Here is a 111411-nt window from a genome sequence, read left to right on the forward strand (position 1 = left end):
AGAGCGCCGTGTTTTTCTGAAATCTGACAACGACACGCGGTTCATCCGACTGAGTTCTGAAACTCAGATCGCTGCAGTCGCCGGTGTGTCGGTGATGGTCGCCTGGACCGCGATTGCCACGTCAGTTCTGTTGATGGACAGCATCGGATCGGGCAATTTCCGGGAACAGGCCAAGCGCGATCAGGCTACGTATCAAGAACGTCTGAACATCCTGTCGGAAGAGCGCGATGCGCGTGCGGCCGAAGCGCTGGCTGCACATGACAGGTTTAACGCAGCTCTGGAACAGATTTCGGTCATGCAGTCCGAATTGCTGGAATCCGAAAACCGCCGGCGCGAGTTGGAAACCGGCATCGAGGTGATCCAAACCACGCTGCGTGCCACTATGAAGCAACGCGAAGACGCGCGGACCAAACTGGCCGAACTGCAACCCAGCAATGATGCGGACGCGGCTTATGCGATGGCATCGGCAAACCCGGAACAGATGGCATTTATGACCGATGCCCTGGCCCGGACCGCGGCGCAGCGCGACCAGATCGCTGCCGATGCGCAAGGCGCGTTGGACCAGCGTGACGAGCTCGAGCTTGAAATCCGCCTGATGCAGGAGCGCAGCGACGAGATTTTCCGCCAGTTGGAAGAGGCGATGCTGATCTCGGTCGAACCTCTCGACAAGATGTTCCGCAGCGCGGGCATGCCAACAGATCGTATCCTCGACGAAGTTCGGCGCGGATATAGCGGTATGGGCGGTCCGCTGACCCCTTTATCCTTCAGCACCCGCGGTGAGGAGCTGAGCCCCGACCAGATCCGCGCCAATATCCTGCTGGAACAGATGGACCAGCTGAACCTCTATCGCATCGCTGCGGAAAAGGCCCCCTTCGCCAGCCCTGTGCGCGCCGCTGTCCGTTATACCAGTGGCTACGGAACCCGCCGCGACCCAAAGACCGGCGGTCGCCGCATGCATAATGGCGCTGATTTCGCCGGCCCCTCGGGCACCGATATCTTCGCGACTGCTGATGGTGTTGTCACTCATGCAGGCTGGCAATCGGGTTTCGGACGGCTGGTAAAGATCAAGCACGCCTTTGGGATTGAGACACTTTACGCTCATAACACCAAGGTACGCGTAAAGGTTGGTCAAAGGGTCTCGCGCGGGGATCATATTGCTGATATGGGTAGCACCGGACGGTCGACCGGCACACACCTGCACTACGAGGTCCGTGTGAACGGAAAACCTGTTAACCCAATGACTTACATCAAGGCTGCGAGAAATGTTTTCTAAGAGCAAAATCAACGAACCCGGATCGAAAGAGACTGAGGCAGCAAAACCAGCCGCTCCGGCCACTCCGGCAACACCTGCACCGGCTGAAACAAAGGCCAGCACCCCTCCCAAGCCCAAGCCACCCGCATCGGTGCTGTCCTCGGATTTGCACATCACCGGTAACATCAAGACCTCGGGCGATATCCAGGTCGAGGGCACCGTCGAAGGAGACATCCGCGCCCATCTGCTGACCATCGGCGAGACTGCCACCATCAAGGGCGAAGTCACTGCAGATGACGTAGTGGTCAACGGCCGTATCGTGGGCCGCGTGCGTGGGCTGAAGGTACGTCTGACCTCGACCGCGCGGGTCGAAGGCGACATCATCCACAAGACCATCGCCATCGAAAGCGGTGCGCATTTCGAAGGGTCTGTCCAGCGTCAGGACGACCCGCTGAACCCGGGCCGCAGCGGCAAATCCGGCGCCAACCCGGCGGCGGAAGTTAAGCAGTAGGCCTCTGTCGAGAAGACAAATTGACAGCGCCGCAGGATCACCTGCGGCGTTTTTTGTTTTAGGGGTGTTCGTCTAAATCTAACAGTGACCTCAATGCGGGACGATGCGGCCTTACACCGCGCAAGTGCCGCAATCCGCTTGGTTGATCAGGAGGGCTTGGTCTGCGCTGCTGCCGCTACTCGTACTGCACGATCACCGAAAGAAAATCTTCATCGCTTGTTACAACTGTGTGGTGGCCTTTGCCGTGCTTGTCTTCCATATGCCAGACGTCACCCGGACCAATATCCCTGAATTCCCCGTCGCTCGCGGTCACACGCACTGAGCCAGAAAGACAAATGAGCTTTTGAGCGACGGGCGTGGGATGAATTGGCTCATCCCAACCCTTCTTGAGTCTCAAGAACATGGTTTGCTTGACAGCCTCCGGCTTTGAAATCTCGATTGCTTTCGCAGGTGGTGCAAAGCTTTGCTCTTCAAGTGCGACTTCGATGTCTTTCCAATGGCTTTCGCCTTGAGCATCCGAATACAGCTTTTTGAACTTCACTTTGATACCCCCGCCACATCGCAAGCCCACAACCGATACCGGACATTGGGGCGCAAAGGAGAAAAACGCAAGTTGGGCCGAGTGTGTCGTTCTCAATCGCCAGCTCACCGGAATAAGCATATTCCCTAACAGTCCCCCTATCTGACGTGTCTTGAAGGAAAATTCCCCACAATCCACAGTTTCACAAAAAGCGTTTTTTGAATTAACCTTAAAGTCATTGATTTCTGGAGGGCTTTTCATGTCATCAAAACTCATGGCCGAATTCTTCGGTACATTCTGGCTGGTACTCGGCGGCTGCGGCAGCGCGGTGCTGGCTGCAGGTGTGGCCGATGTGGGTATCGGCTGGCTGGGCGTTTCGTTCGCTTTCGGCCTGACCGTGCTGACCATGGCCTATGCGGTCGGCCATATCTCTGGCGGGCATTTCAACCCGGCGGTCAGCCTTGGGCTGATGATCGGCGGGCGGTTCGATGCCAAGGATCTGATCCCCTATTGGATCGCTCAGGTGATCGGCGCGATCGCGGCGGCAGCCGTGCTGTATCTGATCGTCAGCGGAGCGCCGGGTTTTGAGGGCGTTGGAGGGTTCGCGTCGAACGGGTATGGCGAGGCGTCACCCGAAGGCTATTCGATGATGTCCGCATTGATCATCGAAATCGTCATGACCGCGTTCTTCATCGTGATCATTCTCGGCGCGACCTCCAGCGGAGCGCCCGCCGGGTTCGCCCCGATTGCGATTGGATTGGGGCTGACGCTGATCCACCTGATCTCGATTCCGGTGACCAACACCTCGGTGAACCCTGCCCGGTCAACCGGCGTGGCGTTGTTTGCCGATGGTCCGGCACTGGCGCAGCTGTGGCTGTTCTGGGTGGCACCTTTGATCGGCGGCGCGATTGGCGCACTGATCTGGCGGGCGATGTCGGACGACGATTGATCCAGCCGCACCAAGATCCCCCCGGCCCGCAGAAGCGCGCCGGGGTTTTCTTTTATTCGGTCACCGTGACCTTTTTCATCGCATCCGGTTGTCCGATCACTGCGCCATTAGGGCCATCGCCCCGCTTGATCGCATCGACAACGTCCATCCCTTCTGTCACCTGACCAACAACGGTGTACTGACCATTCAGGAACGGGCCGGGCTCGAACATAATGAAGAATTGCGAGTTCGCGCTGTCTGGGTCCTGCGCCCGCGCCATACCCACGACGCCCCGGTCATAATTGAAATCCGAGAATTCGGCAGGCAGATCAGGGCGATCCGATCCACCCGTACCCGCGCGACGCATGTCGCCACCGACACGGCCAAACTCAACATCGCCGGTCTGCGCCATGAACCCATCGATCACACGGTGGAACACAACCCCATCGTACTGACCAGCAGCGGCCAGAGCGGTGATCTGCTCTACATGCTTGGGCGCAATATCCTCGAATAGATCAACGGTGACGGTGCCATTGGCGCCCTCGCCCTCGATCTCAATCTCAAGCCCGGTTGCCAGCGCAGGGCTGGCCAGCAAGGCAAAAACTGCAGCCAGCTTATGCATCGGCAGCCACCTTAACACTGATCATGCGGTCGGGGCTTGCAGGCGGCTCACCACGCACAATCGCGTCCACATGCTCCATCCCGTCGATCACGCGGCCATACACGGTATATTGACCGTTCAGGAAATGGTTGTCCTTGAAGTTGATGAAGAACTGCGAGTTTGCCGAATCCGGGTTGGCCGAGCGTGCCGCACCCAACGTGCCGCGATCATGGGGCAGTTTCGAAAACTCTGCCGGAACGTTCGGCAGCGACGATCCACCGGTGCCCGCCATACGAATGTTGAACCCGTCTTCCATGTCGCCATGCTGCACGTCGCCGGTTTGCGCCATGAACCCGTCGATCACGCGGTGAAATGCGACGTTGTCATATTCGCCACCACGCGCCAGCTCTTTCATGCGGGCCGAGTGCTGAGGGGCCACATCAGGCAGCAATTCGATGACGACATTGCCGTCTTTCAGCTCAATGATGATCGTGTTTTCGGGGTCTTTGATCTCGGCCATCTGGCCCTCCTGTCTTTGAAACTTGCGCAAATACCTATGACGCGGGCGCGCGAATGCCAAGTGACGCATTGACCTGAACGCAAAATGCAGGAAAAGAACCGCTGAAACTGGATGCAATGGGCAAGGATGAGCGCGATGGGCTGGAAATCTCTGGACGATATGGATCTTGGCGGTAAGCGGGTTCTGGTGCGCGTGGATATCAACGTACCGGTCGCGGATGGCGTGGTGACCGACGACACCCGCATTCAACGGATCGTGCCAACCGTGCGCGATATCCTCGCCGCAGGCGGTAAACCCATCCTGCTGGCCCATTTCGGACGCCCCGGTGGTCAGCATGTACCCGAGCTGTCATTGAAGCAGCTTGTGCCAGCACTTGAATCCGCTTTCGGGGTTCCCGTGCGCTTTGCCGATGATTGCGTAGGCTATGAGGCTGAAACCGCAGCCTCCGCCCTGGCTGAAGGTGAGGTTCTGCTGCTGGAAAACACCCGCTTCCATGCCGAGGAGACCAAGAACAGCGTCCCACTTGCCCAAGGCATGGCAAAGCTGGGCGACATCTATTGCAACGATGCCTTCTCGGCCGCGCACCGCGCCCACAGCTCGACCGAGGCGCTGGCCCGTCTGCTGCCCGCCTGTGCCGGACGCCTGATGCAGCAGGAACTGAGCGCACTTGAGGCCGCCCTGGGCGCACCCAAGCGGCCTGTCACAGCGGTTGTCGGGGGCGCCAAGGTGTCGACCAAGCTGGACCTGCTGGGCAACCTGATCGAGAAGGTTGACTATCTGGTCATCGGTGGCGGCATGGCCAATACATTCCTACTGGCCCAGGGGATCGATGTCGGCAAATCACTGGCCGAGCACGCCATGACCGATACCGCCGCCGAAATCCTCGGCAAGGCCGAAGCCGCTGGCTGTACGATCGTCCTGCCGCGCGACATCGTCGTGGCCGAAGTGTTCGAGGCCAACGCGCCGCATCAGGTGCTGCCCGCTGATCAGTGCCCTTCGGACGCGATGATCCTAGACGCCGGTCCCGAAAGCGTCGCAGCCGTGTCCGAAGTGCTGAAAAAATGCCAGACCCTGATTTGGAACGGCCCACTGGGGGCGTTTGAGCTGACCCCGTTCGATGCCTCAACCAATGCGGCGGCGCTGAAGGCGGCTGCACTAACCCGCGATGGCAAGCTGACCTCGGTCGCAGGCGGGGGCGACACGGTGGCCGCACTGAACGCCTCGGGCGCGGCAACGGATTTCTCATATATCTCTACTGCTGGTGGTGCCTTCCTTGAATGGATGGAAGGCAAGACCTTGCCGGGTGTGGCCGCGCTGGACCCGTAAGCGCTCAAACCTCAGGTCTCAGCTTTTTCTACTCAGGGGATTCACAAGCCGAATCACCTGTGACATAGTGCGTCGAGACATCCAAAAAGGGTGCGTTTCTGAGGCAGTATTTCACACGGCGGTTAACACAGTGTCCCGTTCCAATCGGCCCGGTTTAGGGGCCTTCATTTTCTTCACGATCGCCTTCATGCTGGGGGTGTATTTCACCTTTGCCGCCGTTCAAGGGGATTACGGTCTGTTTCGCCGGGTCGAGATTGCCGCCGAGCGCGATGTTTTGTCTCGCGATCTGGCGCAGCTGAACGCCGAGATCGAGCAGATGGAGAACTTGACCCGCCGACTGTCAGACACCTATCTGGATCTCGATCTGCTGGATCAACAGGCCCGCTCAGTGCTCGGCATGATCCGCGCGGATGAGATCGTCATCCGCTGACGAAATTTTTGACTAAGAATCTCTGTACCTTAACGCCCGGAAGATAAGCTGTGGCAGGCCGCAACTCGCGTATCCTGCCCTCGCGTAACATTAGTACTCGCCAGAACGTGTGAAATGCTCTATGAGATAGTTTAACGCTAAACTATCTTGCCGAAAGGGGGAGATCGCCACTATGGCTGCGCGAAAAACCACAAAGAAACCAAATGTTTCTGCGGAAGAACTGACCACATATTACCGCGAGATGCTGCTGATCCGCCGATTCGAGGAAAAGGCAGGTCAACTCTACGGCATGGGTCTGATCGGCGGTTTCTGCCACCTCTACATCGGTCAGGAAGCGGTTGTTGTCGGGCTTGAGGCCGCGGCCAAAGAAGGCGACAAGCGCATCACATCCTACCGCGATCACGGCCACATGCTGGCCTGTGGAATGGACCCGGGCGGCGTAATGGCCGAATTGACCGGTCGAGAGGGCGGGTTGTCCAAAGGCAAAGGCGGCTCGATGCACATGTTCTCGAAAGAGAAGAATTTCTATGGCGGCCATGGCATAGTTGGCGCACAGGTTCCGCTGGGTGCGGGTTTGGCGTTTGCTGACAAGTATAAAGAGAACGGCGGCGTCACCTTCACCTATTTCGGTGATGGCGCAGCCAACCAGGGTCAGGTCTATGAGACCTTCAACATGGCAGCTCTTTGGGAGCTGCCGGTGGTATTCGTGATCGAAAACAACCAATACGCCATGGGCACCGCGCAGGCGCGCTCGACGTCGTCAGCCGACATATACCACCGCGGCCAAGCCTTTGGAATACCGGGCGAAATGGTGAACGGCATGGATGTGCTGGCCGTCAAAGCCGCAGGTGAAAAAGCGGTCGCCCACTGCCGTGCGGGCAAAGGTCCCTACATCCTCGAGGTGAAAACCTACCGCTATCGCGGCCACTCGATGTCTGACCCGGCCAAGTACCGTACACGCGAAGAGGTTCAGAAGGTCCGCGAACAAAGCGATCCGATCGAACATGTACGCGAGCTGCTGCTAACCGGCAAACACGCGACCGAGGATGACCTGAAGGCGATCGACAAAGAGATCAAAGAGGTCGTCAATCAGGCCGCCGAATTCTCGAAAGAAAGCCCCGAGCCGTCGCTGGACGAGCTCTGGACTGATATCTACGCCTGAGAGGACGAATAAGACATGGCAACCGAAATTCTCATGCCCGCCCTTTCGCCCACGATGGAAGAGGGCACATTGGCCAAGTGGCTGGTCAAGGAAGGCGACACCGTATCCTCGGGCGACATCATGGCCGAGATCGAAACCGACAAGGCGACGATGGAGTTCGAAGCCGTCGATGAAGGCATCGTCGGTAAGATTCTGATCAGCGAGGGCACCGAAGGGGTCAAAGTAAACACCCCTATCGCGATCCTGGTCGAAGATGGTGAAGACGCCTCCGCCCTGCCCGTGGCTGCGCCCGCAGCCGCAGCGGAGGCCGAAGCCGCCCCTGCGGCGGTTGAGGCCCCCGCTCCTGCCGCAGCAGCCCCCGCTGCTCCGGTTGTGGACCTGTCGCCCGATTGGCCTGCCGACGCCGAGATGGCGCAGCAAACCGTCCGCGAAGCCTTGCGCGACGCGATGGCCGAAGAAATGCGCGGCGACGAAGATGTCTATCTGATGGGCGAAGAAGTCGCTGAATATCAGGGCGCCTATAAAATCTCTCAAGGCCTGCTCGATGAATTCGGTGCCAAACGTGTCATCGACACCCCGATCACTGAACACGGCTTCACCGGCATCGCCGTCGGCTCGGCCTTTGGCGGGCTGAAACCGATTGTCGAGTTCATGACCTTCAACTTCGCCATGCAGGCGATTGATCAGATCATCAACTCTGCCGCCAAAACGCTTTATATGTCTGGCGGTCAGATGGGCTGTCCGATCGTATTCCGTGGCCCTAACGGTGCCGCTGCCCGCGTGGCCGCGCAACACTCGCAGGACTACGCCGCATGGTACATGCAGGTGCCCGGTCTCAAAGTGGTGATGCCCTATTCCGCAGCCGATGCTAAAGGTCTGCTGAAATCAGCCATCCGCGACCCGAACCCCGTGGTCTTCCTGGAAAACGAAATCCTCTACGGCCGGTCCTTCGACGTGCCGCAAGTGGATGACCTGACCATCCCGCTGGGCAAGGCCCGCATCTGGCGCGAAGGCTCGGATGTGACCATCGTCAGCTTCGGCATCGGCATGCAATATGCGCTGGAAGCCGCAGACAAACTGGCCGAAGACGGCATCAGCGCCGAAGTGATCGACCTACGCACCATCCGCCCGATGGACACCGGTGCGATCATCAACTCGGTGATGAAAACCAACCGTCTTGTGACCGTCGAAGAAGGCTGGCCGCAAGGTTCCGTTGGTAGCTACATCAGCTCGGTCGTCATGCAGGAAGCGTTCGATTATCTCGACGCCCCGGTCATCACCCTCACCGGCAAAGATGTTCCGATGCCATATGCGGCGAACCTCGAAAAGCTGGCGCTGATCACCACTGATGAGGTGATCGCTGCGGTGAAACAGGTGACCTACCGGTAATGGAGATCAGGGGCCGCGATCCAGCAACCGAATGCTACCGTGTCGAGATTGACATCGACAACCGCATCGTGCGGGCGCTTGTACCCGAACGACTGGCGGCGGATATGCGGTTGATCGGCGCGCGCCCCTCACACCAGACCGCCTATGTCTGGATGGCGGAGAACAAAGACAAAATCGAGGCTGCGATTGCGACACTCGCACGCGGCACCGGGCGCCCCAAGGCGCCCTTTGACCAAATTACTCTGATTGAGGAGCGCTGAAATGCCCACCGAAATCCTGATGCCTGCCCTGTCCCCGACGATGGAGGAAGGCACACTTGCAAAATGGCTCGTCAAGGAAGGCGACACCGTCTCCTCGGGCGATCTGCTGGCCGAAATTGAAACCGACAAGGCAACAATGGAGTTCGAGGCTGTTGACGAAGGCACCGTCGGCAAGATCCTTATTCCTGAGGGAACCGAAGGCGTTAAAGTCAACACCGCCATCGCAGTCCTGCTGGAAGATGGGGAAAGCGCTGATGATATCGGTGCAACGCCAACCGCTGCTCCCGCGGCTGCGCCAGCTGCCGCAGCGGGCAACGAGGCTGCCGCACCGGCGGCACCCGAGGCGCCCGCCCCTGCCCCAGCGGCACCGGCCAAAGCGGATGGCGGTCGTATCTTCGCATCCCCCCTTGCTCGTCGGATTGCCGCGCAAAAGGGTCTAGATCTGGCTCAAATCTCAGGTTCTGGCCCTCATGGCCGTATCGTCAAAGCCGATGTGGAAAGCGCCACAGCCGCACCTGCAGCGGCACCTGCGCCTGCTGCTGCAGCCGCCCCAACCGCCGCCGCTCCCGCAGGTCCATCGGCTGACGCCGTGGCCAAGATGTACGAAGGCCGCGAATACGAAGAGATCAAACTCGATGGCATGCGCAAGACCATCGCCGCGCGTCTGTCTGAGGCCAAACAGACCATCCCGCATTTCTACCTGCGCCGGGATATCAAGCTGGATGCGCTGCTGAAATTCCGCAGCCAGCTGAACAAGCAACTCGAAGGCCGGGGTGTGAAACTCAGCGTCAACGACTTTATCATCAAGGCCGTCGCCAACGCGCTGCAGCAGGTGCCCGAGTGCAATGCCGTCTGGGCGGGTGACCGGGTTCTGCAACTGAAACCTTCGGATGTGGCTGTTGCCGTCGCCATCGAGGGCGGTCTGTTCACTCCGGTCCTGCAAGATGCCGACACCAAATCGCTGTCGGCGCTGTCGACCGAGATGAAAGACCTCGCCGGACGCGCCCGCGAGCGCAAGCTGGCCCCGCACGAGTACCAAGGCGGTACTTTCGCAGTCTCGAACCTCGGCATGTTCGGCATCGACAATTTCGATGCCATCGTGAACCCGCCGCATGCAGGTATCCTCGCAGTTGGTACCGGCCTCAAGAAACCTATCGTGGGCGATGACGGAGAACTGACGGTCGCAACCGTCATGTCCGTCACCATGTCGGTCGATCACCGGGTCATCGACGGCGCGCTTGGCGCTCAGCTGCTGCAAGCCATCGTCGACAACCTGGAAAATCCGATGGTCATGTTGGCCTAAGCTCAGAAGATCATGCACAAAAAAGGCCGCCTCGAACCCCGAGGCGGCCTTTTTCATCTATTCACTCCGAATTACTGGTCTTTCCCCAGCATATGATCCATCGAGATTGACGGCTGATCGCACCCGGCCTCGCCCACGATCTTGGCGGGAATGCCAGCGACCGTCGTGCACGGTGGCACTTCCTGCAGCACCACTGATCCGGCGGCGATACGGCTGCAATGGCCAACCTCGATATTGCCCAGAACCTTAGCACCCGCGCCGATCAGAACGCCGTCACCAATGGTTGGATGGCGCTGTTCTTCTTCCTTGCCGGTCCCGCCCAGCGTCACCGAATGCAGCATCGAAACATTGTCCCCAACCACAGCGGTTTCACCGATCACGATAGAATGGGCATGGTCGATCATGATGCCTTTACCGATGCGGGCAGCTGGATGGATATCAATGCCGAATATCTCGGAAGATCGCATCTGGAAGAAATACGCCAGATCATGGCGCCCCTTGTTCCAAAGCCAGTGGGCCACGCGATAAGCCTGCATCGCCTGATACCCTTTGAAATAAAGGATCGGTTGCAGCAGGCGGTGGCAGGCCGGATCGCGTTCATAAACAGCCATCAGGTCCGCGCGCGCGGCTTCAATCAACGCTTTGTCGTCAGCATAGGCCTCATCCACGATCTCACGCAGTACCATCATCGACATCTCATTCGAGCATAGCTTGGCCGAGATGCGATAGGACAATGCCCTCTCAAGACTGCGGTGATGCAAGATACAGGCGTGTACCAACCCGCCCATCAGCGGCTCTTTCTCGACGGCTGCATGGGCTTCCGAGGTGATGCGGTCCCAAACCGGGTCCACAGGTGTCACTTGGCTGCGCGTTTCGAACATGGCTTTTCATCCTTTGCTGCGCTTAGAATAGCCATCTAGTCGTAAAATTACCAAACGCAAACCCTTGATATGCACTACAACAAAAAATGAACTCAGCCGATCTGGACCATTTTCGGAAGCTTATTCACCAGCGCCTTCGCGATCTGGCCGCGCAATCCGCCGCCGGTCAGGATGCGCAATCAGTTGTGGAGCTGGATCAACAGGCAGTGGGTCGGCTCAGCCGGATGGATGCGTTGCAAAATCAAGCAATGGCCAAGGCGCAACAGGCCCGGCGCGACACCGAAACGCATCGGCTTCGGGCCGCTCTAAACCGGATGGACGAAGACGATTTCGGCTATTGCGAAGATTGCGGCGAGGAAATAGCGCACGGAAGGCTAGAGCTGGACCTAGCCGCCTCAAAATGTGTCAGTTGCGCATCTGGCTGATTTGAAACCGGATCAGTTTGCGCAGAACCATCTCGAAACATTGGCAATATTGCAGATCGTCGAAATTTGGTTCGTCTGCCAAGGGCCGGCAGCACGCGGCTGCCATCAACGAGCCATTTCCATAAACAGGATGCAACCGCCCAGTTCTGGCGACATGTCGATCCGCCAGTTCGGCCTCAGCAATCATGAGGGTAATTATCCTATCGCGGTCGGTTCGCGGCGCGGCCAGCAAAGCCCGCGCCGCCGCGCTGAGATCTCCGTGCAGGACTGGCCGCACGGCTAGCAGACCGAAAGGCGCGCAAACGCCCCGGGTCCGTAGGTAGCCGAAACCTGCGCGACTGCGATATCGTAGGGTCCGGCCAGCCCGTCATCGGCTTTCATCGCGGCAGAATACTGCCAAACCGGATCACTGGTGACAGTTTCGCGCAACAAAGCACCCTCAGTGAAGACGCGGATCAGATAGGATTCGCTTTCTTCGCCCAGAGGCACATCCAATGCGCTCCAGTCATCGCCGTCAATCCGGGTGCGGCGCACCCACGAGATCTTGTCCCCGGTAGCCGACGCAGAAGCCTGCAAATGCACTGGCGCATAAGGCCTCAGCCCATTGCCATCGAAAGCTTCAACCAGATGCACATATGCCGGGTCCTCGTACCCGCGCGTTGCAGGGCCGATACGGTAATGCTTGGCCACGCGGCGTTCGGTGCGCAGCAATCCGGTCTGATAAACACGTTCATCCAGTAGGACAAAGGTAGACGCTTCAGGCCATACATTCGGCATCAGGGCATCCGTACCCAGCTGACCACGCAAGCGGCCTGACAAATTGTAAACGCCAGTCTCCTGCAAGATCGCATCCGAGAACTGGAACACTTCCCAATTGCCCGGTGTTCCGTCACCGATGGCAGCCAGATTGGCACCACTCAGCAACGCCGAGCGGGGACGAGACTCCAACACGCCATCGATCAAGTTGACACGCAACGCGGCCCCTTCGTCCCAGATCCCAGCGCCTGCGCGTCGCAGGGGTGTTTCGGTGAAGCCAATCACCGCCTGCCCCGCGATCACTTGATGCAAGGTATAGTCCTCATCCTGTGCAGCCGAATAGACAGCCACGTTACCGGGCCACGGCTCGGCCGAGATTGCCAGATAGGGCGCGTGCGGCGCTTCCGACCCGGTGATCAATGGCAGGTCCAGGAACACCGGCAGAACTGGCACCGGAGCGATGAACGGCTTGGCCGCCGCCACATCATCCAGCACATCAGAAGGCGTATAAACTTCGGGTTCGATACGTACCGCATCCGCCAACTGCATCTCGGCCTGTTCCAACCGGTCGATCCGATAAAGGGCTCCGTCCCCGGCATCCGGCAGACGCACCACATCCCCGGCCCCGACATTCAACAGCGATGGCGGCAGAGCAAAGCGCGCCGTCTCTCTCGAAATGCGAGATTCGCTCAGCCAGCGCTCGACCGTTTGCCGCCCCTCAGCGCGGGTCATTGACAGGGGCATTTCGTTGACCGCAACCGCATGAGTTCTGTCGTCCGGCAAAACAGCCTCTTCCGCGACCACATCGTGATCTGCATCCGACTGGACGAACCGCAGACGCACACGCCCGGTCATCTCGGCCTCAGCCTCGCGGCGATGTTCCACTGGCCCGTCGATATCCGCGCTGATGGCGATCTGCTCGGGGTCGATGTCAACGGCCCGACGCCCGTCGCGGGTTTTAAACTTCAGCACCCCGTCCCGCTCGATCGCGTCGAACCCATAGCGCAGCATCAGCGGCTGCAAGGCCTGCCGAGCATTCATTACGTCCTCAACCGCGTAACCGCGTACCACGCCGTAGAGCTCGGACACATCAATCGCCGTCACCCCTGCCTCGTGGCAGATTTCTGTCACGACCGAGGCCAGAGTCCGCGACCCGGATCGCCCGTTCAGCCAATGCCCACGTGCATAGTTATCGCCGTCCGACCACTGCGACCGCAGGTTCGGGAAAGTCGGGAACGGACGCGCATCCCAAGCCCAGACAAAGGCGTTCGACAGGTCCACCATCGGGCCGTCATAGATATCTGAAACCGGGTTGATCTCAGCATCACCCCAATAGCCAAGGACGGCCCGAAGGTACTGAACCATGATAAAATCATCCCGTACTCCATTGGAATAGCGCGGCAAATTCGATTCAGACGACTTTGGGTCCAAGAATTTGTTCGGCTGGTTCGTGCCCTTGTCGATGGCCGCGCAGCCCAGTTCGGTGAACCAGATTGGCTTGGACCCCGGAACCCAACCCGTGGGTGTTTGCTGCCGCACGCCCCCGATCCGCTCATGATGTCGGTTCGCCCACCAGTTGCGCAGGTCCTTGTACCGCCAGACCCACGGCTCGCCATGATCGTCATCAGTGATCGGGCTTCGGATCTGCGCTTCGGCTTCCTCCGGTGAGGCATAGTACCAATCATACCCCTCGCCGCCTTCGATATTGCCGCGCAGATAGTCCAGATCGTAGATCGACCCATTCGACACCTCAGCGTCCAGATGCGAGGCCCTATCCCGCCAGTCGGACAGCGGCATATAGTTGTCGATGCCGACAAAATCTATGTTCTCATCGGCCCAAAGCGGGTCGAGGTGGAAATACCGGTCTCCGGTGCCGTCTTGCGGCTGATACCCGAAATACTCGGTCCAGTCTGCGGCATAGCCGATCTTAGTTTCCGGCCCCAATATCGCGCGCACTTCCGCGGCCAGAGACCGCAGCCCCGCAACTGCAGCGAAGCCAGACGCGCCGCGGATTTGCGTTAGCCCGCGCATCTCGGACCCTATGCAGAAGGACTCCACACCGCCCGCCGCCTTGCACAGGGCCGCATAGTGCAGAATGAACCGCCGTAATCCCCATTCACTTGGGCCGCGATAGGTCACTTTGCTGCCGCTGGTCGAGAAATGTGACGCGCGCGCCGTACCAAAGAACGCCGCCACCTGCGCATCCGCATCGGCAGTTTGATCCGGCGAGCCTGGCCGCCCCGGAGCAACATCCAAAGTGATCCGCCCACGCCAGGGTAAATGAGGTTGATCCGGCGCATCGGACCACGGATCAGGCAGGCCGTTGCCCTCTGATTGCTCCATCAAAATAAACGGATAAAACATAACCCGTTTGCCCGAGCTCTTCAGGTGCCGGATCGCCTGCACTACGGCCGCATCAGCCGGTGTGCCGCCATAAACCGGACGCCCATCCTGCCATTTCACCTGCCCCGCCGCAGTTCGGGACACACCTGAAACACTCCAGGGCATGTTTGCGCCCTCGATATTCTTGCGTTCAACCTTGGGGCGGATCTGGCATTCTCCGCAGCGCAAATCATCGCCGAACCACGACACGATCAACGAAGCCGCCTCGCAGCCCGGCAATTCCTGGCCGAGCGCCCGCGTCGAGGTCACCAGATCGGACTTGCCCGATGGTGAATTGACATTCGCCGCCCAACTGCGCCCCCGGCCCTTGGTGTAATTAACCTGAGATGAAGCCAGTGCGTATTCACCCGTACCCGGCATCAAGGCCACCCCCTTGATGATCCGAGACAGCGCGTCCTCGGCATCCGGCATCTCGTCTTGTTCCTGCCGCACCACCTCGAACGAGAATTGCGGCACGCGGTTGCCAAAGGGGCCCAGCGCCAGATCTTCGATCACCACATAAGCCGTGCCGCGATAGGCGGGCACCGTGCCTGCCCCTTCGACCGCTTCAATCAGCGGGTCGGGCAATTGCTCGTGATCGCCGCGATATATCCGCATGTTCAGCGTTCGGCGCTCGACCTCTTCACCATCGGCCCAGACACGCGTGATATCCGCAACCTGTCCCGCGCCCACCGCAATCGCCAGAGACACCGAATAGCTGTAGCTATGCGTGGTTGTCGTTGTCGTCACTTCAACGGGCTTGGGTTTCCCCTTGCCTCCACCGCCACCGCCTGATGTTTGCGTCGTCGTCGAGGTCGATCGGGTTTCCAGAAAGTCCGAGGCCCAGATGACCTGTCCTCCAACTCGCATCCGGCCGTAGACCGTCGCGACGGTCGCACCCTCACCGGTTTCGGTGAGACGGAAACGATCCAGACGCCCGGTCTCGACCACCTCGCTACCGCCACCCATTACGGATTGGCTGGCCATCAGCCGGCTGTCGATCACCCGCCCAAGCGTCGCCCCGACCGCGCGGCCAATCACCGCCGTGGACAGACCCGCAACCGAGCCCCCGATCGAACCACCTATTGCCGCACCTGCAGCAGACAGAACTATTGTGGCCATCAGAAATCCTCCAGCGGGAATTCGAAACAAGCGACCACGCGGCGACGCCAAGGCTCGCTCAGCGTGTTTTCAACAACACCATGCCCGGTATAGGCGTGGATGAATCGCATCGGGTCTTGGGCGCTGACGATGCCCAGATGCTTTGCCACTGCCGCATCCCGCATCCGAAACAGCAATACATCCCCCGGGGCCAAATCATCGGGCGATTTCTCGACTAGATGGCGACGGGCTGCGGCCCACATGCGTTCCTCACCCTGCGGCTCGGACCAATCCATGCTGTAGACCGGCACCGCCTCAGGCTCATGCCCCATCACCGCGCGCCAAACGCCCCGCAATAGGCCGAGACAATCGGCGCCTGCACCCCGAACAGAGGCCTGATGAACATAAGGTGTGCCCAGCCATCCGCGCGCTTCGTCCACGATATCTTGTTTTGTCCGCATCATCGCCTGCTTCCCCCTTTGTGTTGACTACTGCGCTTGGGTACGGCCATGACCCAATCCTCGTGTGGCAGGTCAGGGAAGCCCTGAAAATTCAGCATGTTGTTGAACTTCAGTCGGCAAGTGGTCATGCGCTTGTCACACCCGGCGATCAGCTGGACCCGGTCCCCAACCGCCAGCCCGCCGCCAATCGCCGACCACAGCGTGACATCGCGGCCATCTCTGACCTGTTCGTCCAGCTTGATCGAGGCCCACAGGCCCTGCGCAGCCCCGTCCAGCACATCCAGCCTGCCGCGTTCAAACCAACCCGCATCAGAACTCTCCGCGCCCTGCAAACGCAAAGCCGCGCCGTCCAGCGCGACAATTTCAGCCTCAGCGCGATAACCCGGCGTCTCCAGGGCAAAGCGGCACGCCTTATCCCCCAACACAGCCGTACAGGGCTTCTGATAAATCCGCCCTAAAGGCCGGTTCAGCAGATCGGTCAACCCGCGCAATTCCGCATGAAACGCCCCGCCAGCGCGACGCAACTCGCCAATCGAACCACGAAACTGCAGCATCCGCTGCTCAGGATCGGCCCAATTGACCAGCCAAGCCCGCACCTCGGCCCCATCAAAGCGCCCCGCCTCGATATCCTCTTCCCGGACCGAGGCATCAGACAGCGCGCCCATCGCCTCGGTATTATCGATCGACAGGCCGGTTGCCTGCTCGATCGCCGCAGCGGTCAGACCGGTGCTGGCTTTGAACACCAGCCCGTCAAAGCGCAACTCCATATCGTGATCCGTGAAACCATAGGCCTGTGCGTCGCTGCGCGTGATTGCCCAGCAACGACAGGTGGTGGTCAGCCCGCTTTGCAAATGCGCCTGCAGCGCCTGTTTGTCCCCGCTCATCAGACCCGCACCTCGACCACCGGTACGTTCGGGACGTCACCGGCCTGAAAGCTGGCCACGCTGGTCTGGATCTTGTCGGTGTCGAACCGTACCGGAACGTCGAACTCAAACCCGGCTGTAATCTCGACCTGCTCAGGCGGCGGGGCCGAGAACATCACGCGTCCGGTCGCCAAATCGACTTCAAAGTCCACGCCTTCGCGTTGCGCGTCCTGATCCAGCCCCAGCGTCACGGTCCCCAGTACCGGCTTCAAAATCGGCCTTACATAACTGAATCCACCCGAGCTGTAGCTCTTGATCAGCTGAAAATCGGTCGTCTCGCCATCCCCGCGCGCAATCACCTGATCGCCCTTGTCGACCTCAGCCGTCGCCGCGCCCGATTTGAAATCCGACCAGTCCTTCCAGCGGAATCCAAACATCTGGCCTTGCCGCGCCTCGAAGAAGGAAATCAATGTCTCGATATCGTCTAGCGACCGCATCCCCAACCCGGCATCATAGCGCCTGCGCGAATGCGCCCAGGGCGTGTTGCGTTCTTCGAACCCGTTGGCCAGCGTCACGATATCCGTGCGCCGTTCCGGCCCACCGACCGAGCCAAAGCTCAGGCTGGCGGGAAATCTCACCTCGTGGAAATTCATCGCCTGCTCCCCTTATCTGTTGCGATTGCCGCGGCCCAATGCGCGGCTCATCTGCGCCGCAATCTGCCCCTGAGAGCGGCGGAACCCCTGCACGTCCGGTGTTGAGATATTCATCACCACGTTGACCGCTCGCCCGCCGCCCTGTGACCGCACACCCAGCTTGCCATCGGCCCCGCGCGCCAGTGGCATGATCGCCTCGGGACCCGCCTCACCCATCAACCCGGTGCCGCCTCGCATCGGAAACATCGTCGGGCTGCTAACAACCCCACCATTGGCAAACGGCATCACACGGCCCTGAGAAAAACTGCCTCCATCCGCAAAGGGCAGTATCCCCTGCACCAAGCCACCAACCCCGTTGGCCAGCATGCCGCCAAAATGATCCGTCACAGGTTTGATGGCCGCCGAATAGGCCGTGCGGATCATCGAGTTCTTCAGCACATCCAGCGCCCCCGACAGGTTCATCCCATCCAGCACCACGCCATCAAAAGCCTTGCGCAACCCGCCCGACATGCCACGCTCCAGCGTGGCCACATCTTTTCCAGTCTCTTCAAACGCAGCCCTGATCCGCCGCATCTGACCATCAAACGCTGATGCCATTGTCGCGGCGTCGCCCAACGCATCGCCCAGCGCCTCTCCCCGCTCCTGCAGGTCGTCAAAACCATCACGATCCGTCATCACGCTCTCCTTGTGTCTTGTCCGGATAGGCCGCCAGCAAGGCATCCAGGCCCGCCCGGTTCATCGAAGGCATTCCCGCGCCTTGCCCCAGCATCAGCCGCAGCTCGGCCGGGGTCAGATGCCAGAACTGATCCGGCGTCAGACGCAGGCCGAGGAACCCGGCCCGCATCAATACGGGCCAGTCGAACCCGCTCACTCGGGCACCATGAAGGCCCGCGCCAGCAACTCAGCCGCTGCCTTGGCCCCCGCCATCGGCCCGCCCGCAATCTCGGCATGCATCAGATCCTCGCGTGAGACCTGCGCACCGCCGCCCCGCAACCCGGCGACAAGCAGCGCCAGCACATCCCCGCTGGAATAAGCCCCGCCTTCAAACCGCTGCACCAGCTCGACCAGAGACCCGGCCTGCAGCTCCTGTTCCAGTTCCGCCAAAGCACCCAATGTCAGCTTGAGCACCCGCTGCTCCCCATCGATGGCCAGCGCCACCTCGCCCGTCCACGGATTGGCCATCAGAGCGCCGTAAAGCTCAGCGCACCGGCGCTTGCCATGCTCATCTCATAGGTCGCCTCACCGTTATGCGAGCCCGCATATTCGATGCTGCTGACCTGAAACGGGCCTTCGACTATGCCAAAATCAGGGATGATCACCTGAAACCCAGGCGTCTCGCCATCAAAGAACAGCTGACGCGCCCGCTCATCAGTACCTTCATCCTTGAACACGCCCGAGCCCGAGATCGAGGCCGATTTGACCCCCGCCCCCGACAGCAGCTCACGCCACCCGCCCTGGCTTTCCAGGCTGGTGACATCCACGCTTTCCGCATTGAAACTGATCCGCGTGGCGCGCAGGCCCGCGATGGTTTCAAACAGGCCGGTGCCGTTCATATCCACTTTGACCAACAGGTCTTTTCCGTTCTGGGCAGCCATATGCTCTCTCCGTTATTTGCTTAGTCGTCTTCCACGCGGGCGCGGAATCTCAGATCGATCTGGCGGATCGCGCCGCCGGTTCCCGTGCGTCGGGCGCTAGCGCGTTCGAACCACAGCCCCACCAGATGGCCCCGGTCCAAGCTCAGCGCCGCACCTTCCAGCGCGTCACACACCGCGCCCGCCAATGTCTTGGCCGCACTGAAGCCCGCCGCCTCGGACACCACCGACACCGTGAAGCGATGCACCGCACCCGCGCCCGACCGGTCCGAGGCGTCCCGCACCTCCTCCGGCCCGAGCGTCACATAGGTCTGAGGCAGCACTCCCGATGGCACCGCGTCATAGATCGCACCGCCTGACAGGGCGCTTACCTGCACATCCCCCAATAGCTGTTGAAACACCGCCGCCTGCAACGCGGCTGCAACGCCATAGCTCATGCCGCCACCTCTTCATCTGCGAAACAGGTCAGGTACTGGCCGCGCCCATCACGCTCGGCCACCGCGCGGATGACAAACCGGCGCGTCCCTTCTGCAAACCGCTGATCCGGCGCAGGCCGCATGGATGATCCCTCAGGTGCGCCCCGGACTACGATCCGATAGCCAACCCGCGACACCGAGGCGCCACCGACCGCGCGTTCCGCCCCGCTACGTGCCGTCACCTCGGCCCAAAGCGAACCCAGCGCAGTCCAGGTCTCGGTATACCCCCCCGCGCCGTCCGCGCTGCGCACCGGAGCCTCCAGCACCAGCTTGCGGTTCAATCGCGGCGCGCTCATTGAGTCACCCCCGCGCCGAAGCGCACCGTGCGATAGCGCTGGATCAAACTTGTCACGCCAAAGGGCATGCACCCCGCGCCCAGCGCCGTCTCATCGCGGTATTCGTAGTAATGCGCCGCCAGCAGCAGCACCGCCTGCCCAAGGTCAGCGGGCAGCCCGCCCCAATCCGTGGTCATCCCGACAGTGAAGGCAATCTTCACCGAGCCGCCGGTCTGCACCCTTGGCAAGCAAGTGCCAACCGGACGCAACCGAGGGCGCTGCATGTCGCGCTCCAAACGGTAAGCTTCGGCATCCACAACCATGTCGGTCCCCGCCGCATCCGTCAGCGTGATCGCAGCAACCGAGACCACCGGGGCCACCGGCAGCACTTCACCTGCTGGATCGCGCCAACCGTTCAGGCTCCACGAGAAATCCCGTTCGATCAGCACCTTACCGGTGCGCGCCTCAATCGCCGCAATGGCCGCACGCAGAAAGCCATTCAACACCTCGTCCTGCACATTGCCCTCGGCAAACCCCGTGCCCAGCCGCAGATGCGCCTTGAACTGATCCACCGGCAGCGCCGCATCCGCGATGGCGGTTTCTTCGATCAACATCATCCATTCACTCCGCAATCTCGGACCCCTCCGGGGCCGTATCCTTGGAAAATGACGGGCACGCGCCGCCCCACGTTGCTCGGACGGAGGGGAGCAGCTAGACAACGCGGGGGATCTCACCCCGGCCCGCGCCCGCCGCCCGAGGGGCCTTGCAGCCCCCCGGATCCGCCACCGCTTAGGCGATGCCGAATTTCAGCAACTTGATTGCAGCAAAATCGCTTACGTCGCCGCCCACGCGCTTGGTCGCGTAGAACAGGACATGCGGCTTGGCGCTGAAGGGGTCGCGCAGCACGCGCAGATCGGGACGTTCGGCTATGGTATAGCCCGACTGGAAGTCACCGAAGGCAATCGAATAGCTGTCGGTCGCCGCATCCGGCATGTCCTCGGCAATCAGCACCGGATAGCCCATCAGACGCGCAGGCTCACCAGCGGCCAGGCCATCCGACCAAAGGAAGCGGCCATCGCTGTCCTTCAGCTTGCGGATCAGACCCGCGGTTTTCGAGTTCATCACGAAAGTGCCGTTCACCCGGTACTGCGCGCCCAGCGCGTAGACCACGTCCACAATCGCATCGGCATCGACGCCACCATCAATGCCCGACGCGACATAACCCAGGCTATCCCAGCCCCAGCTGCCGTTTTCCATCGTGCGGTGGGTCAGGATACCCTTGGGCTTGTCCACACCATCACCATTGATGAACGCCGCCGCCTCGGCCCGTGCGAACTTGTCGGCGATGCGACCGGCCAGCCAGCCTTCGACGTCAAACGCACTGTCATCCAACAGACGCTGCGACGCCTTGGGCAGCGCGCTCAGCTCGTGCAGCGGGATCGAAATCCGATCAATCGATGGGGCCGAGGTCTCAGCCGTGGCCGAGTTCTCATCCGCCCAACCCGCGCCCACATCGGTGTGGTCGATCAGCACATCGAACGAGTTCGCCTCGACATTCACAACTGACGCAATCGAACGGATCGAAGCGGTCGAATTCAACACCGACTTGATCATCTCAGCCGTCTGCGGATCGACCAGATAGCCACCGTCGCTGTTCACCGCCGTCGAAAGCGACTTGGCCTCGATCTCCAGCCCGCGCAGCCCATCATCTTCGCCCGAACGCACATAGGCGTCGAATGCCTTCTGATGCGGGGCGCCTTCTTCGATCGATGCCGCAAGGTGCGGACGCGCCGCGATGGTTGATTTACGATCCAGCATGGTCAGTCGCTCTTCTGTCTGTTGCAGTTGGGTTTTAACTTCGGCCTTGAGGCCCTTGAATTCATTCACGAAGCCAGCCATCGCCTGCTTCACCTCCTGAACCAGGGGCGCACCCTCTCCGGTCAAGGCCGGGGTCACGGTCTTGCTCATCAGCACTTCCTTTTTGGGTGGGTATTGAGGCGCGCTAGGTCCGCGCCAGCTCCTGCCGGGCGTCGTTGAACACCTCGGCAATACTGCGCCAGGTGTTTTCAACGTCAGGCTCAACGCCCTTCGCCGCCACCCGCGCACTGGGCAGCATCGGGAAAGTCACCAGCGACACCTCCCATAGCTCCAGTTCGGTCAGGACCCGCTGGCCCTTGTCATTCTTCACGGCCCGTTTGGTGCGATAACCAATCGACAGGCCATCCATAGCGCCCGCCCGGATCAACTCGGCCGCCTCACGGCCCTTTTGCGTGGCCTCCAGCAGACGCCCTTTGACCCACAGGCCCTTGTCGTCTTCGCGCACCTCATCCCAGACGCCGATTGGCTGCGCCGGATCGTGCTGCCACAGCATCTTGACCCGCTGACCCGCCTTTGCCAGCCCCTCCAGCGAGCCCGTATACGCCCCGCGCTGCACCACATCGCTGCCCTGATCGACCTGCTCAAACAGGCTGGCATACCCTTCGATCACCGCATCCTCGGACACCGACAACCCGTCGCCAAACCGAGCGAATTTATGTTCTAAATCCATGAACTTCTCCATGTAACCCACTGACATTACGGCGCTACCACCAGTAACGACTGAAACGCCTGCGCCAAAATCACCGCCGCCACGCCGTAAACCGTCAGCCACAACCGCTTCTCCAGCCGCTCCATCATCTCTTCGATCTGATCCAACCGCCGACACAGGTGGGCGTGCTGGATCTCGGCCACCCGCTCATGCGCGGCCAGACGCAGGCCCGGCGCGCAGTCGAACGGAGGATACCCGTCACCCATCGCCACGCTCCGGCAGCCCCAGCAACGCGCGTTTCTCGGCATCCGTCAGGAAATCCGCCCCGTTGACCCGCGCCCATTGCGCATCCCGTTCCGCCGACAGCGCCGGCACCTGATCCAGATCAGGCTTCAGCATCAGATCCTCACCGATAAAGCCCGCCAGCCATTCTGACACCGCCGCCGCCACCCGCGTCACCAGGGGCAGCACGGTCAGGCGATAAAACGCCCGGTTGGCCTCCTGATAGTTCGAATAGGTCGCATCGCCCTGGATCCCCAGCAGCATCGGCGGGACCCCAAAGGCCAGCGCGATCTCGCGGGCGGCGGCTTCCTTGGTCTTTTGAAACTCCATATCGGACGGAGAGAACCCCATCGGCTTCCAATCCAGCCCCCCTTCCAGGACCATCGGACGGCCAGCATTGCGCGCCCCGCGATAGTTCTGCTCGATCTCATCGGACAGACGCCGGAACTGATCCTCGGCCATCACCCCATGGCCATCGCCCTTCCACACCAGCGCCCCCGAAGGTCGCGCCGCGTTATCCAGCAGCGATTTCGACCACCGCGACGCGCTGTTGTGCACATCAATCGCCATCGCCGCCGCTTGCATGGGTGAGAACCCATAATGGTCATCCTGAGGGTGGAACGACTTGATATGACAGATGTTTTCCGCCGCAAACCGGTGTTTTTTGCCACCAACCGCGTAATCATACGCCTTGGGCCAGCCATCCGCCCCCGGCACCACGCTCATCCGGTCCGACCGCAACACATGCAGCTCAACCGGCAGCCCCTCGTCAGCCTGAACCGCCTCGACATACGCATTGCCCGACAGCAACAACTGCCCAAACAAGGCTTCCATCAACTCCGCCCGCCCCTGCGCCGCATTTGGACGGCGCATCAGCGTCAGGATCGGATGAACATCAAACCGTTGCGCTTGATCCTGCAACACCAAAGGCAACGCCGCCGCCGCCTCGGCAATCAGCTTGACCGAGCGAAACCCCACCGGGTTCCCAGAAAACCCCGTCCGCGTCAGCGACACCGCATCCCTGGGGCTCCACGCCACGCGCCCGCCCGTCTGCCACGCCACCACAGGCCCCGCCGCGCTTGCCTTCGCCTCAGGTGCCTCGCCAGCCGATCCACGACGCAAGAAATCGAATACCATCTGTGCTCCTTTCTGCCGCCGCTCTGCCCGGCTTGTTGAAAGGAGTTATGAGGGAAAGAAGTTTAAGCCTTGGGAATGGGGCGTTCGGGGGGTGGGCAACGGGTCAGCGACCATTCTCCGACTGCCATCAGACAACAAGACAATTAATCGGCAGCTCCGGACTTTCGAAGTTTACGATCTGCACTGCCCACGCCTCGAAAACAAACATGACCGACATGTGATGTCCACGACATTTTGGCTAAATCACTAGGGTGGGTATCGATCCCAAAGAGCAATTGTTGCAGCTTTCATACGTCTGCTGCGTGCTTATTTACAAACTCTTTTACGACGTTTGAGTAATCAATATTGAGAATGTCCAAATTGCGGATAGCTGATTGAATGAGCCACTTTGACTCATCCTCCACCTCAAAGAACAACTCAGCACTATTCCCAGATGCAACACTATCCATATGCTTGATGCTGTTTTTGGGGCGCACAAGTAATTTTCTGAGCTCTTTTTCACTCAACTTCTTCCAGCCGAGTTGCTCCACGCCCACTTTTTGGATGACGTTCAAACGATTAACTGCTTCAGTCATTTGGTCCACATCGCCATTTGCACGAATAAGCTTGCCAAGAAGCTCCTCTGCCACTCCGGCCAAATTCATTGCGGCGAAATATCTTTGACGCAACTCTCTTTCTTCAATAGCTGCTTCTAAGTACTCGAGAGCTATGTTTAATTTGGGGTATTTGCTCAAATGCCTTCTCCATACTCTCAAGTAGTATCGGCTGGTATTGGCATGAATTGAAACTTCAAACCAGTGTCGCAATTTGATCGTTGGTCTGCGGTTAGCACGCCGGTTTGACCTATTGTTCTTTTCCGTTGGTCTGGAAACAGGCCTGCTAAAGGCTAAGCATTGTCGTAGAGCCACTAGCTTCGAAATACGCGTTTTAATCACAAACTTCGCACCCGACGCCGACCATACGCTCCCGCAGGCACCACAATCAATTCATGCGGCGCCCATACCAACGCATCTATTCTGTCGGGCGAGCCCTGGCCCTGACTCCAGCTTGGACTATTACAATAGCCGCGGCGCGCTCAACGTCCGACCAAATTCCTTTGCAATCGCCGCCAAGTTCTTGTGATTTCATGCCACGGCAATTGTCTGCGTTTCACATGCCCCCACGTGTGCTTCAAATTGAAGAGGCCACCCGATGACTGAAAACGAACCTGCACCGTCCGGACACTCCGATACGAACAATAACTGGACCAAGGAACCTACTGCTGCCGACAAACACGTCTACGAGGTGTTTGCCTCCAACGTAGTCGTTCTTGTGCAGCTACTTGATGACTACAAAACCATGATGTCGCCGGATGTCCACGCAAGGCTATTTTCTTCGCTGCTGACGTTGTCCCGGTTGCTCGGCGAATACGAGGACAGTTGGAATCAAGAGTACCCAACGTCCTGAACCTGAATGCGCTCAGCGAAAGATCAGTCCTTTAGGCGAAATATGATTGTCTGTAGAGCAATCCTCAAAGTACTCACAAACTCCGCACCCTGGGCCGCCGATATGCCCCTGCAGGCCCCACAACCAACTCATGCAGCGCCCAGACCAGCGCGTCGACCCTGTCGGGTGAGCCCTGCCCTTCGAACCCGCGCGCGGTCATCTGGCACATCTGCTCCTCCAGCGAGTCCAACCCGGCCAAATGGGCCACACGCCCCTGATCGTATAGCGCCGCTACAGGCTCGGCCCGCGCGACCTTGCCGCGTGACGCCCGCACCGCGCGATAAGGCACCAGCGGGTCCACCTGCCGCACGACCTCTTCCACCAGTTGCCCGCCCTGATTGACCTCGGCCACCAGCCGTTCGGCCCCGAACTCATCCATCGCGTCAATCGCCGCCTGCGCCCAGCCAGCCGGGCCAACGCCCTGCACCGTCCTGTCAGCCAGTACATAGGCCCGCCAGTCCTCGGGTGGCCCCTGTAGCTGAGCACCAACGACCACGATCCCGCAGGCATCCGCATCCGACCCCGCCGTCACCGCCGGGTCCAGCGCCACGACAACCCGGTCCAATGCGGGCACCTGCGCACAGCGCGCCGCCTCCAGCATCGAGCCGGTCCACAGCGCCCCTTCGGCATCCGACAGCAACACACCGTCCAACTCCTGCCGCCCCAGCCGCGTACCTGCATAACGCGCGCGCACCTCGTCCAAGAAGGACTCTGCCAGATTCGCCCGGTTCGCCTCGGTCGGCGCATGGGTCTGCACGGTCGACGGCGACGCCAGCAAATCCTTCAAAACCTTCACATTGCGCGGCGTCGTCGTCACACAGACCCGCGGCCGTTCCCCCAGCCGCAGCGCAAATTGCAACATATCCCAGGTCTCGCCCGCCTTCTTCCACTTGGCCAGCTCATCCACCCAGGCCGCATCAAACTGCGGCCCCCTCAGCCCCTCGGGATCATGCGCCGAAAACGCCTGCGCCTCAGCTCCGTTAGGCCAAACCAGCTTGCGTTCGGACGCCTTCCAAACAGGCCGCCGATCCGGCGGTGAACACTGCAATATCCCGCTATCCCCAAAGATCATCACATCGCGCACCTGATCAAATGTCTCACCGACCAGAGCCACACGACACGCCTGCCCCCGATCCAGAGGCAATGACCCCTCGACCACCGACCGCACCCACTCGGCCCCCGCCCGCGTCTTACCGGCCCCGCGCCCGCCCATGATCACCCACGACCGCCAGTCGCCCTCGGGCGGCAACTGATGCGGCAGCGCCCAGAACTCGAACAGGAAAGGGAGGGCACACAGCCCCCCCTCCCCGATCTCACTCAGAAATCTGTCCTGCACCGCAGCAGGCGCGGAGGCGAGCCAGCCTGCACCCGATCTCAGATCGTGCCCGATCAAGGTCGAGCGCATAGCCCCCTTGGGCAATTCCGGCTTGTCTGTGATGTTGTTCGACAAAGCTTGTCTCCACTTTCTGGCAACTGCGGATCAGCCCCTCTAGCTGACCCAGTTGCTTGCCTGTTCCGGCAAGGTCTGCATCCTCCCCGGCACCGATCTGTTTTCGCAGTTCTTCCGCCGCTTGGCGCAGATCGCGAATGGATCGCTCAAGCGACTGCAATAAATCAGCCGTCTGAGAAATCCGCTCTTCCGGGGTAATCAAAGTCATGTTTGCCTGTGACCTCATGCGTGAGTTTTTCCGCACGAGAGAAACGAAAAACGACCGCCGGGTCGCCCCGGGGCCGTTGCCCACCTCTTCTAGCATGACATAATTCGTACCAAGAAAAGCGCGCAAAGTCAATGCGTTACGCAACGCAAATGCAACACCCGGCGTCCGATCCGTTAACGATCAGCCCCGCATGACCTCAAGAAACGCAGCGCTTACGATCAACGCCGCACCCAATGCTTCTCTCATCCCAAACGGCTCGCCCGAGAAGACCGCCGCCGAGATCAGGCCCACCACAACTTCGCTCATCAGCAGTAGACCAACGCGTGCCGGGGTAAGCTTGGTTGCGGGCCAAATCGTCAGAAAAAACATCGGCAAGGTGTACAGGACTGACAGCAACGCGACCGGGCCGATACGTATAACCATCTCGCCGACTGCCTCTGATGACGCCAAACCGCCGCCGAATGGAACGCTCAGCAGAGACAACACCAAAGCGCCTGAAACAAAGGCAAAAACCTGCCCCGGAACAGAGATACCGGACGTCCGATAAAGCCCCAGCGATCCCATCGCCCAAGTGATCCCCGAGATCAGGGCCAGCCAGTCTCCAGTATTGCGCGGCCAGGGAAACCCCTGTTCTCCGCCAAGCACGATGAACATGCCACCCAGACCGCAGAGCAAGCCCAGCACGCGCGCCGGGCCAAGACGCTCACCCAGAAACACCATTCCAAGGATCGTTCCCCAGACCGGTGTCAGATAGAACAGCAGGATTGACCGGACGACATCTGTGTAAACCAGACTGATGGTAAACAAGCTGAACGCAGCACCGGTGAACATCCCGCTCAAGATCAGCCCGCGCCAGTCTTTCAAAAGCGCTTGCCGTTCGCGCATCAGGAAAGGCGTCAGTACGATCAACGCCGAGGTGTACATCACAATACCGGGCCATGGGCCATCCAGTCCTTGGTCGACAAAGTAGCGAACCGGAATCCAGTACAGCCCCCACATCATCCCGCCGATGACAAGGGCGACGCTGGCGGTCCTCAAATCCGCTCCGTGTAAAGCTCTGAATGTCATGACCCGACTCATAAAACCTTCCGAACCGTATCTGGCAAACGCGCAACCCGCGCAAGCTTATGGCCGACACGGCGCTTGACAATCGCGACCGCAAGGCGCATGTGCCCCTCAAACAGCGCTACCGCGTGAGCACGTGGGCGACACCGCCCCCAACAGCGCCCGATTCACCCATAGTTCCCCATCACGCAGGGTTCTTGACGCGACAACCAGATGCTGCAGGGAACGCCTGCACGTCCTGAGGTTTCGCACAACCCCTGCCGGTCGCGGATGCGGCCCATCACGACTTGCCCGTGGGCCATTGCCTCGGGCTGTAAAGGATAGTTATTTGTTCGACTTCGATATGCTGGGCCTTGCGCCCGCTCTAAATGATGCGCTCAAACGCGCCAACTTCACTCAACCGACCCCGATCCAGAACCAGGCGATCCCGCTGGCCCTGAATGGTCACGATATCCTTGGCCTCGCCCAGACCGGTACAGGTAAGACATTGGCCTTTGGCCTGCCGCTGATCGACCATCTGCTGGCCCAGCCCGGCAAGCCCGATCCCAAAACCGCCAAGGCGCTGATCCTCGCGCCCACCCGCGAGTTGGTCAACCAGATCGCCGACAGCCTTCGCAACTTGACCAAGAAAACCAAGATCCGCGTCGCGACCGTGGTTGGTGGTCAGTCGATCAACAAGCAGATCATGTTTCTGGCGCGCGGCACCGACATTCTTGTCGCCACCCCCGGTCGCCTGATCGACCTGATGGATCGCGGTGCGGTTAATCTGGGTTCAGTCAAGCACCTTGTGCTGGACGAGGCTGACCAGATGCTCGATATGGGCTTCATCCATGCCCTGCGTCGGATCGCGCCGGAACTGGGCACGCCGCGCCAAACCATGCTGTTCTCAGCCACCATGCCGAAGCAAATGGAAGAGCTCAGCCGTGCCTATTTGACCAACCCGCAACGGGTGCAGGTCTCGCCCCCTGGCAAAGCAGCCGACAAGATCACACAGTCGATCCACTTTGTCGAAAAGCCTGCAAAACCCGCCAAACTGCGCGAGATCCTCGCGGCTGACATGGACGCGCTGACGTTGGTCTTTTCTCGTACCAAACACGGAGCGGAAAAGCTGATGAAGGGGCTTGTCGCCGATGGCTACAATGCAGCCTCGATCCACGGCAACAAAAGTCAGGGCCAGCGCGACCGCGCAATCAAGGCGTTCCGCGCCGGTGAGGTCAATGTTCTGGTCGCTACCGACGTCGCCGCGCGCGGCATCGATATTCCGGGCGTGGCCTATGTGATCAACTACGACCTGCCCGAGGTACCGGACAACTATGTCCACCGCATCGGCCGCACCGCTCGCGCAGGCCGCGAGGGCGAGGCCATTGCCTTCTGCTCGGCGGAAGAGGTCGACCTGCTGCGTCAGATTCAAAAGCTGATGAAGATCGAAATCCCGGTCGCCAGCGGTGAGATGCCTGAAGCAATCTCACCAAAGAAAACCCCGCGCCGCCCAAGCAACCGCCGTCGCGGCCCGAAACCTCAGCACTCTGGTGCGCCCAAACCGGGCGGTCAGAAACGCCGCCGACCGCGTCGCGCGAAAGCGGCCTGAATAAGAAACGGCCCGGTCGATTGACCGGGCCGTTGCTTTGTCGGGGTCAGAGATTCGTGTTGTACAAGTCGGACAAAGGGCCGTTTCAAACCTGTACAACACGGACGATTGAATCAGTTCCCGGAATTCCGCTCAGCCTCGATCTCACGCCACTTTGCGACGTTGCGATTGTGCTCTTGCAGGGTCTCGGCAAAGGCATGACCACCGGTTCCGTCCGCAACAAAGAAGATGAAATCCGTGTTGTCAGGTGCCACTGCAGCCTCAAGGCTCGCGAGACCCGGATTGGCAATCGGGGTGGGTGGCAGCCCTTCGATAACATAGGTGTTCCAAGGCGTCGCACGGCGCAGTTCGCTTTGCCGCAAACCGCGACCCAAAGTACCCTGCCCTTTGGTTACACCATAGATCACCGTCGGGTCTGTCTGCAGCCTCATACCTTGGTTCAGACGGTTAACGAAAACGCTGGCTACCTGGCCACGCTCTTCCGGCTGACCTGTTTCTTTTTCGATGATCGAAGCCAAAATCAGCATCTCTTCGGGGCTGTTCAGAGGTAAACCATCCTGACGCCCCTCCCACGCTGCGTTGATTCTAAGCTGCTGTTTTTCCTGCATTTCAGCAAGTATTGCATTCCGATCTTCACCGGGTCTGACCTCATAACTGTCAGGGGCCAACATCCCTTCAGCTGGCAATTCGGCTACTTCGCCGGTTAGCAAATCCATCGCTTTCAGCGACTCGACAATCTGCCAACTGGTGACGCCTTCAGCTAACGAGATGCGATAACGCGTATCCGCCTCACCGCGTTTTTCTGCATAAACTTCCGGGGCGTCCTCTTCGCCGATCACAAAGGAAGCCACCTCATCAAAATCCAGAGTCGCCGGGTTCAGCTCCCGCACGCGGGTCTGCATACGGGTCACGCCAATGCGGTATTCGATCTCGGTCCCGCAAGTGCTGGCGCCGCTATGAGTTATGTCGTCGACGATTTGCTCCATCGACGCGCCTTCGCGAACCAGAAAGCTACCCGCTTTCAGCTGCTGAGATTTGTCTGTGTAATCAGCAGCTAAGCGGAAAATCAACCCGCTGCTGATCGCACCTTGATCCTCGAGGTCACGGCTGACCCGTGTCATGTTGGAGCCTGGCTTTACCTGCAGGCAGATCGCGGTTTCCAGCGGTCCTTCGGACTTGTATTGCGACTGCCCCCACAGGACGACACCGCCCATCAGGAACAGCCCAACGATCAGTATTGTCAACGCATTCGAAGCGAGCGCTCGCCACATTTAGCTGACCTTTCCGAAGATCACACTTGCATTGGTGCCGCCAAACCCGAACGAGTTCGACAAAGCCACGTTGATCTCACGCTCTCGTTTTGCATTCGGTGCCAAGTCGATCGGAGTCTCCACCGCAGGGTTGTCCAGGTTGATGGTCGGCGGTGCAACCTGATCGCGGATCGCAAGGATCGAAAAGATCGCCTCAATCGCGCCAGCGGCGCCCAGCAGGTGACCAGTGGCCGATTTGGTCGAAGTCATCGTCGCGTTGCTGGCGTGATCCCCCAGCAGGCGTTCTACCGCGCCCAGCTCAATCGTATCCGCCATGGTCGAGGTCCCATGCGCGTTAATATAATCCAGATCCTTCGGCTCAAGCCCCGCACTACGCAGCGCTGCTTTCATCGAGCGTTCGGCCCCATCGCCATCCTCGGACGGCGCGGTGATGTGATAAGCGTCACCCGACATGCCATAGCCCAGAACCTCGGCGTAAATCTTGGCACCGCGCGCTTTGGCGTGTTCGTAATCCTCAAGAACTACAATGCCTGCACCTTCGCCCATGACGAAACCGTCGCGGTCGATGTCATAGGGGCGGCTCGCTTTCTTCGGATCATCGGCGTATTTGGTCGACAGCGCCTTGCAGGCGTTGAAGCCGGCGATACCGATTTCGCAAATACAGCCCTCGCCGCCGCCTGCGATCATCACGTCTGCATCCCCGGCGCGGATGATGCGGCTGGCATCACCGATCGCATGGGCACCGGTCGAGCAAGCAGTCACGACCGAGTGGTTCGGACCCTTGAACCCATGACGGATCGAAACCTGCCCCGAGGCCAGATTGATTAGCGCGCCCGGGATAAAGAACGGAGAAACCCTGCGCGGACCTTTGTCGCGGATCAGGTTGGCCGTGTTGGCAATTGATCCCAGCCCACCGATACCGGACCCAATCAGAACGCCAGTGCGCAGGCGGTCTTCTTCGTCTTCGGGCAGCCAATTGGCATCCTTGCAAGCCATCTCGGCTGCAGCGATGGAATATAGGATGAAATCCTCGATCTTGCGCTGTTCTTTCGGCGGCATCCAGTCGTCGGGGTTGAATGTCCCATTGGTGCCATCTCCGCGCGGCACTTCGCAGGCATAGGTCGTGGTGACCCCGCTTGCCTCGGCATCAAACTGCGTGATTGGTCCTGCGCCGGATTCTCCATCCAGCAGCCGTGACCATGTTTCCTCAACCCCACTGGCCAAAGGAGTGACCAATCCAAGACCGGTTACAACGACTCTGCGCATGAAGTGCCTCTTGCCTGCTTCCTGTTATGAGAACCGCTCATACCCCGGCCCGGGGTGCGGGGGCAAGAGCAACGGCATATTCTGAACCGGCATCCTTGTGCCGTAACCTGTTCAAATCCTCTGTCAATTGAGTTGAACGATGCCTGAAAAGCAAAAACCCGCCCTTCCTTCAACGGGAAAGGCGGGTCGTCTGGTACTGAAGTTTACTGGAACTCGGCGACTGGCTCGTGTGCCGATTGGGCGACCTCCAATGCTTCGGACAGATCGACGGACTTGCGGAACAGTGCCCGGCCAACGATCGCACCCGAAATATTCGAGATATAGGCGAGACGAGAGATATCGTCGCTGGTACGCACGACACCGCTGGCTATGATCGGTGTACGCGATTTTTCGGCCAGTCCTGAAATCAGACCCAGCTGCGCCTCGACGTCTTCCATATCGCTATCGATATCGGTCACCAGAATGGCTGCAAGAGGCGTATCCGCGAAAGCTTCGATGAAGGCTTCCGGGGTAAACGCACTTTGGCTGCGCCAACCTTCGGTCATCACTTGCCCTTGCCAAACATCGACCGCCAACACGATCTGATCGGGATAAAGCTTAGCCAATTCCTTAACCAACTGCGGGTCCCAAGCCGCAAGTGTGCCAATCACGATTCGGCCAGCCCCTTTATTGATCCAATGTTCAACATGCTCGCGGGTCCGCATCCCCCCTGCCAACTGCACTGACATTTCAGAGGAGCGAATGATTTCTTCGATCAGTTCTGAATTGGTATCCCGGCCTTCGATCGCGTCAAAATCCGTAAGCTGCATCCATTCCGCTCCAGCCGCAGACCAGCCGCGCGCGGTCTCGACCGGATCTACATGCCAGATCATCGCTTCATCCAGACGCCCCTTGTCCAGCGTAACGCACCGACCGTTCTGCAACTCCATCGTGGGGTAAATCATCATGATTCATATCCTCCGCTGAATCATTCCGTAATTCCACGATAGCATAGAGTCTCAGTTTGCCGCTTTATTTCACAAGATCGGCAAAGCTCGTCCATTTTGCGGCATCGCACTGCCTAATGCGTTTCACACCCGTGTAGGAGGTCCATCACGGCGAAACAGATGAACGGGGGTGTCGCGGTATTCAGCCTCGCGCAACAGCTTATAGCCCAGCTTTTCAGCCAATCGCTGTGAGGCTGCATGGTCCGCGTCGATCAGCGCAACCAACGGGCCCGGAATGATCCGGTCGAACCAGTCGTGCGCCGCCTGTGCGGCCTCACACCCGTATCCTTGCCCCTGCATGTCCGGGGCCAGAACCCACCCGGCTTCGGGAAAACCATCGAAATCATCGCCCAGAGACCGGTTGCCATAGAAGAACCCGGCTTGCCCGATCAGAGTACGATTCGACTGCAGCATCACACCCCATTGACCGAACCCGGTCATCTGCCAATGTCCAGCGTTGCGCAGGAAAGAATCCCACGCCTCGCCGCGCGTTTTCGGGGTGCCTCCGATATGGCGTACAACTTCGGGGTCGCGCCAGATTTCGGCGAACCGGTTGAAATCCTCGGGGCGCATTGCACACAAGGTCAGACGCGCCGTATTGATCATCGGGGTGGATCTTATCATGCCCTTGCCCGCTCAGAAACTTGCCTCAGGTGTCAGAGTGCGGAGCCTCAACGCCTCAAAGCAAGCGCGAAATGTGGCAGAGCATAAAAAAACGGCGCTTCCGTTGCCCGGAAGCGCCGTTTTTGTCTCAGTCAGGTCAGCTTAGGAAGCTTCGCTGATGAATTTGACCGCGTCGCCAAAGGTCTGGATGGTCTCGGCTGCGTCGTCCGGAATCTCGATGCCGAACTCTTCTTCGAACGCCATTACCAGCTCAACGGTGTCCAGGCTGTCTGCGCCCAGATCGTCGATGAACGAGGCGTTTTCGGCAACCTTGTCCTCTTCAACACCCAGGTGCTCAACAACGATCTTCTTTACGCGATCTGCGACGTCGCTCATGTCTATTCCTCATTTCAATTTCAGGGCTGTCCGCCCGGTTCTGCCCTTGCCCGTTCGGGGTGGACTTGTTTTGCCCTTTCCGGGCGGTTTGGGTCCCGGGTCCCCGGGAAATCAGAGAACCGGCCCTTGGACCGGTTCCTGCGCATATGCGCCGCCTATAGCACAGACAACGCACAAGGCAAACGCTTTCGCGCCCACCCTGAATTGCGATTACAACATGGCCATACCGCCATTCACATGCAAGGTGCTTCCGGTAACATAACCTGCTTCAGGGCTTGCCAGATACAGCACAGCGGCTGCGATTTCCTGCGGATCACCCATACGACCGGCCGGAACCTTGAGCAGCAGACCCTTCTTTTGCTCATCCGTCAGCTTCTCGGTCATCGCGGTGGTGATAAAGCCCGGCGCAACCGCATTAACGGTAATGCCACGGGTCGCAACCTCATGCGCCAGCGCCTTGGAAAAGCCGATCATGCCGGCCTTGGAGGCAGCATAGTTCGCCTGCCCTGGGTTTCCGATCGCAGCCACAACGGACGAGACATTGACGATCCGACCCCAGCGCGCCTTCATCATGCCCCTGATCACGCCTTTGCACAGCTTCATCGTTGCGGTCATGTTCACGTCGATCACGCTCTGCCATTCTTCATCCGACATGCGCATGAACAAGTTGTCGCGTGTGATGCCTGCGTTGTTCACCAGAATATCAACCGAGCCCATCGCCTCAGCCGCTTGTTTCGGCAGGGCCTCGACGGCTTCGGGATCGCTAAGGTTACACGGCAAGACATGCGCACGATCGCCAAGGCTGTCGGCCAGAGCTTGCAGAGGCTCCACGCGCGTTCCGGAAAGGCCAACAGTTGCACCAGCGTCGTAAAGCGCGCGGGCGATATCGCCGCCAATACCACCCGAAGCACCGGTGATTAACGCATTCTTACCTGTCAAATCAAACATCTATGTTTCCTCTCTGGCCGCCGAAACCGGCGGCTGTCCCTTGTTCATGCGCCGGGGTTAACGGCTTTTTGTACATCTTCAGGCGTCCCGACCGCTGTGCACGCCAATGCTCGATCGATCTTGCGGATCATTCCCGACAGAGCTTTGCCCGCGCCGATCTCCCACGCTTCGGTCACACCCTGCGCGACCATGTACTGTACGCTCTCACGCCACCGAACCGAGCCGGTGACCTGTTCCACCAGCAACTGACGGATCATATCTGGATCAGCCACAGCTTCGGCGCGAACATTCGCAACCAAAGGCACGGTAGGCGCTTTGATTTCAACCGAGGCCAAAGCCTCTGCCATTACATCTGCCGCAGGCTGCATCAGCGCACAGTGAAATGGAGCACTTACCGGCAACATAATTGCACGCTTGGCACCTTTTTCCTTGGCGATCTCGGCTGCGCGCTCAACAGCGGCTTTTGAACCAGAAACGACTACCTGGGTTGGGTCATTGTCATTGGCAGCCTGACAGACCTCATCTTGCGCGGCCTCTTCCGCAACGGCGCGCACCGCTTCAAGATCGAGCCCCAGAATGGCGGCCATTGCGCCCTCGCCCACCGGCACTGCACTTTGCATCGCCTGCCCGCGCGTCCGCAGCAGGCGGGCAGTATCGGCAACCGTCAAAGCTCCGACCGCAGCCAGCGCCGAGTATTCACCCAGCGAGTGACCCGCCACATAAGATGCCATTGAAATCGAAACGCCTTCGGCCTCAAGTGCGCGCATTGCGGCCATCGAGGTTGCCATCAGCGCGGGCTGTGCATTCTGAGTCAGGGTCAGCTCTGCGATATCGCCTTCCCAGATCAGATCGCTCAGTTTTTCGCCCAAGGCCTCATCGACCTCATCGAAAACGGCGCGGGCGGCTGGATATGCCTCAGCCAAGGCCTTGCCCATTCCGATGGTCTGGGCGCCCTGCCCGGGGAAAACAAACGCGCGTGTCATTGGTGCCTCTTGCGTGACGTCAGATTTCGGCGGGGTTTAAACTGACAATCGGCGCGGCACAAGCATTGCCTGCGTTCTGCATCAGGACACCTTTACTGTGCATTTCTCTGTCTTGTGTCCACACGGCATCCATTTAACTTACCCTCAATTCAGAAACTCGGAGAGCCAATCGATGCCCCTTACCAACACCCGGTCCAGCTATGGTGGTGTAACCAAAGCATTTCACTGGCTGACCGCGCTACTGATCCTGACGGCTCTGCCGCTGGGCTGGTTCGCGAACCAATTGGCCCATGCGATTTACGATCCGAGCATTCCCACGACCGAGGATGACATCGCCCGCGCCGCCCAGCTGTTTTCACTGCACAAAACCATTGGTGTTACCGTGTTCTTCGTCGCACTGGCCCGAATCCTTTGGGCTGTTACCCAGACGAAGCCGGGCTTGCTGAACGCTGAAAACAAACCCGAGGCCTTCGCCGCCGAAACTGTGCACTGGCTGCTGTACGGCTCGCTTGTTCTGGCTCCGCTCAGCGGCTGGATCCACCACGCCGCCACCGACGGCTTCGCGCCGATCCTATGGCCCCTTGGTCAGAACCTGCCGCTTATTCCGAAGTCAGCTTTCCTTGCAGACATCAGCGCCAGCCTGCATTGGCTTTTCGTCTGGGCCCTGGGTGTGGCGCTCGTGCTGCACATAGCGGGCGCGCTGAAACACCATGTCGTGGACAAAGACAGTACCCTGCGCCGTATGCTGCCCGGCCAATCGGACGCGCCGGAACCCCCGGCACAGCACCATTCCATTGTTCCCGCCTTCGCCGCCTTGGCAATCTGGGGCGCGGTGCTGGTCGGAGGTTGGTCCACCGGTGTCTTTGACGACCAGTCCAAAGCAACCGAAGACACGGCCGAACTTGCGCAAGTTCAATCGGAATGGGAGGTCGAAGACGGATCCCTGTCGATTACTATCTCGCAATTGGGCAGTCCCGTAAGCGGCGAGTTTGCTGACTGGACTGCAGCGATAGCGTTTGAGGATCCCGCCGAGCCGGGATTGGCCGGTTCCGTCGATGTAACGATTGCCATTGGCTCACTCAGCCTCGGCACAGTCACCGACCAAGCGATGGGTGCGGATTTCTTTGACAGTGCGCAGTTTCCTACGGCTCAATTTAAGGCCGACCTGTTCAAAACGGACGCAGGTTATGAGGCGCGAGGACCTCTGACAATCCGGGACAAATCTATCGATGTCGTCCTGCCATTTACGCTGGAACTGGCCGACGATGCAGCGACGATTTCGGGGAATCTGGAACTCAACCGAATGGATTTCGACGTTGGAAAATCGCAACCCACCGAAGATTCGTTGGGGTTCACGGTTATCGTGGCAGTCGAATTGACGGCAGAACGCGACAACAAATAAAAAACCGCCGGGGCGCATAACCCCGACGGTTTCTTTTTGGGATCATGAAGGGATTAGTCGGCCTTCTGCGCCTCGATCGAAATCTTGACCTCGACCTCGTCACCCACGAATGGAGCGAATTGGCCCAAATCAAAATCGCTGCGCACCAGCGTTGTGGTGGCGTCAAATCCGGCCCATGGCTTGCCCGCCATCGGGTGTTCACCCACTTGGTTCAGCTTGGCATCCAGAACCACGGATTTGGTGACACCATTCATGGTCAGATCACCGGTGATGTTGGCTGTGTTCTCGCCAGTGACCTCGATACCAGTTGAAGTGAAGGTCACCAGATCACCTTCGGCTGCGCCAAAGAAATCTTCGGTCATGAAGTGATCTTCGCGCGGTTTCCAACCGGTGATCATCTCAACGACCGGCATCGAAACAGTCACGCTCGATGCTGCCGGGTCTTCCTGATCAAACATGATTTCGCCCTCAAAGCCCGAAAACATGCCCGTGGTGGTCGAAAAGCCAAGGTGGTTCCAACTGAAGATGACCTGGCTATGGCTGGAGTCCAAAACGTATTTTTCAGCACTGGCGAATGCTGTGGTCGCCGATACGGCCAAAGCAGCAGCAATAAGGGTGGATTTCATAACAATCTCCGCAATGGTGTTGTTGCAAACCGGGTGGGTTGCTCACCTACGAAAATGTGCCGCCCAAGGGCGGCACACAAGTTTTTTTGATTCACAACTTCTGTTCCTTTTTGAACAGAATAAAAATCAGGCGAAAATTGTTACGTTTTGGCTGAGTTGACCTTTGAGCGCTGAGCCAACATCCGCCGATTCCAGTGGCAGCTTCATCAGCAGGCTTCCGTCTACATCGTACAGTTCGACCTGGTCGTCAGCGAAACGCGCGCCACCCAGCGAGTCGTAGCTGCGGCGCAATACCGTTTGCGGCCGACCGTTTTCGTTTTTCTGAAGAATGCGAACCTCGCGGCGGATTGGGTCAAAATAGGCGTCTGGGCGCGCATCCATCACCTCGATGGTCAGCAGGCTGACGCCAACAATCAGGAACATCAGCGAAGCGACCAACTTGATAGGCCAAACCTCGGCCCCCATAACCGAACCCGGCATCAACCACATCGAAAAGGCCGACACGATCAGAAAGACACCAACGGCACGCAGAAGAAACATCCGAGCCCGCCAATTCGGCGCAAACGTAATCAGAACGGGGACGGATTTATCAAATACCGCAGCAGGCGTCGATTGTTCAAAAGTGTTTGTGTTCATGACGGCCATTGTCTTGCCCTGTCTATGTTTTCCAATCTACCGGGTTCTCCCGGCTTCATGAACAACCTCGGGGCGAAAAGCGTCAGGAATTGGGCGCACCAGTGGAAATAGGGCGACTTCACAAAGGCATATGTGGCAGGGCTTGCCCCGCCCGCTCAAACGTGTATACGGAGCCATCCTTCGCAGGAGTTATGAATCGCGCAGCCTCTCGTGGCAGGGTCGCGAAGGACCATATGGCCCCGCCTTTGAAATGCGCCTTGATATAAACAGGAGTGCACATGCCACTGTATGAGCATGTAATGATCGCGCGTCAGGATTTGTCCAACGCGCAGGCAGAAAGCCTTGTCGAACATTTCGGCACCGTTCTGGCTGACAACGGCGGCAACGTCGTCGAAAGCGAGTACTGGGGCGTCAAGACGATGGCTTACAAGATCAACAAGAACCGCAAAGGCCACTATGCCTTCCTGAAAACCGATGCCCCTTCGGGTGCGGTTCAGGAAATGGAACGCCTGATGCGCCTGCATGACGACGTTATGCGCGTTCTGACCATCAAGGTCGACGAGCATGCCGAGGGCCCCTCGGTCCAGATGCAGAAGCGCGATGAGCGCGAAGGCCGCCGCGAGCGCCGCTGATCAACGCCTGACGAAAGGACATAAACCATGGCCGCAAAACCATTTTTCCGCCGCCGCAAGGTCTGCCCGTTCTCGGGTGAGAACGCGCCGAAAATCGACTACAAAGACACTCGTCTGCTGCAGCGCTACATCTCTGAGCGTGGCAAGATCGTACCTTCGCGCATCACCGCCGTTTCGGCGAAAAAGCAGCGTGAACTGGCCCGTGCTATCAAGCGCGCCCGCTTCCTCGCCCTGCTGCCCTACGCCGTGAAGTAAGGAGAGACTGACATGCAAGTTATCCTTCTGGAACGCGTTGCGAAACTGGGTCAGATGGGCGACGTCGTTGACGTCAAGCCCGGCTACGCCCGCAACTTCCTGCTGCCCCAAGGCAAAGCGCTGAGCGCATCGAACGCCAACATCGCGTCGTTCGAAGCCCAGAAAGCCCAGCTTGAGGCACGCAACCTGGAAACCAAGAAAGAAGCTGAAGCGCTGGCTGAAAAGCTGGACGGTCAGCAGTTCATCGTGATTCGTTCGGCATCGGATGCCGGCGCTCTGTACGGTTCGGTCACCCCGCGTGATGCCGCAGACGCCGCAACCGAAGCTGGCTTCACCGTCGACAAGAAACAGATTGCCCTGATCGCTCCGATTAAGGAACTGGGTCTGCACTCGGTCGCAGTCAACCTGCACCCCGAGGTAGAAGTCGAGATCAAAATGAACGTCGCACGTTCGGAAGAAGAAGCCGAACTGCAGGCATCGGGCAAATCGATCCAGGAACTGGCTGCTGAAGAAGAAGCCGCCGCCGAATTCGAGATCGCCGAGCTGTTCGACGACATAGGCTCTGCCGCTTCGGAAGACGAAGATCTGGTTGCCGAAGAAGCTCCGGTCGAAGAAGACGAAGCAAAAGCCTGATCTGGCTGCATATCCAATTTCAAAGGGCCGCGCTTTTACGCGGCCCTTTTTCTTTTTGTTACATCGCAAGCAAAATTCAGCCCGATTGTTCGCCTGGCCTTGCAGACCGGCGAGGGTTTCATATCATCGCCATTCGCAATCAGGAGTATTTTGATGACCCCCCTCCTTCGTCGCCGCGTCTTAACCTTGTTGCTTATGGCACCGCTTGCAGCTTGTGGCAGTCCTGGCAGCTCGGGTTCCGGCGATACCTTCGATCCCCCCCTCTACCCCAATGAAACACCCGAGCTTCGCGCCTCGATCAATAAATGGGCTGACCACTACGAGCTCCCGCGGGAGTTGGTGCACAAGCTGGCGATCCGTGAAAGCACACATCGGCCGTGGGCGGTGAACCGCCCCTATTATGGGCTTCTGCAAATCCTCCCGGCCACTGCGCGATCAATGGGTTATACTGGAAATGCCGAAGGCCTGCTGGACGCCGATACCAATCTGGAGTTTGCCGGAAAATACCTGCGAGGTGCCTGGCTTTTGTCTGATGGAGATCAGCAACGTGCCATCTTTCTTTATGCCAAAGGATATTGGCCCGAAGCAAAGGCCAGGGGCATGCTCGTCGAGACGGGTCTGGTTTCTGCCACAGAATAGGCATGTTTAATTCGCATTTCGATTGTAATGCACATACATAACCATCGAAATGCCACGGCGAATCCCATGACCTACTGCACAACTCTGACGTTAAATCTTTTAAAGGTGCGTAATTGTGTGCCCGAAAGGCACATTTACCTATAAAAGGCAGACATTTCCCACATCTTCTTGTCTTGACAAGCGAAATGTGGTGTCCTGCTTGACGTCAGGGAAGACAGTATCATTTTCCTGGCCAAGGGGATCCGCCCGCTCACTCGGGTCTAACTGGTCGTTACCGTATGGATATTGTTGATCTCAGCACTCTTCCCGAACAGGATACTCGGTATGACGAGTTCCTGCGTCAGGTCTGTGACAAATATGAAATGGACCACGCAGCCTATGCGGGTATGAATCCTGCTGCAGGTACGATTCACGGCCATGTGACCTATGGGGACGACTGGAAAACCCACTATCAAGAGCAAGGCCTGCACCTGATCGATCCGACGCTGCACATGAGCCAGCGCAGTATCGCTCCGGTCGACTGGAGCCGTCTGGAACGCGGTAAGGATTTCCAGCGCGTTTTTCGCGATGCACATGATTTTGGCATTCCAGATCAAGGCATTACGATTCCGGTTCGCGGGCCGTACGGAGATATCGGCTTGCTTAGCGCAGTGCGCGAGTGCAGCCGGGATGAGTGGAAGAAACTGGTGCCCAACGTGATAAGTGACCTGCAATCATTGGCCGTACACATCCATGACAATGTCATGACATCGGATACGATCAGCCGGATGCTGTACCACCCGACCCTCTCCAGCCGAGAATTGGAGATTTTGCAATGGGCCGCAGCGGGTAAATCGCAACAAGATATCGGCGATATCCTGTCGATTTCGCACCGCACGGTTGAGGTGCACTTGCGCTCTTCTCGCGAAAAGCTTAATGCACTGACGACTCCGCAGGCTGTCGGTCGGGCCATCGGAATCGGCTTAATCTACCCAGGATAAAGCCAAATTTTGCCGAAATTGGGCTAAAAAAAGCCAATATTACGGGAAACCCCCAATAGATTCGCTGTGGAAACCGGGTAACGTCTTATCCACAGACAGATCACTCGAAGGGGGTTAACATGATTTTGGTAGTTGATGGGCTGAACAGACATCTGTTCACCGAAGTTCTTGACGATATGTTCGAACTGCGCGCTCGGGTTTTTGGCGGGCGACTTGGATGGGACGTCCACATCGAAGACGGCAAAGAAATCGATCAGTTCGATCATCTGGATCCTGCATACGTAATTGGTCTCGACGATGAGGGGAACGTCGTAGCCGCAGTACGTGCACTCCAGACAACCGGCCCGCACATGCTTTCAGATGTGTTCTCGGATATCTTATGCGGCGAAGCGCCAATGCGCAGCGCGACCATGTGGGAATCCACCCGCTTCTGCGTCGACACGCAGCGACTGACCCGAGGAAAAGAGAAGAACTCGGTTTCTTACGCGACCTGTGAGCTGATGATCGGATCTCTGGAATACTGCCGTAGTGCGGGTATCCAGGACATCATCACCGTGATTGACCCGGTTATGAACCGCGTTCTCAAACGCTCGAACTGTGCGCCTTACGACTATGTGGGCGAAACCGTTCCGATGGGCAAGGTACCGGCAATGGCGGCGTTGCTGGATTGCACAGAAGAAAGGATTTCGGGTCTTCGCGAATTCGCAGACATTCACCACGATGTCTTTATCGAAGACGAAAAGGCGTTGGAGTTCTTCGAGGCCAAAAAGGCCGCCAAACTCAGCCCGGCAAATCGTGACCACAAGCCGCTCACCGATCTTGAGAAGTACTTTGTCGAACAGATGAGTGCGGCCAAGACGGAAGAAGAAAGGCAGGCAGTGCTGAAACTGATCGAAGCGCTGTCCGACACATTCACCCCAGAGCAGAAGACCGCTCTGTTACAGACCCCCCGTGCTTTTGCTCATGAGGCCTGACCCCCTCACCTCATAGTACAAAGCCACCCATGCGGAGCCGTCTAATTCGAGACGGCTCCGCTTTTTTTTGACCCCTAATGGGGGAAGGAAGAGGATTATTCCTCTTCCAGTGCCTCAACGGCTTTTTGCAGATCGTCCTTGCTGACTTCTTTGTCCGCAACCTGAGCCAGTTCGAAGACGTAGTCGACAACCTTGTCTTCAAAGATAGGCGCACGCAGCTGCTGCTGCATTTGGGCGTTCTGCTGCACAAATTCAAAGAACTGGCGCTCCTGGCCCGGGTACTGACGCGCCTGGTTCATGATCGCTTGTGTCATTTCCGAGTCGGTCACTTCAACCTCGGCCTTCTGGCCCAGTTCGGCAAGCAGCAGGCCCAGACGCACTCGGCGTTCGGCAAGCTTGTTATGCTCGTCGGTTGGTTCGATCGGATCGTGATCGTGACCTTCAACGTCAGGGTTTTCCTCGTGCCACAGCTGATGCGCGATCTGCTTGGCTTCGGCTTCTACCAGTGACGGCGGCAGGTCGAACGAGACTTTCTCGTCCAGCACGTCCAACAAAGCGCGCTTCATTACTGCACGGGACGCACCAGCATATTCGGCTTCCAGACGCTCGGCGATCTGTGCCTTCAACCCAGCCAGATCTTCGGCACCAAATTTCTTGGCCAACTCGTCGTCGACCTCAGCCGCGACCGGCTCTTTCACCTCTTTGATGGTGCAGGTGAAAACGGCGTCTTTGCCGGCCAGATGCTCAGCACCGTATTCTTCGGGGAAGGTGACGTTGACGTCTTTTTCTTCCTCGGCCTTCACACCGACCAACTGCTCTTCAAAGCCGGGGATGAAGCTGTTCGAGCCCAGAACCAGCGGGTAATCTTCAGCCGAACCGCCTTCGAACTCTTCGCCGTCAACTTTACCAACAAAGTCGAACACGATCTGGTCACCGTCCTTGGCTTTCGAACCCTTACGACGCGCTTTGAAGTTCTGCGCGGTCTCGGCCAGGTTGTTCAGCGCTTCTTCCACGGCTGCGTCGTCCGCTTTGACAACCAGCTTCTCCAGTTCAACCGATTTCAGGTCAACTTCTGGAATCTCGGGCAGCGCTTCGTAGGACATCGCAACTTCTACGTCGTCGCCTTCTTTCCAGTCCTCGTTGGTCATCTTGACCTCGGGCTGCAAAGCAGGACGTTCGCCGCTGTCCTCAAAGTGCTTGTTCATCGCACCGTCGATGGTTTCTTGCATCGCTTCGCCAAGCAGGCGCTGGCCGAACTGCTTTTTCAGCAGAGCCATCGGCACCTTGCCTTTGCGGAAACCCTTCATTTCAACCTCGGGCTGCGCTTCGGTCAGTTTCTCGTTGACCTTGTCGTCCAGCTCGGCTGCGGTCACAACGATGTTGTAGCCGCGCTTCAGACCTTCGTTCAGCGTCTCGGTAACCTGCATTTTGGTAGTCCCCATAGGATTCGGGGCGCGCAAAACGGGCGCGCCGGGCAAATTTGACGCCTTCTATTTGCACAGCCGCCTGCGTGCAAGAGGCAAAGGCCCTTTCAGGCTGGTTTTACCCCTATTACAGACGAAAAAACGCCCCGGCACAGGCCGGAGCGTTCGATCATCGAAAGCTGAGAAATCAGAACCTCCAGCGGGCCCCCAGCACCCACGCCTCGTTGTTGTCGAACGAAGCGCCATCTTCGAAATCGTGATTGCGGTATTTCAGATATGCATCTGTATTGATGCTGTCGATACGCTGAACAACAGCGATGCCCCAAGCATCAGTGCTGGAGCCGTCATTTACGAAGTCCGAACCCGAGTAATAGTCGATCCCGATACCGGTTTTACCCCAGGATACCCACTGATCCTCATAGGCAATCTTGCCGTAGAAGTAGTTCGGGTCAGACGCACCATCCGCGTCATTGTCCCGCGTACCGGCGGCTACGGTGAAACTCAGGCCGTTTTGCAGCATAACCGAGGCCGACCCGATCGTATCCTTGCGGTCCCCCGATCCATCGTCAGCCGAACGCACCGAGTATGCAACCGCCGCTGCAAATTCAACCCCGCCGCCGAAGGTGTTGTTATAGCGAAGGCCGATATCGTAATAGTCATCGTCATCGCTGCTGGACAGAATGTTCTGACCATAGGCGATGCCGGCCTTAAAACCGCTGAACTCCGGCGTGTCATACCGAACGCGGCCACGGCGCGCACCGTCAAAGTTGCTGCTGGAATCGCCAACGGTGATGTCGCTCAGAAAACCGTCAGTACCGCGATAGAAGAACCCGCCATTTTCATCGTTGGTAAAGGAATACAGCGCGGTTCCGACGTAAGACAGATCCACTTCGGCAGCGCCATCGGCCACCATGCTGCCCTGACCGGCCGAGAATTTACCCCAGTCACCGGCAAGTGCGAAATCCACGTGACGGATATCTTCACGCGTCCAGCCGCTGAAATCTGTGCCCAGCTGGTTCCACTCGCTCGAGCTCGGCAGACCAAGCCCGGTTTCAAAACGGAAGGTGAAATCGTTGTTGCCGAAGGGCTGCAACAGTTCCAAACCGACGCGGCTGTTTGACAGGTCATTGTCCAGAACGCGCGTTTCGGTCTCTTCACCGTCGTCAACCGAGATTAAGGCCGGGTGCAACTGACCATAAAGCAGGACATAACCGCCCGTGTTGTTTTCGTATTTCAGTTCGGCGGCGGCGGGGATTGCCGTTGTTGCGACAAGCGCCGCGGCTATCGAAGTCAGCTTAAAATTCACTGTCATGTCATTCACCATAGATGGGTCAGTTTTTTTAGATATTGCCGATATGCGCACCTGGATTAACGGTTCCAATGATTGCTAAAGCTTATTAGCCCGGCATTGCATTTCTGCCACAGGCGGAAGCGGGGACCTTCAGGGAAAGCGTTTTATAATCAATATTTTGACCTAGTTCGAAAGCAGCACCCAGCTAACCTGCAAGACAATTCTTGCGCTGCGTGTTGCAGCTTGCAAACACCCGTTATGCGCACAGGTAAATCATAAGGCGAAACATTGCCGCTTTGACCCGCGATCGGCCAATATTTGCCTATGACCCATTGATTTCAAGCCGTGCGAATACCGCTGGCAATTGTTCCGGCAGATCTTCAGCAATCAACCCCGGCCCAAATTGCCTGGCGCATTCCACATGTAACCAAGCTGCGGTCTTGGCTGCAGCCATCGGGTTGAAGCTCCGCGCCAGTAGTCCCGTTATGAACCCGGCAAGCACATCGCCCGACCCTGCTGTCGCCAGCCAGGGCGTCGCCCGGTCAAACAGCGCCGCATTGATCGCACATTGCCCATCCGGTGCAGCAATCACCGTGTCAGGGCCCTTGTATAGTACCACACAGCCAGCCTGCTTGGCCGCCTCACGCACGGCATCCACTTTGGAATAAGCCGGCCCTCTGCCCGGCTTGATCGAGAGCTTTTCGGAGATCTCCGGGAACAATCGCGCAAACTCGCCCCCGTGCGGTGTCAGAACACATCTGTCATGGAGCATGTCCAACAGCACCTCTGGCGCATCAGCAAACGCCGTCAAAGCATCCGCGTCCAGCACTGCTGGACGCCCCGAGGCCAGCGCCGCAGGAACCAGCTCCTGCGCACGCGCCAGCCCCAAACCAGGACCGAGGCACAGTGCATTCAACCGCGCATCCATCAGGACTTCCAATAGATCATCGCCGCTCTGGACCCGCTGCAGCATCAGCGCAGTGATGTGACTGGCAACCTCCATCTGAGCCGAGGGTGGAACACCCAGCGTCACCAATCCGGCCCCGATGCGTAATGCACCACGTGCCGCCAGCCTTGCTGCGCCGGTTGCCCCCGCACCTCCGCTAATAATCAAGGCATGCCCATACGCATATTTGTGTAAGGCAGTTGCCTTCGAAAAATCAGCATCCGGGGCGGTCACCAGTTTGACCGCACCCTGAACTCCCTCCTCCAAACCAATGTCCTTGACGACCAATCGGCCACTTCTGACCGGCCCCAGCCCCAGATAATGCCCCAGCTTTGCAGTATGAAACGATACCGTGAGCCTGGCCTGAACCGTCGCGGTCCCCGGGGCCAGCTCACGCCCACTATCGGAACACAGGCCAGACGGCATATCAACGGATACTGTCTTTTCGGCGATGGCTGGATCCGAGGCAGTCATTTCTGCCCATTTTAGAACATCACCCTCAAGCGGTCGTTGTAAGCCCGTCCCGAATAACGCATCGACATAAAGGTCAGCCCCTTGATGCGCGGCAAACACTTCGGAAAATGGGTGAACCTCCCCCAATTCGCCCCACCTGTCATGATTCACACGCGCATCTGGTGGCAGCTTCGCCGGATCACCAAGAAGAAATGCCGCCACCTCCCAGCCGCGCTCCCGCAGCAAGCGTGCAACAACAAATCCATCCCCCCCGTTATTTCCTGGCCCGCAAAGAACTACCGCACGCAGCGGATCCTCTTCATCTGGCCCCAAATACCTCGGGGGTGCGGGGGCTGGCCCCCGCTGCAGCTCTGGCCATTCTTCTAATATGGCTTGAAGAACACCGCGCCCGGCCCGCTCCATCAGCTCCAGTCCGCTCACGTCACCGGACTCAATCGCGGACTTTTCGATCGTCCGCATCTGTGCCGCTGTCAGCCCCTCTGCCATATTGCGCCCTCACGCGATTCAATTCTGATTACATTTTGTGCACATCGATCAAAATTTAACCCGTTGCACGATTTCGCAGCACCACAAGGCGACCATATTCGCAGTTCCATTGCCGCCTGACCTTAGACGTGATCACTGCCTTCGAGACAACCATACAAGGTGAGCCGGAATGAAAAAGATCGAAGCGATCATCAAGCCGTTCAAACTGGACGAAGTGAAAGAGGCGCTGCAAGACGTGGGAGTCCAGGGCCTCAGCGTGGTCGAGGTGAAAGGCTTTGGTCGCCAGAAAGGTCACACCGAACTTTATCGCGGCGCAGAATATGTTGTCGACTTTCTACCCAAGGTAAAGGTCGAGGTCGTGCTGGATGATGATCAGGTTGACGCAGCGATCGAAGCCATCGTTAGCGCCGCAAAGACCGACAAGATCGGGGACGGAAAAATCTTTGTCTCACCTATCGAACAAGCCATTCGTATCCGCACCGGCGAAACCGGTTCGGAAGCCCTGTAACACAGCAATCTTCAAATCAGAGGAACAAATAGTATGAGCAAGGACGCAGTTCTTCAGCTGATCCGTGATGAAGACGCCGAATACGTCGACATCCGCTTTACCGACCCGCGTGGCAAACTTCAGCACGTCACCATCATGTCCGATCAGGTCGATGAGGACTTCCTGGAAGAGGGCTTTATGTTCGACGGTTCGTCCATCGCGGGCTGGAAGTCGATTGAAGCTTCCGACATGAAACTGATGCCCGACACCGACAGCGCCTATGTCGATCCGTTCTATGCGGAAAAGACCATCTGCCTGCACTGCTCGGTTGTGGAGCCTGACACTGGTGAAGCTTATGAACGTGACCCGCGAGGCACCGCTCAGAAAGCCGAAGCGTACCTGAAGGCTTCCGGTATTGGTGATGTGGCCTACATGGGTCCTGAGGCCGAATTTTTCCTCTTTGATGACGTTCGTTTCTCCAACAGTATCAACAAGGTATCCTACGAAGTTGATGCGACTGATGCATCGTGGAACACCGACACCGAATACGAGATGGGCAACATGGGCCATCGTCCGGGCGTCAAAGGTGGTTACTTCCCCGTAAACCCCGTTGACGAAGCGCAGGACCTGCGCTCGGAAATGCTGTCGACAATGAAGCGTCTGGGCATGAAGGTCGACAAGCACCACCACGAGGTTGCATCGTGTCAGCACGAACTGGGCTTGATCTTCGACAGCCTGACCAAGCAGGCCGATGAGCTGCAGAAATACAAGTACGTGATCCACAACGTTGCACATGCCTATGGTAAATCGGCGACCTTCATGCCGAAGCCAATCGCAGGTGACAACGGCACCGGCATGCACGTGAACATGTCGATCTGGAAAGACGGCAAGCCGCTGTTCGCGGGCGACAAATACGCCGACCTGTCTGATGAGGCGCTGTACTTCATCGGCGGCATCCTGAAACACGCCAAAACGCTGAACGCCTTCACCAACCCGGCAACCAACAGCTACAAGCGTCTGATCCCAGGGTTCGAAGCCCCCGTCTTGCGCGCCTATTCGGCCCGCAACCGTTCAGGCTGCGTGCGTATTCCATGGACCGAAAGCCCGAAAGCCAAGCGCGTCGAGGCCCGCTTCCCCGATCCGGCCGCAAACCCCTATCTGGCGTTCGCCGCGCTTCTGATGGCCGGTCTGGACGGCATCAAGAACAAGATCGATCCGGGCGAAGCCATGGACAAGAACCTGTACGATCTTCCTGCCGAAGAACTGGCCGACATCCCGACCGTATGCGGCTCGCTGCGCGAAGCTCTGGAAGCGCTGGCATCTGATCACGACTTCCTGCTGCAAGGCGACGTGTTCACCAAAGACCAGATCGACGGCTACATCGCGCTGAAGATGGAAGAGGTAGAAACCTACGAGCACACGCCTCACCCGGTTGAGTACGGCATGTACTACAGCTGCTGATTAAGAATTTTCGACGAAAATTCTCAGGGGGCGCCCATCGGGCGCCCCTTTTTCTGTATCTCCGCGAGATTTGACGGATCGATGATGATCTTTCAAAATTTGAGCTCAACATCAGGCGGAGAGAGCACATGCCCGCGAGCGACAATCCCTTTTCTGAGTATTCAGGACTTGTAACCTCGGAAAAAGATCTGGAACGCATTTGCGGGCAACCCTTGCCGCAGATCATTGCAAAGGAATTGCCTGCACTTGATGAGATGTGTCGAGACTTCATCGGCATGTCCTCGTTCTGCCTGATCGCTTCAGCCAATCCCGATGGGCATCTCGATATTTCGCCTCGTGGCGATCCTGCGGGGTTTGTGCAGGTGCTCTCGAACTCGATGATTGCGATCCCGGACCGGCCCGGGAACAAGCGCGTGGATACGTTTCATAATGTGCTGAAAGATCAGCGCGTCAGCGTGATATTCTTTGTCCCCGGAAAATTGGAAACTCTGCGCCTGCGGGGATCCGCGAGAATTAGCGCAGATCCCGAACTTCTTTCAAACATGGCCGTTGGTGGACGCGTGCCCAAGCTGGCCCTGTTGATCCATGTCGAAACCGTCTTTGCGCACTGTCCCAAATGCATCATTCGATCAAACCTGTGGCAACCCGATGAATGGCCGGACTCTTCCAGTCTGCCAAATATGAACGCGATGATGGTCAAACATGCCAAGATCGACAAAACCCCGGATGAATGGTTCGAATCCCTGAAAGGCACAGACGAGCTTGATCTCTATTAAACCACTTTGCGGTAGGTCGAACTCGGCTTAGGCTGAGCGTAGTTTTTTCAGCACTCGGATTTCCTCTATGCCTCGTCTTCGCCTTTACGCTGCACTCGCGTTCCTTCTGCCCTCGGTGGCACTGTCCGCCCCTTGTGGGAATACCAGCAGCGGGTTCGAGGCCTGGAAAGCCGACTTTGCCAAAACCGCCAAACGAGCGGGTGTGAAAAAGAAGGGTCTGCAAGCGCTCGCGCAGACGCAATATGCAACACGTACGATTGCCGCGGATCGCAATCAGAAGAGCTTTAAATACTCATTAGACAAATTCATGCAGGTGCGCGGGGCAAACACCATCGTTGCGCAAGGGCGTAAGCGCAAAGCTCGCAATCCGCAGTTTTACGCCGCGCTCGAGCGTCAATATGGCGTACCGGCGGGTGTGCTAATTGCCATTCACGGCATGGAAACCGGCTTTGGAGGTTTCATGGGCGATAGTCAGGTTGTTTCCGCAATCACGACATTAGCCTATGATTGTCGCCGGTCCGAATTCTTCATCCCGCACGCTATCGGCGCCTTAAAACTGGTTGACCAAGGAACCCTTACGATGGCGACAAAAGGGGCAAAACATGGCGAGCTGGGGCATACGCAGTTTCTGCCCGGCAATGCCCTGACCTATGGTGTGGACGCCACGGGCGATGGTCGGGTCGATTTTTATAACATGACCGACGCGCTCGCCTCGACCGCGAATTTTCTACGTAAGAAAGGGTGGAAGCCCGGTCGCGGCTATCAACCCGGAGAGCCGAATTTTGCGGTCATACAGCAATGGAATGCGGCCTCGGTCTACCAGCAATCCATTGCAATCATGGCGGCGCGAATCGACAACTAGGGCAGTCATAGGCTTGACGTCAGAACACCTGAATTCGGCCACATTGTTGCCACATAGATTTAAGGAAACCCCGATTTTCTTGGTTTCCAAAGCGTAATCAATCTTGGAATATTTCGACTTTTTTCCATTTTGGTCAAAATTTGCGCCATTTCGCCTGTTAATTTGTTGTGAAGATTATGACAGCAAAGGAACATGCTGTGACTGCAAAGCATAGTTACCACGGTGGCCTCCAGTTTGACGGGTCGGCAGATGGCGCGCTTGAGCGTCTGTGCGAGGTCGTCTCAACGACGCTGGGTGACTATGGCCATCTGGTCGAGCGCAAGACGCTTCTTAGCGCATCGGAGGCCAGTATCGTCAGCAGCCAATATCTCGTGCGTCTGACATTGGACTCGGAACCAACCCAAGTAGATCACAATCACCATGAGCGGATGGATCGAACCGCTGGTCTCAAAACTATGCCGCGTGCTGCGGTTACGCTGCCGGGAAACCGGCTGACGATCTCGATTTGTCCGGTGTCAAAACTGCTCGATGACAGTGAAATATCCGAGTTGATGCTTGTGGTGATCCTGTACCGAATGGTCGACATCTGCACGACCCGTCGTGTCGAATGGTTGTCGCCCAAAACGGTTCTGACCATCGAACAATTCATGAGTGCCTTTGATTCAATTGCGCCGCGCAACGCCCGGAACCGAAAGCAGATATTCGAAGCAGTCAGCGGCCCATTTGCGGGGCTTGATCTGCCCGATCCTGATGCGGAAGATACACAGACCAAACACGCCAAGCCGCGTCCGATCAAGCTAAGTGACGACCAACTGCTCAGTATCGCCTTCCGGACCGAGGCTGATGCTCCCCTGCCCGCCGGCAACATTCACCAGTCCGAGGACGAAACGGAACGCCCAAGCGATATTCTGCGACTGACCAGCTGGGGCATGACTGGTGCTGTGGCAAGCATATCGACACCGATTGCCATATCCCTGGCAGCAGTCAATCTGATCCGGGGTGAGGATTTCCGCCTCAACACTCAGGTTCTGGCTTTTACCACAGCGATTTTTGGCCTGAACGCTACGAATGCTTTTGCCGAGGTCGCCAGCGCGATTGGCATGTAATCAAATTACCCAAGACCCTCCTTGGAGGCCCCGCCGTCAGGCGGGGTTTTCCATTTTAAGGACCTGATCAGCGGCCATTACATAAGTGTGGATCGCGAACACCACTGCGTTTGTCTCAGGTAAACGCAAGAGAGTCTGACGTTCACTACGCAGATATCGGGCCGAATTTTCGTCCCGCGGTGTGCGTCGCTGCATGAGACTGCGCGGTTGGAACAATTCGGCGTCATTGTACCAAAGCGCATTGAACCGCCAGAGTGGCCGGTTGGGTTGAATGCCGTCAAACAAACGTTGAACTCTGCGGGCAATATTGGCGTCGTAGGCGTCAACCGGCTCATGGATCCCAATCAACGGGCGCATGAACTTTTCCGACAGCATCCAGCTTGCGGGAAAGCACAGAATCGCGCCAGTCAAAACATGCTCGTCATTGTGTTTCTGCAGAATGCAGAAATCCTCTTGCACCAAATGGCATAGCGTTTCCAACGGGCGTTCCCGGTCAACCTCAACCCGTACACCGTCGGGCCGCACAACGTGATCAGAGACATTCGGATAAACTTGCTGAATGACCAGTTCCAGCAACTCCTGCGCGGGTGCCAACGCCTCGGGGCTTTGCGCCAAGACGTCCGGTTTTTGCTGCGCCAACAGCGCGGCGCGTCGTTGCATCTGGGCAGAAAACGCATCGTCGCGATGCAACCAGGCCCTGGGGTCCGCAGGCTTAATGCCAGGCAGCGGGTTTTGGGCGAGTGGATCATAGGGAATGGCTTGCTGTAATATCACGGTCATAGTCGAGGCATAGCACCCTGCTCTGGCGCTGTCGGTCAAAAAGCGACCAGAAGACGGTCGCAAACCTAGAAGACGCAGCGCATCTGGATTTGCAGGTTGGGCAGGCAAGCAGAAAGGTCCAACCGTGAACACACCATATCGTGACACCCGTAAGATTGACCCGACCCGGGGCGCCACCCTCGGGGACGGGACACCGAACGACAATGACAGGATCGAGATCGGACCGACACAGCTTGCCTTCGACGAATGGGCCGCTGCCGGGCTTAGCCTGCCCAAACTAGAACAGATGCGTAAATACCGCTGGAAACGCCTCACTCAGGCCATCGTGCAACGCGATTGGGGCGGGATCCTGCTGTTTGACCCCCTGAATATCCGCTACGCGACTGACAGCACCAACATGCAGCTCTGGAATACCCATAACCCGTTCCGGGCCGTTTTGGTTTGCGCTGACGGGTATATGGTGATCTGGGACTACAAGAACTCTCCGTTCTTGTCGAAATTCAACCCGCTGGTGCGCGAGCAGCGCTCGGGCGCCGATCTGTTCTATTTCGACCGGGGCGACAAGATTGACGTTGCCGCAGATGTGTTCTCAAACGAGGTGCGCGCCCTGATCGAAGAACACGGCGGCGGCAACATGCGGCTGGGTGTCGACAAGATCATGCTGCACGGCCTGCGCGCGCTTGAGGCTCAGGGGTTCGAGGTGATGGAGGGCGAAGAGCTTACCGAGAAAACCCGTGCCATCAAAGGCCCAGACGAAATCCTCGCCATGCGCTGCGCCAGCCACGCCTGCGAGACCGCAGTGGCCGAAATGGAGCGCTTCGCACGTGTCAATGTCGGAGACGGGAAGACATCCGAGGATGACATTTGGGCAGTGCTACATGCTGAAAACATCCGGCGCGGTGGTGAATGGATCGAGACCCGCTTGCTTGCCTCGGGCCAGCGCACCAATCCCTGGTTTCAGGAATGCGGCCCGCGCATCACGCGGCAAAATGAAATCATCGCGTTCGATACCGACCTGATCGGGTCTTACGGCATTTGCGTCGACATCTCACGAACCTGGTGGATCGGCGATCAAAAACCGCGCCCCGACATGATCTATGCCATGCAGCACGCGCATGAGCATATCATGACCAATATGGAAATGCTGAAGCCCGGCGTCATGATCCCGGAACTAACTGCGAATGCCCATCGGCTGGATGACAAGTTTCAGGCACAGAAATACGGCTGCCTGATGCATGGAGTTGGATTGTGCGATGAATGGCCCTTGGTAGCCTATCCCGACAAGGCGGTCGAGGGATCCTATGATTATCCACTTGAACCCGGAATGGTGTTGTGCGTCGAAGCGGCAGTTGGCGAGGTTGGCGGCGATTTCTCGATCAAGCTGGAAGATCAGGTGCTGATCACCGAAGACGGCTATGAAAACCTCACGAAGTATCCGTTCGACGCACAGTTGATGGGCTCTGGCTAAGCGCTATCGCCTAGTTTGACCAGTGGGACCGTCTGACATTACCGTGCCAATCCTCAGGCGCTGTGAGAGTTGGTGTGTCCTCAGACGTATTCGTTAGCGGCCAGCTTTGTCCCAGTGCAAAACCAATTGCGCCAGTCACGAGAATTGCCAACAGAACTCCGGCGTGGAGTGTCGGGCTTAGCGGTGCAGATGTTGTATGTGCCATTTTGACCTCTGCTTTGGATAAGAAGGATGATTGCAAGTTGGGGTCCAAGTATAAATAAGTAAAATGAATGTTTATCCGAATTATCATCACATTTTTTGATTGTTCAAATACCAACCCCAACAATGCATTGATGCGACGCGCCAAGGGCTACGTGGTCCCACCCCCTCACCTTCCTGTTACGCCACTGACACAGGGGTTGAGAGAACCGCACACAGCACACAGTATTGTCGAAACCTGGACCACCAAGGATTCATCATGCCCACCGAACGCATTACTTTCGCCGGTCACGACGGCAGCCAATTGGCCGCGCGCCTTGATCTGCCGGACGGGCCGGTACTGGCAACGGCTTTGTTTGCGCATTGCTTTACCTGCTCTAAGGACATACCTGCCGCACGGCGCATTTCGGCGCGTTTGGCGGCGATGGGCATCGCCGTGCTCAGGTTTGATTTTACAGGCCTTGGCCACTCGGATGGAGAGTTTGCGAATACGACATTCACCTCAAATGTCGAAGATCTGATCGCTGCAGCGCACTACCTGTCCGGTCGCAACATGGCCCCCGCCCTGCTTATTGGCCATTCACTTGGCGGCGCTGCGGTACTGCGCGCACGCGCTGGCATACCGTCGATCAAGGCGGTCGTCACATTGGGTGCGCCTGCTGACCCGGGCCACGTATCACACCATTTCGAGGCCGCCCTGCCCGAGATTCAGGCGCAAGGCAGCGCAGAGGTTTCGCTTGGCGGTCGCCCGTTCCGCATTGGCAAAGCTTTTGTCGATGACATTTCAGAGGCCGCGCTTAGCCCTGCCGTTTCAGATTTGAAAGCAGCGCTTCTGATCCTGCATGCACCGCGCGATGACACGGTCAGCATTGACAACGCCAGCACCATCTTTCTGGCTGCCAAGCATCCAAAAAGTTTTGTCACGCTGGACGATGCCGACCATCTGATCACACGCGCCGCTGATGCGGATTACGCGGCGGATGTCATTGCGGCTTGGGTGTCGCGATACGTCAAACTGTGCCCGCCCGCCCCACCACCCGGCGCCCCGGAAGGTGTTGTTCGCGTAACCGAGGCAGACCCGGCAGGGTTCCTGCAAGACATCCAGTCCGGCCCGCGCCACCATGCGGTCGCTGACGAGCCCGCCTCGTACGGAGGAACGGACCGAGGCATGTCCCCTTATGGATTTGTGTCCTCGGGATTGGGCGCCTGTACCTCGATGACCATTCGCATGTATGCGCGGCGCAAGAAATGGCCGCTGACAGGTATCACCGTCGATGTCTGCCACGACAAGGTACACGCCCAGGACGCTGGACTGGCCAGCGATGGTAAGGTCGATCAGTTCCGCCGCAAGATACGGCTACAAGGGCCGCTGGATGCCGCGCAACGTGCTAAGCTATTGGAGATCGCAGATAAATGTCCCGTGCACCGAACCCTTGAAGGCTCGGCCCATATCACGACTGAGCTGCTGGACTGAAAACCACCTTTGTCAGCTTATGATAATGATTGAAGGGGGCTTTTGCCCCCTTTTTCTAACGGCGCCTCGGTGAGGGTCGGTGAATTGGTGGCCGTGCCGTCGGAGGACGCGCCACCGGGGGATGCGGGCGCGACGGCGGTTTGGCGATCGGTGGCTTTGGCCGCGGTGGAGGGTTCGGACGAACCGGTCGATCGGGGCGGTCGGGCCGGTCTGGGCGGTTTATGTCAACATCTACATTCACGTTACGGTCGTGGTAGTAATCATTCCACAGCATCGAGTCGTAGAACGGGTCATACCCAACGCCATACCCTACCCCGACGGACACGCCATCGCAGGCGGACAGTGTAAACGTTGCAGTACCCAACCCCAGCGCCAGAACAGACCGTTTTAACAGTTTGCGAGTCATCCGAGCCTCCTTACTGCAAAGACCGGAACGACGCGAAAACGGCGTTCAAGGCATCAACATAAGACGGGTCGGCCCCGTCACGCAGGATCGCAACCCCTATCGCAACACGGTCACGCGGCAGGTCAATCACGGTGGCGGTAAAGTTTACGCCTCGCCCATCCCGATTGCCGGTGCCTCGAATAACGTGGGCTGGCCGCCCACCAATCCTTGTATTGCTGGTGCTGGTCACGGTCGGGTCTTTGACGAGGAATTTGTCGATATCCTCAAGATAGCTCAGCCCGCCCTGAATGCTGGAAACCCGTGATGGTGAGACGAAGCCCATCCAGACATTATCGTCGGTCACCGGTCTGATCCCCATGACGCGCGAAACCGCACGGGCATCGCCCAGATTGGTATCCTCGATTTCACGCGGGCCACCGGTACGCAATGTCCAGAAGTCGGGAACCTCAAAGCGGAACAGGGCGCGTCCTTCATCGGTGTAAGTCACCGGTGTGTCGGCTTGCACAGGCGTTACAGCCGACCAAGTCACGGCACTTGCAGCAAGCACCAAGCTTAACAAAATACGCATATCTCAATAACCTGATCAGTTTTCTGATGTCAGGTTGCCCATGCAGTTTGACTTTGTCCAGCATCCTGTTCTGCAGACAATAAAAAACCCGCGTCCGGGAAGCTCCGAACGCGGGTGTATCTTGCGCAAGAGCGCGCTATCAGGTGCGTGCGTCGCCCAGCAGCTTCCACAGGCCAGGGATCAGCAGAGCGGCCAGCGCCAGCTTGATCGCGTCACCCAGCAGGAACGGTGTCAGACCCCATTCCAGGATCGGCTTGTCCCAGCCATACAGCTGACCCAGCCACAGCAGGCCCGGCACGTAGATCAGCACGTTGGCCAGTACCAGCGCCAGCGCCAGCTTGCCGACCGAACGATCCCAGCCGCGCGCGGCCAGTGCGCCCAGCAGAATGGTCGCCATCAGGTAACCGACCAGATAGCCGCCGGTGCCACCCATCATGTAGGTCAGGCCGTATTTTTCGGCCGAGGAACCTGCAAACACGTCAAAGCCCAGAGCACCAACCAGCAGGTAACCCAGCATCGTGATCAGGCCAAGGCGCGCGCCATAAGCGGTGCCGATGGTCAGAACGGCGAATGTGCCCATGGTGATCGGAACCGGCCACATCGGCACTTTGATTTTGGCAGCAACAGCCAGAGCAACGATACCCAGGGCAACCAGAGCCACCTGCTTGACGCGCAGCGCCGTCCCCTCACGCGGGCCAAAAGCATTGGCCAGTACGTTTGCGTTCATCTCATTTCTCCACATTCGGACTTATTTGCACATGCAGCAATGCCCGTTCCGGGCCGTTGCTGCAAGATGATTACGCTATCGCAGCGCGTATTTGGTCTCCATTTCATAGGATTTTCGCGGCCCTGATACGGTCCAGCGGACTGTCCAGCGCGGCCATCCCGAGAAATCATAGTGTGCATCATAGCTGTCCGGCGGGCAATCGTGATGATCCTCGACCCGGGTTTGGCCAAGTTTGAGTGCGTGAAAAAACCGATCATCATCAAAATGGATAGCGATCCGATCACCGGCGTCGCGCCAAAGGTATCGACGCGTTCCCGTCATTGCAGGCTGCCCCGGAACACGCAGCGTGACCGTCTCATCATAGACCAACCCTTGGGTATCTTGCCGAAGCTCTGCCTTACCCTCGGCCTGAATGATCTGGCCTGCACGCTCGTCCCGGATGAGGCGGCTCAGGTCCCAAACCCCCTGGAAATCATAAATATTTCTGGGCAGGCTCACTTCAAATAGATTCCGTCAGTTGTATTACCTGAATCATCCACAAACCGGATGGTTTCACCGCTTTGCTCAACATCATAACAAGCCCAGAAATCCGAAGGCGGCCAGACCGAGCAATAGCGATCATCACGAACGGCCCATCGTCCCGAACTTGGGCGGCCTGAAAAGTACTGCGTTTGCATATTGCTATCGAAGGTCTGGGTGATCCCCTCGCCATAGTCGAGCTTCTTGCCAGCAAGCGCCATCAGAATCTCATCACCCGTCAGTTGCTGAAACTCGTCGGCGGCCACAAATCCGGGCCAAAGCAATAAAATCAGGGCAAACCGTCTCATCCCAGCACTCGCGCCTTGTTCCTTGGTCAATGCGCGGCTAAACCCCGCGCCAACGCCTCATCCCAATCATAAAAAGGTGCTGCCGCCAATGATTCCCCGCTATTCACGCCCCGACATGGTCGCCATCTGGTCACCCGAGAGCAAGTTCCGCATTTGGTACGAGATCGAGGCGCACGCCTGCGACGCCATGGCCGATCTAGGCGTGATCCCGCGTGAAAACGCCGAGGCCGTGTGGAAAGCCAAGGATGTGGAGTTTGATGTCGCCCGTATCGACGAGATCGAAGCCGTCACCAAACACGACGTCATCGCCTTCCTGACCCATCTGGCCGAACATGTGGGTAGCGAGGAAGCTCGTTTCGTGCATCAGGGCATGACCTCCTCGGACGTGCTGGACACTTGCTTCAATGTGCAACTGACCCGCGCCGCCGACCTGCTGATTGCAGACCTCGAAGGTCTGTTGGCTGCCCTGAAACGCCGCGCGATCGAGCACAAAGACACCGTTCGCATCGGTCGCAGCCACGGTATCCATGCCGAACCCACCACGATGGGCCTGACCTTTGCCCGCTTCTATGCCGAGATGGACCGCAACTTGTCCCGGATGCGCGATGCCCGCGCGGAAATCGCCACCGGAGCGATCAGCGGCGCGGTCGGGACGTTTGCGAATATCGACCCGCAGGTTGAAGAGCATGTCTGCGACAAGCTGGGTCTGGTGCCTGAACCGATCAGCACGCAGGTCATTCCCCGCGACCGTCACGCCGCATTCTTCGCCACACTGGGTGTTATCGCCAGCAGCATCGAAAACATCGCTATCGAAATCCGCCACATGCAGCGTACCGAAGTGCTGGAGGGGGCCGAGTTCTTCTCGATGGGTCAGAAAGGCTCATCCGCGATGCCGCACAAGAAGAACCCGGTGCTGACCGAGAACCTGACCGGTCTTGCGCGCATGGTGCGTGCGGCCGTGATCCCGGCGATGGAGAACGTGGCGCTGTGGCACGAGCGCGATATCTCGCATTCCTCGGTCGAACGCATGATCGGGCCGGATGCCACTATCACGCTGGACTTTGCACTCGCGCGATTGACCGGTGTAATCGACAAGATGCTGATCTTCCCCGAGAACATGATCGAGAACATGAACAAGTTCCCCGGTCTTGTCATGAGCCAACGAGTGCTGTTGGCGTTGACCCAAGCCGGTGTAAGCCGCGAGGATGCCTATGCCATGGTTCAGCGCAACGCGCTGAAAGTCTGGGAGCATCGCACCGACTTCAAAGAGGAACTGTTGGCCGACGCCGATGTCACCGCCGCGCTGAGCCCGAAAGAAATCGAAGAGAAATTCGATCTCGGCTACCATACCAAACATGTAGATACGATTTTCGCCCGCGTATTCGGCGAATAATTCAAACTCAAACAGTGCTAAAAACTTGGCCCGGCTTGCTCAATGCAGCCGGGCCTTGTGTCTTTGCCAGATTGGCAAAAATCGGTTAATCTGTTGGCACAGTTTCCGCGAAAGGAAAACTCGATGCTACGAACTGCTCTATGCGCAATTGCTCTTATCTGTGCGGGCACCGCCGGATTTGCCTGTAACGGTAACACCAAGCAAACCCAGTCCTGTGCTGAAGGCACAATTTGGGACAGCGAAAGCCAAAGCTGCATGAAAATCGTCAATAGCTGACATTTTTATTTCCTGCTTGTGAATAAAAGCGATCAGTCAATCGTTAGCTTTTTTGAAGATCAAGCTATGATTGTAACAAGTCTCTTTGACAACGGAGTAGGAAAATGCGTCTTGTACTAGCCTCGGCCATCGCTCTTCAGGCCTTTACCTTCGCGCCCATGGCCATTGCTGCGGGTGGTGGGGACAGCAGCCCGCCCAAGCCCACCAACACCACCAAGAAATGCCTGTTTGGCCGCGTCTATGACGAGGCAGCCGGGCGCTGCGTCAAACCCAACAAGACGAATTTCACCGAAGACCAACTGTATGATGCCGTGCGCGAGTTGGCTTACGACGGGCAGTACGAAAATGCTCAGGGCATTCTGCGTATCATGGATCAAGATGATGATCGGGTGCAGACCTATTGGGGGTTCACCTATCGCAAGATGGGTGAGCTGAAACTGGCTGACGCGTTTTACCAGAAAGCAATTGAATCCAACCCCGACAACATCCTCGCCCGCAGCTACATGGGTCAGGGATTTGTTACCCAGGGCAAGACCGAGTTGGCCATCGCACAATGGCGCGAGATCAAGGCGCGTGGTGGCGAAGGCACATGGGCTGAGACATCGCTGCGCGAAGCGATCAGAACAGGGCTGACATATAGCTACTGAGTTTCAGGGTTTCTTTACCCGACTCTCTATATTCTGCCTGCAACGCGAATGAGGCATTGCAGGCAGATGCAGGACACGAACCTAATGGTGCAGATGACGCCGGGCACGCAAACCCCGGTCGTTGAACAAGACGATGATGCGCCACGTGTTCTGCCGCGCGCCCTCAGCAACCGAGAGAAAGCCGCGGTTGTGGTTCGGCTGCTGCTGAACGAGGGGGCGGATATCCCGTTGGAAGAGCTTCCCGATTCACTGCAGGAACAACTTACTCACCAACTTGGACAGATGGGGTTGGTTGACCGGGTAACGTTGGCCGCCGTCGCACAGGAATTTGCCGATGCGCTGGATGGCGTAGGGCTTGCATTTCCACATGGGCTAGCCGGCGCTCTGGACGCGGTGAACGGCAAGATCGCCCCAGCCACCGCCGCCCGGCTGCGCAAGGTAGCTGGCGTGAGGCAGATCGGTGACCCATGGCAGCGTTTGCGCGAAGTACCCTCAGAAGATCTGGCCGAAATGGCCAAAGCTGAAAGCACAGAAGTCGCCGCCGTTATGCTGTCGAAACTCGAAACCGCCAAGGCTGCCCAGTTGTTGGGCCACCTGCCCGGCCCCACAGCGCGACGGATAACTTATGCAGTCTCGAAAACGGCCAACGTGACGCCCGAGGCGGTAGAGCGGATCGGATGGTCCTTGGCCGCTCAGCTGGATCAACGCCCCGAGCCCGCCTTTCGGGATGGGCCGGGTGAGCGTGTGGGCGCGATCCTCAACCAGTCAGCCGCGGCGACGCGTAATGGTTTGCTGACCGCGTTGGACGAAGAAGACGCCGATTTTGCGGATACCGTCCGGCAATCGATCTTCATCTTTTCGCATGTGCCCTCGCGCATCCAACCCCGCGATGTTCCAGCGATTCTGCGCGGTGTGGATCAACCCGTTCTCATCACGGCGTTGGCCGGAGCCAATAGCGACGAAGACCTCGCCACGGTCGAGTTCTTCCTAGCCAACATGTCCTCTCGCATGGCGGACAACTTACGGGAAGAAATGGCCGAACGTGGCAAGGTCAAACAATCCGACAGTGAAGAAGCGATGTCGCAGATCGTTGCAGCCATCCGCGCGCTTTTGGACGAGGGCGCGATCGCACTGGTCGAGGCAGAGGAGAATGCAGAATAGTCCGGCAAGGCGCGACCACTTGTGATCGCACGATGGGGCCTGTATGTCTCGTCGCGCAGTTCACAACGCTCAGGTGTCTCTCCCCATGCCCGTCGAAAAGTCGGAACTAAGCCGATTTGAGCTTGGAAAATACTACGTCGCCAACCTGTTTCTGACCGGCGTAATCCGCGGCATGCGCCTGCTGCCATATGAGCGCCGCATCGGAGCGATGGGCGCGATTGTGCGCTGGCTTGCCCCCATTGTCGGGTTTCGAACCCGCGTGCGCCGCAACCTGAAACTCACCTGCCCAGACCTGCCCGAGGCCGAGGTCAAACGCATCTGCCGCGCCGTGCCTGACAATGCCGGGCGCGCGATCATGGAGCATTTTTCAGCCGACGGTTTCATCGAGCGACAAAGCAAGGCCAAAGTATCGGGCTCGGGTGTCGAAGCATTTGATGCCGCCGTGGCGGAAGGGCGTCCAGTGATGATGATCACTGCGCATTTCGGGCACTATCTGGCCGCGCGGGTCGCGCTGCAGGCGCGTAGCGGTAAACCCATCGGCAGCCTCTATCGCCGCATGGCAAATCCATATTTCAACGACATGTATGTCGAGGCATTCTATCAGACCGGGTCGCCCATGTTCGAACAGGGCCGCCGAGGTATGGTCGAAATGGTCCGTTCACTGAAAAGCGGAGGCATCATTGCCATTGTATCCGACCTGCATGCGCATGGTGGTGAGGAGCTGACCTTTTTCGGCAAACCCGCCGTCACCTCGGTGCTGAACGCGGAACTTGCGATCAAATACAAGGCTGTGCTGATCCCCTGCTATGCAGTGCGCCAACCCAACGGGATCGATTTTGAGATCGTCCTGCACGACCCGGTCCCGCATACTGATGCCAAAACCATGACCCAGTTCACCAATGACGACCTGGAAGCGATGGTGCGTCAGCACATGGGACAATGGTTCTGGATTCATCGGCGCTGGAAGTCCTGGAGGGGACTGGGGGTCCAGCCAAAGGATATGCCCTGATCACTTAACCCGCGCTGCGGCCACGATCGGACCATGGCCACTGCGCTGGATCAGTACAACGGCAGGCAATTCCGATGACAATGTTGCGGTGAAACTCTGCGGTGTTTGGCCATCCCAGCGACCGGCAATCTGCCAATTCTCGACCACGTTTGCATAATCCAGATCATGTCCGGCCAATTCGCCACGCCGGATCGAGGTGCGACGCATCGGCGAATACTGCACAATCCGAACATCATAGGTTTCGTCGTCTGGTAACTCGATCGGAACGACATTCATGGATACTTCGTTCGCGATACGCGTGGCACTGACCTCGGCCTCGGGCGGAGCAGTCAGGTGTGCATCGATTAGCCGGTTCAGTTCAATTGACTTGGCCCCAACCACATCCTGCTGCCCATTCACAACCATCTGCGGCGTGTAGATCATCGTCCGCCCGCCTTCACGTGCATAGGCGCGCTGACGATCGGTGTGGTCGGGATTGGCGTATTCATCTTTCCAGCCAATGTAGTCCCAATAATCCACATGCAACGCCAGACCGATTACATCATCCCGCTTGGCCAATTCATGCATGATCCGGTCTGCTGGCGGGCAGGACGAGCACCCCTGCGAGGTGAACAGTTCGACCACCACCGGATCATCCTGCGCCTGAGCCGGGGCAGCAAGAAAGAGTGAAACAAACGCGGTCGCAGCGACTGATCTGAGCATGTTTTCTCTCAATAGAGGATGATTGCCTGAAAGGTTTAAGTCGGAACCGAATAAACTGCCAATCAAGGTTTCTTGAGACCTCAGACACAAGCTTTCGACAAAATGTGTGCAATGGTATACAAAAAACCACCCAAACTGCCCGTTGCACCTTGAAACAACTGGTGTGGTAATGCAGATAACCCTTAGCGAAGCCCGTATTCCAAGTCATTTGAGAGGGAGGCCACAGATGCCCATCAAGGTCGGACAGGACACCGCCAAGACACGCCGCAGCCTGAACGTGAATGGCAAATCCATTTCCTATTATTCGATTCCAGCCGCGCAAGAAGCAGGCTTAGGCGATTTTTCGAATCTGCCTGCCGCGCTGAAAGTGGTTCTGGAAAACATGCTGCGGTTCGAAGATGACGGGTTCTCGGTTTCCGTCGATGACATCAAAGCCTTTGCCGAATGGGGTGCCAACGGTGGCAAGAACCCACGTGAGATTGCCTATCGCCCTGCCCGGGTACTGATGCAAGATTTTACCGGAGTTCCGGCCGTGGTGGATCTGGCAGCGATGCGCGACGGCATCAAGGGCCTTGGTGGGGACGCGCAAAAGATTAACCCGCTGAACCCGGTCGATCTGGTCATCGACCACTCGGTCATGATTGATGAGTTCGGCAACCCACGCGCGTTTCAGATGAACGTGGACCGCGAATATGAGCGCAACATGGAACGCTATCAGTTCCTGAAATGGGGTCAGAACGCGTTCAACAATTTCCGCGTCGTGCCTCCCGGCACCGGAATCTGCCACCAAGTAAACCTGGAATACCTGGCGCAGACCGTCTGGACAGACACGGACCAAAGCGGCGAAGAAGTCGCCTATCCCGATACACTTGTTGGTACTGACAGCCACACCACCATGGTCAACGGCATGGCCGTTCTGGGCTGGGGCGTTGGCGGGATCGAGGCCGAGGCAGCGATGCTGGGTCAACCGATCTCGATGCTGATCCCCGAGGTTGTGGGTTTTGAGCTGACCGGTTCGATGGTCGAAGGCACAACGGGAACCGACCTTGTCCTGAAAGTCGTCGAGATGCTGCGCGAGAAAGGCGTGGTTGGTAAATTCGTTGAGTTCTTCGGCGAAGGTCTGGACCGCTTGCCCTTGGCCGATCGCGCAACCATCGCCAACATGGCCCCCGAATACGGCGCGACCTGTGGTTTCTTCCCGATTGACGGCGAGACCTTGCGCTATATGCGCAATACTGGACGCGACGAAGACCGCATCGCATTGGTCGAGGCCTACGCCAAGGAAAACGGCTTCTGGCGCGATGCCGATTACGCTCCGATCTACACCGACACTCTGTCGCTGGATATGGGCACAATTGTTCCTGCGATCTCGGGCCCGAAACGGCCGCAGGATTATGTCGCACTAACTGACGCCAAGGCCGCATTCACCAAGGAAATGGCCGAGACCTTCAAACGCCCGATGGGCAAACAAATAGAGGTCAAAGGCGAAAACTACGGCATGGAATCGGGCAAAGTCGTGATCGCCTCGATCACCTCCTGCACCAACACGTCGAACCCGTATGTGATGATCGGCGCGGGCCTCGTTGCACGTAAAGCCGCCGCGCTGGGATTGGATCGCAAACCGTGGGTAAAGACCTCATTGGCGCCCGGCTCGCAGGTTGTGTCCGCCTACTTGGAGGCTGCGGGTCTGCAGGAAGATCTGGACAAGATCGGCTTCAACCTTGTTGGCTATGGCTGCACCACCTGTATTGGCAACTCGGGTCCGATCCAAAGGGAAATCAGCGAAGCGATTGCCGAAGGCGATCTTGTTGCCACTTCGGTTCTTTCAGGCAACCGCAACTTCGAAGGCCGCATCTCGCCCGACGTGCGCGCCAACTATCTGGCTTCACCGCCGCTGGTAGTGGTTTATGCCTTGGCTGGTACGTTGGACATCGACCTGACTTCGGAACCGATTGGACAGGATCAGGCTGGCAACGATGTCTACATGAAAGACATCTGGCCGACCCAAAGCGAAATCGCCGAATTGGTTGAGGCAACCGTGACCCGCGAGGCGTTCCAGTCGAAATATGCCGATGTCTTCAAAGGCGACGAGAAATGGCAGGAGGTCGAGGTTCCACAACAGGAAACCTATGATTGGCCACCGACGTCAACCTACATTCAAAACCCTCCCTATTTCCAAGGCATGGGGCCTGAGCCGGGCACAATCTCGAATATCGATGGTGCAAAGGTTCTGCTGATCCTGGGTGACATGATCACCACCGACCATATCTCGCCCGCCGGTTCGTTTGCGACAACGACACCTGCCGGGAAGTATCTGACCGATCGTCAGGTTCAGCCGCGCGAATTCAACTCGTATGGCTCACGCCGTGGCAACCACGAGATCATGATGCGCGGCACCTTCGCCAATATCCGCGTCAAGAACGAGATGCTGGATGGCGTCGAAGGCGGTTATACAAAAGGCCCGGATGGTGAACAAACCTCGGTCTACGAAGCATCGATGGCCTATCAGGAGCAAGGCACCCCGCTGGTCGTCTTTGGCGGCGAACAGTACGGTGCAGGTTCGTCACGCGACTGGGCGGCCAAGGGCACAGCTCTGCTTGGCGTCAAGGCAGTGATCGCCGAGAGTTTTGAGCGCATCCACCGTTCAAACCTGGTAGGCATGGGCGTCATACCGTTCGAATTCACCGATGGTGATACCCGCAAGACACTGGGTCTGAAGGGTGATGAGACCGTATCGATCCACGGGTTGGATTCAGTTGAGCCCCTGCAGGAAGTGCCCTGCACCATCATTTACGGAGATGGTACCGAAAAGACGATCACCCTGAAGTGCCGCATCGATACCGCGCCCGAGATCGAATACATCGAAAACGGCGGTGTGCTGCAATACGTGCTGCGCAATCTCGCAAAAGCGTCATAAATCAGCAGGTTGATATCCAACCTCAGCCCCCGGCCCTGCGCCGGGGGTTTTGTTTTCTGGCCATTTATTCAAAAATCTGAAACTGTTGGGCAAGACAGTCTTCGGAATTCCATCACCATGAAAAAGCCCAACGCCCTACTGGTTTGCTCGCTTAGCGTCATCGCCGTGATCGGGATCTGGGGCGTCATCGATATCGAAAGCTTGGTGACTTGGGCCAACAGCATCGTGCAACAAACCTTCCACAGTCGCGGTTGGTTCGTGATGCTCGCGGCCTCGGGCATGTTGATCGGGTGTTTGGTTCTGGCCTTTTCGCCCTATGGCAAAATCCGTTTGGGCCGAGATGATGAAGAGCCCGAGTTCTCGACCGCCACCTGGATCTCAATGCTGTTCTCCGCAGGAATGGGCGTTGGACTGCTGTTCTGGGCGGTCGCCGAGCCCCTGACCCATTTCAACTTCATCTCGGGCATGGCACCCGACTATGTCGCCGCGCAGCAGGCCATGCTGGCAACAAACTTCCATTGGGGCCTGCACGCATGGGCGATTTACGGTTCGACCGCGCTGACCATCGCTTATTTCAGCTTTCGGCGCGGGACAGGCATGATGGTCAGTGCACCGATCAAAAGCCTGTTCCCAGGAGAACGCTGGGCCGAGCGGGTCGGGTGGCTGTCGGATTTCATGGCCATTGTTGCAATCTCTATCGGTGTTGGCGGTTCAATGGCCATGGGCGTGTTCCAGGTTGCGGACGGGATTGCGGTTCTGGGTGGCCGGGAAACGGTTGGTGCCCTTCTGATCGGCGTTGTTTTCCTGGCGATGGTCGCAGCCTACATCCCTGCTCTGTTGATCGACCTCGGCCAAGGCATGGCGCGCTTGTCGAATGCGGCAATGCTGATCGCGATCTGCCTTGTGGCCTATACAGTGGTCCTCGGCCCCACCGAGTATCTATTGAATACCGTGGTTCAAGGGTTCGGCGATTACGTCACCAATGTCATCCCTCGGGGCTTTCAGACCTTCACCTTCTTCGGCGATGACGTCACCAAATGGTTCAGCGACTGGACCCTCACCTATATGGTCTGGTGGATCGCCTGGGGACCTTTTGTTGGTGTGTTTGTCGCGCGTATCTCTCGCGGTCGCACGATCCGGGAATTCGTGATCGGAGTACTCTTTGCGCCCACGCTGTTCTCGATCCTTTGGTTCGGTGCCTTTGGCGGCATCGGTCTGTTCGAAGCGCTCAACGGCGCCGGTGAACTGCTGGCCTATACGCAAACAAACATCGAGCGTGTGACCTTCGCCCTGCTCGACCGTTTGCCCTTATCGCAGATCACAATACTTGCAACCGTAGCAGCGGCGTTTCTGTTCATCGTAACCAGCGTTGTAAGCGCGGCCTTTGTGCTGGGTACATTCTCGTCCCAGGGGGATGAAAACCCGCCCCCGCGCGTGCGGCTGATCTGGGGTGCATTGCTGGGCTTGTTGAGTGTCGCGATGATCCTGTCGGGCTCGGTGGAATCGGTCAAAGTCCTGATCTCACTCGGGGCGCTGCCCTTTGTGTTCATCTCGGTTCTGCTGATGGTCTGCCTGTTCCGAGGGCTACGAGAAGAGGGGCTGAGCCATGCTGATCGGTGATCTGACGGATACGCTTATGAATCTGACCACCTTTGCATTCATCGGCGCGATGATCTGGATTTTGGTCCGTAAGTAACGGCTTGAATCCCGGCCATTTTACCGATTTCCTACGATTATGGACAAAGTCGCATTGATAACCGGCGGTGCACGCGGAATTGGGCGTGCAATCGTCGAAGACCTCAGCCGTGATCACCGCGTCGCGTTTACTTGGTTGTCGAGTAAACCCACGCCCGAGCTACTGGGTGGGGATGTTCTGGCCATACGCTCTGATCTATCTGCGCCCGACCAGCCGGCTAGCGTGATTTCGCAGGTGATCGAGAGGTTTGGACGGCTGGATGTGATCGTCAACAATGCCGGCCTTGTGAAATCTACCCCCAAAGAGGAATTTCGAGCCGAGGACCACCGCGCCATTCTGGATTTGAACCTGCTGGCCCCCGCCGCATTGTTGGCTGCTGCGCTACCACATCTGAAACGCGACGCCTCAATCGTCAGTATCTCATCCATGAACGCGGTCTTGCCGCCTCGGGATGCGGTGACCTATGGGGCAAGCAAGGCCGCCCTGAATCTATGGACCCACGCCATGGCTAAGGAGCTTGGGCCAAAGGGGATACGCGTTAATGCAGTCGCGCCGGGTGCGATCAACATCCCCGAAGCGCCCCGGTCCGAGGAGTTGACCGCGCTGTTTGTCAAAGAAACCGCTTTAGGTCGCGCGGGAAAGCCCGAGGATATCGCCAAAGTCGTCAGGTTTCTGGCGTCCGATGCCGCATCCTTCATCACTGGTGAGGTTCTGGGCGTCACCGGTGGCTATCGCTTATGAGCCACCTGCGGCTTTCTCAAGCGCTGGGCGGATCGTGCTTTCGATCACCCGCTGAGTGACCGGACCAGCCCAGCGCAGGATGATCGTGCCCTCACCGTCGATCACATAGGTTTCGGGCACACCGTAGACGCCCCAGTCCAGCCCCATTCGGCCCTGTTCATCCCGACCGATACCGGCATAGGGATCGCCCAGTTCAGCAAGAAATCCTTCGGCGTTGTCCAGTTGATCTTTGTAGTTGATACCATAGACGGGGATACCCTCGTCAGACAGAGCCTGCAGATTGGGGTGTTCGACGCGGCATGGTGCACACCAACTGGCCCAGTAGTTGACCAGCTTGACCTCGCCATCACGCAATGTGGCATCATCGAAGCCCGGTTTGCCCGCGAACTCGGTCAGTACAACCGGCGGCGCTGGCTGACCCTCGCGCGCCGAGGGCAAGGCGTTAGGATCGTCGCGGAACATGCCGATGCCCGCGAGTACAGCGAAGGCGCCGAAAATCAGCGGAGGCGCGATCATCAGGGGCGAAATCTTAGCCATTGCGTGACATCCTTTGTTCAACCTTCTCCATCTCGGCCCGTACCTTACGGCCCCGGATCACGCTGAAACCCACCAATGCGATCAGAAGTCCGATTGATACGACATAGGACCACAAGACGGTATCGGCATATTTTCCAAGATCAGGCATCATCCGCTCACCCTTTCACGCGCCATAAGCGCCTTGGTCCGGCGGGCGCGAATTTCTGTGCCCGTACGATAGAAGACCAGCGCAATGAACAGCAGTACAAAGCCGATGATGCAAAGCAGCAGTGGATAGAAGTAGATATTGCTTACCTTCTCCTCAGTATCCGTGCCTGTGATCGCCCCGGCGCGCATCACCGAAGCCCCCTGATGCAGCCCCTGATTCCAGAAGTTCACCGCATACCGGCTGAGGAACGCAAAGACAGAACCCACAAGGCAAAGGACCGAGGTCAGGTCCGCCGCTGTATCCGGATCTTCGATCGCTTCCCAAAGCGCGACATAACCTAGATAGAACAGGAACAGGATCAGGAACGATGTCAGGCGCGGGTCCCAGGCCCACCATGTCCCCCACATGGGCTGCCCCCAGATCGCTCCGGTGGCCAATGCGATCAGCGTCATCACGATGCCAATGGGCGCAGCGGCGCGGGCAGCCAGCGCACTGACATGGTGGCGACGCACCAACCAGACCAGCGAAGTTGCCAGCATCATCAGCCAGCAATTGATCGCCATCAACGCGGCAGGTACATGCAGGTAGATTATCTTTACGGTCGAGCCTTGTTTGTAGTCATCCGGGGTGAAGAAAAAGCCCCAGATCAATCCGACGACCAGACAAAGACCTGAGCTGATCCAGAAGAACGGAAGGACCCGTTCGCTGGTCGCGAGGAACTTACGCGGGTTGGCGTATTCCCAAAGGGCATTGGCTTTGGCTGCGATTGTCATGGGCTCTATCTAGTCCGAGTCGGCGTGGTTCTCAATTGACCTCAGTCAAGCTTTGTGGCCATCACCTAAGATTGATGCGCAGTACCGCTGCGCTGGCAAAGGGTAAAAGTGCGACCGTTGCGGCGGTAATCCCTGCCAGCATTAGCAGGGGCGTTTGCGTCTCCATGCCTGTCGCACCGCGTCGGGCGACCTCGGCTCCGAAGATCAAAGTCGGCACGTAGAGCGGCAAAACCAGAAGCGACAGTAGCAGACCGCCCCGTTTTAGACCAACAGTAAGGGCCGCGCCAAAGGTGCCGATAACGCTCATCGCCGGAGTACCGAGGAGCAGTGAGATCACTAGCCACGAAAACCCGGGTACAGGCAGGTTTAGCAACACGCCTAGGAACGGCGCGGCCAGAACCAGCGGCAATCCGGTGGTTAGCCAATGGGCCAGCGCTTTGACGGTAACAACTGATTCCAACGGAAGCGGCGCGGTCGCGAGCAGATCAAGCGAGCCGTCTTCCCAATCCAGCGCCAGAAGGCGATCAAGTGACAGCAGACACGCCAAAAGCGCGCCCAGCCAAAGAACGCCCGGTGCGATGGTCGAAAGCAGCGAAGATTGCGGGCCAACCGAGAATGGCACCAAAACGGTGACGATCAGGAAGAAAGCAAGACCGAGGCCAAAGCCACCCCCCGCACGGAAGGCCAATTTCAGATCACGCAGCAATAAGGCGATCACAAGAAACCTCCGTCGAAATCGTCGATAGGTTTGGGCTTGGCCTTGTTGGGGCCAACGTCCAGAACCTCTCCGTCCAAGCCAAGATCAATATGGGTCGCAATCAGGGCCGAACCACCCTGCCCCAGATGCGCGCGCACCGCATCCGCAAACATCTGCACGGCGTGACGATCCAGCGAGACCGTCGGCTCGTCCAGCATCCAGATCGGGCGGCCAGTAACCAACATACGCGCCAATCCCAGACGCCGTTTCTGCCCCGCCGAAAGGTTACCCGCATGGCGGTCAGCCAACTCGTTCAGCTCAAACGCATCAAGGGCGTGCTGGATATCACGGGTGCCAAAGACCGACGCCCAGAAGTTGAGGTTTTCGACAACGGTCAGGGTCGGTTTTAACCCGTCGGAATGAGACGCGTATGCGATCTGGTCTTCTGCCCCGACGATTTGCCCTGCCAGCGGCGGTTGCAGGCCCGCAAGCGTACGCAGTAATGTTGTCTTTCCGATCCCATTCGGTCCCCGCAGGATCAGCGCCCTTCCTGCCTCAAGCGAGAAGCTCAGCCCTTCGAGCACGGGAACTCCGCCGCGTGCGATGGCCAGATCGGTTACCTTTAAAGTCATGAAGCCCGCTTAGCGGATTGTGCGTGTGGGCAAAAGGTCGGAATTGCCGCAGAGCGGCCGGTTGGGTCGCAGTGAGGGGCCAGCCCCTCACACTCCCCGGGATATTTTTAGCCAGAGCAAGAACAGATTCTCAGACCGGGATCAGCGCAAGCGCAACGCGGCGGCCTTCGGAAAGCAGCACGTTGTAGGTGCGGCAGGCCGCCGGAGAGTTCATGATTTCGACACCCAGACCTGCCTCTTCCAATGTGGTGCGCAAGTCGGCTGGGATGTGGGTCAGTTCTTTGCCTGTACCGATGAACAGAACGTCGACATGTTCGGACAAGGCCAGCAGGGTCTGGGCGTCGGAGTAACCCGCCCAAGCCGATGTACCGGTGGGGCCGGTCAGGACTGCCCCATCATGAAGCTCCCCGCCTATCCGAAAGAACCCGGGGCCATAGCCATCAACCGGCTGAGCGTTTGTATATTTGATCTCGTTCAGGCGCATGTGCAGGGTTCTAGCCCCAAAGCGGCAGGCCGGACAAGGCCGCTGTTGCAATCACCAGATAGGCTGCAGCGCGGTAGAGGTTCTCGTACTCGGGTCGGAACATCCAGCCCCCCAGCCAGTTGCCCGCAATGTTGGGAACCGCAAGCGCAAGGCCCAATCCGATGCTCGCGATCGAAAGACGCCCCATCCCGCCGAGATATCCGAGGATCAGCAAATCGAAAGCAAACAGGAACAGCAGGATCGTCGCGCGGATGATCTCAACCGGTAAGGGCCGTGACATATAAAACAGGATGACAGCAGGCCCCGGTATCCCGGCTACCCCGCCAAGTAGCCCTGCAGCCCCGCCGATCGCAGCAACCATGCCACGCGATACCGCTCCCCGGTAGCGCAGACCAAAAACCAGAACGGCCAGCATCGACAATGAAATCAGGCTGACGATATAGCGAAACACTTCGGGATCGGTCCGGGTCAGCAGCCATAAGCCAACCGGTAGAAGTAGCGCGCACCCGACCAAAAGGCGCATCAGATCTGCCTTGTCAACAACCGTCCATGCGCGGCGCAGGTTCGGGATCGGGCCAAATATGTCCATGACCGTCAGCGCGATGATGGCACCGAAGGGGCCAAGATACGGGCTGGCGATGGGCAGGAAGATCAGGGCCGTCCCAAAGCCGGAGAACCCGCGCACGATGCCCCCAACAAAGGCGGCGAAAATAATAACGGCCAGACCGGTTGGGGTCTGGCCGAAATACTCAGGCATCAATGTTGGCAAACTGGTTGCCCGCCGTATTCGACGGCTTCGACCAGTCGCGCTTGACCCCCAGCCACAGCAGGATGGTCGAGGCCACGAAGACCGACGAATAGGTCCCGACGATCACGCCCCAGATCATCGCGAAGACAAAGCCTCGGATCACGTCTCCGCCCAGTACATAGAGCGAGATCAGCGCCAGCAGCGTGGTCACAGAGGTCATCACCGTCCGGCTGAGCGTTTCGTTGATCGAGATGTTCAGCACCTCTTTGAGGTCTTTCTTCTTGTACTTCCGCAGGTTTTCGCGAACCCGGTCGAAGACGACCACGGTGTCGTTCAGCGAATAGCCGACGATAGTCAGTAGAGCGGCGATGATCGCCAGGTCAAAACGGATTTGTAGTTCCGAGAAGATGCCGATGGTCAGGATCACGTCATGCACCAACGCGGCGACCGCCCCGAGTGCGAACTGCCATTCGAACCTAAGCCAGATATAGACAAGCACTGCGCCAATCGCCAAGGCGACCGCAATGACCGCGGTCTGGATCAACTCACCCGAAACCTTGGGGCCAACCGATTCTACCGAGACGAACTGGATATCCGGCGCGGCAACGGTCAGCGCTTCTTCGACGGCTGTGACGGTTGCGGCCGCCACAGCTTCGGCCCCGTCCTGTGCCTGAATGCGGATCATCGCGACGTTTTCATCCTCGCCAAAGGTGGGATCAAAAATCTCGGTGATAGTCACATCGCCAAGCTCAAGCGGCGCGATGGCGTCGCGATAGGCGCCGACGTCGATCTCTTGCGCGCTTTGGGTCCGGATCGTGGTGCCGCCGCGAAAGTCGATGCCGAAGTTCAGCCCTTGCAGCAGGAATGACGTGAATGCGATCACCATCATCAAACCCGAGATGCCCAGCCAGACCTTCCAACGGCTAAAGAAATCGAACGAGGTGTTTTGGGGTACGAGTTTCAGTCTCATGTCAAACCTCGATCGTTTTCGGACGGCGGCGTTCGAACCACATCACGATCATCAGACGCGTCACAAAGATCGCGGTGAAGACCGAGGTCAGAATACCCAGACCAAGCGTAATGGAGAAGCCGCGCACGGGACCACTGCCCATGGCAAACAGGATGGTTGCGGTAATGAATGTGGTCACGTTTGCGTCCAGAATGGCCGAAAGCGCTTTTTCGTATCCCAGCTCGATGGCACGCGCCGGACCTTTGGCAGATTTCAGCTCTTCGCGGATACGCTCGAAGATCAGCACGTTGGCGTCAACTGCCATGCCGACGGTCAGCACGATACCCGCGATCCCGGGCAAGGTCAGCGTGGCGCCGATCAGTGAGAGCAGGCCAAACAAAAGCCCCACGTTCAGGATCAGCGCAATATTGGCGAAGATGCCGAACAGGCCGTAGCTTAGAGCCATGAATACCAACACGGCGACAAAGGCCACGATTGTCGCGACTTTACCTGCGTCGATACTGTCCTGACCCAGCTCAGGGCCGATGGTGCGCTCTTCGAGGAAGTCCAGACCTGCAGGCAAGGCACCTGCGCGCAGCAGAACGGCCAAATTGGTGCTTTCTTCAACTGTGAAGTTGCCAGTGATGATGCCCGAACCACCTGGGATATGGCTTTGGATTACAGGGGCCGAGATCACCTCGTCATCCAGGACGATAGCAAAGGGTGCGCCAATGTTTTCTAGCGTGTAATCGCCGAATTTGCGCGCGCCAGAGGTGTTGAACCGGAAGCTGACCGCAGGGCGGCCGTTCTGGTCGAAGGATGGCTGCGCGTCGACCAATTCTTCACCGGTCACAACGGGTGCGGCGTCCAGAGTGTAGTACACACCATCTTCATCGATCGATGGCACAAGCTTCTCACCAACGCCCGGAATGGCATCCGGGTCAGTCCCGCGCCCAACGACAGGATTGAACGTCAACTGTGCCGTCGTGCCGATAATCTCTTTGAGCTCCCCGGCGCTGCCGATGCCGGGCACCTGTATCAGGATACGATCAGCGCCCTGACGCTGGATCGTTGGTTCGCGTGTGCCAACCTCGTCGATCCGACGGCGGATGATCTCAAGGGACTGGCGCACGGTGCGGTCATCCGAAGCAAGCTTTTCGGCCTCGGACAGTTGGACAACGATAGTGTCCCCCTCAGCGCGGGCCTCTATATCTGTTGCCCCTGCCCCGGTCAGCGTCTGCACCTGTCGGGCTAGACCGCGCACAACCTCTAATGCGCGGGACATGCCCTCGGGTTGGCTGATGCGCACGCGAATCTCGTCAGGCGCCGAATCCTGACGGCGGATCGTGCCGACCGTCGCGCGTTCATCACGCAGCGCGTCGCGGATTTCGGGCCACATCGCCTCCATCCGGGATTCGTAGACATCATCAACCTTGACCTCGGCAAGCAAATGCGCGCCGCCGCGCAAGTCGAGCCCGAGATTGACCAGAGACGACGGCAGCCAGTTCGGCCATTGCGCGGCCTCGGCCTGCATTTCAGGTGTATCAATGCCCAGCTCAATCGCAGCCTTGGCATCGTTAGATTGTTCTACGCGCGTATAAAACGCATTCGGCAGGGCAAGGAACAGACCGATCACACAGACCGACCAGATCAGAACCCGCTTCCAGGAATCAATTTGCAGCATTACCCTGCCTTTTCAAGGAATTGTCGCGCGAAGTTACTTCGCAGGTTCGGTCTTGTTCAGAACCTGAGCGATGGTCGATTTCACCACGCGAACCTTAACGCCCTCGGCGATCTCGACTTCGATCTCGTTATCGCCTTCCTTGACCTTCGATACCTTGCCGATCAGCCCGCCTTGGGTGACAACCTGATCGCCCCGGCGCACGGCTTCGACCATGGCCTGATGTTCCTTCATCTTTTTCTGCTGCGGACGGATCAGCAGAAAATACATAATCGCGAAGATCAGGATCAGCGGGAGAAACTGGGCGATTGCGCCACCTTCCATGGGATATTCCTTTGTTCTGATGATGCAGAGAGCTCTCTGCAAAGTTTGCGGGAACCTATGCTTTGAAACATGGGTTTGCAAGCAAACCTGGCCCCATTTCGACCATCGGGTTCAAAGGTTTGCTGCCGGACGTTGCAGATATGTTCTAGGCAGACCCTTCCAGTCAGATATAGTCCTGTGGCAGGAGGCCTAATGATTCAATCAATCCAGACCCTTGGCGCGTTTGTTCGCCTGATGCTCGTGACAACCTGTATAGGTCTTCTGGCGTCGCCCGTATGGGCACAGAACGCCACTAGCGAAGAGCCTGCGATAGAAGACACTGAATCAGAGATTTTTCAGGCCCCGGTTATCGTTGACGGCGACACCTTGTTTCACCTGCGCGGCTCCAGCGCGCTGCCCGCTCCGGAACGTGCCGCGAGTGTACAGAACAAGATCATCGAAATCGCCGAGGCCTCAGACGCCGAGCAGGTCTCTATAACCTTCGAGGACTCAGAGTTCGGCATTCGAATCTTTGCTGATGGTGTTCAAGTTTCGATCGTGACCGATGCCGATTCCGAGCTTGAGCAGATGGACTTGAACGTTCTCAGTTTGTTGCACGGCGACGCTATTAAACAATCCATTGAAAGCTATCGCGCAAACCGCACCGAACAGGCGCGTGTTTCGGGTGCCATCGAAGCCTTGGCATGGACAGCTGGATTCGCGCTTTTTGTCGTCGTTATCCTGTGGCTGCACCGGCGCATTCGCCGCCGTACGCTGAAACTGGTCAAGCGTTACCTCAAGGATGTCGAAACCGCGACCGCAAAAAGCGTTCAGGCCGAGGCCATCGCCGCGTTGATCCGGTATGCTCTGAATTTTGTCCTGCTGGTGATCTTTTTCCTCGGCTTCTACTACTACCTTTCCTTCGTTCTGCTTGCCTTTGCCGAGACGCGCTATTTCGCGCAACTCCTGCTGACCTACTTGACCGAGCCGGTCCTGCTAATCTTCAAAGGCATCCTCAGCTACATCCCAAACCTGATCATGTTGATACTGATCGCATGGATAACGCTGTATATTATCCGGGGCATGCGTGTGTTCTTTGACGCCGTCGAGGCGGGAACCTTTGACATGGGCGATTTTGAAAGCCACTGGGTGAACCCGACCTTCAACATCGCCCGCGTCGTCGTTATCCTGATCGCTCTGGTCTTTGCTGTCCCTTACATCCCCGGGTCAGACTCGGCGGCGTTTCAGGGGCTGACGATTCTGGTTGGTGCCATGCTGTCGCTGGGCGCAAACTCGGTCGTCTCGAACATGCTGGCGGGGCTCTTCGTGATCTATCGCCGCTCAACTTCGATCGGGGATCGGATCCAGATCGGGGAACATATTGGCGATGTGGTGCAGATCAAGCTGATGGAGACGCATCTGAAGTCCATCAAGAACGAACTGATCTCGATCCCGAACGCCCAGTTGATGAATTCGGACGTGGTGAATTTCTCGAAGAGAACCGACGGTAGCGGATTGCTGCTGCACACGACCGTAGGCATCGGGTACGAAGAGCCACCCGAGAAAGTTGAGGCAATGCTGATAGAAGCCGCCCATCGCACCAAGGGGATCAAGGCAAAGCCCGAACCCTTTGTTTTATGGACCGCATTGGCCGATTACGCGATAAACTATCAGATCAACGGTTATACCACGCGGGGCAGTATCATCCCGAAAATCCGCTCGGACCTGCATCGCAACATCGTGGCCGTGTTCAATGAGAATAACGTGCAGATCATGACACCTTCGTACATGGCCGACCCGCCCGAGCCGAAAATCCCAACCGAAGAGTGGGATGGCCATCTGGCGCATGAATCCCACGAGGAATCGGATAAGTCGTAACCGGTGCTACACCCTGCCATTCAGATGGTGCATAAGCGGATTCAGTGATTCACGCAGTTAAGGATCTGAACCATGCACGACATCCGCGCCATACGCGAAAACCCAGCCGCCTTCGACGCCGCCCTTGCGCGCCGCGGGGACGCGCCGGTGTCGTCAGACTTGCTGAGGCTGGACGAAAGCCGCCGCGCCAAGATTCTGGCTGCTGAGACAGCTCAGGCCGAGCAGAACAAGGCCTCCAAGGAGGTTGGCGCTGCCAAAGGGCGCGGGGATGAAGCTGAATTCGAACGCCTGCGCGCTCTGGTCGCCGAGAAAAAGGCCGAAGTGGCCCGGATGCAGACCGAAGCCAAGGATCTGGACGCTCTGCTGGCCGACCAGCTGATCCGCATCGCGAACCTGCCCGCCGAGGATGTGCCCGAAGGCGCGGATGAGAACGACAATGTCGAGATCAACCGCTGGGGCACACCACGCGAATTGGATTTCGCGCCGAAAGAGCATTTTGAAATCGATGCCGTTCAGAATGGCATGGATTTTGAGACGGCTGCCAAACTCTCCGGCTCGCGCTTTGTGCTGCTTTCGGGCGGCGTCGCGCGCATCCACCGCGCTTTGGCGCAGTTCATGCTGGACACCCATATCAATGAGAACGAGCTGACCGAGGTCAACGGCCCGGTTCTGGTTCTCTCGGAAATGATGCAGGGCACCGGCCAGTTGCCGAAGTTTGGAGAAGACAGCTATCAGACCCGCGAAGGCTGGTGGCTGATCCCGACTTCCGAGGTTTCACTGACCAACATCGTCAACGACACGATGATCGAGGAAAGCTATCTTCCCCGCCGCTATACCGCCCATTCCCTGTGCTTCCGGTCCGAGGCTGGATCGGCGGGCAAGGACACACGCGGGATGCTGCGGCAGCACCAGTTCGAAAAGGTCGAGATGGTCTCGGTCACCCATCCGGACAAGTCGGATGATGAACAGAAACGTATGCTGCGCTGCGCCGAAGGCATTCTTGAAAAGCTGGGCATTCCTTATCGCACCGTGATCTTGTGCACCGGCGACATGGGCTTTGGTGCACGACGCACTTACGACATCGAGGCGTGGCTGCCGGGCCAAAATACTTATCGCGAGATCAGCTCGGTCTCGACATGCGGGGATTTTCAGGCGCGCCGCATGAATGCGCGTTTCCGGCCAGAGGCCGGGGGCAAGCCAGAATATGTCCATACCCTGAATGGTTCGGGCCTGGCCGTGGGGCGCTGCCTGATAGCTGTGTTGGAAAATGGTCAGAATGCGGATGGGACGGTCACCCTGCCCGAGGTTCTGGCACCCTATCTGGGCGGTAAGCTAACCCTTCAGACCAACGGCACGCTGACATAAAAAAACCGGCGCATTTAGGCGCCGGTTTCCGATCAGACAAGGCGGAGAAGTATCACTTCTTCGCCTTTTTCTTATCTTTCTTCTTTCCGGGCTTCTTGTCGGACTTCTTCTTATCGTCCCTCTTTTTGGCGTCCTTTTTCTTAACGTCTTTTTTGGGCTTCTTGTTTTTCTTACCCTTCTTGGACTTTTCCTTGACCTTTTCCTTGGCTTTGGAAAACACCGCCTCCATTTCAGACTTCTTCTTGGCGGCCTTTTCAGCCTTCGCCTTGGCTTTCGCCTTTTTCTTTGCCTTCGCCTCGGCAGCGGCCTGTTCTGCCGCCGCGCGCTCCTTTGCCGCCTTACGCTCGGCCTCGGCCTTGTTCGCAGCCGCATTGCTTTTGGCTGTCGCGCGCTGCACAGCCGATTTCCGCTCTGCAGGCTTGCGGGTGGCAGCGCGGGGCGCGGGCTTGGGCTTGGCATCAACGACTTCTTTCGCAGCCGCGATCAGCTTAGCTGCGCGGGTGGAACCGACGCGCGGGGTGCCGGACAGATCTTCCGGTTTGGCCTTAGCAATGGCTTCTGCTGTTTTGTAGCCCTTTGCATTCAAGGCCTTTGCCAGCGCTGGCCCTACGCCACGCACCTCAGTAACTGCGGTCATTTCGTTTCCTTTCGTTAACTCCCCCAGATTGCAAACGCACAGCACATACGTTCCTGCGAGAGCGCCAATTCCAGAATTAGATAGGAGGTTACCCGCTTTCGGCCAGGCGATGGCCTGCAGTTCGGCTGGGAAATGGGACAAGTCTTTTGGCATCTTCATCCCATAGTTTCAGATTCAGCGCTGCCACTGCCTCGGGGAACTTGATCCGTCGCGGTGTATATTCTGGCGGCAGGTTATAGTGGCACGCGCGCAGCCGGTAAGATGGGATGCGGGCATTGAAATGGTGGATGTCATGCAATGTGATGCAGGCTACCGCATTATCGAACCACCAGCCGAAATCCAGCGCCGAGGACCCCTCCAACGCAGCCAGCTTCGGATCCAGTTCGGGGCGGCGATCCCAGTAGGTGTCTTCGAAATTGTGCTGCAAATACACCAGGAACACCCCAAGCATCCCGCCCAGCAGCGAAAACACCAGCCAGACCAGAATGCCGGTGGCACCGGCGATCAAATACAGCAGTCCCAAAAACACAACAATCGAGAGGTTGTGCAGCACCACGCCCATCACACCGAACCGCACGGTGTTCTTTGGCCAGCGATAGCGGATGAAGTATGTGAATAGCGCGCCAACCGGCACCAGAATGAAGGGATTCCGATACAGTCGGTAAAACAAACGCTTTTTCCAATCCGCCTCGTTCCATTCGCGCAGCGTCATGGTGTGGATTTCACCAGTCTCGCGATGCTCGAGGTTGCCGATTCCGGCGTGATGCAGATTGTGGTTCTGCTTCATCACCTCGAACGGGGCAAATGTGAAGGGCGACAACCCATGGCCAGCCCATTCGTTCTGCTCGCGCGTCTCGAACAACGAATGGTGCCCGCAATCATGCTGCAGAACATAGAGACGCACGGCAGAGAAGGCAAAAACGATCCCGGCCGGGATCATGATGTACCAGCGGTCGACATAGGTGATCGCCAATGTAAGCGATGCGAAATACACCGCGAATGTTCCGAAATAACTTAGCGCGGCAAGCTTGTTGTCCTGTACCGCGTATTGTCTTGTATATTCTCTCAGATCCATCACGCCCGCTCCCCACGGAGGTCCGACCAATCACAAATTCAAAATTAAGTGCGGAGATCCCGCAAACAAGCAGCACGTGCAAAACAAATGCACGTGCTTGAATGCTAACGCGCAGAAACGGGGCTGTCACGCCCCCTCTCTGAAAATGCTTGAAATTAGCGCAGTTACGCCCGTCCCTTGAGATGCTTGGCCAGTGCGCCTGCGTTTTTCTTGCGCCGCCCTTTGTAGGGGTTCTTGTCCCCTTGCCCGCGCAAAGTCAGGCGGATCGGAGTGCCCGGCATATCAAAATCCTCGCGCAGGCCATTGACCAGATAACGCGAATAGCTGTCAGGCATCTTGTCAGGGTGCGAGCACATGACCACAAACCCCGGCGGACGGGTCTTGGCCTGCGTCATATACCGCAGCTTGATCCGGCGCCCCTGCGGCGCGGGCGGCGGGTGCTGTTCCAACATGGCGGTCAGCCAACGGTTCAGCGCTGCGGTCGGCACCCGGCGGTTCCAAACATCATGGGCACGCAGGATCGCGGCGCGCAGACGTTCCAGACCGCGGCCTGTTTTAGCCGAGACTGTGATCAAAGGAGCACCACGCAACTGCGGCAGCAAGCGTTCGAAGGATTCTTTCAGATCGCGCAGCTTTTCCTGTTTGTCTTCTTCGATATCCCATTTGTTGACGGCGACGACCACAGCACGACCCTCACGTTCGGCCAGATCGGCAATGCGCAGGTCCTGTTGCTCGAATGGGATAGCCGCATCCAGCAACACGACGACGACCTCGGCAAACTTGACTGCGCGCAGCCCGTCGGAAACCGAGAGTTTCTCAAGCTTCTCCTGCACCTTGGCCTTCTTCCGCATTCCGGCGGTATCAAAAATCCGCATCGGGGTGCTGTCCCCATCAGGGTCGGCCCAGTCGATCCGCAAGCTGATCGCGTCGCGCGTGATCCCGGCCTCGGGGCCGGTCAGCAATCGATCCTCGCCGATGATCTTGTTGATCAGGGTGGATTTACCGGCATTCGGACGGCCAACTACTGCGACTTGCAGGGGTTTGTCAGCGGTGATCAGCGGGGCTTCGCCTTCCCCGTCTTCGTCCAGCTCGATATCGGTTTGCGGTGTCTCTTCTACGCGCGCCTCTTCAGCCGCGTCAGCCAGTGGCATCAACTGCGCATAGAGGTCCGTCATCCCCTCGCCATGTTCGCCCGACAGACGCACCGGCTCGCCAAGGCCAAGGTTGTATGCTTCAAGCACGCCCGCATCAGCCGCGTTCCCTTCGGCCTTGTTCGCTGCCAGGATCACGTGTTTGGAGCGCTTACGCAGAATCTCGGCGAACATTTCGTCCGTGGGCGTCAAGCCCACCCGCGCGTCAATCATGAACAGGCATACATCGGCCATGTCCACTGCACGCTCGGTCAGGCGGCGCATCCGACCTTGCAAGCTGTCATCGGTTGCGTCCTCAAGACCCGCCGTGTCGATCACGGTAAAACGCAAGTCGCCCAGCCGCCCTTCACCTTCGCGCAGGTCACGCGTTACGCCGGGCTGGTCGTCGACCAATGCCAGGCGTTTGCCCACAAGGCGATTGAACAGAGTGGATTTGCCCACATTCGGGCGCCCCACGATGGCGAGGGTCAGCGACATGATACTCAACTTTCAAGACTCAAGATGCGCCCTTTAACGCATCTTGTCGTCAACGGAAAGCGTGCAGTTCGCCCTTGGTCGACACAACATACAGCGTCTGACCCGCCACAACCGGTGCCGTGGTCGCGCCACCCGGCACTTCGACCTGATGCACCAGCGCTCCGTCGACGGGATTGAAGAAGCGCAGATAGCCGTCGTTCGAAGCCACGACAAGGCGTCCACCGGCCATGATCGGGCCGTAATGGGCAAAGATCGGACCCCGGCGGCCCGGCTTGTTCTTGACGAAGCCCGGCAGATCGATGGCCCAGACAGTCGAGCCATCGGCGGCATCCAACCGTACCAATTGACTGCGATCACTGATCAGAAAAACACTGTTCCCCGCCGGCCAGACTGTATCAACGGCCCCCTCCGGTGCAGTCCAGTTCCGCTCACCCGAATTCCCGTCGAACGAGACCGTGCGCCCCGAATGGTTGCCGATTATGACCGAACTACCCGACACCATGGGCCCGGCGGTCACATCCACGATCTGAGCTGCCGCTCGGCCCCGACGCCCGCCTGCAACGGACGCGTTCCAGCGTAAAATACCACCCCGGCGGAATGTTGCCGCGACATCACCCGATCCAAAGGCAAAGACTGACAGGTCCGAGGCAATCACGGGAGCAGGTGCACCCAGAACGTTGCCGACGCTCGGCGTGCCTTCGATTTGCCAGATGATCCGCCCATCCTTGGTATTCACCGCCCAACCGGTTTCGTCCCCGGCCACCAGATAGAGTATGCCGCCGCTAACCAAAGGAGCACCGCTGCCAGTTGCATTCAGACGTTTCTGCCACCTTTGCGCCCCGGATTTCGCATCGAGCGCGGTCAACCTACCGAAACCCGACGAGACATAAAGCACACCGTCGGCATAGGCGAGCCCTCCGCCTGTGGCATCCCCGTCCTTTTCATTCGGCGGGATCAGGTTTGTGCTCCAGGCGACCTGCCCTTGGGGCGTAACAGCCGAGACATTTGCCCCGGAATCGAGCGTATATATCAGGCCACCAGCAACAACAGGGTCTGCGGTGATCCGCTGTTTTCGGCTATCGCCGGACCCAATGTTAGCAGACCAAATACGCTGCGGTGTGGCACTCAGCGCTGCGTTTGTAGTGCGGAAGGCGGGTGTACCCGCGCTTTGCGACCAGTTGGCGTTGCGGCTTTGAGCCGGAATACTGATCGGTTTGGCCCCACGGGTTTCAACGGTTTCGTTGTCGATGGAGGCACGAATATCCTCACGCTCACCCGGCAGAATGACTTCGGGTTCCTGACAGGCGCTGAGAACGGTGAGCGCGGCTGCCGCAACCGGCAATCCGAAGCATGAGAAATAACGTGATAGCATAATCTACAAACTCGCCTGTGATGTTCCGTTTCGCTGCCGGTTAACCCTGCTGGTTCGCCACGGGCTCGGGTTCGCCCCCAAGCGCGACGATCAGTTGAGCCGCGCGCTGTTGCAGATCGACGCTGGCCTCGGCGTCCTGGCGCAACGCCTGCAAACGGTCCAAAGCGGCTTGCTTATTGCCCTCGGCCACATCGATCAGGGCCAATTGTTCTTCGGCGAGCAGACGCAAAGGAGCACCAGGTATGGCCAGCGCTTCGAACTGTTGACGACGATCCGCCACTGGCATCGTGTCAGTTTGCAGTAGCAATGCCTTGAAACTTGCAATCGCGCGATAGATTTCAGGCAAATCCCCCTGCGTGGCGATCGCGTTCAGACTGTTCACCGCATCTTGCGCCGATCCGGCCTCGGCCTGAGAGGCGGACAGCAACATGTTCAAAACCGCGTCACCGCCGACAGACGCAGCATCGATCGCCTGCAGGCTTTGTGCCCGTTCGGCCGATCCGTTTTCAGCCAGCGCCGACAGAATCGCATCACCCAGAGCCTCGGCCTGGTTGGTATCACGTGCTTTTCGGTATTCGTTGAACGCAGCGCCCCCGACAATGGCCACGACAGCCAGCACACCGACCCAGCCCCAACGGCGCAAAAGAAGGTACATGCGATCGCGGCGCACCTCTTCGGTGACCTCTTCAATAAAACTGTCGGCGTCGCTCATCCCTGCCCCCAGGCTTAAGTGTCCGGTTTTCTAGCGCCATGTCATACCCCGGCGATCAGGCCAAGCCAAGTGCCCGAATTCATACATTTGCCACCATGTGGGTGACCCTTGCGTAAAAAACTAAACCGAACTATTCAGTTCAGTATGGAAAAGACATGGCCACAGCCCCATTTTAAGGGATAGCGGCTAAAGCCGACCGCGCGAACAGATCTGGAGACTCTACCGCATGCGATTGATTTCATTCGTTAACGCCATTTTGGTTATTGTTGCGTTGTATTTTCTTGTTTTCGAGCGCGACGCGCTGTTTGCTTTTGCCGGTCGCGGAGACGAGCCATCCGAGACCGCGACCGAGGCCTCGGAATCGGTGCAATCACCGGACTCGATCGGCGTTGTCGTGCTGCGCTCGACTGCGCGCGAGATCGGCAGCGCCGTTCAATTACGGGGTCAGACCAAGGCAAACCGCCAGGTCGAGGTCCTTGCCGAAACCATTTCGACAGTCCTGTCCGAGCCCAAGCGCAAAGGAGCTTTTGTCGAAGCAGGAGATCTGCTGTGCGAGCTTGACCCCGGAACCCGGCCCGCGAGCCTGGCCGAAGCCATGGCAGCCAAGCTTGAGGCCGAAAGCCGCGTTCCCGAGGCCGAAGCGCGCCTGGAAGAAGCTCACGCCCGTTTGGCTGAAGCCGAAATCAATCTAAAAGCAGCCCGCAAGCTGTCGGAAACCGGGTTTGGATCAGAAACGCGCCGTATCTCGAGCGAAGCCGAAATGAGCACTGCCGAGGCCGGAATCAAATCCGCCGAGGCTGGTCTGGAAGCTACGCAAGCTGGGATTGAAGCCGCCACCGCAGCAGTTGCAGCCGCCCAGCGCGAGATTGATCGCCTGACCATCAGCGCACCGTTCAAGGGTCTGCTTGAAAGTGATACTGCGGAATTGGGCAGCCTGATGCAGCCCGGCTCGCTCTGCGCAACCGTCATCCAGCTCGATCCGATCAAGCTGGTGGGTTTTGTTCCTGAATCAGAAGTGAATCGGATCATTGTCGGATCGATGGCAACTGCGCAGTTGGTTACGGGTCTGCAGGTCGAGGGGCGCGTGACCTTCCTCAGCCGTTCGGCCGATGAAACCACGCGGACATTCGAGGTCGAGATCACAGTGCCAAACCCGGAACTGCTGATCCGTGACGGGCAAACCGCCAACATTCAGATCGCGGCCGAAGGGGTCAAGGCACATCTGCTGCCCCAATCCGCACTGACCTTGAACAATGAAGGTGAGCTTGGTGTTCGCACCGTGGTAGCCGACAATGTCGTTGATTTTGTTCCGATCCGCCTTCTGCGTGACACCGCTGATGGTGTATGGGTTGGTGGCCTGCCGGAAACTGCTGATATCATCGTGATCGGGCAGGAATTCGTCACACGTGGTGTGACGGTCGCGCCGACATACAGGGAAGTATCGCAATGACGGGTATCGTCAGTTGGGCCGCAAGCCGTGCCAGAATGGTGCTGGCTTTCATCGCGATTTCGCTGGTTATCGGCGGGTATGCTTATGTCGGGCTCCCAAAAGAGGGTGAACCCGACATCGATATCCCGATGCTCTTCGTTTCGGTGCAGTTTCCAGGGATTTCAGCCGAGGACAGCGAAAGCCTGCTGATCAGGCCGATGGAAACCGAGATGGCCGATCTCGACGGGTTGGACACGATGACGGCCACCGCCGCCGAGGGCTACGCAGGTATTCTGCTGGAGTTCGAGTTCGGTTGGGACAAATCCGCCACCATCGCGGATGTTCGCGATGCCATGAACACCGCGCAAGCTGATTTCCCTGATGGGGCTGAGCAATACACGATTACCGAGGTCAACTTCTCCGAGTTTCCCATCGTCATTGTTAACCTGACCGGCCCGGTACCTGAGCGTACAATGGCACGCGTTGCCAAAGATCTGCAGGACGAACTTGAGGCGTTGGACGCAGTGCTGGAAGCTGGCATTGCCGGAAACCGCGATGAAATGCTTGAGGTCGTGATCGATCCGCTGCGGCTTGAGGCCTACAACGTCACGGCCGCCGAACTGATCAACGTTGTGCAAAACAACAACCAACTGATTGCGGCAGGTGAGGTCGAGACCGAACAGGGCACGTTCTCGGTCAAGATCCCGTCGTCATTTAAGACTGCTCAGGACGTCTATGGCCTGCCCGTAAAGGTCAACGGAGACCGTGTGGTCACCTTAGGCGAACTGGCCGAAATCAACTATACGTTTGAAGACCGCGCGGGCACGGCCCGGTTCAACGGCGAACCCACCGTCGCGCTGCAGGTCGTCAAGCGCAAGGGCTTCAATCTGATCGACACCGTTGCGCTGATCAAAGCCACTGTCGCCGAAGAACAAATCAAGTGGCCAGCCGAACTGCAGGCCGCTGTCGATGTGGGCACCTCAAACGACCAAAGCCGCATCGTCGATTCAATGGTGCGCCAGCTTGAAGGATCGGTTCTGACCGCCGTCGCGCTCGTGATGATCGTGGTGCTGGCTTCGTTGGGAACACGCGCCGCGTTGTTGGTGGGTTTTGCCATTCCAACCTCGTTTCTGTTGTGCTTCGCCTTCCTCGCGATGATCGGGGTCACCATCTCGAATATGGTGATGTTTGGCCTGATCCTTGCCGTGGGCATGCTGGTCGATGGCGCCATCGTTGTTGTGGAATATGCCGACAAGCGCATTAAAGAAGGCGTTGGTCCGATGCACGCCTATGTCGAGGCGGCGCAACGGATGTTCTGGCCGATTGTTTCGTCGACGGCCACGACCCTGTGTGCATTTCTTCCGATGTTGTTCTGGCCCGGTATTCCCGGCGAGTTCATGAAGATGCTGCCCATCACGCTGATCTTCGTTCTGTCGGCCTCGCTGATTGTGGCACTGATCTACCTGCCGGTCGTGGGCGGTGTCTCGGGCCGTATGAGCCGCAGTTTCGAGCGCAGCTCGAACTGGCTGCGAGCCCGCACGCCTTGGTGGCTGCGAGTGCTTCTGGTGCCGCCTTCACTATATATGATCTTCCTCGGCGCGATGCAGGTTTTGAACCCCAACTATCTGCTGCCCGGCGGTTCACTTGCTGGCGTGCTACTGTTTCTGTTCGGCGCCTTCGCTGGGTCGGTCACGCTGAGTGCTGCCAAGATCGAACGCGCCCCGGATGAACATGTTCATACCGCTAAAGAGCACACGCCCTTCGGTTATGTGATCAAGTTCCTGGTCGGCAATCCGGTCATGCCGGTGGTGTCCATCGCAGTCGTCTTTGCGGCGGTGTTTTGGGTCGCATTCATCATATTCCCGCAAAACTCTCGCGGTGTTGAATTCTTCGTGGAAAGCGAACCGGAACAGGCCACGGCCTATGTCCGGGCACGCGGCAACCTGTCTCTGGCTGAAAAGGACGAAATGGTTCTTGAGGCCGAGCGCGTAATCAGCGAACACCCGGCGGTGATCAACGTATTTGCCTTTGCGGGCGAAGGCGGGCTCAATCAGAACAATGGCGGTGCAGAAGCCCCCGCCGACACAATTGGTCGCGTACAGTTCGAGCTCATTCCTTGGGAAGATCGCCCAATCAGCTCTGAACAGATTACCGGTTGGTTCTGGGGACCGATTGCAGGTCTACTTGGCTTTGCAAAGGAAGAGGTCGCGGCGGAATATGACGGCAATTTTGTTCTGGACGAACTAACCGCAGAGCTGGCAACCCTTCCTGGCTTTATCGTTGATCTTCAGGCGCTGGAACAAGGTCCCGCTTCCGCCAAGCCCGTTCATCTGCGCATCAAAGGCGATAGCTGGGAGGATCTGACGGCCGCGACCGTCACAGCACGAGAAGCCTTTGACACCACACCCGGCTTGATCAAGATCGAGGACACCCTGCCTCTGCCCGGCATCGACTGGCAGATCGACGTGGACGTGGCCAAGGCGGGTCGATTCGGCGCGGACGTCGCAACCGTTGGCGCGATGGTACAGCTTGTGACGCGTGGCATCTTGCTGGGTGAAATGCGACCGGATTCAACCGATGAAGAGGTAGAAATCCGTGTCCGCTTACCTGATCAGGATCGCGTCCTGTCAACGCTGGATACGCTGAAAGTTCGCACACCGGACGGGTTGGTCCCCCTGTCGAACTTCGTCACCCGCAAACCCGTGGCTAAGCTCGCCGAGATCAATCGCGCGGATCAACAGCGCTACTATGACGTTAAAGCGGATGTCGAGCCTGGGCTGAGCAAGATCGTGACCACCGGTCCTGACGGTGCAGAGCTGCGTTTGGCAACCGTGCGCGCGATTGGCGAAGGTGCCACACCAACTGGCACCACGATTACCAGCGCGGACGGGGCAGAGTTCGAACTCGTTCAACTAACGGGTGCCGAGAACGTGGGTGAAGTGCGGTCCGCCATCGAAAGCGGTGACGCTCGGTTTGCCCTGATCAATCCGAACGAACGGATTGCCGTGCTGACCGAGTGGCTGGAAACCGATCCTTTTGGTCGCACCATCACTTGGGAATGGACCGGCGATCAGGAGGATCAGGCTGAAAGCCAGGCGTTCCTGTCCAGCGCATTCCTGGCAGCACTGGGTCTGATGTTCGTGATCCTGCTGGCGCAGTTCAACTCGTTCTACAACTCGGTGCTGGTGCTGCTGGCCGTGGTTCTGTCTACGACCGGCGTATTGCTGGGCATGATGGTAATGCAACAACCGTTCTCGATCATCATGACCGGGACCGGGATCGTGGCGTTGGCCGGTATCGTGGTGAACAACAACATTGTTCTGATCGACACCTATCAGGAATATAGCGGCTACATGTCTCGCATTGATGCCATCGTCCGCACGGCTGAGGCGCGCATCCGTCCGGTTCTGCTGACTACGCTGACAACAATGGCGGGTCTGACCCCGATGATGTTCGGCCTGTCGCTGGATTTCATCGGCGGAGGGTATTCGATCGACAGCCCCACGGCATTGTGGTGGAAACAGCTGGCCACGGCGGTGGTCTTTGGACTGGGTACGGCCACGGTGTTGACACTGATCGTGACGCCGTCATTCCTGGCGCTGCGAGTGTGGGTCACAACCTACGCGGTATGGCTGGGTAAGGCGCTGGCACGCGCCACGGCGGGTCGATCCAGCCAAATCGCGCAGGACATGGCAATCGGCCAAAGCGCGCGAGATGTGCAAGCAGCCGAAATGATCTGGACCGATGAACAGGACAAAGCTGCCCCTGATCAGAGCGCTCAGGACGACCGCCCCGATCATCCCCCGACAACACCGCTGAAGGCGGCGGAATAAAAAAAAGGCGAGCCCAAGGGCTCGCCTTTTCGTTTCTGGCATGGCCGTTACTCGACGAACGCGTATTCGCCCAGATCGCACAGGTTCAGACCATAGTCTTCAATCGATTCTCCGTCACTGAAAACACCACGGATGTCATAGACACAGGTGGTCAGCCCGTCCGCAATAAGGACGTCCACTTCGAAATCCGCGCCCAAATAACCACCCTCAAGCAGGTTGCCTTCCCAGCTGCCGGACGAGGCCGGAGACACGTTGAACTCAACCAGGTCATAGCTGGTTTCGTTGATAATCAAGAATTCCAGATCCTCGGCTGCCGCCGAAGTGGCCATCAACAGTGTTGCAGTCAACGCTGCTGCTGCTCGCATTTTCATGAAGTTTTTCCTTGTCTGTGTTTCGGTCTGCAAAGTGTCGCGGCGGCGGATCCGCGTCAAACGGAAACCGTACCACAGCAGCCGATTTTCTTTTCGAACCGATCCGCACTATCATTGGCAGTCAAGGCTGTCGGGCCTAGGCCGCTTCGCTGTCGGCCTGTTGACGGTTCCATAGCTGGGCATATCGCCCTTCGCGGCTGAGCAGCTCATCATGCGTGCCCTGCTCGATGATCTCACCACGTTCCAGAACGACTATCCGATCGGCCTCGGCAATGGTGCTAAGGCGGTGTGCGATGGTGATCACCGTCCGCCCCTCACCCGCCCGGGCCAAAGCATCTTTGATGTCCTGCTCGGTATCCGTATCCAAGGCCGAGGTCGCCTCGTCCAACAACAGGATCGGTGGGTTTTTTAGCAAGGTTCGGGCGATGCCGACGCGTTGCTTTTCACCGCCTGATAGTTTCAGGCCGCGTTCGCCGACCTTGGTATCGTATCCTTCTGGCAGGCTGACGATGAAATCATGAATCTGCGCGGATTTGGCGGCGGTCTCTACATCCTGCTGGGTCGCGCCTTCGCGCCCATAAGCGATATTGTATCGAATCGTGTCATTGAACAGGACCGTATCCTGCGGAACGACACCGATCGAGGCATGCAGGCTTGACTGGCTAACATCGCGCACATCCTGCCCGTCGATTTTCAGCGACCCGCCGGTGACATCGTAAAACCTAAATAGCAGCCGCCCGATTGTGGATTTCCCAGACCCGGTGGCGCCTACAATCGCAACGGTCTGACCGGCTGGTACGGTCAGGGAAATGCCCTTGAGGATTTCGCGATCAGGCTCGTATCCAAAGCGGACATCTTCAAGCGTGACCTCCCCACCATTTACCTTCAGGTTCGGGGCGCAGGGTTTGTCCATCACTTCTGCTGGCTGTTCCAACAGATCAAACATCTGCCCCATATCCACCAGTGACTGACGAATTTCGCGGTACACCGTGCCAAGAAAATTCAGCGGTACGGTTATCTGGATCATGTAAGCATTAACCATCACGAAATCGCCGACGGTCAGCGCCCCCTTCTGCACGCCCATTGCAGCCAGAACCATCACGCCAATCAGGCCACATGTGATCAGGAACGACTGACCAAAATTCAGGAATGCCAGCGAATAGGCCGTCTTCAGCGCAGCCTTCGCGTAACCTTTCATCGAAACATCATACCGTTCGGCTTCGCGGGTTTCGGCATTGAAATACTTGACTGTTTCGAAGTTCAGCAGGCTGTCGATGGCGCGCTGGTTGGCCTCGGTATCCTGATCGTTCATCTCGCGCCGCAGCTTCACGCGCCACTCGGTCACCGCAAAGGTGAACCATATGTAAAGCGCAATCGTCACCGCAACGACGACCAGATACCAGACGTCGAATAACCATAGCAGGATGATCGACACCAGAAGCAATTCCAGGATCAGCGGCCCGATTGAAAACAGCAGAAACCGCAACAGAAACTCAACGCCTTTCACGCCCCGCTCGATTATCCGGCTGAGACCGCCCGTGCGCCGGGTCACGTGATAGCGCATCGAGAGCTGGTGAATGTGCTGGAACGTCTCAAGCGCCAGCGCTCGCAGCGCGCGTTGCCCAACCGGTGCAAAGAACGCATCCCGCAATTGCTGGAAGCCAACAGTCATCATGCGGGCCACACCATAGGCAACGGTCAATCCGATCGCACCCAACGCAAGCGGCGGTACACCTTCGCCCGCCAAACCATCCACGGCACCTTTGTACAGGATGGGAGTATACACAGCGATCAGCTTGGCCAGCACCAGCATCGCCATCGCCAAAATGACACGCCGTTTCACCCATGGCTCGTCCTCGGGCCAAAGATAGGGCGAAACCTTGCGGATGGTTCGCCAGCCCGAACGATGCTCGTCCGTGTCGGTTTTGATCGCGGATGGTTGTCTCATCACGTACCTTAACTGCGGTCAGAGAAAAGCCCTGGCCCGGGTTGGGCCAGTGGTCATGTTTATTCAGGAATGGTGAAAATCTGCCCTGGATAGATCAGGTCAGGATCACGGATCGAATCTTTGTTAGCCTCGAATAGTTTGACATACAGCACACCGTCACCAAACCGGTCGCGCGAGATCGCCCAAAGCGTATCACCCTTTTGAACCGTGACCGAGCGGATGGCCGGAACGTCGGTTGAATTCTCACCCGGTTCCGTGGCTTCGGTCGCGCGCAGGACCTCAACAGGTTCGCGTTTGAACGGTGTCTCAAGCCTGCTGACCACAGTGCCATCAGGGGCAACCTCATCCACCCTCAGAGTGTACACTCCGGGGTCAATGCCCTCGACCTCGCCGCGCCATTGCCCGTCAGTCGCTGGTGCAATGTCGGCCACAAGCTGGTTGTCCAGATACAAGCGTACGGCCGATCCATCCTGCGCCCGCCCGGTCAATTCCACATCACCCGCGTCCGAATAGCCAATCGTGTCCAGGGCAATCTGCTCTGGCGGCGTATCCTGAACAGTGGGTGCTTGCAAAAGTTCAACCCCTTCTTCGCCCGAGCGCAGGATCGCAACCTGCTGGTCAGGCGCGTCGCCTGATTCCGGCTGAGTTTCAGTCGCAGGCGCGGTCTCATTCACAGGTGGCGTTGCGGCACCTGCAACTTCTGGTTCATTCTCTTCGGTTTCAGCTTGGTTGGCTGCTTGCTGATCGGTTGTTTCCGTATCCGTCGTCTGTGCCTCGGCAACCTCTTCGACCGGCTCATCGGCAGCGGGCTCCGACACGGCCGGTGGGGCCGGTTCGGGCAGCGCCGCGATCAGATAATCATCTGAACGGCTGGTGTCTTCGCCTTTCCGGGTCTCAAGAACAAGCCCGCGAGCGTCGTCTGCAAACGGGATCGATACAAACTCGGCGAACTGGCCGCTGTCATCGACGGTGAAGCTGTGAACAGTCTCACCGTCCAGCAGAACACTGACCTCGGACCCCGGTTCGGCATTGCCGGACAGTACCGCGTTTCCATCGGACTCAACGAATATCTGATCCAGAACCGGCGCGGCCAAAACCGGAACATCTGCTTCTTCGCTATCCGGAGTTTGATCGGAAATCTCGGGCGGTGTGTCTTCAGCAACAGATTCGCCGGCTTCCGCCGCCTGGCTTTCGGGCTGCGCCTCCGCTGGCTGGGTTTCCGGCTCGGCGACCTCCGCAATCGGCTCGGATGTTTCGGTTGCTTCCTGCTCAGCCTGCTGTTCCGGCTCGCCGAACAGACCGGACAGGTACAACCCGCCCGCAACGAGCACCACAACGATCCCGGCAACCAGCCCCCATATGAAGGTACCAGAACCTCCGCTTCCCGATTTGGCGTTCATTCTTTTCCTTTCACTCCGCCCGGGAAATGCCCAGTTTGGCGCGCATTTCATGGAGCGGTTGAGCCAACCTATCAATCCCGCTATCAGGGGTCAAAACCCCTAACACAAGAGCAGAGAGCCCTACCTATGTCCCAGAAATCCGTCTGTGTGTATTGCGGGTCACGCAATGGTGTGAATCCTGCCTACTCCGCCGCTGCCCACAGCTTTGGAACCTTGTTGGCCAACGAAGGCTGGCGGCTGGTTTACGGGGCCGGAGATGTGGGTCTTATGGGCGAGGTCGCGCGTGCAGCGCAATCGTCCGGCGGCGATACATTTGGGGTGATCCCGGTGCACTTGCTTCAGCGCGAGGTCGGCAAGACCGACCTTACCCGGTTCATCGTGACCGAGACGATGCACGAGCGTAAAAAAGTGATGATCATGAACGCGGATGCCGTAGTTGTCCTGCCCGGCGGCCCCGGATCATTGGACGAACTTTTCGAAGCACTGACATGGCGGCAACTGGGGCTTCATGACAAACCCATTCTGGTGATGAATGTTGACGGGTACTGGGACACGCTGCACACGCTGCTAAATCAACTGATCGGTCAGGGGTTTGCAGATGGTTCTCTGGCAGAATTCATCACCTGGGTCGACACACCGGATGCGACCATGTCCGCGCTTCGCAAATTACTGAACTAAGAAAAACTGGCAATCGGGCGGCGCAAACCGCCCGAGTCTCAGTATTCGTTTAGGCAGGTTTCGCCAATCGGGTCTTCAGTATCCGTTCGACCTTGTGCAACGGGTGGTTTGTGAGTGTTTTGTCAACCTCGGCCACAACCTTTGCCAGCACTTCACTGTGCAGCCGACGGCGCAACAGGCCCAGAACATGCGGACTGGCAACCAACACCAATCGTTTATAGGCCCCTTTCAGCCCCTTGCGATTCAGAAGGTTCGCCACATCCTGAACGAACAGAGATTTTGCGTGGGACTTCCATGTCTCCTCTTCAACCGCAGATTTCTGGTTCGGTCCCGTATCGGGTCGCCGCCCTGCCCTGTCACTTGGCTTGGTCGGTGCTGCGTCCTGTTCTTCGACCGACACGACGACCAAGTTGGGGTCCTGTGCGTCCGTGATATTTTCCATCACCAGCGCTTTTTCCCCATCGGCGATGATAACCCATGTTCCCTGTTCAAGTGCAGCCATTCGTGATCTCCTGTATCGCTTAGGTTGGCCTTCGCCTGTCCCTTAGACACACCTGTTTAACGATGCGGCGTTGGTGTTTCGCTCGCATTTTGATAGGTTTTTGGTTGATTGGCGGTTCTCTCCCTCCGCCTACTTTACGTAGGTGCTGAAAGGCCGTGCACAATAGGTGGGATAATGAAAGTTGACGTACCGGCAGGTTTTTACAGGCCACCCATCAATTCATAACAAAAAGCCCGCCAGCATCACTGCCAGCGGGCCATTCATTAAGTTCTACCAAGTGGAAATCACATCCGCGAGGCTACGTTTTCCCAGTTCACCAGGTTGTCGAGGAAGTTCGACAGGTAGGCCGGACGCTTGTTGCGGAAATCGATGTAATACGAGTGCTCCCACACATCACAACCAAGCAGTGCGGTTTGACCGAAGCACAGCGGGTTCACGCCGTTTTCAGTTTTCGTCACTGCCAACGAACCGTCGGCATTCTTGACCAGCCACGCCCAGCCGGAACCAAACTGACCGGCACCGGCAGCGCTGAACTGCGACTTGAATTCGTCAACCGAACCAAAGCTCTCGGTCAGAGCCTTCTCCAGCTCACCGGGCATCGCGTTGCCACCGGGGCCCATCATCTCCCAGAACTGGTTGTGGTTCCACAGCTGGCTGATGTTGTTGAAGATACCGTTCTGCGCGACAGCATTTGCGTCGTATGTGCCAACGATGATCTCTTCCAGTGACTTGCCGTCCCACTCGGTGCCGGCGATCAGCTTGTTGCCGTTGTCGACATAGGCCTTGTGGTGCAGGTCATGGTGATATTCCAGCGTTTCCGCGGACATACCCTTGGCTGCCAGCGCGTCATGTGCATAAGGAAGATCAGGAAGTTCAAAAGCCATCTCGGCCCCCTGTTGAAAATGAATGTTGCGGTTCCAAAGGTTAAATGCTTTGACAGCCGCCGCAGGTCAAGGGCCGCAACACAAAAACCCGGAGGTCCGCGATGCTGACACAGGCGCGCAAAATGTTCTATCGCGCCCGCGGATACTATGCGGGCAACTTGAACGGTGAACCCTTTCGCCTGGACCCCTATCACTCGAAATTCTGGCGCAAGGTATCAGCCGGGGAGTGGGAACCTGAGACATTTTCGGTGCTGGACCACTATCTGTCGCCCGAAAAGGACTATCTTGATATCGGTGCATGGATCGGCCCCACGGTCCTCTATGCCGCGCGCCGCGCTCGCCATGTGTGGTGTTTTGAGCCTGACCCAGTGGCTTACCGCCATTTGGTCTGGAACCTAGAGCTGAACGACATCCGAAACGTATCAGCCTTCAGCATCGCCTTGTCAGATGGGTTTGGAGTGACACGAATGGCTTCAGCGCACGGAGAGGCAGGCGATTCAACGTCATCATTGCTCCACGAAGGAAGCCATGGCACCGACGCACTTACCATCGGTTGGGATCAATTTTCTGAATCCGTCGACCTGACTGATGTCTCTTTGGTCAAAATGGATATCGAAGGCGCTGAATTTTCGGTCCTGCCTTCTATGCTGTCTTGGTTAGAAAAAGATAACCCTGCGCTGTTTCTCTCAACGCACGCACCTTATCTGAGCGTAGACAACCGCAGCGCGGCCATGAAAAAACTATCAGAAGACCTGGCTTTCTATCGCCAATGCCACGACCCACACACACGCGAAACCGGTGAGTCCGCCCTCACGGGCCAGCGTGCACTCACTCAGTTCCCGACATTCCTGTTCAGCACGACCCCCTGAGACCCGAACCAGAGATCCGACCTTCATCTAAACAGAAATATCCTGGGAGTGAGGCCGCAGGCCGAGGGGGCAAAGCCCCCTCACCCACATATCATCAGGCGATCAGGGCTTAATAAACCCCGACCTCGCTGCCGGGCTGCGCCGCAACCTTCAGCAATTTGAACGCATAGTCCGCCGCAGAGCGGAAGCAGACGATGCGGAAAGTCTCAGCGTCGTCCATCCAGAAGGCACCTGCCACCTGCGCCAAACGCGAACGGCGGATCTGGCCGGGTTGGAATGCCTCGGCCGACAGCTCAACCGGAGCCAGCTTGCCCAATACCTCGCGCGCGTTCGCGCCCGAAACGCGGAATACGGCCCGCGCGTCGGAGACGTTGACCGCCAGCGCGTGCGTACCACTTAGCGCGTTGGTCATCGCGGCCAGTTTGGCCTCGACCTCGGCATGAGGCACAAGCACCAGCAATTCGTCGGTGGACATCCAGCAAACACCGGTGTCGCCATTCACAAACGCTTCACGCTGACCGGGCACTTTCTGCCCGGTGGCGTCTTTGACAGCCTTAGCCAGTACCTTATCCGACAGATCACCGCGCAGTGTGATCATGCCCTGTAGGCCGCATTCCTCGATCTTGGCGATGCCATCATATGAGGCGTGGTTCAGTGCGCTGATGGGTTCAGACATTCTGCTTCTCCCCGTCCTTGTCATAGAAGATCGGGTCCACGATCTTGGCCTTGTAGGTTTTGCCGTCAGTGCCCGGGAACTCGACCACTTCGCCCATCCGGTCGGGGCCGTGTTTGATCAGGCCCATGGCGATGCCTTTGCCCAGATTGGCCGAGTAGTAGGTCGAAGTTACGCGACCGATCATGTTGCGCTGACCGTTCGCATTCACGCCCTCGCCCACCGCATAGGCACCGTCCGGCAGAACCGATCCATCCACAGTCTCAAGACCAACCAGTTTCCAGCGCTCAGGATCGGCCATATGGGTCCGCGAATGGGCGCGTTTTCCGAGGTAATCCTCTTTCTTTTTGGACAGCGCCCAGTGCAGCCCCAGATCCTGCGGGATCACGGTGCCGTCGGTCTCATCGCCGATCATGATAAAGCCTTTCTCGGCACGCAGAATATGCAGACATTCGGTGCCGTATGGCATCACTCCGAACTCCTGCCCTGCCTCGATCAGAGCGTCCCAGAACGCCTGACCTTGGCTTGCAGGGACCGCGATCTCATAGGACAGCTCACCCGAGAACGAGATACGGTAGGCCCGCGCGTCGAACGCGCCGATCTTGCCATCGCGCCATTCCATGAAGGGCAGCGCCTCTTTCGACAGATCCATGCCGCCCAGCTTCTCAAGTACCTTGCGGGCGTTCGGACCTACCACGGCGACCTGCGCATATTGCTCGGTGACGTTCGCGACGTAGACTTTCCAGTCCCACCACTCGGTCTGCAGCCATTCTTCCATGTGGCCATGGATACGCTCGGCCCCGCCGGTGGTGGTGTGGCACAGCCACGTGTCCTCATCGATGCGGGCAACAACGCCGTCGTCGATCAGGAAGCCATTCTCGGAACACATCAGGCCATAGCGGCATTTGCCGACCTTCAGCGTGGACATCATGTTGGTGTACATCATGTCCAGGAACTTGCCTGCGTCGGGGCCTTTGACGATCAGCTTGCCGAGGGTCGAAGCGTCCAACAGCCCGAGGTTTTCGCGGGTGTTTTTAACCTCTCGGTTCACCGCGTCATGCACGGATTCACCGGGACGGACATAGGCATAGGTTCGACGCCAATGGCCGACCGGCTCCCAATCGGCTCCGTTTTTATCGTGCCAGTTATGCATCGGCGTTTGACGGATCGGCTGGAACACCTCACCACGCGCTTCACCACCAATCGAAGCCATCGAGATTGGAGTATAAGGCGGGCGGAAGGTGGTGGTACCGACCTTCGGGATCTCTGAATCCAGCGCATCAGCAAGGATTGCCAGACCGTTGATATTACTCAACTTACCCTGATCCGTTGCCATGCCCAGCGTGGTGTAACGCTTGGTATGCTCGACACTTTCATAGCCCTCGCGCGCAGCCAGTTGCACGTCCGAGACTTTCACGTCGTTCTGGAAGTCCAGCCACGATTTCATGCGCAGATCAATCTCGGCATTAGAAGGCATCAGCCAGACAGCGGCCATTGGGGCCTCGGCCGTAGTCTCACCAACTGGCGCTTTGGTGCGCTTCGCGGCGAACCCGGCCGCCTTCGCTGCCGCTTTGCCGGCAGTATCTGCATCCTTCAGGACATCCCCCAGGGCCAGCGGGCCGTTCGAAGCCCCTGCCGCCAGAACAAAACCTGCACCGTCGGCCCCCAGCGGAGGACGTGAAGGATCGGGGCGGAAATGCGCGTTCACCTCGTCCCAGATCAGCTTACCGCCGCAATGCGACCACATATGCACGACCGGAGACCAGCCACCTGACATGGCAATTGCATCGCATTCGACCTCTTCCCGGGCGCCTCCGATCCCCTCTTGATTGCAGATCGCAACTTTCTTGACCCGCTTGCCGCCTTTGACCTTTGCGATCGCCTTGCCCGGATCGACGCGGATACCCAGCTGACGCGCCTCTTCGGCCAGAGGTCCGGCGGTGTCGCGCGCATCAACCACGCGCAGGACATCGACACCGGCCTGCTTCAAGGTAATTGCAGTCCGGTAGGCGTCATCATTGTTGGTGGCGATGATGACACGGTCACCCGGCGTCACGCCCCAGTTGACCACATAGTCGCGCATGGCAGAGGCCAGCATGACGCCAGGCACATCATTGCCTGCGAATGACAGCGGACGCTCAATCGCACCAGTCGCGGTCACGACCTGCTTCGCACGAATGCGCCACAGGCGGTGACGCGGCCCCTGAACACCCGGCTTGTGATCTGTCAGACGCTCATAACCCAGTACATAACCGTGGTCATAGACCCCCGCACCCATGCAGCGATCGCGCATGGTGACGTTGTCCATTGTTTCGAGTTCGGAAACCAATTGTTCCACGAACTTATCCACAGGCTCACCATTGATGGTTCCGCCATCAACCGGAGCACGACCACCCCAGTGCGCAGTCTGTTCGATCAGCATCACCTTGGCACCGGTTTGGGCTGCCACCTTGGCGGCCTGCAATCCCGCGATACCACCACCAATCACCAAGACATCGGTGAAGGCGTAAAAATGCTCGTATGTGTCCGCGTCACGGTTGTCCTTGTCGGGCGCTTTGCCCAAACCCGCCGACTGGCGAATAAACGGCTCGTAAACATGTTTCCAGAACGGTTTCGGATGGATGAACATCTTGTAATAGAAACCGGCTGGCAGAAACCGCGACAGATGCGTATTGATCGCGCCGATGTCGAACTCGAGGTTCGGCCAGTGGTTCTGTGACGCGGATGTCAGACCATTGAACAGCTCTGTCGTGGTGGCGCGCTGGTTCGGCTCGAACCGGTTGCCCTCACCCAGACCGACCAGAGCGTTTGGCTCTTCCGCGCCACTAGCGACCACGCCGCGCGGGCGGTGATACTTGAACGACCGGCCCATCATCATCTGATCATTGGCCAGCAAGGCAGACGCGAGCGTATCGCCCTCGTAGCCCTGCATCGAGGTGCCGTTGAAGGTGAAGTTGACCTTTTTGGACCGATCAATCAAACGGCCATGTTTTGCGAGACGGGTGCTCATGATGCGGACCTTTCGCAGGCGGTATTTTGGATGGCTGTACGGATCATTTGTACTCTCTCCACGTCCAGCCGGGACGCTTGGCGGTGATGGCATCCTTGATCTCTTGCGGCGGCTCGGTTGTCTGCGCCGGATAGGTGCCAAAGACCTCAAGCGTGTTCGTACAGCGCGCGGCGTGGAACCACTTGCCGCACCCATTGGCATGGCGCCAGCGTTCGAAATGAACGCCTTTGGGGTTTTCGCGCATGAACAGGTAGTCGTGGAACTCATCATCTGACGAGCCTGGGCCATAACGCTTCAAATGCGCCTCGCCACCTGCAGCCAGTTCAGTTTCTTCGGCTTCGACGCCGCAATAGGGGCATTTCAAGATCAGCATGTGATCATCCTCTTGGCAGCAAGCGAGACGTATCTGCCTGCAAATTCTGCGTGACGGGCGTGCGAGATTTTTCGACGAAAAATCTTCATCAGTGCGCCACCCCGGCCGCGACGCTTTCGTCGATGAAGCGGCCCTCTTTGAAACGATCCAGTGAAAAGGCTTCGGTCAGCGGTGAATGCCCCGTGGCCATCAGCTGTGCCATGCCCCAGCCCGATCCCGGAATGGCCTTGAAGCCGCCGGTGCCCCAGCCTGCGTTGATAAAGCAGCCATTAAGCGGTGTTTTCGACAGGATGGGTGAACGGTCGCCGGTCATATCCACAATACCGCCCCACTGGCGCAGCATTTTCAGGCGCGAGATCATCGGGAAAGTTTCGACCAATGCGCGTACCGTTTCCTCGATATGATGGAAGCTGCCGCGCTGGGTATAGTTGTTGAATCCGTCCGTGCCACCACCAATCACCATCTCGCCCTTGTCGGACTGAGACATGTAGCCGTGTACGGTGTTCGCCATCACAACGACATCCATGCAGGGTTTGATCGGCTCGGATACCAGCGCCTGCAGCGCGACGGCTTCCAGTGGCAGTCGGAAACCCGCCATCTCAGCCAACTGGCCGGAATGCCCCGCAACCACGATCCCCAGCTTGTCACAATCGATGGCCCCTTTTGTGGTATCGACCCCGACAACACGACCGTTTTCGGACCGGACGCCGGTGACTTCGCATTTCTGGATGATGTCCATACCCATGGCCGAACATGCGCGGGCATAGCCCCATGCCACCGCATCATGGCGCGCGGTCCCACCACGTTCCTGCCAAAGCCCGCCCAGAACCGGATAGCGCGGACCTTCCAGATTAATGATCGGCACCAGTTCTTTCACACGCTCGGGCCCAATCCATTCGGTCTGAACACCCTGCAGCGCATTCGCATGCGCAGTACGCTGATAGCCGCGAATCTCGTGCTGGGTCTGCGCCAGCATGATTACGCCACGCGGGCTGAACATGATGTTATAGTTCAGCTCCTGGCTCAGATCTTCGTAGAGACCGCGCGCCTTTTCGTAAATCGCCGCTGACGGATCCTGCAGATAGTTCGATCGGATGATGGTCGTGTTCCGACCGGTGTTGCCACCGCCCAACCAGCCTTTTTCTATTACGGCGACGTTCTGGATGCCGTAGTTCTTGCCAAGATAGTAGGCTGTTGCCAAACCGTGACCGCCGGCCCCGACGATAATGACGTCATAGCGCTTCTTAGGCTCCGGCGAACGCCATGCGCGCTCCCATCCGGTGTGATAGCGCAGCGCTTCGCGCGCTACAGCAAAGGCTGAGTAGTGTTTCATGTGCGAATCCGTCCGGTCTTCGATGATTGGGCGCAGGTATGCCGTGCCCATACATTTTAACCCTGCCGCGCAACGCCGCAATAATGCACTATTGCGACATGAGCGCCCTTCGCGGCTATTTGTCCCTTTTTTCCATGCGCCGACAGGTCTAAGTCAGGGCAACCATTTTGGAGGGACCATGCCGTTCTGGGTTCTCATCTTCTTGATCGCGCTGCTGATCGCGATTTTCCTGAGTTACACGATGCTGCGCGGTCGTCGCGGCACCGGCCCGACAGCTGCTTATGATCTGCGAGTCTATCGTGAACAGCTAGCAGGCGTTGACAAAGACTTGGCGCGCGGCGTGATCGCGAAAGCTGATGCCGAGCGTGTACGCACGGAAATCTCGCGCCGTATCCTGGCCGCAGACGCGCAGATGCGCAATGAAGACAAAGGCACCGGGCCATCACGCTTGGTTACCATAATTGCGTTCCTCGCCATGGCCGCCGTTCTGGTTGGTGGCGGGTTGGCGATGTATCGCCAGTTGGGTGCTGCCGGTTTCCCTGACATGCCCCTTTCAGTTCGTCTGGAAATGGCAGAAGACCTGCGCGAAAATCGACCCAGCCAGGCTGAGGCCGAGGGCATTGCCACACCGCTCCAGACGCCTCCGCTGGACGAAAGCTATGCAACTTTGCTGAACCGGCTGCGCGAAACTGTGGCCGAACGCCCCGATGATCTGCAAGGCCATACCCTGCTGGCACAACATGAAACCAATGCGGGGAACTTCAAAGCAGGGTATGAGGCACAAACCCGTGTGATCGAACTGTCGGGTGACAATGCCTCGGCTCAGGCCTATTCGGATCAGGCAGAGATGATGATTTTGGCCGCTGGCGGCTACGTCTCACCGGAAGCGGAAGCCGCCTTGCGACAGGCGCTTGAGCGCAATCAGCGCTTGGGTCCTGCCCGGTATTATTGGGGGCAGATGCTGGCACAGACCGGGCGGCCTGATATGGCTTATCGCGTTTGGGTCGAAACCCTGAATGACGCCCCGGCCGGCGCGCCATGGGCGAATGCCATCCGGTCACAGATCGATGAATTGGCATTCCGCGCAGGCGTGTTCAACACACCCGACTTTTCTGCTGCATCCGGCCCCAGCCAAGACGATGTAAATGCCGCTGCCGAGATGTCGCCAGAAGAACGACAAGAAATGATCCGCGGTATGGTCGATGGCCTTTCGGACCGCCTTGCGACCGAGGGCGGGACACCCGAGGAGTGGGCACGCCTGATTGCCGCCTTGGGCGTGCTGGGCGAAGGCCAACGCGCCATCAAAATCAGGAACGAAGCCAAGGAAGTATTTGCGGGTAACGCTGAAGCGTTGGAGATGATCGACGCTGCCGCGCTGCAGGCCGGAATCGCTCAATGATCCACGACGCGTTCGAAGACTTCGCAGCATCCCTGCCCCCAATGTCAGCCCTGATGGGGCTGGATCTGGGAGAAAAGACCATCGGCGTTTCCGTCTCGGACCGGATGCGCGGCGTGGCCACCCCGCTTGAGACGGTACGACGCAAGAAATTCACACTGGATTCCGCGCGTTTGATCGAGATTGTGACCGAGCGTGAGATCGGCGGTATTATCCTCGGACTGCCGCGCAACATGGATGGCAGCGAAGGGCCGCGCTGCCAGTCAACCCGCGCCTTCGCACGAAACATGACCCGTTTGACCGATCTGCCCATCGGTTTCTGGGACGAACGACTAAGCACCGTTGCGGCAGAAAAAGCACTGCTTGAGGCGGATACGACACGAAAACGTCGCGGACAGGTTATTGATCACGTCGCAGCAGGTTATATTCTGCAAGGCGCGCTGGACAGACTGCGCTTTCTTTGACGGATCGGAAAACGCCCATGACGAATATGGTTTGGAAACGGGACGAGGTCGAAAGCCCTTGCATCCAAATCTGCGTCGTTCATCCGACCGAACGTATCTGCACCGGCTGCTACCGCACCATTGACGAGATCACGCGCTGGTCAAAGATGGACAGCACCGAACGGGCCGAAATCATGCAGGATCTGCCGGAACGCAAACCCCGTCTGGCAAAGCGCCGTGGTGGCCGTGCCGCCCGGCTGCAAGGGTCCTGATCCGCAAGCCTAGTATTTTGGTGTCCGCGTAGGCTTAAGATCACTCAGAGATTCGTGATCCCGCAACTCAGAACCGAACAGTTCAACCAGCTCGTTCTGGGTTGTCGTCTTTGCAGGTCGCGGGCGCAACTCAGCTTCCAACTCGTGGCTTTCAGCCTGTTCGGGGGTGTCCTTCGAAAGAATGCGCTTTAGTACTGAGCGAAAAACCATTGCTCTTCCAATATGTAATAAACGACGCGCCACTGCGGGACCGTTCCGAACACCGAGGGGGAAGAGTCCGGAAGCTGTGTTTGAGTGAGTGGTGGCCCACAGCGACGCGAAACAGCTTGTTGCCTCTCCCTCTAAATCCGGGACAGGTAAGGACTTTTTAAGTTATTTGACCAACCAGTCAATAATAGCGCTAACTTAAAGTTGCATTCCGTAACGTCAACGCAAAAAAGAACAATACCTATGATTACAAGGCATTGTTTCTGAAACATTTTTAGAGCATTTAGCCAGTCGCAAGCCAGGTTATTGCATTCTCGTATTCCTCCGCCGGGAAATACTGGGTCCGCGTTCCCAGAACATGACTGGCCATGCGTTGCGCCATTTTTTGCCATGTCTTGTCACCGACAATCGCTGCACGATCCAGCATCCCAATATGACCAGCCGCCAGTCTGAAATGGGCTGCCATTGCAGTCAGACCCTGCCAACCATCGAACTCGCGCAGATCGATCAACAGGCGAAACCCGTCACGTTCGCGCAACAGCGCATCAAGATCGGTTTGAGCCTGACCGTATTCCTGTGAATCCAGTTTGCCCATCAGGCGGATCTGCACGCAAGGTCCGCCCAGATCCGTCACGTGGATCGCCCCGAGAGATTCGCGCATCCAGCGACGCGCTTCCTCCACCTCATCCATTCCAAAAACGTGCACCGGGCAAGGCAGGATCGGGGCAGCCAGGCGGACGCTTGTTTGCACCCATCCCTGGTCCGCCACAACGCCAATCCGGTCGAATCCGCGCCAATGGCTGAGCCCCAACTTGGTATCGGACCATGCGGCACCCAGATCATATCCCTTGAACTCGGACCCAACGATCGCCAGCAGACGTATGGCGTCGTGCTCTTCCAATGCGGCCTCAATAGCGGGAACGAGCGTGCTCGCGTAATCTGCGCTAGTGACCTCGCCCGAAAGCTCGACCTCAATAAGGGCACCATCTGCATTCGTGTGAACCGTAATCATCGAACCAACTCTCCAAAGCCAAACAATGGCAGGAGGTTACGGGGATTCGAGCCATTGCGCTACACCACCAGGCAACTGAGGGCGGAAATAGGCGATCATCCGTCCATCCGGTCCAGCGCTGGCATTCGGACCCCATGGTGCAACACCATGCAGACAGTGGCGGTGCAACAGATAGGCTTCGCCCGGGCGCGCCGGTAGCTCGAGGCGCGGACAGGTCTCGAACACTTCGCGACGCGCAGCCTGATAGACATCTGTGATATCGGCCTCGCTCAATTCATGCCGCGGCACCTTCTTCATCGCGGCCCGAAAAGCATCGCCGAGGATTTTGTGGCTTCCCTCCCACAGCACCATTGGTGCTGCGTCCACACTGGCCTCGGTAAGTGGGATACCCAATATCCAGGCATGAGGTTCATCCACCCGCCGTCGTCGATCAGGGCCAGCTGGCTTGAGCCCGTCCACATGCGCCGCATCTCGCCGCGCACGATACCGCGCCGCAGCCTCGCTTTCGCCACGCCGGGGTTGAGGGTAGCCCGGATATATTACCGACACCTGCCCTTTGTGCAGATCAATCGATCCAAACTGCTGGTGTGCCAGTTCGATGGCCGCGCCCGCCAGTGCAGGCGAACCCGCGACCCTGCCCTGCGCATCATTGTCCAGTGCATCAACGCCAATGAACCACGTGCCATCGCAATCGTGCCAAGCTGCATGAGCCGGATCGCTGACGGACGCACGCGCAGTGGGAAGAGCGTGCGCCACCCAATCCGCCAACGCTCCATCATAAGGAAACTTTACCCAACCTAGCTCGTAAAACGACGCTACCACCCCAACGCCTTTCTCAGCATATTCAGAGCAACCAGGGTAAGGAATACCGCGAAGACCCGCCTGAGCGGCTTCGGATCCATCGCATGCGCCAGCTTAACGCCCCACGGGGCGGTGATCATAGTCATCGCAACGACGATACCGAAAGCCACCAGATTGACCGCGCCAATGGTCAGCGGCGGGCGATGCTCCGGAGCGATGTTGAGAAACAAAAAACCAAGCACCGACGGTACAGCGATGATCACGCCAAAGCCCGCTGCGGTCGCAACCGCCCGGTGGATCGGAGTGTTATAAAGGCTCATCAATGGAACGCCGAAACTGCCCCCACCAATTCCCATCAGTACCGACAGAAACCCGACCGAAGGCGAAAGCACAGCGCGGCGCAATCCCTTGGGCATTGCATCCCCCAACCTCCACTCGGATTTTCCCAAACCAAGATAGACGCCGATGACCATGCCAAGCATGCCGAACAGCGCCTGCAAAAACTCTGTCCTCAGAGCTGAAGCCACCAGAACACCGATCACCGCACCCACCGCTATGCCTGGCCCCCAGCCGCGCAGGATGCCCCAATCCACCGCGCCTTTCTTGTTATGGCTAAGAACCGATCGGATCGACGTTACAATGATCGTCGCCAGCGAAGTTGCGAGGCATAGCTGCATCAGCTGAGGCCCGCCATATCCAAGTGTCTGAAACGCATAGAAAAACGCGGGCACCAGAACGATTCCACCGCCAACGCCCAAAAGTCCAGCCAATACCCCGGCCAAAGCGCCGATCACAAGCAAAAGGCCCAGCATCTGGGCCAGCAACATCGTCTCGGGCATCATTCCCCCATAGCGGCTCGAAGCCGTCTTAGCCTACCTGTTCCACCTGCGATAGCGCAGCAACAGAGTCCAGAGCCTGCAGGATCACTTCTGGGCCGGCATTCTCGCGCACAGCACCTTCGGAGAGCATCCGCCGCCATCCCCGCGCACCGGGACGCCCCGCGAACAGGCCCAGCATGTGCCGCGTGATCTGGTGCAATCGACCACCGTCGACAAGATGCGCCTCGACATAGGGCAGCATATTTTGCACCACTTCAATGGGATCCGCGACGCTGCCCGTTCCAAAGATCAACGGGTCCGCAGCCGCCAGAATATCTGTCGGTTGGTGATAGGCGGCACGACCGATCATGACACCATCAAGCCCAGCCTCCAGATGCTGTTGCGCCTGAGTAAGCGACGTAATGCCACCATTGATCGAGATGTGCATGTCCGAAAAATCAGCCTTCATCCGATGCACCAGATCATAATCCAGTGGCGGGATATCTCTGTTTTCCTTGGGACTTAACCCCTGCAACCAAGCTTTGCGCGCATGGATCGTGACACGTTGGCATCCGGCCTTGCGAATTTGATCGAGGAATGCAGGTAGCACTTCTGAAGGTTCCTGTTCGTCAACACCGATACGGCATTTCACCGTGACTTCGACCTTCACTGCCTCGCGCATCGCCGCAACGCATTCCGCGACCTTTTCGGGTGCGCGCATCAATATCGCACCAAATGTCCCTGATTGCACCCGGTCAGACGGACACCCACAGTTCAAGTTGATCTCGTCATATCCGGCTTCAGCGCCCAGCATGGCCGCCTGCGCCAATTCCTGCGGGTCAGAACCCCCTAGCTGCAACGCAACCGGGTGCTCCTGAGGATTAAAGTCCAGCAGATGCAGCGCGCCGCCGCGCACCAAAGCAGGCGCTGTGACCATTTCAGTATAAAGCAAGGTCTCAGAACTCAGCAAACGATGCAGAAACCGGCAATTCTTGTCGGTCCAATCCATCATCGGTGCAACAGACAGTCTCGCACTTCTACGGATGTCTACAGGTTTCTTATCCGGCATATCTTGCTCATGTCATCGGAACGCAGCTTTCGCCAAGTACCGGGTATACAGAAAGACCTGCAACCGGCAAACCGTTCTTGGGTTTTGGGAGATGGTACCGCCTCCCTGGCTTGAACAGGGGACCTCTGGATCCACAATCCAGCGCTCTAACCAACTGAGCTAAGGCGGCACTTGTGAGGGGCGATTTAGCGAAGGCGTACGGGGATTGCAAGGGGATTAAAGCTGAATTCGCCAGCTTTGTTCGACCAGATCGACACCGAAGGAATGCACCGGCTTGCTGTCGACAAGCTCCCACCCAAACGCACGATACAGCCCGCAAGCGGCGGCGTGACTCTCATGGGTCCACAGCACCATCTGGCGATATCCTGCGTCGCGGGCGAAACCCATGCAGGCAGTCAGTAGCCGCTTGCCCAGCCCCTGTCCACGAGCCTCGGGCAGCAGCAGAAACAACCGCAGCTTGGCGGTTTGATCATCCAGCCTGACACAGAAAATACTACCCAAACGATCCCCGTCGCACTCGGCGATCCAGCCTTGTTCGCAAGTTGGATCATGATCCGCGATGAATTCCGTCAGAATGCGGGCAACCAGCGGGCCGAAACTGTCATCAAACCCCTCGTCGCGGGAATAGAGCAGGTCATGCTGTTCTACCAGCCACGGCGCATCCTCGGCGCGGAAAGGTCTGAGCGTTGCCGTCTCCATGCCCTATCTGACCCCATAGTCGGCTTGATTCTCAACCCATCGCGCGTTAGCACCAAAGCGCATTTCCCGGAGGCGAACATGAGCATCAATACCGAACGCGATATCGAAGCGAACCTGCAGATCGGCCCCACCGATCATGGTATGGTGCGGCTGTTCATTGAAGGTGCCGGAATTGAGATTCCAATGGATTTCGACCCCGAAGAGGCCGAAGAAATCGCCGAGGAAATCCGCGCCGCAGCCCAAGCCGCGCGCGCCATCAAAAGCTAAACCCTGGGGTCACGCAAGGCCTGCAACCGACGTGCAGAATCCATCGCGAATTTCTGAACCATCTTTTTGCGCCGCGCCGGGGCCAGCTTGCTTTCTGGCCCCATACGGATGATTTCGGCATCATAGGCATCAGCGATGATCAAGCCTGTTTCCGCAGGCAGAAGCTCGGTCGGGAAATCCGTATCAACCGCCCAAAAGAATCGGTCACACCAGTCAAGATAGCCCTGCCATTTGGAATCCGACTGATAATCGGCGCGGCTGGATTTACACTCGACCACCCATATCTCACCCTTAGGGCCCAGCCCCATCACATCGACACGCAACCCTCGGGTGGGGACAAATTCTTCAATCGAAACATAGCCGTGGGTCAACAAGTGACGCGAAACACCACGGGCCAGCTTTTGTCCGGGCTGCATAATTAGTGTCATTCCGAGAATGTGAACAATTCATGAACAAAAATCAAGCAGCTTGACATGGTACCATTTGGTATCGCAATAATATGAAACCAAATGGTATCCAATAAGAGGTGCCCGATGAAGACACAGACCCAAAACGCATTTCGCGCTCTGGCGGACCCGACCCGCCGCGACATCGTTCAGATGCTGGCAGCGCAGGATATGACGATCGCTCAACTAACCGAGCGTTTCGACATGACTCGCGCGGCCGTCAAAAAGCATCTGACCGTTTTGTCCGACGGAGGATTGATCACCGTCGAAGCTCGTGGACGCGAACGCATCAATCGCCTTGAACCCAAAGGAATGGCTCCGGTTCTGGACTGGCTCAGCTACTTCGACCGGTTCTGGGATGATCGCCTCGCAAATCTGAAGAAAGCTATCGAAGGGAATAAGAAATGACAGACGCAGTTTTGCAGAAAACAATCTTTCTCCGCGCTACGCCAGAAATCGTTTGGGACTATTTGACTGATCCCGACCGGCTGGCCGAGTGGTTTCACAAACCCGAACGTCCCCTTGCTGCTGGACAAAAGCTTGAGATGTTCGGGACGACCAGCGGCGACCTTCTGATTTGGGGTGAAGTGCGTGAAGCGAGACGTCCAGAGTATCTTGAATATACATTCACCATTAAACCGATGGGCGGCGCCGAAAGTGTGGTCAAGTGGACGCTGGAACCCGTCGCCGGCGGCACACGCCTTGGACTGCTGCACGAGGGCTTACCTCAAGGGGCTGACGCCTTTGGCCTGATCCTTTCGCTGGATGACGGATGGGATGAACATTTCGGCAAGATGCGCACCGCATTGCACGAAACTGTTGATGCTTAACCCCTTGTGCGAACCTGCTTCAGGCCCTACTTAGGCCCGTGGCGGGTTCTGCCCTTCTTGTGACAGGTAGCATTCTGGTGGCCTTAAGCAATTCCGAGGGGGCTGGCTCTGTTCAGGTCCTGGCCTGATTACCTGGCGCCCACCTGTACATACAGGTCCTCGGGAATCAAACCGCACGGTTGACTGGTGGTCCCGCCACATATTTACCTAATAAATCAGCGCCCTGCGCGCACTTCCTGTTTGATCGGCGCAGGCCTCAAACCATGAGCAATCGGTGTTCCACCACGTGGTTTGTTCGGCTTCTCAGCCATGCTCATGATCGCATAGGCGAACTGCACACCCGCAAAGACGATCCCGTTCATGAACCAGATCATGGCCAACGCGATCAGACCAATTTCCGAACTGGTGATCAGATGCCGTAGATTGGCCACGTTGAGCGCCAGCAGCACCCCGACAAAGACGGCCGAGATCACAAAGCCCCAGATGACTTGCGTAATGTAGAGACGGACCAGTTTGGGCATGGCGAACCTCCTTGCGCTGTGATGGTGAGTCTAGCGCATGCAGGGTCGCGGTAAAGGCGTCAGAACGCCTCGGGCTGGGCCTCGCGCGCCATGTGATCCAGCACAGCGTTCACGAATTTGGGCTCTTTGCCTTCGGGGAAGAACGCACGTGCGACATCGACGAATTCGGTGATCACGACCTTTGGCGGCGTGTCGCTCTGGGTCAACTCAGCCCCGGCCGCGCGAAACACAGCGCGTAGGGTCGGATCGATGCGCGCAATGGGCCATTTGGCGACCAATGCACGATCGGTCATCTGGTCGATGGTGGCCTGATAGTTCACGGCGTCATCCACCAACTTACGGAAGACACTAATATCGCCATCC

The 111411-nt window shown here is 58.0% G+C and carries 121 protein-coding genes and 1 tRNA gene (2 of these 122 running past the window's edge); 45 read left to right on the plus strand and 77 right to left on the minus strand.

Going from position 1 to position 111411, the window contains the following annotated elements; translation table 11 throughout:
- Together ACR0BT_RS04245 and ACR0BT_RS04250 are read left to right on the plus strand one after the other, a co-directional pair.
- Window positions 1-1273, plus strand: the 3' portion of a protein-coding gene (locus tag ACR0BT_RS04245; protein ID WP_480762591.1) for a DUF5930 domain-containing protein. It extends 53 nt beyond the left edge of the window; the window shows 1273 of its 1326 coding nt (coding positions 54-1326); the start codon falls outside the window, past its left edge; the stop codon is at window positions 1271-1273.
- On the plus strand, window positions 1263-1763 hold the full coding sequence (locus tag ACR0BT_RS04250; protein ID WP_170396528.1) for a bactofilin family protein: 501 nt from the start codon (window positions 1263-1265) through the stop codon (window positions 1761-1763). The genes ACR0BT_RS04245 and ACR0BT_RS04250 overlap by 11 nt, the downstream gene beginning before the upstream one ends.
- Window positions 1764-1938: 175 nt before the next feature.
- On the opposite strand, the gene ACR0BT_RS04255 is transcribed toward ACR0BT_RS04250, so the two are convergent.
- On the minus strand, window positions 1939-2559 hold the full coding sequence (locus ACR0BT_RS04255; protein WP_480762592.1) for a cupin domain-containing protein: 621 nt from the start codon (window positions 2557-2559) through the stop codon (window positions 1939-1941).
- On the opposite strand from ACR0BT_RS04255, the gene aqpZ reads away from it, so the two are divergent.
- Window positions 2543-3232, plus strand: coding sequence for an aquaporin Z (gene aqpZ / locus ACR0BT_RS04260; RefSeq protein ID WP_170403069.1), 690 nt, complete (start codon window positions 2543-2545; stop codon window positions 3230-3232). The two genes, ACR0BT_RS04255 and aqpZ, sit on opposite strands and share 17 nt — an antisense overlap.
- A 52-nt stretch (window positions 3233-3284) precedes the next feature.
- Here aqpZ and ACR0BT_RS04265 read toward each other — a convergent pair whose 3' ends face one another.
- Together ACR0BT_RS04265 and ACR0BT_RS04270 are read right to left on the minus strand one after the other, a co-directional pair.
- Window positions 3285-3833, minus strand: a complete 549-nt coding sequence (locus ACR0BT_RS04265) for a peptidylprolyl isomerase (protein WP_170512043.1) — start codon at window positions 3831-3833, stop codon at window positions 3285-3287.
- The gene (locus tag ACR0BT_RS04270; RefSeq protein WP_170396522.1) at window positions 3826-4332 is read right to left on the minus strand and encodes a peptidylprolyl isomerase; all 507 of its coding nucleotides are present in this window, start codon (window positions 4330-4332) and stop codon (window positions 3826-3828) included. Before ACR0BT_RS04270 ends, ACR0BT_RS04265 begins: the two co-directional genes overlap by 8 nt.
- A 135-nt stretch (window positions 4333-4467) precedes the next feature.
- On the opposite strand from ACR0BT_RS04270, the gene ACR0BT_RS04275 reads away from it, so the two are divergent.
- From ACR0BT_RS04275 to ACR0BT_RS04300, 6 genes are all read left to right on the plus strand, one after another.
- Window positions 4468-5658 (plus strand): phosphoglycerate kinase, encoded by a 1191-nt coding sequence (locus ACR0BT_RS04275; RefSeq protein WP_480762593.1) that lies wholly within the window; start codon window positions 4468-4470, stop codon window positions 5656-5658.
- A gap of 130 nt (window positions 5659-5788) precedes the next feature.
- Window positions 5789-6088 carry an FtsB family cell division protein gene (locus ACR0BT_RS04280; RefSeq protein ID WP_170626672.1) on the plus strand — a complete coding sequence of 100 codons (300 nt, stop codon included), beginning with the start codon at window positions 5789-5791 and terminating at the stop codon, window positions 6086-6088.
- Between the two features lie 172 nt (window positions 6089-6260).
- Complete coding sequence (gene pdhA, locus ACR0BT_RS04285) at window positions 6261-7250, plus strand: pyruvate dehydrogenase (acetyl-transferring) E1 component subunit alpha (RefSeq protein WP_170396516.1); 990 nt, start codon at window positions 6261-6263, stop codon at window positions 7248-7250.
- Window positions 7251-7265: 15 nt separating this feature from the next.
- Entirely contained in the window at window positions 7266-8639 is a 1374-nt protein-coding gene (locus ACR0BT_RS04290; protein WP_170396514.1) for a pyruvate dehydrogenase complex E1 component subunit beta, read from the plus strand.
- Entirely contained in the window at window positions 8639-8899 is a 261-nt protein-coding gene (locus ACR0BT_RS04295) for a hypothetical protein (RefSeq protein WP_170403080.1), read from the plus strand. The genes ACR0BT_RS04290 and ACR0BT_RS04295 overlap by 1 nt, the downstream gene beginning before the upstream one ends.
- 1 nt (window position 8900) lies before the next feature.
- The gene (locus ACR0BT_RS04300; RefSeq protein ID WP_170396510.1) at window positions 8901-10202 is read left to right on the plus strand and encodes a pyruvate dehydrogenase complex dihydrolipoamide acetyltransferase; all 1302 of its coding nucleotides are present in this window, start codon (window positions 8901-8903) and stop codon (window positions 10200-10202) included.
- Between the two features lie 71 nt (window positions 10203-10273).
- On the opposite strand, the gene cysE is transcribed toward ACR0BT_RS04300, so the two are convergent.
- Complete coding sequence (gene cysE, locus ACR0BT_RS04305; protein WP_170396508.1) at window positions 10274-11083, minus strand: serine O-acetyltransferase; 810 nt, start codon at window positions 11081-11083, stop codon at window positions 10274-10276.
- 86 nt (window positions 11084-11169) lie between these two features.
- On the opposite strand from cysE, the gene ACR0BT_RS04310 reads away from it, so the two are divergent.
- Window positions 11170-11508, plus strand: a complete 339-nt coding sequence (locus ACR0BT_RS04310) for a TraR/DksA C4-type zinc finger protein (RefSeq protein WP_170626669.1) — start codon at window positions 11170-11172, stop codon at window positions 11506-11508.
- Here the strand turns inward: ACR0BT_RS04310 and ACR0BT_RS04315 are convergent.
- The 17 genes from ACR0BT_RS04315 to ACR0BT_RS04395 all read right to left on the minus strand — a co-directional run bounded on the left by ACR0BT_RS04315 (window position 11489) and on the right by ACR0BT_RS04395 (window position 24747).
- Window positions 11489-11785, minus strand: coding sequence for a DUF7742 family protein (locus ACR0BT_RS04315; protein WP_480570199.1), 297 nt, complete (start codon window positions 11783-11785; stop codon window positions 11489-11491). The two genes, ACR0BT_RS04310 and ACR0BT_RS04315, sit on opposite strands and share 20 nt — an antisense overlap.
- A 2-nt stretch (window positions 11786-11787) precedes the next feature.
- Complete coding sequence (locus ACR0BT_RS04320) at window positions 11788-15768, minus strand: baseplate multidomain protein megatron (RefSeq protein WP_480762594.1); 3981 nt, start codon at window positions 15766-15768, stop codon at window positions 11788-11790.
- Window positions 15768-16208 carry an NlpC/P60 family protein gene (locus ACR0BT_RS04325; RefSeq protein ID WP_170396502.1) on the minus strand — a complete coding sequence of 147 codons (441 nt, stop codon included), beginning with the start codon at window positions 16206-16208 and terminating at the stop codon, window positions 15768-15770. Before ACR0BT_RS04325 ends, ACR0BT_RS04320 begins: the two co-directional genes overlap by 1 nt.
- On the minus strand, window positions 16208-17092 hold the full coding sequence (locus tag ACR0BT_RS04330; protein ID WP_480735902.1) for a DUF2163 domain-containing protein: 885 nt from the start codon (window positions 17090-17092) through the stop codon (window positions 16208-16210). Before ACR0BT_RS04330 ends, ACR0BT_RS04325 begins: the two co-directional genes overlap by 1 nt.
- Window positions 17092-17724 carry a phage distal tail protein, Rcc01695 family gene (locus ACR0BT_RS04335; RefSeq protein WP_480759195.1) on the minus strand — a complete coding sequence of 211 codons (633 nt, stop codon included), beginning with the start codon at window positions 17722-17724 and terminating at the stop codon, window positions 17092-17094. The genes ACR0BT_RS04330 and ACR0BT_RS04335 overlap by 1 nt, the downstream gene beginning before the upstream one ends.
- A 12-nt stretch (window positions 17725-17736) precedes the next feature.
- Window positions 17737-18399: a phage tail tape measure protein gene (locus ACR0BT_RS04340; RefSeq protein ID WP_480762595.1), complete on the minus strand. Its 663-nt coding sequence runs from the start codon at window positions 18397-18399 to the stop codon at window positions 17737-17739.
- Complete coding sequence (locus ACR0BT_RS04345; RefSeq protein WP_480762596.1) at window positions 18386-18595, minus strand: rcc01693 family protein; 210 nt, start codon at window positions 18593-18595, stop codon at window positions 18386-18388. Before ACR0BT_RS04345 ends, ACR0BT_RS04340 begins: the two co-directional genes overlap by 14 nt.
- Window positions 18592-18906, minus strand: a complete 315-nt coding sequence (locus ACR0BT_RS04350) for a gene transfer agent family protein (RefSeq protein WP_480762597.1) — start codon at window positions 18904-18906, stop codon at window positions 18592-18594. The genes ACR0BT_RS04345 and ACR0BT_RS04350 overlap by 4 nt, the downstream gene beginning before the upstream one ends.
- Entirely contained in the window at window positions 18906-19319 is a 414-nt protein-coding gene (locus tag ACR0BT_RS04355) for a phage major tail protein, TP901-1 family (RefSeq protein WP_170374021.1), read from the minus strand. The genes ACR0BT_RS04350 and ACR0BT_RS04355 overlap by 1 nt, the downstream gene beginning before the upstream one ends.
- A 20-nt stretch (window positions 19320-19339) precedes the next feature.
- A complete protein-coding gene (locus tag ACR0BT_RS04360; protein ID WP_480752840.1) occupies window positions 19340-19753 on the minus strand; it encodes a DUF3168 domain-containing protein in 414 nt (137 codons plus the stop codon).
- Window positions 19750-20088, minus strand: a complete 339-nt coding sequence (locus tag ACR0BT_RS04365; RefSeq protein WP_170598035.1) for a phage head closure protein — start codon at window positions 20086-20088, stop codon at window positions 19750-19752. Before ACR0BT_RS04365 ends, ACR0BT_RS04360 begins: the two co-directional genes overlap by 4 nt.
- A complete protein-coding gene (locus tag ACR0BT_RS04370; RefSeq protein ID WP_480762598.1) occupies window positions 20085-20684 on the minus strand; it encodes a head-tail connector protein in 600 nt (199 codons plus the stop codon). Before ACR0BT_RS04370 ends, ACR0BT_RS04365 begins: the two co-directional genes overlap by 4 nt.
- Window positions 20685-20856: 172 nt before the next feature.
- Window positions 20857-22035, minus strand: coding sequence for a phage major capsid protein (locus tag ACR0BT_RS04375; protein ID WP_480762599.1), 1179 nt, complete (start codon window positions 22033-22035; stop codon window positions 20857-20859).
- A gap of 34 nt (window positions 22036-22069) precedes the next feature.
- Entirely contained in the window at window positions 22070-22615 is a 546-nt protein-coding gene (locus tag ACR0BT_RS04380; protein ID WP_480762600.1) for an HK97 family phage prohead protease, read from the minus strand.
- Between the two features lie 26 nt (window positions 22616-22641).
- Window positions 22642-22860 carry a GTA head formation protein, RCAP_rcc01685 family gene (locus ACR0BT_RS04385; RefSeq protein ID WP_170635229.1) on the minus strand — a complete coding sequence of 73 codons (219 nt, stop codon included), beginning with the start codon at window positions 22858-22860 and terminating at the stop codon, window positions 22642-22644.
- Window positions 22853-24013 (minus strand): phage portal protein, encoded by a 1161-nt coding sequence (locus tag ACR0BT_RS04390; protein WP_480762601.1) that lies wholly within the window; start codon window positions 24011-24013, stop codon window positions 22853-22855. Before ACR0BT_RS04390 ends, ACR0BT_RS04385 begins: the two co-directional genes overlap by 8 nt.
- A 287-nt stretch (window positions 24014-24300) precedes the next feature.
- Window positions 24301-24747, minus strand: coding sequence for a hypothetical protein (locus tag ACR0BT_RS04395; protein WP_480613233.1), 447 nt, complete (start codon window positions 24745-24747; stop codon window positions 24301-24303).
- 457 nt (window positions 24748-25204) lie between these two features.
- On the opposite strand from ACR0BT_RS04395, the gene ACR0BT_RS04400 reads away from it, so the two are divergent.
- Complete coding sequence (locus tag ACR0BT_RS04400) at window positions 25205-25459, plus strand: hypothetical protein (RefSeq protein ID WP_170422230.1); 255 nt, start codon at window positions 25205-25207, stop codon at window positions 25457-25459.
- Window positions 25460-25532: 73 nt separating this feature from the next.
- Here the strand turns inward: ACR0BT_RS04400 and ACR0BT_RS04405 are convergent, their stop codons facing one another.
- The 3 genes from ACR0BT_RS04405 to ACR0BT_RS04415 form a co-directional block, all read right to left on the minus strand.
- Window positions 25533-26903 carry a DNA-packaging protein gene (locus ACR0BT_RS04405; protein WP_480762602.1) on the minus strand — a complete coding sequence of 457 codons (1371 nt, stop codon included), beginning with the start codon at window positions 26901-26903 and terminating at the stop codon, window positions 25533-25535.
- Window positions 26812-27156 (minus strand): hypothetical protein, encoded by a 345-nt coding sequence (locus tag ACR0BT_RS04410; protein ID WP_039536221.1) that lies wholly within the window; start codon window positions 27154-27156, stop codon window positions 26812-26814. The genes ACR0BT_RS04405 and ACR0BT_RS04410 overlap by 92 nt, the downstream gene beginning before the upstream one ends.
- A 180-nt stretch (window positions 27157-27336) precedes the next feature.
- A complete protein-coding gene (locus tag ACR0BT_RS04415) occupies window positions 27337-28224 on the minus strand; it encodes a DMT family transporter (protein ID WP_170565911.1) in 888 nt (295 codons plus the stop codon).
- A 325-nt stretch (window positions 28225-28549) separates the two neighbouring features.
- On the opposite strand from ACR0BT_RS04415, the gene ACR0BT_RS04420 reads away from it, so the two are divergent.
- On the plus strand, window positions 28550-29809 hold the full coding sequence (locus ACR0BT_RS04420; protein ID WP_480762603.1) for a DEAD/DEAH box helicase: 1260 nt from the start codon (window positions 28550-28552) through the stop codon (window positions 29807-29809).
- Between the two features lie 113 nt (window positions 29810-29922).
- Here the strand turns inward: ACR0BT_RS04420 and mltG are convergent, their stop codons facing one another.
- The 7 genes from mltG to fabD all read right to left on the minus strand — a co-directional run bounded on the left by mltG (window position 29923) and on the right by fabD (window position 36262).
- A complete protein-coding gene (mltG, locus tag ACR0BT_RS04425) occupies window positions 29923-31080 on the minus strand; it encodes an endolytic transglycosylase MltG (RefSeq protein WP_170512919.1) in 1158 nt (385 codons plus the stop codon).
- Complete coding sequence (fabF, locus tag ACR0BT_RS04430; RefSeq protein WP_170396465.1) at window positions 31081-32346, minus strand: beta-ketoacyl-ACP synthase II; 1266 nt, start codon at window positions 32344-32346, stop codon at window positions 31081-31083.
- A gap of 203 nt (window positions 32347-32549) precedes the next feature.
- On the minus strand, window positions 32550-33293 hold the full coding sequence (locus ACR0BT_RS04435; RefSeq protein ID WP_170396463.1) for a 1-(5-phosphoribosyl)-5-[(5-phosphoribosylamino)methylideneamino]imidazole-4-carboxamide isomerase: 744 nt from the start codon (window positions 33291-33293) through the stop codon (window positions 32550-32552).
- Between the two features lie 123 nt (window positions 33294-33416).
- Complete coding sequence (locus tag ACR0BT_RS04440; protein WP_170403143.1) at window positions 33417-33956, minus strand: GNAT family N-acetyltransferase; 540 nt, start codon at window positions 33954-33956, stop codon at window positions 33417-33419.
- A gap of 141 nt (window positions 33957-34097) precedes the next feature.
- Window positions 34098-34331 carry an acyl carrier protein gene (locus ACR0BT_RS04445; protein WP_008756330.1) on the minus strand — a complete coding sequence of 78 codons (234 nt, stop codon included), beginning with the start codon at window positions 34329-34331 and terminating at the stop codon, window positions 34098-34100.
- Between the two features lie 210 nt (window positions 34332-34541).
- Window positions 34542-35279: a 3-oxoacyl-[acyl-carrier-protein] reductase gene (fabG, locus tag ACR0BT_RS04450; protein ID WP_170396459.1), complete on the minus strand. Its 738-nt coding sequence runs from the start codon at window positions 35277-35279 to the stop codon at window positions 34542-34544.
- 44 nt (window positions 35280-35323) lie between these two features.
- Window positions 35324-36262, minus strand: coding sequence for an ACP S-malonyltransferase (gene fabD / locus ACR0BT_RS04455; protein ID WP_170598017.1), 939 nt, complete (start codon window positions 36260-36262; stop codon window positions 35324-35326).
- A 172-nt stretch (window positions 36263-36434) separates the two neighbouring features.
- Here fabD and ACR0BT_RS04460 point away from each other — a divergent pair, with 172 nt between their 5' ends.
- Complete coding sequence (locus ACR0BT_RS04460) at window positions 36435-37664, plus strand: cytochrome b/b6 domain-containing protein (RefSeq protein WP_480762604.1); 1230 nt, start codon at window positions 36435-36437, stop codon at window positions 37662-37664.
- A gap of 53 nt (window positions 37665-37717) precedes the next feature.
- Here the strand turns inward: ACR0BT_RS04460 and ACR0BT_RS04465 are convergent, their stop codons facing one another.
- Both ACR0BT_RS04465 and ACR0BT_RS04470 read right to left on the minus strand, forming a co-directional pair.
- On the minus strand, window positions 37718-38290 hold the full coding sequence (locus ACR0BT_RS04465) for a YceI family protein (protein WP_170422240.1): 573 nt from the start codon (window positions 38288-38290) through the stop codon (window positions 37718-37720).
- Window positions 38291-38416: 126 nt separating this feature from the next.
- Window positions 38417-38926: a hypothetical protein gene (locus ACR0BT_RS04470; protein ID WP_480459283.1), complete on the minus strand. Its 510-nt coding sequence runs from the start codon at window positions 38924-38926 to the stop codon at window positions 38417-38419.
- Between the two features lie 278 nt (window positions 38927-39204).
- Here ACR0BT_RS04470 and rpsF point away from each other — a divergent pair, with 278 nt between their 5' ends.
- The 6 genes from rpsF to ACR0BT_RS04500 all read left to right on the plus strand — a co-directional run bounded on the left by rpsF (window position 39205) and on the right by ACR0BT_RS04500 (window position 43039).
- The gene (gene rpsF, locus ACR0BT_RS04475) at window positions 39205-39558 is read left to right on the plus strand and encodes a 30S ribosomal protein S6 (protein WP_068332653.1); all 354 of its coding nucleotides are present in this window, start codon (window positions 39205-39207) and stop codon (window positions 39556-39558) included.
- Window positions 39559-39585: 27 nt separating this feature from the next.
- Complete coding sequence (rpsR, locus tag ACR0BT_RS04480; RefSeq protein WP_005608650.1) at window positions 39586-39813, plus strand: 30S ribosomal protein S18; 228 nt, start codon at window positions 39586-39588, stop codon at window positions 39811-39813.
- 12 nt (window positions 39814-39825) lie between these two features.
- Window positions 39826-40446 carry a 50S ribosomal protein L9 gene (gene rplI, locus ACR0BT_RS04485; RefSeq protein WP_170396450.1) on the plus strand — a complete coding sequence of 207 codons (621 nt, stop codon included), beginning with the start codon at window positions 39826-39828 and terminating at the stop codon, window positions 40444-40446.
- A gap of 153 nt (window positions 40447-40599) precedes the next feature.
- On the plus strand, window positions 40600-41085 hold the full coding sequence (locus ACR0BT_RS04490) for a lytic transglycosylase domain-containing protein (protein ID WP_170511990.1): 486 nt from the start codon (window positions 40600-40602) through the stop codon (window positions 41083-41085).
- Between the two features lie 278 nt (window positions 41086-41363).
- Complete coding sequence (locus ACR0BT_RS04495) at window positions 41364-42065, plus strand: autoinducer binding domain-containing protein (RefSeq protein ID WP_170396446.1); 702 nt, start codon at window positions 41364-41366, stop codon at window positions 42063-42065.
- A 119-nt stretch (window positions 42066-42184) separates the two neighbouring features.
- Window positions 42185-43039 (plus strand): acyl-homoserine-lactone synthase, encoded by an 855-nt coding sequence (locus ACR0BT_RS04500; protein WP_480762605.1) that lies wholly within the window; start codon window positions 42185-42187, stop codon window positions 43037-43039.
- 95 nt (window positions 43040-43134) lie between these two features.
- Here the strand turns inward: ACR0BT_RS04500 and tig are convergent, their stop codons facing one another.
- From tig to ACR0BT_RS04515, 3 genes are all read right to left on the minus strand, one after another.
- Window positions 43135-44466, minus strand: a complete 1332-nt coding sequence (tig, locus tag ACR0BT_RS04505) for a trigger factor (RefSeq protein WP_170396960.1) — start codon at window positions 44464-44466, stop codon at window positions 43135-43137.
- 184 nt (window positions 44467-44650) lie between these two features.
- The gene (locus ACR0BT_RS04510; RefSeq protein ID WP_480705159.1) at window positions 44651-45775 is read right to left on the minus strand and encodes a porin; all 1125 of its coding nucleotides are present in this window, start codon (window positions 45773-45775) and stop codon (window positions 44651-44653) included.
- Window positions 45776-46076: 301 nt separating this feature from the next.
- Window positions 46077-47660, minus strand: a complete 1584-nt coding sequence (locus tag ACR0BT_RS04515) for an NAD(P)H-hydrate dehydratase (RefSeq protein ID WP_480762606.1) — start codon at window positions 47658-47660, stop codon at window positions 46077-46079.
- Window positions 47661-47829: 169 nt separating this feature from the next.
- Between ACR0BT_RS04515 and ACR0BT_RS04520 the strand changes: the two genes are divergently transcribed.
- The 5 genes from ACR0BT_RS04520 (at window position 47830) to ACR0BT_RS04540 (ending at window position 52352) form a co-directional block, all read left to right on the plus strand.
- A complete protein-coding gene (locus tag ACR0BT_RS04520; RefSeq protein WP_170396438.1) occupies window positions 47830-48168 on the plus strand; it encodes a P-II family nitrogen regulator in 339 nt (112 codons plus the stop codon).
- 33 nt (window positions 48169-48201) lie between these two features.
- On the plus strand, window positions 48202-49608 hold the full coding sequence (gene glnA / locus ACR0BT_RS04525) for a type I glutamate--ammonia ligase (protein WP_170396436.1): 1407 nt from the start codon (window positions 48202-48204) through the stop codon (window positions 49606-49608).
- A gap of 128 nt (window positions 49609-49736) precedes the next feature.
- Window positions 49737-50384 (plus strand): MSMEG_1061 family FMN-dependent PPOX-type flavoprotein, encoded by a 648-nt coding sequence (locus ACR0BT_RS04530; RefSeq protein WP_480613213.1) that lies wholly within the window; start codon window positions 49737-49739, stop codon window positions 50382-50384.
- Window positions 50385-50451: 67 nt separating this feature from the next.
- On the plus strand, window positions 50452-51246 hold the full coding sequence (locus tag ACR0BT_RS04535; RefSeq protein WP_170396432.1) for a lytic murein transglycosylase: 795 nt from the start codon (window positions 50452-50454) through the stop codon (window positions 51244-51246).
- A gap of 197 nt (window positions 51247-51443) precedes the next feature.
- Window positions 51444-52352 (plus strand): hypothetical protein, encoded by a 909-nt coding sequence (locus tag ACR0BT_RS04540; RefSeq protein WP_480436677.1) that lies wholly within the window; start codon window positions 51444-51446, stop codon window positions 52350-52352.
- A 36-nt stretch (window positions 52353-52388) separates the two neighbouring features.
- Here ACR0BT_RS04540 and ACR0BT_RS04545 read toward each other — a convergent pair whose 3' ends face one another.
- Window positions 52389-53132: a heme-dependent oxidative N-demethylase family protein gene (locus ACR0BT_RS04545; protein WP_480762607.1), complete on the minus strand. Its 744-nt coding sequence runs from the start codon at window positions 53130-53132 to the stop codon at window positions 52389-52391.
- A gap of 124 nt (window positions 53133-53256) precedes the next feature.
- Here ACR0BT_RS04545 and dddP point away from each other — a divergent pair, with 124 nt between their 5' ends.
- Entirely contained in the window at window positions 53257-54600 is a 1344-nt protein-coding gene (gene dddP, locus ACR0BT_RS04550) for a dimethylsulfonioproprionate lyase DddP (RefSeq protein WP_170626646.1), read from the plus strand.
- Between the two features lie 460 nt (window positions 54601-55060).
- Entirely contained in the window at window positions 55061-56275 is a 1215-nt protein-coding gene (locus tag ACR0BT_RS04555) for a bifunctional alpha/beta hydrolase/OsmC family protein (protein WP_170403180.1), read from the plus strand.
- Between the two features lie 55 nt (window positions 56276-56330).
- On the opposite strand, the gene ACR0BT_RS04560 is transcribed toward ACR0BT_RS04555, so the two are convergent.
- The 5 genes from ACR0BT_RS04560 to ACR0BT_RS04580 all read right to left on the minus strand — a co-directional run bounded on the left by ACR0BT_RS04560 (window position 56331) and on the right by ACR0BT_RS04580 (window position 58803).
- Window positions 56331-56681, minus strand: a complete 351-nt coding sequence (locus tag ACR0BT_RS04560) for a hypothetical protein (protein ID WP_170403183.1) — start codon at window positions 56679-56681, stop codon at window positions 56331-56333.
- A 10-nt stretch (window positions 56682-56691) separates the two neighbouring features.
- Entirely contained in the window at window positions 56692-57249 is a 558-nt protein-coding gene (locus ACR0BT_RS04565) for a hypothetical protein (protein WP_170422258.1), read from the minus strand.
- Between the two features lie 139 nt (window positions 57250-57388).
- A complete protein-coding gene (locus ACR0BT_RS04570) occupies window positions 57389-57976 on the minus strand; it encodes a biotin transporter BioY (RefSeq protein ID WP_170396416.1) in 588 nt (195 codons plus the stop codon).
- 75 nt (window positions 57977-58051) lie between these two features.
- Complete coding sequence (locus ACR0BT_RS04575; RefSeq protein WP_170663704.1) at window positions 58052-58474, minus strand: DUF6314 family protein; 423 nt, start codon at window positions 58472-58474, stop codon at window positions 58052-58054.
- Window positions 58471-58803 carry a hypothetical protein gene (locus ACR0BT_RS04580; protein ID WP_170396412.1) on the minus strand — a complete coding sequence of 111 codons (333 nt, stop codon included), beginning with the start codon at window positions 58801-58803 and terminating at the stop codon, window positions 58471-58473. Before ACR0BT_RS04580 ends, ACR0BT_RS04575 begins: the two co-directional genes overlap by 4 nt.
- 88 nt (window positions 58804-58891) lie before the next feature.
- Between ACR0BT_RS04580 and purB the strand changes: the two genes are divergently transcribed.
- The 4 genes from purB to ACR0BT_RS04600 all read left to right on the plus strand — a co-directional run bounded on the left by purB (window position 58892) and on the right by ACR0BT_RS04600 (window position 63289).
- Window positions 58892-60196, plus strand: coding sequence for an adenylosuccinate lyase (gene purB, locus ACR0BT_RS04585; protein ID WP_170396410.1), 1305 nt, complete (start codon window positions 58892-58894; stop codon window positions 60194-60196).
- A 380-nt stretch (window positions 60197-60576) separates the two neighbouring features.
- A complete protein-coding gene (locus ACR0BT_RS04590) occupies window positions 60577-61119 on the plus strand; it encodes a hypothetical protein (RefSeq protein WP_170403198.1) in 543 nt (180 codons plus the stop codon).
- A gap of 84 nt (window positions 61120-61203) precedes the next feature.
- Window positions 61204-62280, plus strand: a complete 1077-nt coding sequence (locus tag ACR0BT_RS04595) for a flagellar motor switch protein FliG (protein WP_480762691.1) — start codon at window positions 61204-61206, stop codon at window positions 62278-62280.
- An 85-nt stretch (window positions 62281-62365) separates the two neighbouring features.
- Window positions 62366-63289, plus strand: coding sequence for a lysophospholipid acyltransferase family protein (locus tag ACR0BT_RS04600; RefSeq protein ID WP_170396406.1), 924 nt, complete (start codon window positions 62366-62368; stop codon window positions 63287-63289).
- Here the strand turns inward: ACR0BT_RS04600 and ACR0BT_RS04605 are convergent, their stop codons facing one another.
- On the minus strand, window positions 63290-63991 hold the full coding sequence (locus ACR0BT_RS04605) for a DUF1223 domain-containing protein (RefSeq protein ID WP_170512892.1): 702 nt from the start codon (window positions 63989-63991) through the stop codon (window positions 63290-63292). It lies immediately after the preceding gene.
- 226 nt (window positions 63992-64217) lie between these two features.
- Between ACR0BT_RS04605 and acnA the strand changes: the two genes are divergently transcribed.
- From acnA to ACR0BT_RS04620, 3 genes are all read left to right on the plus strand, one after another.
- Window positions 64218-66908, plus strand: a complete 2691-nt coding sequence (gene acnA / locus ACR0BT_RS04610; protein ID WP_170396402.1) for an aconitate hydratase AcnA — start codon at window positions 64218-64220, stop codon at window positions 66906-66908.
- Window positions 66909-67025: 117 nt separating this feature from the next.
- Window positions 67026-68528, plus strand: a complete 1503-nt coding sequence (locus ACR0BT_RS04615) for a BCCT family transporter (RefSeq protein ID WP_170422264.1) — start codon at window positions 67026-67028, stop codon at window positions 68526-68528.
- A 115-nt stretch (window positions 68529-68643) separates the two neighbouring features.
- Complete coding sequence (locus tag ACR0BT_RS04620) at window positions 68644-69345, plus strand: SDR family NAD(P)-dependent oxidoreductase (RefSeq protein ID WP_170422266.1); 702 nt, start codon at window positions 68644-68646, stop codon at window positions 69343-69345.
- Here ACR0BT_RS04620 and ACR0BT_RS04625 read toward each other — a convergent pair.
- From ACR0BT_RS04625 to yajC, 10 genes are all read right to left on the minus strand, one after another.
- Complete coding sequence (locus tag ACR0BT_RS04625) at window positions 69340-69882, minus strand: DsbE family thiol:disulfide interchange protein (RefSeq protein ID WP_170396396.1); 543 nt, start codon at window positions 69880-69882, stop codon at window positions 69340-69342. The genes ACR0BT_RS04620 and ACR0BT_RS04625 overlap by 6 nt on opposite strands.
- On the minus strand, window positions 69875-70033 hold the full coding sequence (gene ccmD, locus ACR0BT_RS04630; protein WP_170422269.1) for a heme exporter protein CcmD: 159 nt from the start codon (window positions 70031-70033) through the stop codon (window positions 69875-69877). The genes ACR0BT_RS04625 and ccmD overlap by 8 nt, the downstream gene beginning before the upstream one ends.
- On the minus strand, window positions 70030-70803 hold the full coding sequence (locus ACR0BT_RS04635; protein ID WP_170396395.1) for a heme ABC transporter permease: 774 nt from the start codon (window positions 70801-70803) through the stop codon (window positions 70030-70032). The genes ccmD and ACR0BT_RS04635 overlap by 4 nt, the downstream gene beginning before the upstream one ends.
- Before the next feature lie 61 nt (window positions 70804-70864).
- Complete coding sequence (gene ccmB, locus ACR0BT_RS04640; protein ID WP_170396393.1) at window positions 70865-71521, minus strand: heme exporter protein CcmB; 657 nt, start codon at window positions 71519-71521, stop codon at window positions 70865-70867.
- Window positions 71518-72132 (minus strand): heme ABC exporter ATP-binding protein CcmA, encoded by a 615-nt coding sequence (gene ccmA, locus ACR0BT_RS04645; RefSeq protein WP_170403218.1) that lies wholly within the window; start codon window positions 72130-72132, stop codon window positions 71518-71520. The genes ccmB and ccmA overlap by 4 nt, the downstream gene beginning before the upstream one ends.
- Window positions 72133-72262: 130 nt before the next feature.
- Window positions 72263-72616 (minus strand): Mth938-like domain-containing protein, encoded by a 354-nt coding sequence (locus tag ACR0BT_RS04650; protein WP_480762608.1) that lies wholly within the window; start codon window positions 72614-72616, stop codon window positions 72263-72265.
- Between the two features lie 10 nt (window positions 72617-72626).
- A complete protein-coding gene (locus tag ACR0BT_RS04655; RefSeq protein ID WP_170597973.1) occupies window positions 72627-73373 on the minus strand; it encodes a TSUP family transporter in 747 nt (248 codons plus the stop codon).
- Window positions 73366-74334 (minus strand): protein translocase subunit SecF, encoded by a 969-nt coding sequence (secF, locus tag ACR0BT_RS04660; RefSeq protein WP_170396385.1) that lies wholly within the window; start codon window positions 74332-74334, stop codon window positions 73366-73368. Before secF ends, ACR0BT_RS04655 begins: the two co-directional genes overlap by 8 nt.
- Before the next feature lies 1 nt (window position 74335).
- Entirely contained in the window at window positions 74336-75997 is a 1662-nt protein-coding gene (gene secD / locus ACR0BT_RS04665) for a protein translocase subunit SecD (RefSeq protein ID WP_170403231.1), read from the minus strand.
- 33 nt (window positions 75998-76030) lie between these two features.
- Entirely contained in the window at window positions 76031-76318 is a 288-nt protein-coding gene (yajC, locus tag ACR0BT_RS04670) for a preprotein translocase subunit YajC (protein WP_155151194.1), read from the minus strand.
- A 192-nt stretch (window positions 76319-76510) separates the two neighbouring features.
- On the opposite strand from yajC, the gene ACR0BT_RS04675 reads away from it, so the two are divergent.
- On the plus strand, window positions 76511-78175 hold the full coding sequence (locus tag ACR0BT_RS04675; protein WP_480438678.1) for a mechanosensitive ion channel family protein: 1665 nt from the start codon (window positions 76511-76513) through the stop codon (window positions 78173-78175).
- 72 nt (window positions 78176-78247) lie between these two features.
- On the plus strand, window positions 78248-79540 hold the full coding sequence (gene serS / locus ACR0BT_RS04680; protein WP_480762609.1) for a serine--tRNA ligase: 1293 nt from the start codon (window positions 78248-78250) through the stop codon (window positions 79538-79540).
- 52 nt (window positions 79541-79592) lie between these two features.
- Here the strand turns inward: serS and ACR0BT_RS04685 are convergent, their stop codons facing one another.
- The 5 genes from ACR0BT_RS04685 to ACR0BT_RS04705 all read right to left on the minus strand — a co-directional run bounded on the left by ACR0BT_RS04685 (window position 79593) and on the right by ACR0BT_RS04705 (window position 84964).
- Window positions 79593-80330: a helix-hairpin-helix domain-containing protein gene (locus tag ACR0BT_RS04685; protein WP_480762610.1), complete on the minus strand. Its 738-nt coding sequence runs from the start codon at window positions 80328-80330 to the stop codon at window positions 79593-79595.
- Window positions 80266-81252, minus strand: coding sequence for a fatty acid desaturase (locus ACR0BT_RS04690; protein WP_170396376.1), 987 nt, complete (start codon window positions 81250-81252; stop codon window positions 80266-80268). The genes ACR0BT_RS04685 and ACR0BT_RS04690 overlap by 65 nt, the downstream gene beginning before the upstream one ends.
- Window positions 81253-81416: 164 nt before the next feature.
- Complete coding sequence (gene der / locus ACR0BT_RS04695) at window positions 81417-82880, minus strand: ribosome biogenesis GTPase Der (RefSeq protein ID WP_170396374.1); 1464 nt, start codon at window positions 82878-82880, stop codon at window positions 81417-81419.
- A gap of 49 nt (window positions 82881-82929) precedes the next feature.
- Complete coding sequence (locus ACR0BT_RS04700; RefSeq protein WP_480762611.1) at window positions 82930-84252, minus strand: PQQ-like beta-propeller repeat protein; 1323 nt, start codon at window positions 84250-84252, stop codon at window positions 82930-82932.
- 40 nt (window positions 84253-84292) lie between these two features.
- A complete protein-coding gene (locus tag ACR0BT_RS04705; protein WP_480762612.1) occupies window positions 84293-84964 on the minus strand; it encodes a hypothetical protein in 672 nt (223 codons plus the stop codon).
- A gap of 226 nt (window positions 84965-85190) precedes the next feature.
- Between ACR0BT_RS04705 and ACR0BT_RS04710 the strand changes: the two genes are divergently transcribed.
- Window positions 85191-86414 (plus strand): efflux RND transporter periplasmic adaptor subunit, encoded by a 1224-nt coding sequence (locus ACR0BT_RS04710; RefSeq protein WP_170403249.1) that lies wholly within the window; start codon window positions 85191-85193, stop codon window positions 86412-86414.
- Window positions 86411-90226, plus strand: a complete 3816-nt coding sequence (locus ACR0BT_RS04715; RefSeq protein ID WP_480735841.1) for an efflux RND transporter permease subunit — start codon at window positions 86411-86413, stop codon at window positions 90224-90226. The genes ACR0BT_RS04710 and ACR0BT_RS04715 overlap by 4 nt, the downstream gene beginning before the upstream one ends.
- A gap of 47 nt (window positions 90227-90273) precedes the next feature.
- Here the strand turns inward: ACR0BT_RS04715 and ACR0BT_RS04720 are convergent, their stop codons facing one another.
- From ACR0BT_RS04720 to ACR0BT_RS04730, 3 genes are all read right to left on the minus strand, one after another.
- On the minus strand, window positions 90274-90597 hold the full coding sequence (locus ACR0BT_RS04720; RefSeq protein ID WP_170422282.1) for a hypothetical protein: 324 nt from the start codon (window positions 90595-90597) through the stop codon (window positions 90274-90276).
- A gap of 136 nt (window positions 90598-90733) precedes the next feature.
- Window positions 90734-92545 (minus strand): ABCB family ABC transporter ATP-binding protein/permease, encoded by a 1812-nt coding sequence (locus ACR0BT_RS04725; RefSeq protein WP_480762613.1) that lies wholly within the window; start codon window positions 92543-92545, stop codon window positions 90734-90736.
- Window positions 92546-92604: 59 nt separating this feature from the next.
- The gene (locus ACR0BT_RS04730) at window positions 92605-93945 is read right to left on the minus strand and encodes a LysM peptidoglycan-binding domain-containing protein (protein WP_480762614.1); all 1341 of its coding nucleotides are present in this window, start codon (window positions 93943-93945) and stop codon (window positions 92605-92607) included.
- Window positions 93946-94071: 126 nt separating this feature from the next.
- Here ACR0BT_RS04730 and ACR0BT_RS04735 point away from each other — a divergent pair, with 126 nt between their 5' ends.
- Entirely contained in the window at window positions 94072-94623 is a 552-nt protein-coding gene (locus tag ACR0BT_RS04735; RefSeq protein WP_170396357.1) for a TIGR00730 family Rossman fold protein, read from the plus strand.
- Window positions 94624-94672: 49 nt separating this feature from the next.
- On the opposite strand, the gene ACR0BT_RS04740 is transcribed toward ACR0BT_RS04735, so the two are convergent.
- Both ACR0BT_RS04740 and ACR0BT_RS04745 read right to left on the minus strand, forming a co-directional pair.
- Window positions 94673-95125, minus strand: coding sequence for a baeRF12 domain-containing protein (locus ACR0BT_RS04740; RefSeq protein WP_170396355.1), 453 nt, complete (start codon window positions 95123-95125; stop codon window positions 94673-94675).
- 284 nt (window positions 95126-95409) lie between these two features.
- Window positions 95410-96009, minus strand: a complete 600-nt coding sequence (locus ACR0BT_RS04745; protein WP_113789565.1) for a superoxide dismutase — start codon at window positions 96007-96009, stop codon at window positions 95410-95412.
- A gap of 101 nt (window positions 96010-96110) precedes the next feature.
- On the opposite strand from ACR0BT_RS04745, the gene ACR0BT_RS04750 reads away from it, so the two are divergent.
- On the plus strand, window positions 96111-96878 hold the full coding sequence (locus ACR0BT_RS04750; protein ID WP_170663719.1) for an FkbM family methyltransferase: 768 nt from the start codon (window positions 96111-96113) through the stop codon (window positions 96876-96878).
- A gap of 109 nt (window positions 96879-96987) precedes the next feature.
- On the opposite strand, the gene ACR0BT_RS04755 is transcribed toward ACR0BT_RS04750, so the two are convergent.
- The 4 genes from ACR0BT_RS04755 to ACR0BT_RS04770 form a co-directional block, all read right to left on the minus strand.
- Window positions 96988-97554, minus strand: coding sequence for a sarcosine oxidase subunit gamma (locus ACR0BT_RS04755; RefSeq protein ID WP_480762615.1), 567 nt, complete (start codon window positions 97552-97554; stop codon window positions 96988-96990).
- Window positions 97547-100561 (minus strand): sarcosine oxidase subunit alpha family protein, encoded by a 3015-nt coding sequence (locus ACR0BT_RS04760; RefSeq protein WP_480762616.1) that lies wholly within the window; start codon window positions 100559-100561, stop codon window positions 97547-97549. Before ACR0BT_RS04760 ends, ACR0BT_RS04755 begins: the two co-directional genes overlap by 8 nt.
- 43 nt (window positions 100562-100604) lie before the next feature.
- Window positions 100605-100934, minus strand: coding sequence for a sarcosine oxidase subunit delta (locus ACR0BT_RS04765; RefSeq protein WP_170396347.1), 330 nt, complete (start codon window positions 100932-100934; stop codon window positions 100605-100607).
- Window positions 100935-101022: 88 nt separating this feature from the next.
- Complete coding sequence (locus tag ACR0BT_RS04770; RefSeq protein WP_170422297.1) at window positions 101023-102267, minus strand: sarcosine oxidase subunit beta family protein; 1245 nt, start codon at window positions 102265-102267, stop codon at window positions 101023-101025.
- A gap of 178 nt (window positions 102268-102445) precedes the next feature.
- Here ACR0BT_RS04770 and ccmI point away from each other — a divergent pair, with 178 nt between their 5' ends.
- Genes ccmI through ACR0BT_RS04785 form a run of 3 tightly spaced genes read left to right on the plus strand, consistent with a single transcriptional unit; the run spans window position 102446 to window position 104378 of the window.
- Window positions 102446-103666: a c-type cytochrome biogenesis protein CcmI gene (gene ccmI, locus ACR0BT_RS04775; RefSeq protein WP_170403284.1), complete on the plus strand. Its 1221-nt coding sequence runs from the start codon at window positions 102446-102448 to the stop codon at window positions 103664-103666.
- Entirely contained in the window at window positions 103663-104127 is a 465-nt protein-coding gene (ruvX, locus tag ACR0BT_RS04780) for a Holliday junction resolvase RuvX (protein WP_170403288.1), read from the plus strand. Before ccmI ends, ruvX begins: the two co-directional genes overlap by 4 nt.
- Window positions 104128-104144: 17 nt before the next feature.
- Complete coding sequence (locus ACR0BT_RS04785; protein ID WP_170396339.1) at window positions 104145-104378, plus strand: DUF1289 domain-containing protein; 234 nt, start codon at window positions 104145-104147, stop codon at window positions 104376-104378.
- Between the two features lie 9 nt (window positions 104379-104387).
- On the opposite strand, the gene ACR0BT_RS04790 is transcribed toward ACR0BT_RS04785, so the two are convergent.
- From ACR0BT_RS04790 to ACR0BT_RS04820, 7 genes are all read right to left on the minus strand, one after another.
- Entirely contained in the window at window positions 104388-104588 is a 201-nt protein-coding gene (locus tag ACR0BT_RS04790) for a hypothetical protein (protein ID WP_170733410.1), read from the minus strand.
- A 280-nt stretch (window positions 104589-104868) separates the two neighbouring features.
- Window positions 104869-105597, minus strand: a complete 729-nt coding sequence (locus ACR0BT_RS04795; protein WP_170466341.1) for a SpoIIAA family protein — start codon at window positions 105595-105597, stop codon at window positions 104869-104871.
- 36 nt (window positions 105598-105633) lie between these two features.
- Window positions 105634-106419, minus strand: coding sequence for a hypothetical protein (locus ACR0BT_RS04800; RefSeq protein ID WP_170612435.1), 786 nt, complete (start codon window positions 106417-106419; stop codon window positions 105634-105636).
- A complete protein-coding gene (locus ACR0BT_RS04805) occupies window positions 106413-107237 on the minus strand; it encodes a sulfite exporter TauE/SafE family protein (RefSeq protein WP_170396331.1) in 825 nt (274 codons plus the stop codon). The genes ACR0BT_RS04800 and ACR0BT_RS04805 overlap by 7 nt, the downstream gene beginning before the upstream one ends.
- A 28-nt stretch (window positions 107238-107265) precedes the next feature.
- On the minus strand, window positions 107266-108285 hold the full coding sequence (dusA, locus tag ACR0BT_RS04810) for a tRNA dihydrouridine(20/20a) synthase DusA (RefSeq protein WP_480762617.1): 1020 nt from the start codon (window positions 108283-108285) through the stop codon (window positions 107266-107268).
- Window positions 108286-108377: 92 nt separating this feature from the next.
- Window positions 108378-108454: transfer RNA gene (locus tag ACR0BT_RS04815), tRNA-His, on the minus strand.
- A gap of 47 nt (window positions 108455-108501) precedes the next feature.
- Window positions 108502-108984, minus strand: a complete 483-nt coding sequence (locus ACR0BT_RS04820) for a GNAT family N-acetyltransferase (RefSeq protein WP_170512835.1) — start codon at window positions 108982-108984, stop codon at window positions 108502-108504.
- Between the two features lie 78 nt (window positions 108985-109062).
- Here ACR0BT_RS04820 and ACR0BT_RS04825 point away from each other — a divergent pair, with 78 nt between their 5' ends.
- Window positions 109063-109251 (plus strand): DUF6324 family protein, encoded by a 189-nt coding sequence (locus tag ACR0BT_RS04825; protein ID WP_170396325.1) that lies wholly within the window; start codon window positions 109063-109065, stop codon window positions 109249-109251.
- Here the strand turns inward: ACR0BT_RS04825 and ACR0BT_RS04830 are convergent.
- Window positions 109248-109679: an MmcB family DNA repair protein gene (locus ACR0BT_RS04830; RefSeq protein WP_170396323.1), complete on the minus strand. Its 432-nt coding sequence runs from the start codon at window positions 109677-109679 to the stop codon at window positions 109248-109250. The genes ACR0BT_RS04825 and ACR0BT_RS04830 overlap by 4 nt on opposite strands.
- 105 nt (window positions 109680-109784) lie before the next feature.
- Between ACR0BT_RS04830 and ACR0BT_RS04835 the strand changes: the two genes are divergently transcribed.
- Together ACR0BT_RS04835 and ACR0BT_RS04840 are read left to right on the plus strand one after the other, a co-directional pair.
- The gene (locus ACR0BT_RS04835; RefSeq protein WP_170422312.1) at window positions 109785-110105 is read left to right on the plus strand and encodes a metalloregulator ArsR/SmtB family transcription factor; all 321 of its coding nucleotides are present in this window, start codon (window positions 109785-109787) and stop codon (window positions 110103-110105) included.
- Window positions 110102-110527 (plus strand): SRPBCC family protein, encoded by a 426-nt coding sequence (locus ACR0BT_RS04840; RefSeq protein ID WP_170396319.1) that lies wholly within the window; start codon window positions 110102-110104, stop codon window positions 110525-110527. Before ACR0BT_RS04835 ends, ACR0BT_RS04840 begins: the two co-directional genes overlap by 4 nt.
- Before the next feature lie 215 nt (window positions 110528-110742).
- Here the strand turns inward: ACR0BT_RS04840 and ACR0BT_RS04845 are convergent, their stop codons facing one another.
- Window positions 110743-111048 (minus strand): hypothetical protein, encoded by a 306-nt coding sequence (locus ACR0BT_RS04845; protein WP_170512831.1) that lies wholly within the window; start codon window positions 111046-111048, stop codon window positions 110743-110745.
- Window positions 111049-111107: 59 nt separating this feature from the next.
- Window positions 111108-111411, minus strand: the 3' portion of a protein-coding gene (nusB, locus tag ACR0BT_RS04850; protein ID WP_170396315.1) for a transcription antitermination factor NusB. It continues 179 nt past the right edge of the window; 304 of the gene's 483 nt are visible here — the last part of the coding sequence; its start codon lies off the right edge, out of view — the gene reads right to left on this strand; it ends in the stop codon at window positions 111108-111110.

The organism is Ruegeria sp. CJ6 (assembly GCF_056536665.1).

Bases quoted from the DNA above. Each gene is read 5' to 3' on its own strand.
- ACR0BT_RS04350 (WP_480762597.1), bottom strand. From the start codon at position 18,906: ATGGCCAATCCGTGGACGGGCGAGGTGGCGCTGGCCATCGATGGGGAG.
- ACR0BT_RS04690 (WP_170396376.1), bottom strand. From the start codon at position 81,252: ATGGATCTGAGAGAATATACAAGACAATACGCGGTACAGGACAACAAG.
- ACR0BT_RS04555 (WP_170403180.1), top strand. From the start codon at position 55,061: ATGCCCACCGAACGCATTACTTTCGCCGGTCACGACGGCAGCCAATTG.
- ACR0BT_RS04705 (WP_480762612.1), bottom strand. From the start codon at position 84,964: ATGAGCGACGCCGACAGTTTTATTGAAGAGGTCACCGAAGAGGTGCGC.
- ACR0BT_RS04715 (WP_480735841.1), top strand. From the start codon at position 86,411: ATGACGGGTATCGTCAGTTGGGCCGCAAGCCGTGCCAGAATGGTGCTG.
- ACR0BT_RS04740 (WP_170396355.1), bottom strand. From the start codon at position 95,125: ATGGCTGCACTTGAACAGGGAACATGGGTTATCATCGCCGATGGGGAA.
- ACR0BT_RS04710 (WP_170403249.1), top strand. From the start codon at position 85,191: ATGCGATTGATTTCATTCGTTAACGCCATTTTGGTTATTGTTGCGTTG.
- ACR0BT_RS04310 (WP_170626669.1), top strand. From the start codon at position 11,170: ATGAACTCAGCCGATCTGGACCATTTTCGGAAGCTTATTCACCAGCGC.
- ACR0BT_RS04440 (WP_170403143.1), bottom strand. From the start codon at position 33,956: ATGATAAGATCCACCCCGATGATCAATACGGCGCGTCTGACCTTGTGT.
- ACR0BT_RS04290 (WP_170396514.1), top strand. From the start codon at position 7,266: ATGGCAACCGAAATTCTCATGCCCGCCCTTTCGCCCACGATGGAAGAG.
- purB (WP_170396410.1), top strand. From the start codon at position 58,892: ATGATTCCCCGCTATTCACGCCCCGACATGGTCGCCATCTGGTCACCC.
- ACR0BT_RS04760 (WP_480762616.1), bottom strand. From the start codon at position 100,561: ATGAGCACCCGTCTCGCAAAACATGGCCGTTTGATTGATCGGTCCAAA.
- ACR0BT_RS04250 (WP_170396528.1), top strand. From the start codon at position 1,263: ATGTTTTCTAAGAGCAAAATCAACGAACCCGGATCGAAAGAGACTGAG.
- ACR0BT_RS04675 (WP_480438678.1), top strand. From the start codon at position 76,511: ATGATTCAATCAATCCAGACCCTTGGCGCGTTTGTTCGCCTGATGCTC.
- ACR0BT_RS04275 (WP_480762593.1), top strand. From the start codon at position 4,468: ATGGGCTGGAAATCTCTGGACGATATGGATCTTGGCGGTAAGCGGGTT.
- ACR0BT_RS04325 (WP_170396502.1), bottom strand. From the start codon at position 16,208: ATGCGGACAAAACAAGATATCGTGGACGAAGCGCGCGGATGGCTGGGC.
- ccmA (WP_170403218.1), bottom strand. From the start codon at position 72,132: ATGACTTTAAAGGTAACCGATCTGGCCATCGCACGCGGCGGAGTTCCC.
- ACR0BT_RS04335 (WP_480759195.1), bottom strand. From the start codon at position 17,724: ATGAATTTCCACGAGGTGAGATTTCCCGCCAGCCTGAGCTTTGGCTCG.
- ACR0BT_RS04320 (WP_480762594.1), bottom strand. From the start codon at position 15,768: ATGGCCACAATAGTTCTGTCTGCTGCAGGTGCGGCAATAGGTGGTTCG.
- ACR0BT_RS04300 (WP_170396510.1), top strand. From the start codon at position 8,901: ATGCCCACCGAAATCCTGATGCCTGCCCTGTCCCCGACGATGGAGGAA.
- ACR0BT_RS04500 (WP_480762605.1), top strand. From the start codon at position 42,185: ATGATTTTGGTAGTTGATGGGCTGAACAGACATCTGTTCACCGAAGTT.
- ACR0BT_RS04360 (WP_480752840.1), bottom strand. From the start codon at position 19,753: ATGAGCTATGGCGTTGCAGCCGCGTTGCAGGCGGCGGTGTTTCAACAG.
- cysE (WP_170396508.1), bottom strand. From the start codon at position 11,083: ATGTTCGAAACGCGCAGCCAAGTGACACCTGTGGACCCGGTTTGGGAC.
- ACR0BT_RS04595 (WP_480762691.1), top strand. From the start codon at position 61,204: ATGGTGCAGATGACGCCGGGCACGCAAACCCCGGTCGTTGAACAAGAC.
- ACR0BT_RS04490 (WP_170511990.1), top strand. From the start codon at position 40,600: ATGACCCCCCTCCTTCGTCGCCGCGTCTTAACCTTGTTGCTTATGGCA.
- ACR0BT_RS04795 (WP_170466341.1), bottom strand. From the start codon at position 105,597: ATGATTACGGTTCACACGAATGCAGATGGTGCCCTTATTGAGGTCGAG.
- ACR0BT_RS04625 (WP_170396396.1), bottom strand. From the start codon at position 69,882: ATGGCTAAGATTTCGCCCCTGATGATCGCGCCTCCGCTGATTTTCGGC.
- mltG (WP_170512919.1), bottom strand. From the start codon at position 31,080: ATGTGGCGAGCGCTCGCTTCGAATGCGTTGACAATACTGATCGTTGGG.
- ACR0BT_RS04785 (WP_170396339.1), top strand. From the start codon at position 104,145: ATGACGAATATGGTTTGGAAACGGGACGAGGTCGAAAGCCCTTGCATC.
- ACR0BT_RS04835 (WP_170422312.1), top strand. From the start codon at position 109,785: ATGAAGACACAGACCCAAAACGCATTTCGCGCTCTGGCGGACCCGACC.
- ACR0BT_RS04470 (WP_480459283.1), bottom strand. From the start codon at position 38,926: ATGAACACAAACACTTTTGAACAATCGACGCCTGCTGCGGTATTTGAT.
- serS (WP_480762609.1), top strand. From the start codon at position 78,248: ATGCACGACATCCGCGCCATACGCGAAAACCCAGCCGCCTTCGACGCC.
- ACR0BT_RS04820 (WP_170512835.1), bottom strand. From the start codon at position 108,984: ATGGAGACGGCAACGCTCAGACCTTTCCGCGCCGAGGATGCGCCGTGG.
- ACR0BT_RS04605 (WP_170512892.1), bottom strand. From the start codon at position 63,991: ATGCTCAGATCAGTCGCTGCGACCGCGTTTGTTTCACTCTTTCTTGCT.
- yajC (WP_155151194.1), bottom strand. From the start codon at position 76,318: ATGGAAGGTGGCGCAATCGCCCAGTTTCTCCCGCTGATCCTGATCTTC.
- ruvX (WP_170403288.1), top strand. From the start codon at position 103,663: ATGATCCACGACGCGTTCGAAGACTTCGCAGCATCCCTGCCCCCAATG.
- ACR0BT_RS04615 (WP_170422264.1), top strand. From the start codon at position 67,026: ATGAAAAAGCCCAACGCCCTACTGGTTTGCTCGCTTAGCGTCATCGCC.
- fabG (WP_170396459.1), bottom strand. From the start codon at position 35,279: ATGTTTGATTTGACAGGTAAGAATGCGTTAATCACCGGTGCTTCGGGT.
- fabF (WP_170396465.1), bottom strand. From the start codon at position 32,346: ATGCGCAGAGTCGTTGTAACCGGTCTTGGATTGGTCACTCCTTTGGCC.
- ACR0BT_RS04730 (WP_480762614.1), bottom strand. From the start codon at position 93,945: ATGAACGCCAAATCGGGAAGCGGAGGTTCTGGTACCTTCATATGGGGG.
- ACR0BT_RS04720 (WP_170422282.1), bottom strand. From the start codon at position 90,597: ATGAAAATGCGAGCAGCAGCAGCGTTGACTGCAACACTGTTGATGGCC.
- ACR0BT_RS04770 (WP_170422297.1), bottom strand. From the start codon at position 102,267: ATGAAACACTACTCAGCCTTTGCTGTAGCGCGCGAAGCGCTGCGCTAT.
- ACR0BT_RS04745 (WP_113789565.1), bottom strand. From the start codon at position 96,009: ATGGCTTTTGAACTTCCTGATCTTCCTTATGCACATGACGCGCTGGCA.
- ACR0BT_RS04560 (WP_170403183.1), bottom strand. From the start codon at position 56,681: ATGACTCGCAAACTGTTAAAACGGTCTGTTCTGGCGCTGGGGTTGGGT.
- ACR0BT_RS04765 (WP_170396347.1), bottom strand. From the start codon at position 100,934: ATGCTGATCTTGAAATGCCCCTATTGCGGCGTCGAAGCCGAAGAAACT.
- ACR0BT_RS04435 (WP_170396463.1), bottom strand. From the start codon at position 33,293: ATGATGATTTACCCCACGATGGAGTTGCAGAACGGTCGGTGCGTTACG.
- ACR0BT_RS04465 (WP_170422240.1), bottom strand. From the start codon at position 38,290: ATGAAATCCACCCTTATTGCTGCTGCTTTGGCCGTATCGGCGACCACA.
- ACR0BT_RS04845 (WP_170512831.1), bottom strand. From the start codon at position 111,048: ATGCCCAAACTGGTCCGTCTCTACATTACGCAAGTCATCTGGGGCTTT.
- ACR0BT_RS04495 (WP_170396446.1), top strand. From the start codon at position 41,364: ATGGATATTGTTGATCTCAGCACTCTTCCCGAACAGGATACTCGGTAT.
- ACR0BT_RS04725 (WP_480762613.1), bottom strand. From the start codon at position 92,545: ATGAGACAACCATCCGCGATCAAAACCGACACGGACGAGCATCGTTCG.
- ACR0BT_RS04355 (WP_170374021.1), bottom strand. From the start codon at position 19,319: ATGGCTGCCCAGAACGGAAAAGACCTGTTGGTCAAAGTGGATATGAAC.
- pdhA (WP_170396516.1), top strand. From the start codon at position 6,261: ATGGCTGCGCGAAAAACCACAAAGAAACCAAATGTTTCTGCGGAAGAA.
- ACR0BT_RS04750 (WP_170663719.1), top strand. From the start codon at position 96,111: ATGCTGACACAGGCGCGCAAAATGTTCTATCGCGCCCGCGGATACTAT.
- ACR0BT_RS04825 (WP_170396325.1), top strand. From the start codon at position 109,063: ATGAGCATCAATACCGAACGCGATATCGAAGCGAACCTGCAGATCGGC.
- ccmI (WP_170403284.1), top strand. From the start codon at position 102,446: ATGCCGTTCTGGGTTCTCATCTTCTTGATCGCGCTGCTGATCGCGATT.
- ACR0BT_RS04375 (WP_480762599.1), bottom strand. From the start codon at position 22,035: ATGAGCAAGACCGTGACCCCGGCCTTGACCGGAGAGGGTGCGCCCCTG.
- ACR0BT_RS04415 (WP_170565911.1), bottom strand. From the start codon at position 28,224: ATGACATTCAGAGCTTTACACGGAGCGGATTTGAGGACCGCCAGCGTC.
- ACR0BT_RS04385 (WP_170635229.1), bottom strand. From the start codon at position 22,860: ATGGGTGACGGGTATCCTCCGTTCGACTGCGCGCCGGGCCTGCGTCTG.
- ACR0BT_RS04655 (WP_170597973.1), bottom strand. From the start codon at position 73,373: ATGCCTGAGTATTTCGGCCAGACCCCAACCGGTCTGGCCGTTATTATT.
- ACR0BT_RS04410 (WP_039536221.1), bottom strand. From the start codon at position 27,156: ATGACTTTGATTACCCCGGAAGAGCGGATTTCTCAGACGGCTGATTTA.
- ACR0BT_RS04735 (WP_170396357.1), top strand. From the start codon at position 94,072: ATGTCCCAGAAATCCGTCTGTGTGTATTGCGGGTCACGCAATGGTGTG.
- acnA (WP_170396402.1), top strand. From the start codon at position 64,218: ATGCCCATCAAGGTCGGACAGGACACCGCCAAGACACGCCGCAGCCTG.
- ACR0BT_RS04535 (WP_170396432.1), top strand. From the start codon at position 50,452: ATGCCTCGTCTTCGCCTTTACGCTGCACTCGCGTTCCTTCTGCCCTCG.
- ACR0BT_RS04650 (WP_480762608.1), bottom strand. From the start codon at position 72,616: ATGCGCCTGAACGAGATCAAATATACAAACGCTCAGCCGGTTGATGGC.
- ACR0BT_RS04685 (WP_480762610.1), bottom strand. From the start codon at position 80,330: ATGCCAAAAGACTTGTCCCATTTCCCAGCCGAACTGCAGGCCATCGCC.
- ACR0BT_RS04460 (WP_480762604.1), top strand. From the start codon at position 36,435: ATGCCCCTTACCAACACCCGGTCCAGCTATGGTGGTGTAACCAAAGCA.
- ACR0BT_RS04520 (WP_170396438.1), top strand. From the start codon at position 47,830: ATGAAAAAGATCGAAGCGATCATCAAGCCGTTCAAACTGGACGAAGTG.
- fabD (WP_170598017.1), bottom strand. From the start codon at position 36,262: ATGACACGCGCGTTTGTTTTCCCCGGGCAGGGCGCCCAGACCATCGGA.
- ACR0BT_RS04330 (WP_480735902.1), bottom strand. From the start codon at position 17,092: ATGAGCGGGGACAAACAGGCGCTGCAGGCGCATTTGCAAAGCGGGCTG.
- ACR0BT_RS04755 (WP_480762615.1), bottom strand. From the start codon at position 97,554: ATGTCTGAACCCATCAGCGCACTGAACCACGCCTCATATGATGGCATC.
- ACR0BT_RS04570 (WP_170396416.1), bottom strand. From the start codon at position 57,976: ATGAACGCAAACGTACTGGCCAATGCTTTTGGCCCGCGTGAGGGGACG.
- ACR0BT_RS04840 (WP_170396319.1), top strand. From the start codon at position 110,102: ATGACAGACGCAGTTTTGCAGAAAACAATCTTTCTCCGCGCTACGCCA.
- ACR0BT_RS04380 (WP_480762600.1), bottom strand. From the start codon at position 22,615: ATGGATTTAGAACATAAATTCGCTCGGTTTGGCGACGGGTTGTCGGTG.
- ACR0BT_RS04830 (WP_170396323.1), bottom strand. From the start codon at position 109,679: ATGACACTAATTATGCAGCCCGGACAAAAGCTGGCCCGTGGTGTTTCG.
- ACR0BT_RS04270 (WP_170396522.1), bottom strand. From the start codon at position 4,332: ATGGCCGAGATCAAAGACCCCGAAAACACGATCATCATTGAGCTGAAA.
- tig (WP_170396960.1), bottom strand. From the start codon at position 44,466: ATGCAGGTTACCGAGACGCTGAACGAAGGTCTGAAGCGCGGCTACAAC.
- ACR0BT_RS04700 (WP_480762611.1), bottom strand. From the start codon at position 84,252: ATGCTATCACGTTATTTCTCATGCTTCGGATTGCCGGTTGCGGCAGCC.
- ACR0BT_RS04790 (WP_170733410.1), bottom strand. From the start codon at position 104,588: ATGGTTTTTCGCTCAGTACTAAAGCGCATTCTTTCGAAGGACACCCCC.
- ACR0BT_RS04565 (WP_170422258.1), bottom strand. From the start codon at position 57,249: ATGCGTATTTTGTTAAGCTTGGTGCTTGCTGCAAGTGCCGTGACTTGG.
- ACR0BT_RS04530 (WP_480613213.1), top strand. From the start codon at position 49,737: ATGCCCGCGAGCGACAATCCCTTTTCTGAGTATTCAGGACTTGTAACC.
- ACR0BT_RS04405 (WP_480762602.1), bottom strand. From the start codon at position 26,903: ATGCGCTCGACCTTGATCGGGCACGATCTGAGATCGGGTGCAGGCTGG.
- rpsR (WP_005608650.1), top strand. From the start codon at position 39,586: ATGGCCGCAAAACCATTTTTCCGCCGCCGCAAGGTCTGCCCGTTCTCG.
- ACR0BT_RS04805 (WP_170396331.1), bottom strand. From the start codon at position 107,237: ATGCCCGAGACGATGTTGCTGGCCCAGATGCTGGGCCTTTTGCTTGTG.
- ACR0BT_RS04620 (WP_170422266.1), top strand. From the start codon at position 68,644: ATGGACAAAGTCGCATTGATAACCGGCGGTGCACGCGGAATTGGGCGT.
- ACR0BT_RS04580 (WP_170396412.1), bottom strand. From the start codon at position 58,803: ATGAGACGGTTTGCCCTGATTTTATTGCTTTGGCCCGGATTTGTGGCC.
- glnA (WP_170396436.1), top strand. From the start codon at position 48,202: ATGAGCAAGGACGCAGTTCTTCAGCTGATCCGTGATGAAGACGCCGAA.
- ACR0BT_RS04600 (WP_170396406.1), top strand. From the start codon at position 62,366: ATGCCCGTCGAAAAGTCGGAACTAAGCCGATTTGAGCTTGGAAAATAC.
- ACR0BT_RS04370 (WP_480762598.1), bottom strand. From the start codon at position 20,684: ATGATGTTGATCGAAGAAACCGCCATCGCGGATGCGGCGCTGCCGGTG.
- rpsF (WP_068332653.1), top strand. From the start codon at position 39,205: ATGCCACTGTATGAGCATGTAATGATCGCGCGTCAGGATTTGTCCAAC.
- dusA (WP_480762617.1), bottom strand. From the start codon at position 108,285: ATGCCGGATAAGAAACCTGTAGACATCCGTAGAAGTGCGAGACTGTCT.
- ACR0BT_RS04515 (WP_480762606.1), bottom strand. From the start codon at position 47,660: ATGGCAGAGGGGCTGACAGCGGCACAGATGCGGACGATCGAAAAGTCC.
- ACR0BT_RS04265 (WP_170512043.1), bottom strand. From the start codon at position 3,833: ATGCATAAGCTGGCTGCAGTTTTTGCCTTGCTGGCCAGCCCTGCGCTG.
- ACR0BT_RS04400 (WP_170422230.1), top strand. From the start codon at position 25,205: ATGACTGAAAACGAACCTGCACCGTCCGGACACTCCGATACGAACAAT.
- ACR0BT_RS04365 (WP_170598035.1), bottom strand. From the start codon at position 20,088: ATGAGCGCGCCGCGATTGAACCGCAAGCTGGTGCTGGAGGCTCCGGTG.
- ACR0BT_RS04635 (WP_170396395.1), bottom strand. From the start codon at position 70,803: ATGACAATCGCAGCCAAAGCCAATGCCCTTTGGGAATACGCCAACCCG.
- ccmD (WP_170422269.1), bottom strand. From the start codon at position 70,033: ATGATGCCTGATCTTGGAAAATATGCCGATACCGTCTTGTGGTCCTAT.
- rplI (WP_170396450.1), top strand. From the start codon at position 39,826: ATGCAAGTTATCCTTCTGGAACGCGTTGCGAAACTGGGTCAGATGGGC.
- ACR0BT_RS04590 (WP_170403198.1), top strand. From the start codon at position 60,577: ATGCGTCTTGTACTAGCCTCGGCCATCGCTCTTCAGGCCTTTACCTTC.
- ACR0BT_RS04445 (WP_008756330.1), bottom strand. From the start codon at position 34,331: ATGAGCGACGTCGCAGATCGCGTAAAGAAGATCGTTGTTGAGCACCTG.
- ACR0BT_RS04295 (WP_170403080.1), top strand. From the start codon at position 8,639: ATGGAGATCAGGGGCCGCGATCCAGCAACCGAATGCTACCGTGTCGAG.
- ACR0BT_RS04510 (WP_480705159.1), bottom strand. From the start codon at position 45,775: ATGACAGTGAATTTTAAGCTGACTTCGATAGCCGCGGCGCTTGTCGCA.
- ACR0BT_RS04390 (WP_480762601.1), bottom strand. From the start codon at position 24,013: ATGGTATTCGATTTCTTGCGTCGTGGATCGGCTGGCGAGGCACCTGAG.
- secF (WP_170396385.1), bottom strand. From the start codon at position 74,334: ATGAGACTGAAACTCGTACCCCAAAACACCTCGTTCGATTTCTTTAGC.
- der (WP_170396374.1), bottom strand. From the start codon at position 82,880: ATGTCGCTGACCCTCGCCATCGTGGGGCGCCCGAATGTGGGCAAATCC.
- ACR0BT_RS04545 (WP_480762607.1), bottom strand. From the start codon at position 53,132: ATGACCGTGATATTACAGCAAGCCATTCCCTATGATCCACTCGCCCAA.
- ACR0BT_RS04340 (WP_480762595.1), bottom strand. From the start codon at position 18,399: ATGACGGATCGTGATGGTTTTGACGACCTGCAGGAGCGGGGAGAGGCG.
- secD (WP_170403231.1), bottom strand. From the start codon at position 75,997: ATGCTGCAAATTGATTCCTGGAAGCGGGTTCTGATCTGGTCGGTCTGT.
- aqpZ (WP_170403069.1), top strand. From the start codon at position 2,543: ATGTCATCAAAACTCATGGCCGAATTCTTCGGTACATTCTGGCTGGTA.
- ACR0BT_RS04255 (WP_480762592.1), bottom strand. From the start codon at position 2,559: ATGAGTTTTGATGACATGAAAAGCCCTCCAGAAATCAATGACTTTAAG.